The 115,343-nt window shown below is 42.0% G+C and carries 105 protein-coding genes and 6 tRNA genes (1 of these 111 running past the window's edge); 39 read left to right on the forward strand and 72 right to left on the reverse strand.

Going from position 1 to position 115,343, the window contains the following annotated elements; genetic code table 11:
* Positions 1–103: 103 nt before the first annotated feature.
* The 25 genes from M9899_08805 to M9899_08925 form a co-directional block, all read right to left on the reverse strand.
* Positions 104–1,234: an AAA family ATPase gene (locus M9899_08805; GenBank protein ID MCO5114262.1), complete on the reverse strand. Its 1,131-nt coding sequence runs from the start codon at positions 1,232–1,234 to the stop codon at positions 104–106.
* A 140-nt stretch (positions 1,235–1,374) separates the two neighbouring features.
* Positions 1,375–3,591, reverse strand: a complete 2,217-nt coding sequence (gene pilQ / locus M9899_08810; GenBank protein ID MCO5114263.1) for a type IV pilus secretin PilQ — start codon at positions 3,589–3,591, stop codon at positions 1,375–1,377.
* A 50-nt stretch (positions 3,592–3,641) separates the two neighbouring features.
* Positions 3,642–4,529: a pilus assembly protein PilP gene (locus M9899_08815; protein MCO5114264.1), complete on the reverse strand. Its 888-nt coding sequence runs from the start codon at positions 4,527–4,529 to the stop codon at positions 3,642–3,644.
* Positions 4,526–5,209: a hypothetical protein gene (locus M9899_08820; protein MCO5114265.1), complete on the reverse strand. Its 684-nt coding sequence runs from the start codon at positions 5,207–5,209 to the stop codon at positions 4,526–4,528. The genes M9899_08815 and M9899_08820 overlap by 4 nt, the downstream gene beginning before the upstream one ends.
* On the reverse strand, positions 5,199–5,843 hold the full coding sequence (locus tag M9899_08825) for a PilN domain-containing protein (GenBank protein ID MCO5114266.1): 645 nt from the start codon (positions 5,841–5,843) through the stop codon (positions 5,199–5,201). The genes M9899_08820 and M9899_08825 overlap by 11 nt, the downstream gene beginning before the upstream one ends.
* Entirely contained in the window at positions 5,830–6,900 is a 1,071-nt protein-coding gene (locus tag M9899_08830; GenBank protein ID MCO5114267.1) for a pilus assembly protein PilM, read from the reverse strand. The genes M9899_08825 and M9899_08830 overlap by 14 nt, the downstream gene beginning before the upstream one ends.
* A 275-nt stretch (positions 6,901–7,175) precedes the next feature.
* The gene (locus M9899_08835) at positions 7,176–7,937 is read right to left on the reverse strand and encodes a prepilin peptidase (protein ID MCO5114268.1); all 762 of its coding nucleotides are present in this window, start codon (positions 7,935–7,937) and stop codon (positions 7,176–7,178) included.
* Entirely contained in the window at positions 7,937–8,707 is a 771-nt protein-coding gene (locus M9899_08840) for an ABC transporter permease (GenBank protein MCO5114269.1), read from the reverse strand. The genes M9899_08835 and M9899_08840 overlap by 1 nt, the downstream gene beginning before the upstream one ends.
* A complete protein-coding gene (locus M9899_08845) occupies positions 8,688–9,563 on the reverse strand; it encodes an ABC transporter ATP-binding protein (GenBank protein ID MCO5114270.1) in 876 nt (291 codons plus the stop codon). Before M9899_08845 ends, M9899_08840 begins: the two co-directional genes overlap by 20 nt.
* On the reverse strand, positions 9,560–12,760 hold the full coding sequence (carB, locus tag M9899_08850; protein ID MCO5114271.1) for a carbamoyl-phosphate synthase large subunit: 3,201 nt from the start codon (positions 12,758–12,760) through the stop codon (positions 9,560–9,562). Before carB ends, M9899_08845 begins: the two co-directional genes overlap by 4 nt.
* Positions 12,757–13,416: a hypothetical protein gene (locus tag M9899_08855; protein MCO5114272.1), complete on the reverse strand. Its 660-nt coding sequence runs from the start codon at positions 13,414–13,416 to the stop codon at positions 12,757–12,759. Before M9899_08855 ends, carB begins: the two co-directional genes overlap by 4 nt.
* Positions 13,409–14,497 (reverse strand): glutamine-hydrolyzing carbamoyl-phosphate synthase small subunit, encoded by a 1,089-nt coding sequence (gene carA / locus M9899_08860; protein ID MCO5114273.1) that lies wholly within the window; start codon positions 14,495–14,497, stop codon positions 13,409–13,411. The genes M9899_08855 and carA overlap by 8 nt, the downstream gene beginning before the upstream one ends.
* Positions 14,494–15,387 (reverse strand): hypothetical protein, encoded by an 894-nt coding sequence (locus tag M9899_08865; protein MCO5114274.1) that lies wholly within the window; start codon positions 15,385–15,387, stop codon positions 14,494–14,496. Before M9899_08865 ends, carA begins: the two co-directional genes overlap by 4 nt.
* A gap of 37 nt (positions 15,388–15,424) precedes the next feature.
* Complete coding sequence (lepB, locus tag M9899_08870) at positions 15,425–16,168, reverse strand: signal peptidase I (GenBank protein ID MCO5114275.1); 744 nt, start codon at positions 16,166–16,168, stop codon at positions 15,425–15,427.
* A 47-nt stretch (positions 16,169–16,215) separates the two neighbouring features.
* Positions 16,216–16,968 carry a signal peptidase I gene (gene lepB, locus M9899_08875; GenBank protein ID MCO5114276.1) on the reverse strand — a complete coding sequence of 251 codons (753 nt, stop codon included), beginning with the start codon at positions 16,966–16,968 and terminating at the stop codon, positions 16,216–16,218.
* A gap of 28 nt (positions 16,969–16,996) precedes the next feature.
* Positions 16,997–18,796 (reverse strand): translation elongation factor 4, encoded by a 1,800-nt coding sequence (gene lepA / locus M9899_08880; protein ID MCO5114277.1) that lies wholly within the window; start codon positions 18,794–18,796, stop codon positions 16,997–16,999.
* Positions 18,789–19,943 carry a methionine adenosyltransferase gene (metK, locus tag M9899_08885; GenBank protein MCO5114278.1) on the reverse strand — a complete coding sequence of 385 codons (1,155 nt, stop codon included), beginning with the start codon at positions 19,941–19,943 and terminating at the stop codon, positions 18,789–18,791. The genes lepA and metK overlap by 8 nt, the downstream gene beginning before the upstream one ends.
* A 98-nt stretch (positions 19,944–20,041) precedes the next feature.
* Positions 20,042–20,404 carry an HPF/RaiA family ribosome-associated protein gene (locus tag M9899_08890; GenBank protein ID MCO5114279.1) on the reverse strand — a complete coding sequence of 121 codons (363 nt, stop codon included), beginning with the start codon at positions 20,402–20,404 and terminating at the stop codon, positions 20,042–20,044.
* 514 nt (positions 20,405–20,918) lie between these two features.
* Complete coding sequence (rpoN, locus tag M9899_08895) at positions 20,919–22,361, reverse strand: RNA polymerase factor sigma-54 (GenBank protein ID MCO5114280.1); 1,443 nt, start codon at positions 22,359–22,361, stop codon at positions 20,919–20,921.
* Between the two features lie 72 nt (positions 22,362–22,433).
* Positions 22,434–23,156: an LPS export ABC transporter ATP-binding protein gene (gene lptB, locus M9899_08900; GenBank protein ID MCO5114281.1), complete on the reverse strand. Its 723-nt coding sequence runs from the start codon at positions 23,154–23,156 to the stop codon at positions 22,434–22,436.
* Entirely contained in the window at positions 23,156–24,136 is a 981-nt protein-coding gene (gene lptC, locus M9899_08905) for an LPS export ABC transporter periplasmic protein LptC (GenBank protein MCO5114282.1), read from the reverse strand. Before lptC ends, lptB begins: the two co-directional genes overlap by 1 nt.
* A 61-nt stretch (positions 24,137–24,197) precedes the next feature.
* Complete coding sequence (locus tag M9899_08910) at positions 24,198–26,993, reverse strand: GYF domain-containing protein (protein ID MCO5114283.1); 2,796 nt, start codon at positions 26,991–26,993, stop codon at positions 24,198–24,200.
* 82 nt (positions 26,994–27,075) lie between these two features.
* Complete coding sequence (locus M9899_08915; GenBank protein MCO5114284.1) at positions 27,076–28,113, reverse strand: AI-2E family transporter; 1,038 nt, start codon at positions 28,111–28,113, stop codon at positions 27,076–27,078.
* Between the two features lie 2 nt (positions 28,114–28,115).
* Positions 28,116–28,265, reverse strand: coding sequence for a hypothetical protein (locus M9899_08920; protein ID MCO5114285.1), 150 nt, complete (start codon positions 28,263–28,265; stop codon positions 28,116–28,118).
* Positions 28,266–28,373: 108 nt separating this feature from the next.
* Positions 28,374–29,072, reverse strand: a complete 699-nt coding sequence (locus M9899_08925) for a response regulator transcription factor (protein MCO5114286.1) — start codon at positions 29,070–29,072, stop codon at positions 28,374–28,376.
* 59 nt (positions 29,073–29,131) lie between these two features.
* On the opposite strand from M9899_08925, the gene M9899_08930 reads away from it, so the two are divergent.
* Together M9899_08930 and M9899_08935 are read left to right on the forward strand one after the other, a co-directional pair.
* Entirely contained in the window at positions 29,132–29,437 is a 306-nt protein-coding gene (locus M9899_08930; GenBank protein ID MCO5114287.1) for an Hpt domain-containing protein, read from the forward strand.
* A 248-nt stretch (positions 29,438–29,685) separates the two neighbouring features.
* Positions 29,686–30,081 carry an HPF/RaiA family ribosome-associated protein gene (locus M9899_08935; GenBank protein ID MCO5114288.1) on the forward strand — a complete coding sequence of 132 codons (396 nt, stop codon included), beginning with the start codon at positions 29,686–29,688 and terminating at the stop codon, positions 30,079–30,081.
* A 17-nt stretch (positions 30,082–30,098) separates the two neighbouring features.
* On the opposite strand, the gene M9899_08940 is transcribed toward M9899_08935, so the two are convergent.
* A complete protein-coding gene (locus tag M9899_08940) occupies positions 30,099–31,430 on the reverse strand; it encodes a PhoH family protein (protein ID MCO5114289.1) in 1,332 nt (443 codons plus the stop codon).
* Positions 31,431–31,625: 195 nt separating this feature from the next.
* Positions 31,626–32,174, reverse strand: coding sequence for a PilZ domain-containing protein (locus M9899_08945; GenBank protein MCO5114290.1), 549 nt, complete (start codon positions 32,172–32,174; stop codon positions 31,626–31,628).
* A gap of 204 nt (positions 32,175–32,378) precedes the next feature.
* Between M9899_08945 and M9899_08950 the strand changes: the two genes are divergently transcribed.
* A complete protein-coding gene (locus M9899_08950) occupies positions 32,379–33,311 on the forward strand; it encodes an aminopeptidase (protein MCO5114291.1) in 933 nt (310 codons plus the stop codon).
* 45 nt (positions 33,312–33,356) lie between these two features.
* Here M9899_08950 and M9899_08955 read toward each other — a convergent pair whose 3' ends face one another.
* From M9899_08955 to M9899_08965, 3 genes are all read right to left on the reverse strand, one after another.
* Positions 33,357–34,280: a GGDEF domain-containing protein gene (locus tag M9899_08955; protein MCO5114292.1), complete on the reverse strand. Its 924-nt coding sequence runs from the start codon at positions 34,278–34,280 to the stop codon at positions 33,357–33,359.
* A gap of 22 nt (positions 34,281–34,302) precedes the next feature.
* Positions 34,303–35,424: a metallophosphoesterase gene (locus M9899_08960; GenBank protein MCO5114293.1), complete on the reverse strand. Its 1,122-nt coding sequence runs from the start codon at positions 35,422–35,424 to the stop codon at positions 34,303–34,305.
* A 71-nt stretch (positions 35,425–35,495) separates the two neighbouring features.
* Positions 35,496–36,650: a hypothetical protein gene (locus M9899_08965; protein MCO5114294.1), complete on the reverse strand. Its 1,155-nt coding sequence runs from the start codon at positions 36,648–36,650 to the stop codon at positions 35,496–35,498.
* A gap of 158 nt (positions 36,651–36,808) precedes the next feature.
* Here M9899_08965 and M9899_08970 point away from each other — a divergent pair, with 158 nt between their 5' ends.
* From M9899_08970 to M9899_08980, 3 genes are read left to right on the forward strand one after another with little or no spacing between them, the layout of a single operon-like run.
* Positions 36,809–37,387 (forward strand): RNA polymerase sigma factor, encoded by a 579-nt coding sequence (locus M9899_08970; GenBank protein ID MCO5114295.1) that lies wholly within the window; start codon positions 36,809–36,811, stop codon positions 37,385–37,387.
* Positions 37,384–37,779 (forward strand): hypothetical protein, encoded by a 396-nt coding sequence (locus M9899_08975; GenBank protein ID MCO5114296.1) that lies wholly within the window; start codon positions 37,384–37,386, stop codon positions 37,777–37,779. The genes M9899_08970 and M9899_08975 overlap by 4 nt, the downstream gene beginning before the upstream one ends.
* Positions 37,776–38,081: a hypothetical protein gene (locus M9899_08980; protein ID MCO5114297.1), complete on the forward strand. Its 306-nt coding sequence runs from the start codon at positions 37,776–37,778 to the stop codon at positions 38,079–38,081. The genes M9899_08975 and M9899_08980 overlap by 4 nt, the downstream gene beginning before the upstream one ends.
* A 103-nt stretch (positions 38,082–38,184) precedes the next feature.
* Here M9899_08980 and rlmN read toward each other — a convergent pair whose 3' ends face one another.
* Entirely contained in the window at positions 38,185–39,249 is a 1,065-nt protein-coding gene (rlmN, locus tag M9899_08985; GenBank protein MCO5114298.1) for a 23S rRNA (adenine(2503)-C(2))-methyltransferase RlmN, read from the reverse strand.
* 256 nt (positions 39,250–39,505) lie between these two features.
* On the opposite strand from rlmN, the gene M9899_08990 reads away from it, so the two are divergent.
* The 6 genes from M9899_08990 to M9899_09015 all read left to right on the forward strand — a co-directional run bounded on the left by M9899_08990 (position 39,506) and on the right by M9899_09015 (position 44,237).
* Entirely contained in the window at positions 39,506–40,774 is a 1,269-nt protein-coding gene (locus M9899_08990) for a Glu/Leu/Phe/Val dehydrogenase (GenBank protein MCO5114299.1), read from the forward strand.
* The gene (locus M9899_08995) at positions 40,768–41,775 is read left to right on the forward strand and encodes a quinone-dependent dihydroorotate dehydrogenase (protein ID MCO5114300.1); all 1,008 of its coding nucleotides are present in this window, start codon (positions 40,768–40,770) and stop codon (positions 41,773–41,775) included. Before M9899_08990 ends, M9899_08995 begins: the two co-directional genes overlap by 7 nt.
* Before the next feature lie 9 nt (positions 41,776–41,784).
* On the forward strand, positions 41,785–42,237 hold the full coding sequence (locus M9899_09000; protein ID MCO5114301.1) for a (deoxy)nucleoside triphosphate pyrophosphohydrolase: 453 nt from the start codon (positions 41,785–41,787) through the stop codon (positions 42,235–42,237).
* Positions 42,234–43,472: a glycosyltransferase family 4 protein gene (locus M9899_09005; protein MCO5114302.1), complete on the forward strand. Its 1,239-nt coding sequence runs from the start codon at positions 42,234–42,236 to the stop codon at positions 43,470–43,472. Before M9899_09000 ends, M9899_09005 begins: the two co-directional genes overlap by 4 nt.
* Before the next feature lie 73 nt (positions 43,473–43,545).
* On the forward strand, positions 43,546–43,845 hold the full coding sequence (locus tag M9899_09010) for an integration host factor subunit beta (GenBank protein ID MCO5114303.1): 300 nt from the start codon (positions 43,546–43,548) through the stop codon (positions 43,843–43,845).
* Complete coding sequence (locus M9899_09015) at positions 43,842–44,237, forward strand: hypothetical protein (protein MCO5114304.1); 396 nt, start codon at positions 43,842–43,844, stop codon at positions 44,235–44,237. Before M9899_09010 ends, M9899_09015 begins: the two co-directional genes overlap by 4 nt.
* A gap of 9 nt (positions 44,238–44,246) precedes the next feature.
* Here the strand turns inward: M9899_09015 and M9899_09020 are convergent, their stop codons facing one another.
* Positions 44,247–45,212, reverse strand: coding sequence for an EF-P lysine aminoacylase GenX (locus M9899_09020; GenBank protein ID MCO5114305.1), 966 nt, complete (start codon positions 45,210–45,212; stop codon positions 44,247–44,249).
* 167 nt (positions 45,213–45,379) lie between these two features.
* Here M9899_09020 and M9899_09025 point away from each other — a divergent pair, with 167 nt between their 5' ends.
* Both M9899_09025 and gcvP read left to right on the forward strand, forming a co-directional pair.
* Positions 45,380–45,835 carry a hypothetical protein gene (locus M9899_09025; GenBank protein ID MCO5114306.1) on the forward strand — a complete coding sequence of 152 codons (456 nt, stop codon included), beginning with the start codon at positions 45,380–45,382 and terminating at the stop codon, positions 45,833–45,835.
* Between the two features lie 100 nt (positions 45,836–45,935).
* Positions 45,936–48,788, forward strand: coding sequence for an aminomethyl-transferring glycine dehydrogenase (gcvP, locus tag M9899_09030; protein ID MCO5114307.1), 2,853 nt, complete (start codon positions 45,936–45,938; stop codon positions 48,786–48,788).
* A gap of 18 nt (positions 48,789–48,806) precedes the next feature.
* On the opposite strand, the gene M9899_09035 is transcribed toward gcvP, so the two are convergent.
* On the reverse strand, positions 48,807–50,882 hold the full coding sequence (locus M9899_09035; protein MCO5114308.1) for a hypothetical protein: 2,076 nt from the start codon (positions 50,880–50,882) through the stop codon (positions 48,807–48,809).
* Positions 50,883–51,096: 214 nt separating this feature from the next.
* Here M9899_09035 and M9899_09040 point away from each other — a divergent pair, with 214 nt between their 5' ends.
* The 3 genes from M9899_09040 to M9899_09050 are packed head-to-tail and all read left to right on the forward strand — an operon-like array spanning position 51,097 to position 55,657.
* Positions 51,097–53,709, forward strand: a complete 2,613-nt coding sequence (locus M9899_09040; GenBank protein ID MCO5114309.1) for a phosphoenolpyruvate carboxylase — start codon at positions 51,097–51,099, stop codon at positions 53,707–53,709.
* Position 53,710: 1 nt separating this feature from the next.
* Positions 53,711–54,772: a small ribosomal subunit Rsm22 family protein gene (locus tag M9899_09045; protein ID MCO5114310.1), complete on the forward strand. Its 1,062-nt coding sequence runs from the start codon at positions 53,711–53,713 to the stop codon at positions 54,770–54,772.
* Between the two features lie 42 nt (positions 54,773–54,814).
* Positions 54,815–55,657, forward strand: a complete 843-nt coding sequence (locus tag M9899_09050; protein MCO5114311.1) for a hypothetical protein — start codon at positions 54,815–54,817, stop codon at positions 55,655–55,657.
* A 15-nt stretch (positions 55,658–55,672) separates the two neighbouring features.
* Here M9899_09050 and M9899_09055 read toward each other — a convergent pair whose 3' ends face one another.
* The 3 genes from M9899_09055 to M9899_09065 all read right to left on the reverse strand — a co-directional run bounded on the left by M9899_09055 (position 55,673) and on the right by M9899_09065 (position 58,685).
* On the reverse strand, positions 55,673–56,464 hold the full coding sequence (locus M9899_09055; protein MCO5114312.1) for a hypothetical protein: 792 nt from the start codon (positions 56,462–56,464) through the stop codon (positions 55,673–55,675).
* 1 nt (position 56,465) lies between these two features.
* Complete coding sequence (locus tag M9899_09060) at positions 56,466–57,857, reverse strand: hypothetical protein (protein MCO5114313.1); 1,392 nt, start codon at positions 57,855–57,857, stop codon at positions 56,466–56,468.
* Positions 57,858–58,046: 189 nt separating this feature from the next.
* Positions 58,047–58,685: an HAD hydrolase-like protein gene (locus M9899_09065; GenBank protein ID MCO5114314.1), complete on the reverse strand. Its 639-nt coding sequence runs from the start codon at positions 58,683–58,685 to the stop codon at positions 58,047–58,049.
* 183 nt (positions 58,686–58,868) lie between these two features.
* Between M9899_09065 and M9899_09070 the strand changes: the two genes are divergently transcribed.
* Together M9899_09070 and M9899_09075 are read left to right on the forward strand one after the other, a co-directional pair.
* On the forward strand, positions 58,869–60,635 hold the full coding sequence (locus tag M9899_09070) for a hypothetical protein (protein ID MCO5114315.1): 1,767 nt from the start codon (positions 58,869–58,871) through the stop codon (positions 60,633–60,635).
* Between the two features lie 13 nt (positions 60,636–60,648).
* Positions 60,649–61,143: a hypothetical protein gene (locus tag M9899_09075; GenBank protein MCO5114316.1), complete on the forward strand. Its 495-nt coding sequence runs from the start codon at positions 60,649–60,651 to the stop codon at positions 61,141–61,143.
* Between the two features lie 181 nt (positions 61,144–61,324).
* On the opposite strand, the gene M9899_09080 is transcribed toward M9899_09075, so the two are convergent.
* From M9899_09080 to M9899_09090, 3 genes are all read right to left on the reverse strand, one after another.
* Complete coding sequence (locus M9899_09080; GenBank protein ID MCO5114317.1) at positions 61,325–61,762, reverse strand: hypothetical protein; 438 nt, start codon at positions 61,760–61,762, stop codon at positions 61,325–61,327.
* 78 nt (positions 61,763–61,840) lie between these two features.
* Entirely contained in the window at positions 61,841–62,941 is a 1,101-nt protein-coding gene (locus M9899_09085) for a DUF2914 domain-containing protein (protein MCO5114318.1), read from the reverse strand.
* Between the two features lie 204 nt (positions 62,942–63,145).
* Positions 63,146–64,030, reverse strand: coding sequence for a hypothetical protein (locus M9899_09090; protein MCO5114319.1), 885 nt, complete (start codon positions 64,028–64,030; stop codon positions 63,146–63,148).
* A gap of 226 nt (positions 64,031–64,256) precedes the next feature.
* Here M9899_09090 and M9899_09095 point away from each other — a divergent pair, with 226 nt between their 5' ends.
* The 8 genes from M9899_09095 to M9899_09130 all read left to right on the forward strand — a co-directional run bounded on the left by M9899_09095 (position 64,257) and on the right by M9899_09130 (position 71,738).
* A complete protein-coding gene (locus tag M9899_09095) occupies positions 64,257–64,586 on the forward strand; it encodes a DUF3147 family protein (GenBank protein MCO5114320.1) in 330 nt (109 codons plus the stop codon).
* Between the two features lie 2 nt (positions 64,587–64,588).
* A complete protein-coding gene (locus M9899_09100) occupies positions 64,589–64,906 on the forward strand; it encodes a hypothetical protein (GenBank protein ID MCO5114321.1) in 318 nt (105 codons plus the stop codon).
* Positions 64,907–65,144: 238 nt separating this feature from the next.
* Positions 65,145–65,318 carry a hypothetical protein gene (locus M9899_09105; protein MCO5114322.1) on the forward strand — a complete coding sequence of 58 codons (174 nt, stop codon included), beginning with the start codon at positions 65,145–65,147 and terminating at the stop codon, positions 65,316–65,318.
* Positions 65,318–66,052: a hypothetical protein gene (locus tag M9899_09110; GenBank protein ID MCO5114323.1), complete on the forward strand. Its 735-nt coding sequence runs from the start codon at positions 65,318–65,320 to the stop codon at positions 66,050–66,052. Before M9899_09105 ends, M9899_09110 begins: the two co-directional genes overlap by 1 nt.
* A 170-nt stretch (positions 66,053–66,222) precedes the next feature.
* Complete coding sequence (locus M9899_09115) at positions 66,223–68,682, forward strand: AAA family ATPase (protein MCO5114324.1); 2,460 nt, start codon at positions 66,223–66,225, stop codon at positions 68,680–68,682.
* Between the two features lies 1 nt (position 68,683).
* Positions 68,684–70,027, forward strand: a complete 1,344-nt coding sequence (locus M9899_09120) for an McrC family protein (protein MCO5114325.1) — start codon at positions 68,684–68,686, stop codon at positions 70,025–70,027.
* Positions 70,028–70,231: 204 nt separating this feature from the next.
* Positions 70,232–71,164, forward strand: coding sequence for a nucleotidyltransferase (locus M9899_09125; GenBank protein MCO5114326.1), 933 nt, complete (start codon positions 70,232–70,234; stop codon positions 71,162–71,164).
* Between the two features lies 1 nt (position 71,165).
* Entirely contained in the window at positions 71,166–71,738 is a 573-nt protein-coding gene (locus tag M9899_09130) for a hypothetical protein (GenBank protein MCO5114327.1), read from the forward strand.
* 17 nt (positions 71,739–71,755) lie between these two features.
* Here the strand turns inward: M9899_09130 and M9899_09135 are convergent, their stop codons facing one another.
* On the reverse strand, positions 71,756–72,193 hold the full coding sequence (locus M9899_09135; GenBank protein ID MCO5114328.1) for a hypothetical protein: 438 nt from the start codon (positions 72,191–72,193) through the stop codon (positions 71,756–71,758).
* Positions 72,194–72,500: 307 nt separating this feature from the next.
* Here M9899_09135 and M9899_09140 point away from each other — a divergent pair, with 307 nt between their 5' ends.
* The 3 genes from M9899_09140 (at position 72,501) to M9899_09150 (ending at position 74,137) form a co-directional block, all read left to right on the forward strand.
* Positions 72,501–72,911 carry a hypothetical protein gene (locus M9899_09140; GenBank protein MCO5114329.1) on the forward strand — a complete coding sequence of 137 codons (411 nt, stop codon included), beginning with the start codon at positions 72,501–72,503 and terminating at the stop codon, positions 72,909–72,911.
* 18 nt (positions 72,912–72,929) lie between these two features.
* Positions 72,930–73,766, forward strand: a complete 837-nt coding sequence (locus M9899_09145; GenBank protein ID MCO5114330.1) for a replication-relaxation family protein — start codon at positions 72,930–72,932, stop codon at positions 73,764–73,766.
* A gap of 173 nt (positions 73,767–73,939) precedes the next feature.
* Positions 73,940–74,137: a hypothetical protein gene (locus M9899_09150; protein MCO5114331.1), complete on the forward strand. Its 198-nt coding sequence runs from the start codon at positions 73,940–73,942 to the stop codon at positions 74,135–74,137.
* Between the two features lie 1,713 nt (positions 74,138–75,850).
* On the opposite strand, the gene M9899_09155 is transcribed toward M9899_09150, so the two are convergent.
* The 4 genes from M9899_09155 to folD all read right to left on the reverse strand — a co-directional run bounded on the left by M9899_09155 (position 75,851) and on the right by folD (position 78,413).
* Positions 75,851–75,935, reverse strand: a tRNA-Leu gene (locus M9899_09155).
* Positions 75,936–75,969: 34 nt separating this feature from the next.
* A complete protein-coding gene (gene gcvH, locus M9899_09160; GenBank protein MCO5114332.1) occupies positions 75,970–76,356 on the reverse strand; it encodes a glycine cleavage system protein GcvH in 387 nt (128 codons plus the stop codon).
* An 86-nt stretch (positions 76,357–76,442) separates the two neighbouring features.
* Positions 76,443–77,546: a glycine cleavage system aminomethyltransferase GcvT gene (gene gcvT, locus M9899_09165; GenBank protein MCO5114333.1), complete on the reverse strand. Its 1,104-nt coding sequence runs from the start codon at positions 77,544–77,546 to the stop codon at positions 76,443–76,445.
* 12 nt (positions 77,547–77,558) lie between these two features.
* Complete coding sequence (gene folD / locus M9899_09170; GenBank protein ID MCO5114334.1) at positions 77,559–78,413, reverse strand: bifunctional methylenetetrahydrofolate dehydrogenase/methenyltetrahydrofolate cyclohydrolase FolD; 855 nt, start codon at positions 78,411–78,413, stop codon at positions 77,559–77,561.
* Positions 78,414–78,471: 58 nt separating this feature from the next.
* Here folD and M9899_09175 point away from each other — a divergent pair, with 58 nt between their 5' ends.
* The 8 genes from M9899_09175 (at position 78,472) to M9899_09210 (ending at position 84,057) form a co-directional block, all read left to right on the forward strand.
* Positions 78,472–78,690 carry a hypothetical protein gene (locus M9899_09175; GenBank protein ID MCO5114335.1) on the forward strand — a complete coding sequence of 73 codons (219 nt, stop codon included), beginning with the start codon at positions 78,472–78,474 and terminating at the stop codon, positions 78,688–78,690.
* Positions 78,691–78,807: 117 nt separating this feature from the next.
* The gene (locus M9899_09180) at positions 78,808–79,104 is read left to right on the forward strand and encodes a Flp family type IVb pilin (GenBank protein ID MCO5114336.1); all 297 of its coding nucleotides are present in this window, start codon (positions 78,808–78,810) and stop codon (positions 79,102–79,104) included.
* Positions 79,101–79,445 (forward strand): hypothetical protein, encoded by a 345-nt coding sequence (locus M9899_09185; protein MCO5114337.1) that lies wholly within the window; start codon positions 79,101–79,103, stop codon positions 79,443–79,445. The genes M9899_09180 and M9899_09185 overlap by 4 nt, the downstream gene beginning before the upstream one ends.
* A complete protein-coding gene (locus tag M9899_09190; GenBank protein MCO5114338.1) occupies positions 79,445–80,044 on the forward strand; it encodes a hypothetical protein in 600 nt (199 codons plus the stop codon). The genes M9899_09185 and M9899_09190 overlap by 1 nt, the downstream gene beginning before the upstream one ends.
* A 90-nt stretch (positions 80,045–80,134) precedes the next feature.
* On the forward strand, positions 80,135–80,638 hold the full coding sequence (locus tag M9899_09195; GenBank protein ID MCO5114339.1) for a hypothetical protein: 504 nt from the start codon (positions 80,135–80,137) through the stop codon (positions 80,636–80,638).
* Position 80,639: 1 nt separating this feature from the next.
* Complete coding sequence (locus M9899_09200; protein ID MCO5114340.1) at positions 80,640–81,767, forward strand: hypothetical protein; 1,128 nt, start codon at positions 80,640–80,642, stop codon at positions 81,765–81,767.
* Entirely contained in the window at positions 81,739–83,253 is a 1,515-nt protein-coding gene (locus M9899_09205; protein ID MCO5114341.1) for an amidohydrolase family protein, read from the forward strand. Before M9899_09200 ends, M9899_09205 begins: the two co-directional genes overlap by 29 nt.
* 78 nt (positions 83,254–83,331) lie before the next feature.
* On the forward strand, positions 83,332–84,057 hold the full coding sequence (locus M9899_09210) for a DUF2799 domain-containing protein (protein MCO5114342.1): 726 nt from the start codon (positions 83,332–83,334) through the stop codon (positions 84,055–84,057).
* Between the two features lie 22 nt (positions 84,058–84,079).
* Here M9899_09210 and fusA read toward each other — a convergent pair whose 3' ends face one another.
* The gene (gene fusA, locus M9899_09215) at positions 84,080–86,185 is read right to left on the reverse strand and encodes an elongation factor G (GenBank protein MCO5114343.1); all 2,106 of its coding nucleotides are present in this window, start codon (positions 86,183–86,185) and stop codon (positions 84,080–84,082) included.
* A 186-nt stretch (positions 86,186–86,371) separates the two neighbouring features.
* Between fusA and M9899_09220 the strand changes: the two genes are divergently transcribed.
* Positions 86,372–87,028: a MarC family protein gene (locus M9899_09220; GenBank protein MCO5114344.1), complete on the forward strand. Its 657-nt coding sequence runs from the start codon at positions 86,372–86,374 to the stop codon at positions 87,026–87,028.
* A gap of 701 nt (positions 87,029–87,729) precedes the next feature.
* Here M9899_09220 and rpsG read toward each other — a convergent pair.
* From rpsG to M9899_09355, 27 genes are all read right to left on the reverse strand, one after another.
* Positions 87,730–88,203 carry a 30S ribosomal protein S7 gene (rpsG, locus tag M9899_09225; GenBank protein MCO5114345.1) on the reverse strand — a complete coding sequence of 158 codons (474 nt, stop codon included), beginning with the start codon at positions 88,201–88,203 and terminating at the stop codon, positions 87,730–87,732.
* Between the two features lie 10 nt (positions 88,204–88,213).
* A complete protein-coding gene (gene rpsL, locus M9899_09230; protein MCO5114346.1) occupies positions 88,214–88,588 on the reverse strand; it encodes a 30S ribosomal protein S12 in 375 nt (124 codons plus the stop codon).
* Positions 88,589–88,750: 162 nt separating this feature from the next.
* Positions 88,751–92,896 (reverse strand): DNA-directed RNA polymerase subunit beta', encoded by a 4,146-nt coding sequence (gene rpoC / locus M9899_09235; GenBank protein MCO5114347.1) that lies wholly within the window; start codon positions 92,894–92,896, stop codon positions 88,751–88,753.
* Positions 92,897–93,011: 115 nt separating this feature from the next.
* Entirely contained in the window at positions 93,012–97,175 is a 4,164-nt protein-coding gene (gene rpoB, locus M9899_09240; GenBank protein MCO5114348.1) for a DNA-directed RNA polymerase subunit beta, read from the reverse strand.
* A gap of 178 nt (positions 97,176–97,353) precedes the next feature.
* Entirely contained in the window at positions 97,354–97,728 is a 375-nt protein-coding gene (gene rplL, locus M9899_09245) for a 50S ribosomal protein L7/L12 (protein MCO5114349.1), read from the reverse strand.
* Positions 97,729–97,792: 64 nt separating this feature from the next.
* Complete coding sequence (rplJ, locus tag M9899_09250; protein ID MCO5114350.1) at positions 97,793–98,320, reverse strand: 50S ribosomal protein L10; 528 nt, start codon at positions 98,318–98,320, stop codon at positions 97,793–97,795.
* 125 nt (positions 98,321–98,445) lie between these two features.
* Positions 98,446–99,141 (reverse strand): 50S ribosomal protein L1, encoded by a 696-nt coding sequence (rplA, locus tag M9899_09255; GenBank protein ID MCO5114351.1) that lies wholly within the window; start codon positions 99,139–99,141, stop codon positions 98,446–98,448.
* A gap of 13 nt (positions 99,142–99,154) precedes the next feature.
* Positions 99,155–99,580, reverse strand: coding sequence for a 50S ribosomal protein L11 (gene rplK, locus M9899_09260; GenBank protein ID MCO5114352.1), 426 nt, complete (start codon positions 99,578–99,580; stop codon positions 99,155–99,157).
* Between the two features lie 433 nt (positions 99,581–100,013).
* A complete protein-coding gene (gene nusG, locus M9899_09265) occupies positions 100,014–100,553 on the reverse strand; it encodes a transcription termination/antitermination protein NusG (protein MCO5114353.1) in 540 nt (179 codons plus the stop codon).
* Between the two features lie 16 nt (positions 100,554–100,569).
* Positions 100,570–100,968 carry a preprotein translocase subunit SecE gene (gene secE, locus M9899_09270; GenBank protein ID MCO5114354.1) on the reverse strand — a complete coding sequence of 133 codons (399 nt, stop codon included), beginning with the start codon at positions 100,966–100,968 and terminating at the stop codon, positions 100,570–100,572.
* Between the two features lie 91 nt (positions 100,969–101,059).
* Positions 101,060–101,136 (reverse strand) — tRNA-Trp (locus M9899_09275).
* 201 nt (positions 101,137–101,337) lie between these two features.
* Positions 101,338–102,528 carry an elongation factor Tu gene (gene tuf, locus M9899_09280; GenBank protein ID MCO5114355.1) on the reverse strand — a complete coding sequence of 397 codons (1,191 nt, stop codon included), beginning with the start codon at positions 102,526–102,528 and terminating at the stop codon, positions 101,338–101,340.
* A 267-nt stretch (positions 102,529–102,795) separates the two neighbouring features.
* Positions 102,796–102,870 (reverse strand) — tRNA-Thr (locus M9899_09285).
* 10 nt (positions 102,871–102,880) lie between these two features.
* Positions 102,881–102,956: transfer RNA gene (locus tag M9899_09290), tRNA-Gly, on the reverse strand.
* A gap of 17 nt (positions 102,957–102,973) precedes the next feature.
* Positions 102,974–103,059, reverse strand: a tRNA-Tyr gene (locus M9899_09295).
* An 11-nt stretch (positions 103,060–103,070) separates the two neighbouring features.
* Positions 103,071–103,146: transfer RNA gene (locus tag M9899_09300), tRNA-Thr, on the reverse strand.
* A 68-nt stretch (positions 103,147–103,214) separates the two neighbouring features.
* Positions 103,215–103,973 carry a 23S rRNA (guanosine(2251)-2'-O)-methyltransferase RlmB gene (gene rlmB / locus M9899_09305; protein MCO5114356.1) on the reverse strand — a complete coding sequence of 253 codons (759 nt, stop codon included), beginning with the start codon at positions 103,971–103,973 and terminating at the stop codon, positions 103,215–103,217.
* A complete protein-coding gene (locus M9899_09310; protein ID MCO5114357.1) occupies positions 103,970–104,959 on the reverse strand; it encodes an isopenicillin N synthase family oxygenase in 990 nt (329 codons plus the stop codon). The genes rlmB and M9899_09310 overlap by 4 nt, the downstream gene beginning before the upstream one ends.
* Positions 104,960–105,064: 105 nt before the next feature.
* Positions 105,065–105,760 (reverse strand): orotidine-5'-phosphate decarboxylase, encoded by a 696-nt coding sequence (pyrF, locus tag M9899_09315; GenBank protein MCO5114358.1) that lies wholly within the window; start codon positions 105,758–105,760, stop codon positions 105,065–105,067.
* Positions 105,761–105,945: 185 nt separating this feature from the next.
* The gene (locus M9899_09320; protein MCO5114359.1) at positions 105,946–107,664 is read right to left on the reverse strand and encodes a proline--tRNA ligase; all 1,719 of its coding nucleotides are present in this window, start codon (positions 107,662–107,664) and stop codon (positions 105,946–105,948) included.
* Between the two features lie 59 nt (positions 107,665–107,723).
* Entirely contained in the window at positions 107,724–109,094 is a 1,371-nt protein-coding gene (locus M9899_09325; GenBank protein MCO5114360.1) for a sigma-54 dependent transcriptional regulator, read from the reverse strand.
* Complete coding sequence (locus M9899_09330) at positions 109,091–111,340, reverse strand: ATP-binding protein (GenBank protein MCO5114361.1); 2,250 nt, start codon at positions 111,338–111,340, stop codon at positions 109,091–109,093. Before M9899_09330 ends, M9899_09325 begins: the two co-directional genes overlap by 4 nt.
* The gene (ribH, locus tag M9899_09335; GenBank protein ID MCO5114362.1) at positions 111,333–111,770 is read right to left on the reverse strand and encodes a 6,7-dimethyl-8-ribityllumazine synthase; all 438 of its coding nucleotides are present in this window, start codon (positions 111,768–111,770) and stop codon (positions 111,333–111,335) included. The genes M9899_09330 and ribH overlap by 8 nt, the downstream gene beginning before the upstream one ends.
* The gene (ribB, locus tag M9899_09340; GenBank protein MCO5114363.1) at positions 111,767–112,912 is read right to left on the reverse strand and encodes a 3,4-dihydroxy-2-butanone-4-phosphate synthase; all 1,146 of its coding nucleotides are present in this window, start codon (positions 112,910–112,912) and stop codon (positions 111,767–111,769) included. Before ribB ends, ribH begins: the two co-directional genes overlap by 4 nt.
* Entirely contained in the window at positions 112,909–113,532 is a 624-nt protein-coding gene (locus M9899_09345) for a riboflavin synthase (protein MCO5114364.1), read from the reverse strand. The genes ribB and M9899_09345 overlap by 4 nt, the downstream gene beginning before the upstream one ends.
* A gap of 296 nt (positions 113,533–113,828) precedes the next feature.
* Positions 113,829–114,353 carry a hypothetical protein gene (locus M9899_09350; protein MCO5114365.1) on the reverse strand — a complete coding sequence of 175 codons (525 nt, stop codon included), beginning with the start codon at positions 114,351–114,353 and terminating at the stop codon, positions 113,829–113,831.
* A 70-nt stretch (positions 114,354–114,423) separates the two neighbouring features.
* Positions 114,424–115,343: the 3' portion of an AAA family ATPase gene (locus tag M9899_09355; protein ID MCO5114366.1), read on the reverse strand. 1,546 nt of this gene lie beyond the right edge of the window; only the last 920 of its 2,466 coding nucleotides appear in the window; the start codon falls outside the window, past its right edge; it ends in the stop codon at positions 114,424–114,426.

Raw genomic sequence — 115,343 nt, forward strand, 5'->3', positions numbered from 1 at the left:
ATGCCTTTGCGTTCGCAAAATCATGCCAAGCCGAACTCGCATTTCGACCATATATTTAGAAATAGGGCCCCCAATTCCGAAGGCTGCAAAAAAAACAGAGAGCTTAGTGGTTTTTGAGGTTGGTAGGGATGAGTTTGTTGGGGTTTTTGTCGTAGTTTTGTTTGGTGATTTTTAGGGCACTGACGACGGTGCGCGATTTTGGGGCTTGGCTGAGGTACATTACTCCATGCGTTAGGTTGTAAATGGCCTCTGGTAAGCCGACGGCTTTGATGGCCTCCATACAATTTAAAGCCACTGTCAGGGCTTGGGAGTCTGCTAGGCCAATGTCTTCTGAGGCGAAAATGATCATTCGACGGGTAATATATAGAGGGTCTTCGCCCAAATCTATCATTCTATAGAAGTAGTACATGGCCTCTTCCGCATTGGAAGATCGCATGGACTTAATGAAAGCCGAAATCAGGTCAAAGTGCTCGGCCCCCTTTTTAGGGTACGCCTTGGTGGCCTCTGTACCTGTAATTTTTTCAATAGAGGCCCAAGTTAATGGAAGCATTTTGTCTTCTATAATAGTGGGCAGGTGCAATTGCACTTGCTCCACAAAGTTGATCAGGGTGCGCGCATCCCCTTGGGCTCTCATGATGAGTTCCATTTGGGTTTCTGGTGCAAAAAGATCGGATATGTTTTTAAAACCTAAAAATTCGGACCCTTTTTTGAGCAAAGCCAAAAGAGAGCTTTCATCATGATTTTTAAGCTGCACAAGATGACAGCGACTTAAAAGGGCAGGGTTTAAAACCACTCGAGGGTTTTCTGTAGTGGCGCCGACAAAAATGATGTCCCCTTTTTCAATGCTGGGTAACAAGACATCTTGTTGAGCTTTAGAAAGTCTATGGGCCTCATCAATGAACATCAAAGTCTGTTTTTGATAAAAGACAAATCTTTCGCTGGCCTTCTGACACTCCTCACGAAGTCCCTTGGCCGTGAGGTCCACGGCATTAAGCTCGACCACATCTTGGCCAAAGTTTTTTACAAAGAGTCTAACTAGCGTGGTCTTTCCACTTCCTGGGGGACCATAAATGATAGTGCTCGGAAAACGTCCCTGCTTAAAAAGTTCAAGCACCGCAGGTTTGATAGAGTTCTTTACGACCAAAAAGTCATCCCAAGTTTGGGGACGGAGTTTCTCTGATAAAGGAGCATGTTCTGAAATCTGTTGACGGTTTTGTGCTTGAAATAAATCCATGGAAAGTATCATTTTCCACTTTCCAGCTACAATCAATCTCTAACAGGCTGAGCAAATTTTATTGTTTAAACACAAACGAAAAAAGCCTCGTACTTGACGAGACTTTTGAAATGGATTGAGTATTTAAAAGTATTGCTTCTTTAGTTGGCTAAAGCATCTGAAGACATATAATTTTTGTCCAAAATTCTTGGAGTAATAAAGATCATAAGCTCTGTATCTATTTTTGTTAGACCTTTAGTTTTAAATAGCCATCCAAAAATGGGAATATGTCTAAGAATAGGAACACCAATTTCAGTATCTGTGGTGTCGTTTTGGAAGATACCACCAATCACAGCTGTTTTATTGTTATCCACAAGAACTTTAGTTTTAGCCTGACGAGTGTTCTTAGGACTCAAACCCGATTGATCAGCCGCACCAGGGAATTCTCTTTTTACGTCAACATCTAAAAGCACACTGGCATCCGTAGTGATCTGTGGTGTCACCTTCATAGTTAATTCTAAGGGAATCGCAACTGGTTCGGCTTGTCCCAAACCACTACCAGCACCAGCAAAGGTTACTCGTTGTCTTAAAATTTCAGTGGCTTGTAAAATTTCAGCCTGTTGATTGTTTAATGTCACAACTCGTGGAGAAGAGATGATCTTGATCTGCTTGTCTTCTTCTTTCAAGTTCAATAAGGCATTGATGTTTCCTAAGAAGTCAAAGCTTCCAATTCTTAGCCCCACAGAAAGAGGATCCGTACCTGTAGTCACCTGACCTAGGTTTCCTTGAATGTTGTTCACCCTAAAACTTGGGAAGATAGAGATCTGTTGTCCACCGAAGTTTCCTAGCTGAGTGTTCGCTCCCATCACACCCCATCTTAAACCAATATCACGCGCAAACTCTCTAGAAGCTTCTACAATCTTAGCTTCAATTAAAACTTGTGGAGGTGGAGTGTCGAGTTCTCGAAGCAAAGCTACCATTTTGTTAATATTAGAAAGAGTATCATTGATAATGATTGAAGAGGTACGAGCATCACTAAACAGATTCCCTCTGTCTTTGGTCGACAAAGGCTTCAATTGCTTTTCGACCTCAATGGGTGAAGCGTACTTCAGAGGTACCACTTTAATAATAACTGGCTCAAGTTTTACTTGAGACTCTTGAATCTTAATTGCAGCATCAGCTTCTTTTTCTAAATCTTCTAGTTTACTGATTCTAAGGACATTTCCTGTTCTGATATAACCTAGATTATGAGTCTTCATAATAGTCATTAAAGCCTGATCCCAAGGCACATCTCTAAGTTTTAAAGAAATTTTACCCTCAACACCCTGACCCACAACCACGTTAGCACCTGCTTGATCCGCAATAAAGTTGATCACAGCCGTGAGTTCTTCATCATTCACCTGTAAAGAAATCAGATCTCCTGTAAAATCTGTATTCTCAAGCAAAAACTCTTCCATGTTGTTCACATTCGGCACAGATTTTCTATTAGGAGCTAAACCTGATGATGTGGCCATTCCAGAAACCAAAGCTGTACCAGGTGAAACCACAAGTCCTTTTTCTTGCACTGACACATTGGGCTCAATGTCGTTTTTCAATTGAATGATGACTCTTGCTGTTCCATCGGTATTTTCGTAACTGCTGACAGCTCCAAAAGACTGTTCAAAATCCTTCATGAATAAAGGTCTTTTATAGATGTCAGGAATTTTTGTGTTTTCGATATCAATAATATACTGCTGAGCCTTGGCATCATACTGAGTATTAAATTCCAGATTACGTCGGGCTCGGATCACAACAGATCCCCCTCTTAAATCAGAATCGTACTCTAAAGCTGTAATACGGTTCGGTTCAAATTTATTTACTGGTGGCTCATCAATCATGCTGTCAGTGATAGGACTTGTGACTGCATCATTAAAACTGCCAGTCAAACTGTCTTCAAAACTCTGATCCATAGAATCCGAAATCTCAAATCCGCCTGTCATCCCTTCAAGTGGGTCTGGACCCGTATCATCGGGTAAAGACGCCACATCATCCATATCATCAAAACCCCAATCATCTTCAGGCAATGTGGGTGTAGGACTGCTAGATGAAGGCTCATCTTCCATAGCAACGTCCCCAAAGTCATCAAAACTTCCGCCGTTGTCTTCATCTTCGAAAGCCATTCCATCAAAGTCATCTAACCCATCTTCAGAGAACTCTCCATCAAGCTCACCTTCCATATCTAAGGTTTCACTTCCTGATGCCGAGGCCTCTGGAACTTCTGAAAACTCTTCATTGATCAGCCCAACATCCTCTGTCGCTCCGTCACTTCTATTGGTCAAAGAGCTTCCACAGCCCACCAGTGACAACACCATAAGTCCTAATATAATTCTGGAGATCATCCGTGACTCCTTTGTAGTTTTAATAAAATATTTAAACTTCTAAAATCCATTTATCTACCTACTCGTAAAACCTGTGTAGAGTAAAACTTCTGCCCACCCTTAACCGCACGTGATTCAATCACAATGATTTCGCCTTCACGAATGTCTTCAACGTATCCATTGTTTCGGCCAATGGGGTCTTTCTTTTTCACCATATAAATGTTGGCCTTAGGATCGCGAATAAGAGCTTTGGGCTCTTTCGTATTCCAAGCAATAGCTGTTAATGATAGTTGAGTTAAATCGTACTGCAATAACCCAGAAGGGCCACCACCTCGACGGTCTAGAGACTGTCGAGATTGTAGGATCGGCATAAAAGGATCTCTTCGATCACGATCTTCGTATATAAAAATCGGATAGAACTCTCGATTTAAAACTTCTTCGTTAAGCTCCATCATTCGACGCGCAAATTCATCTTCGAGTCGATCCTCTGTCATCTCTTCCATCGGAATAGGAGCATCTTCATCTTGCGCATTCCAATTTAACTCGTCATCAGGATTCACACCTTCTGGAGTTTGTCCATTAGGCGCAAAATCACCGTCTTGTCCATCTTGATTATTTACAAATGGGGCATTCATAGTTCCACGACTAGGTGCTGTTCCTGGAGTGGGCTGTGATGGCACAAAGGGTTCTTGTGGTGGAGTTGGCGGAGGCAGATCTACATCTTCATCCTGCCGAGCCGAGTTCGGATTTTGCGGCACTTGACCTTGGCCAGCTTGGTCCCCGTTTTGGTTTTGGGATGGCTGCTGACCAGAGGCGGCCTCACCTGGAGGCATATCCAAAGTGTCCTGTTCGGCAGGATTAGCTGAGACTCCTTGGTCTTGCGCATAAACACTGCTTAAAATCAGACTCATTCCAATTCCAATCGCAATAAGAGGTCCCATAACTTTTAGATTTCTCATCGGGCCCCTCCTCCTGCTTCACCTACTGGTCTCAATGAATCAGCCACCACGTCCGTCACTAAGCTATAGGCTTCAAACGTCACATCAAATCTTAAAGGCGGAGATTTTCCCGAGGTGAGGTCCGTGGCCGACAACTGTCCCGCACTGATTCTTAAACGTTTAAGTGTAATGATATCATCAGTTCTTGTCAGGTAAGATAAAAACCTCATGACTTGAGCATAGTTTCCGCTAAATGAAGTGCTGATTTCAAAAGGTCGTATGTAATTGGCAATATCAAACCAATCAGGAGCATTACCACCTACTTTACGGGCCACTGGTGGTGAAGCTCCACTTCCCGTTCTGCCATCAGAAATACTTTCAAAGAAAATCCCTGCGGCACGAGCCTCTTCGGAGATGATTCTTTGCACAGTTTCTGGAGACATCCCCATTTTAAACCGTGCTGCGCGACGACTGGTTTCATTTTTTATCGCCGCAATCTCTTCTTCAATCTTAGGACCTCGTTCAATAGTTTCAACCATCATGGTGTTTTCGGCTTGAATAGTACGTATCTTGCCTTGAGTTTCAGCTCGTCGGGTCTCTACATTAGGAGAGTTGAAAATAAAAAAATAGTAAAAAGCGGCCAGCCCCACGCTGATGAGTAAGGTGTCTCTAAGACTTAACCGCCGTAGTCTATCTTCCACTAACCGAACCCTCCATAATACCTGCTCTTAATCTAAAGGAAACATATCGACCCACTTCATTGCGTAGCTCTTGTTGGTTGTAGATTAAAATATTATTGAAATACTGACTCGCCTCTAAGTTCTGTTGAAACTGAGTGAGGTCGTTTTCAGATACAGCCACACCTTCCACATTGATTCCTGTTCTTTCCAGCTGCACATTGTTGAGCCACACTTGGAAGGGAAGCAGATCTTGAATGGCATCCAAAACCTTAATGGGTAACAAACGATCCTTATCAATTTGTCTAAAGTCGTTAAGCAAAGTACGACTGGCATCCAGCTCTGACTCACGAACTCTGATCTTTGCCACAGCCTCTCGGCTCTCTTCTCTCTGGCGTTCAGCACGTGACAACTGTTGTAAAAGACCACTGATCGCATTGTTGTTTCTACTGACCGTATACTTTTCAACGGCTATTATTGAAATTAGAGGCAGCACAATGATCAACAACTTCATCGACGGCGGCAGCTCTAGTCCTAACTTAATAGGACCACCCGCTTTGTTTCGTTGTAAAATTTCACCATAAGAAAGCTGATTGGCATTTGCTGGAATGGCTAGATTTTCTTGGGTGCGGTCACGCAGAAGGTTAACCTTGATCATCAGTGTCCCCCTCTAAGCGCAAACTTAAACCTAAAGCCACAGTTCCTTTCAAGGCCACTTCGTCTTCATCATCTTCCAAGGCACCTGGTCTAATATCTAAAACACGACGTGGATCAAGAAAGTCTGTCGGCAATTCGAGAACACGTCCCAATGCCTGAGCTAAACCTTTTGTTTTTGCCGCTCCACCCGTTAAAAACACATGCGATAAAGAAATACCTTGGGTGGTGTTTAGAAAGAACTCAAAACTTCCTTGAATCTGATCACACACAGAGTCCAAAGCATTTTCAATCGCTTGAGCAGCCACATCGGGCATTGTGCCCTCTGGCCCCACCTTAAATCTTTCGGCTTCAAAATAAGAAATTTCCGCTGCAGTCTGGATCTCTTGGGTGAAAAAACTTCCTCCAACAGGAAGGTCACGACAGAAGATCACCTCACCACGATGAACCACCACAAAATGCGTAAAAAAGGCACCAATATCCAAAAGTGCCACAGCTTGATCATGGATATCGCCATAATTGTAGTTAAAGATATTGGCTACAGCAAAACCACTCACATCAACATTGCCAACCTTGTAGCCAGAAGCTTCAACAGCAGAAACCACCTTACGTAAATGATTTTTCTGAGCCGCCACAATCAAGATATCTATCGTCTCGGCATCACCATTAGATTGCGCTTCTAGAGTCACATAGTCCAAGTTGACTGACCCAAGATCAAAAGGGATATACTGCTCAGCTTCCCATCTCACTTGGTCAGATAACATATTGTCATCCACTTTAGGTATACTGACTTTTTTTACCATCACCGCAGAGCCCACAAGACCTACATTGACCTTTCTTTTACCTAACTTTAATTTTTTGATCACCGAAGCAATCACAGGTTCAAGTGCTTCGGGCTGAATCACTTCGCCTTCTGCCAGTGGGTTATTAGGAATCTTTTCGATAACAAATTTATGGATTGTACTTTTTTTGGTTGAAACTTCCACCAAGGCAGCCTTTACGCTGTCGGATCCTATATCTAGGCCAATATAATGCTTTTTTGAACCGCCAAATAGTGCCAAATTCCCTCTAGTTGTCTTACGTGTTGTTAGCAAAATTCTACTTACTTCGACTTAACATTTTAGCCAAACATTCACCAAAGTCTAAGCCCTCACTTTGGACTTATTTTAGCTAAATCTTAAGTCTATATAAGTAGGCTCGCGCTACTTTATACCCTATTTAATTACAACTGACCGAGACCAGACTGTCAACTAAGGTCTTGGACTTGCTAAGGAAATCTTCACTCTATAAACAGAATCGTCCAACAATACTACGAAGGTCTAGTTTGCGCTACAAACTAGCTCATTAAAAAGTAATAGGCATACGCAGAGAAGATCAAAAAAGGTCCGAAAGGAATGGCAATATTGTGTGAGGATTTTTTTTGTGTAAATAAAATATACGATCCCACAAGAGTCCCTGCCACGCTTGACACCATCAGGATGAACACCAAAGACTGTGCTCCCAAAAGCGCCCCCAGCCATGCCATCAGCTTAATGTCCCCGCCGCCCATACCATCAATGCCTCTAAGTTTTTTATAAAACACTGCGGTCATATAAAAAAATCCACCACCTAAAATGGCACCCAATAAAGAGGCAAACGGAGTTCGGAGTTCGGGATTGATCAGGCTTCCTAAAATCCCGATGACTATTCCAGATAAAGTATAAATATCAGGCAAAAACATGTGTTTATAGTCTATAAAAAAACAGGGCACAGCGGCTGCTGTAAAAACACACAACTCTAAGGTCGTCCATGTGAATCCAGATTTATAGAAGATGGCCAAAAAGAGCAGGCCTGTAAGAAGCTCCACCAACGGATATTCAATAGAAATGCGCTCTTTACACCCCGAACAACGGCCTTTTAAAAACAGCCAAGATATAATGGGAATGTTTTCATAAAATTTGATCTTTTTTTGGCAATGAGGACACGAACTTCCTGGCGAGATCAGGCTGAGTTCCCGCGGCCATCTATAGATCACCACATTGGCAAAGCTCCCAAAACAAGCCCCAAAGGCAAAAGCTAAAACATAGACCCCCATCAGGGTCATTGCACCCGCTTCCATTACGTCAGATCCTTCTCTTCAAACACCACAATGGCTAAGACCAAAAAGATCACCACCCACGACAGACCATAAAGCAAAGACGCTCCATAGGCTGAGGCCGCGTCCCATTCATTGTAAGTCAAATCTGACTTCCAGTTTAACCCTTCCATATTGGGTAAGATCCATAAAAGGATCGGTCCTACCGTCTTTACATATTCTGAAGGAGACAGTTTGAGTAAAAACTCAAGTGAAGACACCCAATGGGTGATCAAGAAAAAACAAAATGAGAGACCCACCGTTAAGAGTGTGGAAGTCAAAAGAGAGATGAACAGCGCAAAAGAAAAAAGCACTAAGGATTCTACAAATATCCCCGCAAAAGGAATGAACACCTTAAAGCCCCACTCCAACCCTGTTAAAAACGAAGTGAGAAAAAAGAAGCCACTTAAAATTAAAAGAGTCACCGATAAACTTACGGCAAAACCAAAAAACTGCGCCAAAAGATATGTAGACCTAGAAATATCTTTAGAGAGAAAAATAAAAGCCGCTTGGCTTTCCAATTCTTCTTTGAGCAAAGAGGCTCCAGCAAGAACTGCTAAAAAGATGGCCCCCACCTGTGCTCCAGACAGACCAAAATTGATCGCTAGTCGAATCTCATCGTTAAACCCCAAGGGTCCAAGAAGTAAGCTTAATAAAGTCAGCAGAGTCCCAATGGTCAGACCCACATAATAAATCTTTTTATGTGATAAACTCACAAAGGTAAGATGGCTTAAGCTAATAAGTTTCTTTAACATCGGAACCCTCAAGTAACATTTTATAAATGGCCGTAAGCTCTTGGTTGTCAGGAGTGACAGACCAAATTCTATAATTCTGTTGAATGTAATTCTGCAAAGTCGGACCTAAGCTGTGTTCGGCTACAGTTTCAAAGTGCAACTCATTGCTGTCACTCTTTTTATATTGCACGCTAAAGGTGGTGGTCTTTACTAAACTCTTCACATCACCCATGTATCGAACTTGGCCTTGCCTGATCACCACCAAGAAGTCGCACACCTTTTGCACATCCTCTAGCAGGTGACTGGTCAGAAACACACTCTTCCCACTCTTCGCGTATTCATTCAGAGTGTTGACCGTACTCAAACGACTTTCGGGATCAAGACCATTAAAAGGTTCGTCTAAAATCAACAGGTCAGGCTGGGACAGGAGAGCTTGAGCTAGAGCCAAACGTTGATTCATCCCTTTAGAAAATCCCTTGCAACGACGATCTTTAACATAAGCTAAATCCACCAGTTCTAAAGTTTCCAAAATTCTTTTTTCTTCAAAGTTAGACGTGATAGAGCCTACAAACTTTAAGATTTCAACTGGGGTTAAAAATCCAGGAAATTCAGGTTTTTCTGGTACATATCCCACTCTGGAGCGGGCTTTAGCATAAGGCTGATCGCCAAAAAATAGCACTCGCCCTTCTGTAGGGCTCACAAGATTGGTGGCGATTTTAATGAATGTGGATTTGCCAGAGCCATTGGGTCCCAAAAAGCAGGTGATGGTGCCTGCGGGCACTTCAAAGTTGAGACCTTTTAAGGCCTCGACTTTTTTTGATTGAAATCCCACATAAAAATTTTTTTTAACACCTTCTGCTTTCAGCACAGAATTCATAGTTGCAAACCTTTTTGAAGCGGATACACATCAAATGATCCCCTCTTTTGGTTTTGTAAGGCAAGTAAAAATGCTTGCGCCGCATCACTTTCTGTTAAACAAGGGATAGAGTAATCAATACAGCTGCGACGAATGCTAAAGCTGGCATCAATGGACTGCTTACCTGAGGTGGTGTTAATCACCAGACACACTTCCCCTGAACGAATTCGATCCACACAATGTGGACGGCCTTCATGAACCTTCTTCACTTTCAAACATTCAATTCCATGAGACTGAATGAAATCAGCAGTCCCTCCTGTAGCACTCAGAGTATAGCCCATATCCACAAGCTTTTTAATATCTGGCAACAGCTCTTGTTTGTCTTTGTCTCTTAAGCTTAAGAAAACTTCACCGCTATCTGGAAAAGTCAATCCCACAGAGATCATCGCTTTAAGTAGAGCCTCCGAATAATCCGTTCCCACTCCCATGCTTTCCCCTGTGGACTTCATTTCTGGTCCTAAAATTGAATCCGCATTGGGAAACTTTTTAAAGGGAAAGCTCACACCTTTGACCACAACTTTATCTAAAGACTCCTGCCAATTGAAAGTTTTTGTGAGTGGTAAACCCAAAATTGCTCTCATACCAATATCCACCAAAGGAATACGAGTCGCTTTAGACACAAAGGGCACTGTTCTTGAGCTTCGAGGGTTGGCTTCTAAAACATACACCTCATCATCTTTGACCGCGAGTTGTAAATTCAAAAACCCAATCACTTGCAAACGATCCGCAAGAGCAAGACTTAGCTCTTCAATTTTTTTCAAGGTTTCTGGCTTTAAACGTTGTGGGGGCATGACACCCATGCTGTCTCCACTGTGCACACCCGCAGCTTCAATATGTTCGATCACCCCACCTATGACCTTCCAGTCTTTGGCGCGCACGAGGTCCACGTCAATTTCTAAAGCACGTTCTAAAAACTGATCGATCAAACATGGGTGTTCAACATCTATGTCTTTTTTATACTTAGAAAAATAATCCTGCAGCTCCACTTCGGATTCTACGATTTCCATTCTTCTTCCACCCAACACATAACTTGGACGAAGCATCACAGGGTACCCAATTTTAGCGACAATCTTTAAAGCCTCATCGACGTCTGCCGCCATTCCTGACTTGGGAATATTGGCATTACAAGCCTCTACGATTTTAACAAACTGACCACGGTCTTCTGCCAAATCAATAGCGTGTAGGCTAGAACCCAGAATTTGAAATCCCGCCTGTTCTAAAGAAGGAGCCAAACGGATAGGAGTTTGCCCCCCAAGCTGACACACAAATCCTTTAGGGTTTAAAGCTTCACACACCTCGATCACACTTTCAGGATCAAGAGGTTCAAAAAATAAAAAGTCAGACGTATCATAATCCGTAGATACTGTCTCTGGATTGGAGTTGATCATAGCCACTTCATATCCTAATGCCCTAAGAGCCTTCACACTTCTGACACAGCCATAATCAAATTCAATACCCTGACCAATACGGTTGGGGCCACTGCCAATGATGACGATTCTTTCTTTTTGTGATTTCAAAAACACATCTAAACCTTGTGGTTTTTCGCTCCAATAAGTGGAGTAAAAATAAGGTGTTTCTGAAGCAAATTCTCCAGCGCAGGTGTCCACTTGCAAATAACTTGGAGTGATCCCCCAGTTCTTTCTTAAACCTTTCACATCTTGAACGGGAATCTGAACCAATTTGGAAATGGACTTATCTGTAAATCCTAAACGTTTTGCTCGTTTCAGACTGTCTTCAGTGAGCTTTTGACCTCGGATCACCTCTTCAAAATCTACAATCTCTTTAAGCTGTTCCAAAAACCAAGGATGAATGCCCGTCCACTCATTAAGTTCACTCACACTATGACCGCGACGAAAAGCCTCAAACAGGTAGTCCATGCGTTCACTGTTAGGATAACTGACTTTTTCTTTTACAAATTCCACTTCAACTTCGGCCATGTGACCATGTTCAAGAGACACATAAGCTTTGCTAAAGGACTCTTTAAATGTTCTACCGATTCCCATCACCTCACCCACACTTTTCATTTGTGTTGTCAGGTGGTCTTCTGAACCCGTGAACTTCTCGAAGGCAAAACGCGGAATCTTAGTGACCACATAATCCAAAGCGGGTTCATAACACGAAGGTGTGGTTTTGGTGATGTCGTTTTGAATCTCTTCTAGAGTCTGTCCCACAGCCAGAAGTGCTGCAATCTTAGCGATAGGAAATCCCGTGGCTTTACTGGCTAAAGCCGAAGAACGACTCACACGCGGATTCATCTCAATCACAACACGCTCGCGAGTGGTAGGATGCACGGCAAACTGTATGTTTGCCCCGCCTGTCTCTACCCCCACAGCGTTGACAATCTTTTGCGCCTCATCCCGCATCTCTTGATACTCTTTATCTGAAAGAGTCTGTTGAGGCGCGACCGTAATGCTGTCTCCTGTATGCACGCCACAAGGATCAATGTTTTCAATCGAACAGATCACCACAAAGGTGCCATTTTTATCACGCATGATCTCAAGTTCATATTCATACCAACCAAGCAAACTCTGCTCTACTAAAACTTCTGAGGTCGGACTTTCATGCAAGGCATTGGCCAGTTTGGTTTTGTACTCTTCTAAAGAGTACGCCACTCCTCCGCCTGCTCCACCCAAAGTATAATTGGGGCGCAAGATGACTGGAAAATTAAAGTCCTCAATGTCTTTTAACCCCTGTTCAAAGGTAGACACCATCACGCTTTGCGCTTTGGATGCCCCGACTTGGACTAAAATATCATTGAATTTTTCTCGGTCTTCAGCGGCTTGGATCACATCAGGGTTGGCTCCAAGCATTTTAATATTCAAACGGTCAAAGATTCCGTCTTCATAAAGCTCTAAAGCTAAGTTTAAGGCCGTCTGTCCTCCCAATGTAGGAATCACAGCATCTGGTTTTTCTTTTTCTAAAATTTTAAGCAAAAACTTTTTCTTCAGAGGTTCAATATAAACTTTTGAAGCCACATCAGGGTCTGTCATGATGGTAGCGGGGTTAGAGTTCACTAGCACCACCTCCACACCCAAAGAGGTCAGTGCTTTACAAGCTTGTGTGCCTGAATAATCAAACTCACAAGCCTGCCCGATCACAATAGGTCCACTACCAATGATTAAAATCTTTTTGTAGGGAATTGCATTTGCTGAACTCATATTCTTGTTTCTGCCTTTCTATCAAATAAAGGTTCATCAGCGTAAATTTTGCGGACATCCACTTGTTTGAAACGTAAATTTTGAAAGAACCGTCTAAAGATCAAATCCAAAAGCCTGATCTTCATCTCTAAGCGCACCTCAATATTTTTTTCTTTGCGGATCAACTTCACTTTAGAATCAATAAATTTCTCTGAACCTTGAGGGTGAACCGTCAGGTAAGCCCCCGCATACCAATCCTTGTTGTATCTAAAAAGACGGGTTTGGATGTAACGGTTCTTTTCTAAAAGCAGTATGGCATCGGTATTTTTAAAATAAATCTTATCTCGTGTGATCAGATCACGAAAATACACCCATCCTCTACTTTCTTTATAAAAATAATAAATGCTCGATCTAGCTTGTTGCAGACTCTCTTTAAGGTCTTCTGAAATTTCTGGAACTTCATGGACCATAGAAATACAACTGGTCCCTTGGTAAAGAAAATCATACAGATACCAGTCCCTAAATTGAATCCATTTGCTTTCAATATCAATTTGATCTTCATCAAAGGGACCCGCAAAATCCACGTAGGACTGTTTCGCTAAAGTCAGTCGGTCCTGATACCCAGGACCTGAAAAGTGAGTGAAGACTTGATCTAGAAGTTCATTAAATTCAACCACGAACCATCTCCTTCATGAAGTAATCAAATAACAGAGCCGCATCATTGGGCCCTGGGTGACTTTCTGGGTGAAACTGCACACTAAGACATTTTAAACTTTCGCTTTTGATCCCCGACACTGTGTTATCATTAAGGTTCACATGGGTGATTTTAATATCGGCAGCATTGGGCAGAGGGCATTCTGGCATTCTCACCGCATACCCATGGTTTTGTGCTGTCATATAAACCTTATTTAAAACTAAATCTTTGACAGGGTGATTGCTTCCTCTATGTCCAAAGCGCAATTTGAAAGTTTCAAATCCCAGAGCCAAAGATAAAATCTGGTGCCCCATACATATTCCAAAAATAGGTAGCTTCCCCACAAGCTCTCTGACTGTTTGGGGAGCATGCTCGACATCGGCAGGATCACCAGGCCCATTCGTGAGCATCAGTCCATCGGGACTCCACTCCATAATCTCTGCGGCAGAAGTTCTTGAAGGAAACATGCACACTTCTGAACATCTCTGCTGTAATTCACGGATGATGTTCATCTTTGAACCAAAGTCCATCACCGCAATGCGTGGCCCTTGAGGATTTTGACCCTTAAAAGTCGTGGGTTCTTTTACACTGACTAGATTCACCCAGTCTTTTTCTTTTTTACGAGCCTGTTCAATAAGCTGTTTTGATTTTCCAAGAGCCTCTTGGGCGTCTTCAGCTTCGACGATAGCACCCCAAGTGGTGCCCTTTTCTCTGAGAGTCAGAATCAAGGCTCGTGTGTCGACTTCACTCAGCACAGGAACCTGTTTATGGGTTAAACGCTTAAGCCAAGAGTTCTCTCGCGAGGTGTTTTGAATCTCAAGACACACAAAACCCCGAATGTGCACTTGGGAGGACTCCCACACTTCGTCATCTACACCATAGTTACCTTGCATGGGAGCAGAGGCCACCAAGATCTGTGAGAAGTAACTGGGGTCTGTTGCCATCTCTTCGTATCCAGAGTGACTGGTATTGAACACGATTTCTCCAGCACGAGCAGTACCACCGTTCCATTTACCAGAAAACACATCTCCTGTTTCTAATACTAAATATCCCTTACTGCTCATATCTTTTCCTTAGTTAAGAGGGCTTTCATCAGAAACGCTCTGACATAGTGGCCGTTTTCTTTCTGCTGCCAGATCAAAGAATTTTTATGTTCAGCCAAACCAAATTCAAAATCTTCATTACGTAAAAAAGGTCCTGGGTGCATCAGTGGCACGTCATGCTTTTCCAGTAGCTTTTGTGTGATCATATAATCCTTAGATACATCTAAAGCCCCACGCTCTTTCTGTGTTCTTAATCGAATGACCACGTCGGCCCAATCCATAGCTTCGTCCAAATTTGAAAACTTCTGCCAATGAGATTCACCACTCCAGTGTGCAGGGTCAGCGCACTGTCCTAACTCGTACCCTAACTTTTGCGCTATCACTGAATGAGAGTGGGCGACTCGGCTATGCTTCGCATCACCAACAAACAACAGCTTTAAACCCGAAACACGTTCTGTGTCTTTGTACTCCATGATGGTCACCAGATCTAAAAAGGCCTGTGTGGGATGATAAAGTTCACCATAACCCGCGCAGATAATGGGGATAGAGGTGTTTTGATAAAATTGCTCTACGTCAATGTGCTCGCCAGAACGTATGATCAATAAATCAGGGTGATTCATTTCAAAGACTTTCAAAGAGTCTGCAATACTTTCCCCTTTAGACATACTGGTAAAACCGTCCATCTGAAAATAGCTATGTCTAGCCCCTAAACGTTGAGCCGCAGTTTCAAAGCTCACCCGAGTGCGAGTGCTGGGTTCAAAGAAAATTTGAAAGACCAAATAAGGCTGATCTAAGGCTAAGGAACTCCAACCTTTTTGGGCGACCTGTTGTTTTAAAGCCAAAGAAGACCGTAGAATAGACTCAAGGTCACTTGGAGACTCTTGTTTTAAGGAAAATATTTGTGTTAGCATGCTAAAATCACACTCTAGTAAAGTATCCTCGAAGAGTCTAGAGTTTTTTAAAAACTCTATCCCAGCGCAGACTCGACAGATCGCAGAAGTCCATTCTAGGGTTCATTTTTTCGCAGCTGAGCAAGATTCTCCACGCTGGCCCCACCATATTCCCCACAGGCACACTGCCCCACTGCCTGCTGTCACTGGAATGATTACGGTTATCTCCCATAAAAAACAGCTCTCCATCTAGAACAATATGGGTGGTCGTAGGTAGTTCTTCCTGTCCTCGTGCCCTAGACATAGTGAGATAGCGGACCTGCTCAATCTCTTCAGAAAAAAGCTTAAGCCCGTCACTGCCATCGGGGTCAAAAAGCTCTTTATAAGTTTCTTCCCACTTTGGCCCCTCACCATACTCTATCACTTCGATATCATTGATCTTTACAATTTGGTCACCCAGCATTGTGATCTGATCCCCAGGAAGCCCAATCAGTCTTTTGACAAAATAAGGGCCTCCATCTTTAGATTTAAAAACTACAATTTGCCCTCTTTGAGGCAGTCTAGGACCCAATAGCCACGTTTGAGTAAATGGAATTTTGACACCCGTGAAGACTTTTCTTACCACGATATAGTCACCCACATACAGGTTGGGAAACATACTGCCAGAGGGAACCACAAAAGGTTCAAAAAAGAACCAACGCACTGAAAAGAGCAGCAATACAAATAAAATAAGTTTGGATAAAACCTGCCAGAATGTAGGTCGCATTTTAACTCTAGATGGCGCCTTAGTCTCTGTGGTCAACGGTCCTCCTTACGTAGAGATCTTAAACACTCCACTCAGCTCTATGCTTAATGCACTGTATGAAAGAAGCGTGTGCCCCGAATCGTCAATGGATTACAGACACGAATGAGACTAAAGCTCTTATCGCAAGAGAGCCATACAAACATGGCTTTCCCAATTAAGTTTTCATAAGGAACATAACGAAATGCCTCTTTCATGCGACGGCTGTCTTCGGAGTTAATCCGATTATCTCCCATCACAAAGTAATGATTCGGCGGGACTTCATAGGGGCCAAACTCTCCCTCAAAGGCGTCTTTAGGCAGCAGCACACTGTAAGTGTAATCCCCTAAATGCTCTTCCCAGTGAGCATAGTTTTCCATAGGGCCCGCATTGCTATGATCAAAGTCTTTCTCTTTGAGCCAATCCCAATCCGACTTGTGTTTTTCAGGTACAGATTTTTCTACCAGTTCGTCATTCACATACAGATTGCCGTTTTCGTAATACACTTTATCACCAGGCAGTCCTACCACTCTCTTAATGTAGAAGAGGTTATTTTCAGGGTTTCTAAAAACCGCAACCTCTCCACGCTCTGGGCCGCCAAACTTCACCATCCATTTTTTGCTAAATGGAATTCTCACTCCATAAGTGGCTTTATTCACAAAAATATGATCGTTGATCAATAAACTAGGGAGCATACTTCCTGAAGGAATGACGTAGGCTTCAACAAAAATCCACCGAAAGAACAAAGCTACTGCAAATGCCACCACAAATGAGCCAAGGCCCTCTGTCCAAAATTTTTTGTCTTTCATCTTTTGAATCACGCTGGTACTCCTGTTGAATGTCCTCAGTTTAACTGTCAGACTTCAAGACCGCAAGAAAAGCTTTTTGCGGAATTTCAACCTTCCCAATCTGCTTCATGCGCTTTTTACCTTCTTTTTGCTTCTCCAAAAGTTTTCTCTTACGGCTGATATCCCCACCATAACACTTTGCGGTAACATCTTTTCTAAGTGCCCCGATGGTCTCCCTAGCAATGATCTTTGCTCCAATAGCGGCTTGAATGGCCACTTGATACTGCTGACGCGGAATGATCTCTTTGAGTTTTTTAGCCAAGTCACGCCCTCTGGCCTGAGCCTTGGATTTATGCACAATGACCGAAAGCGCATCCACAGGCTCCCCGTTAATCAAAATGTCCATCTTAGATAAATCTGAAATCTTATACTCACTCAGTTCATACTCCATAGAAGCAAAACCCTTAGTCATGGACTTCAAACGGTCATAGAAATCAAACACCATCTCGTTAAGCGGAAGTTCATAAACAATCATCACCTTGTCAGCCAAGATGTACTCCATCTTTTGCTGAATGCCTCGTTTGTCTTCACAAAGTTTAATAATACTTCCCACATATTCTGAAGGAGTGTGCACAGACAAGGTCACATAAGGCTCTTCTACCCTTTCGATACGAGAGGCATCGGGTAAATCAGAAGGGTTTTCAATCTCGTTCATCGTACCATTGGTCTCATAAACTTTGTAAACCACAGTAGGTGATGTGGTGATCAGGTCTAAATTGAATTCTCTTTCCAGTCGCTCTTGCACAATCTCCATGTGTAAGAGACCTAAGAACCCACATCTAAAACCGAAACCTAAAGCCGCTGACTTTTCCGTTTCAAAGGTTAAGGAAGAATCATTCAAAGCGAGCTTTTGCAAAGCCTCCTCTAATTCTTTGAACTGAGGAGTTTCAATAGGGAAGATGCCCGAAAACACCATGGGTTTTGCTTTTTTAAATCCCGCTAGAGCCACTGTGGCTCCCTTTTTACTGGTAGTGATCGTATCCCCGACTTGCACCTGCCTTAAATCCTTAAGGCCACAGATCACAAAGCCCACTTCACCTGCGGTCAGTTCTTGTAACTCTACAGGGTGGGGGGTGAAAACCCCGAGCTTTAGCACCTCATGTGATACTAAATCATTGGCCATAAACTTGATCACATCGCCCTTTTTGATAGAGCCCTCAACCACTCGTATTAAAGTGATGACACCCTGATAAGCATCAAACCACGAATCAAAAATCAAAGCTCTTAAAGGAGCAAGATCATCCGTTTGCGGCGGAGGGATCTTTTTCACCACAGCCTCAAGAATGTCTTGAATCCCAATCTTAGCTTTAGCACTAGCTAAAATCGCTTCAGAGGTATCGAGTCCAATGACATCCTCAATCTGTTCTTTGACCACATCAGGGTTAGCGGCAGGTAAATCAATTTTATTAAGTACAGGAATGATCTCAAGATCGTTATCCAAAGCCAAATACACATTAGCTAGAGTTTGCGCCTCCACACCTTGGGCGGCATCCACGACTAGTAACGCCCCTTCGCAAGCAGCTAGTGAACGTGAGACTTCATAACTAAAATCCACGTGCCCTGGGGTATCAATCAAGTTGATGATATACTCTTTACCATCTAAAGCTTTGTAATTAAGACGTACAGTTTGAGCTTTAATCGTGATCCCACGTTCCCTCTCAATCTCCATACTGTCTAAGTACTGATCCTTAAGTTCACGGTTGGACAAAGCCCCCGTGAACTGCAAAATGCCATCGGCCAAAGTGCTCTTACCATGATCAATATGGGCAATGATTGAAAAGTTACGAATATTTTTAGACATAGGATTTTAAAGCTTCTACCTTATCTAATTTTTCCCATGTAAAGCCTTCGTTTTCACGACCAAAATGGCCGTAAGCAGCAGTCTTTTTATAGATGGGTTTTAACAGGTCAAAGCTTTCAATGATCCCTGCGGGTTTAAGGTTCCAAAGCTCACGAACCGCAGCCTCAAGCTGAGCCGAAGGCACCTTCGCCGTCCCAAAATCTTGCACTAAAATATTAGTGGGTTCAGCCACTCCAATGGCATAAGACAGTTGCACCAGAATACGATCTGCAAGCCCTGCGGCCACAATGTTTTTGGCTACATGTCTTGCCGCATAGGCGGCAGAACGGTCGACCTTAGAAGGGTCTTTCCCCGAAAAGGCCCCGCCACCGTGGGCTCCATGGCCACCGTAAGTGTCCACGATGATCTTTCGACCCGTTAAACCACAGTCCCCTGTTGGTCCACCAACTACAAAGCGCCCTGTGGGGTTAATAAAAAACTTAGTCTTACTGTCAATGTACTCAGAAGGAATCACCTGCTTGATCAACTGTTCGCGAACATATCCTTGAATGTCACCTTGGCTGACATCGGGAGAATGCTGGGTAGAGATCACAATGTTTTCAATACGACTGACTTTGCCCTCTTTGTACTCAACCGTGACTTGGCTTTTACTATCGGGCCTTAAGAAAGGCACCACACCCGCCTTACGATCTGCGGCCATCTGCTGCACTAATTTATGAGATAAAGCTATAGAAAGAGGCATAAGTTCTGGAGTTTCATTGACGGCATAGCCAAACATTAAACCTTGGTCCCCTGCTCCCATTTCTTTGCTGCTGCTTTCATCAACACCCATGGCGATGTCTGCACTTTGTTTGCCTACAGCGTTAATGATCGCACAGGCTTTATAATCAAAGCCGATGTCGCTGGAGTCGTACCCGATCTCCTTAATTGTGTTTCTGACTATGTCTTGAAAATTGATATTTGCGGAAGTGGTGATTTCTCCTGCCAACACAACCAGTCCCGTAGTCACTAGTGTTTCGCAGGCTACACGGCTTTTAGGGTCTTGCTCTAACAGGGCATCTAGGATGGAGTCACTGATCTGATCGCTGACCTTATCTGGATGCCCTTCTGATACGGATTCACTGGTGAATTGATAATTTTGGCTCATCGGCCGCCCTCCTTAATGCACTCGGGATATATTCCTAAAGTACACTTTGATAACAAATTATCAATAGGCGGGCAATACCATGAGCGGCTTTAGCCTGACTAAGCCGCTCTGCTAGATGCGTATCTTTTAAGACTTTCCTCTTTGGCCTTACGAGATTTCTGACGGCGCATTTTGCCCGATTTGAACTTCGTATGGCTTCTTTCCATTTGCTTTAAAACTTTTTCAAAGCTTTCATCAATGGCCTCAAAATAATCATCAGTGATGGCCTTAGCAATATACAAAACACCATCGCAATCGACTTGCAGGTTCACAATGCGTTCATGTTTTTGGTCCAAAAAAGTAACATTGACTTTAAAGGGCTTATGCGTTTCGAACCTCTTAAGCTTTTCTGCTTTTTTATTGGCATAATCCACCAAGTAGTTCGACCAGTTCCGATGTCTGAATGTATAGTTGACCCTCATACGACCTCCATTGATTTCTCTTCGGACCAATGTCTAGAATTCCCAAGCCCTTTTCTAACAGTAAAAAAATAAAAAACTTTAGAGAAAAGTCACTTCTTTTCTAAGCCCATTTACTTTTCTCTTTTTAAGACCCACATAAACGAATAAATCGCATTACCCCACCGAAGGCCACACACTCACTGCACTGTTAAGAAAATGTTGAAGTCCACACAAAGGGTTTGATTTTGAAACAAAAAACCCACCCTATTTTTGCGAAATACGAGCCAAGAAATCTTTCAAATACCAATGTAAATAGATATAAAAACATTTATGACCACCAAAACTGTTGCGCAAATCCACCTCCACACCTTAGCCTCCCGTTTGGGGTGGATGGGCTCCTTTATTTATAGATGGTCGAAATGCGAGTTCGGCTTGGCGCATTTTTGCGAATGCAAAACTGTGCCAAACGTCACTGTCTGAGCATTTTGAGTATCTATAAATAAAGGAGCCCATCCACCCCAAACGGGAGGCGGGTTTAGAAGTATTTTTTGCGTTTGCTTGAAGGCAAGATGCCTAAGACATCGCGGTACTTGGCCACAGTTCGACGAGCGATTTCGATGCCGTCGTCTCTAAGCAAGTCCACAATCTTTTGGTCCGAAAGTGGCTTTTTGGCGTTCTCTTTAGCAACTAGATCTTTGATCTTAAGCTTCACAGATTCACTGGCCAAAGAGTCCCCGTCGGTTTTAGAGATTCCTGAGTTAAAAAAGTATTTCAGCTCAAAAATTCCTCTTGGAGTGTGAACATACTTATTGGTGGTCACACGACTCACTGTGGATTCGTGCATCTCAATATCATTAGCGATGTCCTTTAAAATCATAGGACGGATATGGGCTGGGCCCTTCTCGAAAAACTCCAGCTGATGTTTCACAATACTTTCTGTCACCTTATAGATGGTTCTCTGGCGTTGCTGGATGGACTTGATCAACCATACTGCTGATTTTAATTTATCCTGAATGTAATCTTGAGTCTGTTTGGATTGCCCTTCCAGCTTGGCCGCAGACTTACTCCCACCATCTGTCAGCAGGCTCTTATAGAAACTTGAAATTTTAAGCTTAGGCAGTCCCTCTTCGTTAAGGGCCACAACATACTCTTCGCCTACCTTGTACACATAGACATCAGGAGTGACATACTGGGTGTCAGAAGACTGGAAGGCACGACCTGGCTTGGGATCAAAGGATAAAATGATCTTACAAATTTCAACCACCTCTTCGATGGCCAGATTCATGGATTTTGCGATACTTTCGTAATTCTTCTTTTCCATGTCTTTAAGGTGATGTTCAATCACGTGCATCACATCTTTGGTGTCTTCTTCTAAATGTTTGGCTTGCAACATGAGGCACTCTTTAAGATCACGACTTCCTACTCCAGGAGGATCAAACTCTTGCACAAAAGGCAGTATCTCCTCTAACTCTATGACCTCAATATTTTCTTCTTCTGCAATCTGCCCTAGAGGAACTTTGATATAACCATTGTCATCAATATGAGAAATCAAAAGGCTCACCATCGCCATCTCTTCTTCATTGAAACCACTAAGACTGGCTTGCCACTGCAAGTGCTCTTTTAAGGTTTGAGAGACAGAAATGAAATTGTCATAGTTAATGGCTTCACTGGGAGCCGTCGCAGACAGGCCTCGGTACTGCAAATCATCGTCACCGTACTCATACTCATCTTGTTTTTGAGGATCTTGGTCTTCGGAACTGGAATCTTTTTCTTGGGATGTTGAAGACAGCTCTACACTGGGATCGTCTTCGATGGTGTCCATGATCTCTTCAAGGACGGGGTTTTCATCTATCTCTTTACGAATTTCATTTTCAAGCTCTAAGCGCGACAATTGCAGCATTTTGATCGCCTGCTGAAGCTGGGGAGTCATCCTAAGTTGCTGCGATAATTTCAGGCTGGTTTTAAGCTGCATAGACATTCGTCGTTTCTCCTCTACTAGACCCCTTGCCTTGATTCTTAAATGTCTTTGGCCCTTTATCTAAAGCCTAAGTTACATTCTAAAATCTTCTCCCAAGTAGAACTCTCTAGCTAGGCTAGATTGAGTGATCTGTATAGGTTCTCCTTCGACAATAACCGTGCCAGACTTTAGTAAATACGCATACTCACAAATCTCAAGTGTTTCACGTACGTTATGATCTGTAATAAAAATCCCAAGCCCTTCAGACTGTAGCTTTTTGATAATCTTTTTGATCTCACCAACAGCCAGAGGGTCAATCCCCGCAAAGGGTTCGTCTAAGAATAAAAACTTAGGTTCCCCTGCAAGGGCTCGCGCGATCTCGACACGTCGTCGCTCACCACCTGAAAGACTCATGCCCAAACTGTTGCGAATGTGTTCCAAACCAAAATCCTTAAGCAGCTTCTCTAGTCGTTCTTTTTTTAGAGTGCGCTTATAGCCATGGGCTTCAATAGCCACCAGAATATTGTCTTCTACCGTAAGCTTGCGAAAGATGCTGGCCTCTTGAGCTAAGTAACTCATCCCTAGTTTAGCTCGCTGAGAGAGCTTCAGTTTAGTGATGTCTTTACCATCAAGTAAGATGCTCCCCTTATCTGCATCTACAATTCCTAGGGTCATATAAAAGCTTGTGGTCTTACCTGCACCATTAGGTCCCAGAAGACCTACGATCTGTTCACTTTCAATCTTAAAGTTTGCACCCTGAACAACGGGGCGTCCCTTATAACTTTTAAAAATATTTTGCACCATTAAAACCGACATCAATCCTCCGTCAAACTTTTAGGGGCTTCCGACTTCACTTGGCCTTTTAAGATTTGCACGCGTTTGCCTTTATCATAAAGCACAATTTCATTTCCGACCAAAACATTCTCTCCAGATACAAATCTGGGGTTACCTTGAAACAAGAACAGGTCCTCTTTAAGCTGAATCTCAAGACGTTCGGCCGACGCAGAACGGTCTCCACTAGTGACAAACACTCGTCCTTGAATTCTGAGCATTTCAAGCTCCCCCTTGGTCTTTGAATAGACAAACTCTGCGCGTTGTCCCGTTATAGCAATATCATCAATTTGAATAAAGAGGTTATCGCGAAAGATCATGTGGCGCTCTTGCAAACTCATCTGTGCTGTTTGACTTTTAATGGTGGCCTTTTGATACCCTTCGATATGCTGGTGGCACTCAATAGGCCCAGAGATTTCCACGAGTCCACTGCTGATACTGCCATCCATACCGCTGCCACTTAACTTTGTGTTCTGACCTGGGCTTTCAAAATAAATAGAAGACTTGGAAAAAAACCTCTCTTGGTCTGAAACATAGCTCAAACTCGTGGTTTGAAAGATATAGCCGCTTTCGGTCTCACCCTTAACATCTTGATGAAGTTCCAGATTACGCGTTGAGGTGTTGATGGCCCCATGTACAGCAGCAATACGCACCAATTCAGAGTTGTTTTTATAAAATTTAACTCGCGAATCTTGCACATCCCAAGTCTGCTCAAAGCTATCACTCAACGCGGTCTTAGCCTCTAACACCCATTCTTTCTGACCTTCAGTGTCGGATTGAAATTCCGTCAATAGCACATCTTTCATTACCTGCGCAGGAGCCTGTGGGGCGCTGACATGATCTGATGTGATGTCCAAAACTTGGTTCAAGCCAGAAGCTCTGTGGCTTTTGTCCACAGGAGTTTCTAAAAAGAAAAAGTAAAATGTAAATAAGCCCAAAACTAGGAGCTGAAGCAAGAACGACATGCCCCTATCCTAGCTTAACTGCTAGGATTTGTCGCCTGCAATATTGATTCAGATTATAAATCTAGGCAGCTGCTTTTTTGGCATTGGCCTTTACAAAATCGATCACTTTGGTGACATTTTCTGGGTATTTGTCTTTTTCATAAGACAGCCCAAGAAGCCCTGTCTCACTGACAAACCGAACTCTGGCAACAAGCATAACGCTCTCATCAAAGTCATCCGCATCCAGCTTTACTTTGACCACATCCCCTAAGTGCAGACCATCCACACCTGTCATACCAATACCAGATTCACTTAAGTTATCCAGCTGCCCGATCTGCACTCCGCCTTCAAATTCCACAGAGACAGTCCCTGTAGCCTGAATACGTGAGTGGCGTCTAAACCCAATACCTAGCCCCGACGAAAGCTCAGGAACATCAAATAAATTTTTCCAGTCAATAAAGCCTTCACGCCACAAGTAAATAAAATCTTTGATCTCATAGTCATCTATGCTTTTCATCACTTGGCTTAATGTGAGTGGTCCTTCCGACTCGCCCTCATAAGCAATATACCAAACAAAGTCTTCCTGCATGCGCTTTTCTTCATTCATCTTATGCGCAATCACCTTAAGATCTTCGACTCGAGTAGCCCCTTCAAGGTCATACTCCGAATCCTGATCCTGTTCGGCATCCGTCCCAGAGGCACTGACTCTTGTAGCCCCTTCTTCATCTGAGTCTTCTTGTAAGGCTTCTACGGGAACATCTCTTGTGATCTCTTCTTCAAACTCACTTAGATTTTCTTCTACGCTGGACTCTGAAGCGTTCACGCGTGTGGCTTCTTCTTCTTCCGCCTCAGCATCTAATTCAGAAGCGTCAAGTTCATAAGGTAAGTCGTCCTCATCTTGCTGATCCTCTTCGGTGGCCACCAAAGAATGTTCTACCACACCCAAGGCATGACTCACACGGGTTGCACCTTCTTCTTCATCGTGAGCCTCTTCATCATCTGCCAAAGACGCACTGACTCTGGTCGAACCTTCGGCTTCATCGTCTTCAATACTAAAAGCTTCAAAGAGTTCATCTTCAGAACCTTCAATATCTTCGATGTCCTCTAGATCATCAATATCATGTAAGTCTTGCGTAGAGGCACTCACACGAGTGGCCCCTTCTCCATCATCCAAGTCATCTTCATCGTCTATATCATTCAGAAGAGCTTGCAGTCTGGCTTCATTGTCATCCTCTTCAGAAGCTTGAACACGTGTAGCCTCTTCATGCTCATCGTTTTCATCTTCAACTGATGAACCTTGAACTCTAGTGGCTTCTTCGCTCTCCGCACTCAATTCAGCGTCGTCATGAGCCAAGTCGTCCATAAAAACACGAGTGGCTTCTTCTGTTGCCGATTGACCGCTCCATTCTAAATTTTCCACTTCTTCATCTTCTGACTCTCGGCCCGCAGGCACATTTTCCATGTCCATCAGTGAGTCCACACGAGTGGCATCTTCAATGACTTGGCTGACACCATCAAAATCAAAATTATGATCCTCACCCTCTTCTTCGCCTCTGGCTTGCACATCTGAATCTAAAAGCGAAGCCATATCAATTTGCGATTCACTAACTTGGGTTTGACCATCAAAGCTCAGATCCAACTCTTCATCTACAGATCCTTCTTGATCTGAATCCTCACCCGAAGGTGGGCTGAATGCTGAACCTAAAATAGAGGCTAAATCGTCGTCCCCATTTGAACTTTCATCTTCTTCTAAATCACTTAAATCTAAAGAGGCACTTACACGAGTGGCACCCTCTTCTTCATCTGAATCGTCTTCCAAATCAGACAAAGAAGCACTGACTCTTGTCGCCCCTTCTTCTTCATCGTCAGAGTCCGCATCCAGATCAGAGAGTGAAGCACTTACGCGCGTGGCACCTTCTTCGTCTGCTGCATATTCATCATCTTTCACATCTGCATGTTCATCAAAAGATTCAGACTGCTCTTCAAGAAGTTGTTCTATGTCTACAGTGCCTTGATCTTCGACGTACGTAGGTTTAGCGGCTACAGCCTCTTCTGGATCATCCGCTGAGCCTGCTTCTGCTAACAGCTCCTCAATGTCCGCACCTTGCACTAGCTGCTCTTGAGCATCATCCAACAGGTCTTCTATCTCTTGTACAGAATCTGAAGTCTCTATAACATCAACGGCCTCGTATGAATCAGAATGAGACATGGGCTCTTGCGTGGCCTCTTGCCGTAAAGGAATAACATTGTCCACATCTTCCTCAGCAGGAATCTCAAGCGGAAGATCAACAGTAGACACCATTGTTCTTCCATCGTCCTCTAAGCCACCAACTTCAGAAGTAGGCTGCACATAAACTGCCGTCGCATCAGGATTAAAATCCGAAGAGCCAGTGTCATGTGACACATGACCTGAAGCTCCCGAATGAGGAACCTCTGAAGACGAGTGAGTAGGTTGAGAGTACGCTGACACTATAGGTTCAGAATGAGTTGACTGAGAATATGCCGATACCACAGGCTCAGAATGCGTGGACTGGGAATGACCTTCTTGGTGCTGTTGCACTTCACGATGTGTAGAACGTTGTGGTTGCTCAACAGGAGACGGCTCTGCCGCTATAGCAGCAGGAGTCACGTAAGATTCACTCACTGGAGATTGCGACGCCTGGGAATGGTGCACTTGCGAATGACCGCGACGGAAGCTTGAGCTTTGTTGCGCCACGGCTCCCATATTCATTTTTCTTGCCCAATCCGTGAAGGACAACCACTCTTGGTGGGGCACACCCCAAATCAAAACATCAGCCTCGGAACCAAACATTTGCGCGACACTGTTTGTTTCATAAGGTCCTAATACATCACCGTTTTTTAATACGAACCATTCCATACAGTTCATATCGGTCTGTCACACTATGGGATAAAGTTTTTAAGTCTAGTTGTGAGGGCTAAAGCCCTAATTTGGTTCTGATTTAGACTATAGACGAGTCGGGGGGCAAAAGCTCACTTTTAGCCAATTTAAAAAAGATCATCGTGACTACGGGCCCCAATATCACCCCTAAAGGTCCAAATACGACCAGTCCCCCTAGGGCAGAAAAAAAACCTGCTAAAGGGTGTAAGCTGTCGTACTGACTTAAAAACCAAATCCGCACAACGTTGTCAGAAATCCCCGCCACTACACTAGCAACGATCATAATAACCAGAGCCACAATATTGTCTTGCGCATAAAAGTACCCACAAATAAATATACTTACTGGCACAATTCCCACCAGAGGAATTTGTGATAAGAAAAAAGTAAGAAAAAATGTACTTACAAAATAATGAAAACCCAATATCTTAGCAGGCAAAGCCACAAGAATAGCCTGAGTAAATCCAGTTAAAAAAGCAGCAAAGAGTGTAGACTGCGAAGAACTCTGGACCACTTCCATAAGTTTTTCCAACTCTTTTTTATCTACGAAAGACAATTTACATAAGATCTCTTTGATCCTCTTGGCATCAACAATAAAATAAAACAGACTCGCACTAAAAAAGAACAGCGAGAGCATAAAACCTGGTAAACCCATCACCGCTTGCGAAACTACACTAACTACTTTCCCTGCCCCAGCCTCAATACCCTTTCGTGTATATTCTATAGCCTTTTCTTCTGGTAAAAGCTGATGTAAGGGTCGAATCTTACCATAGGCTCTTTTAAGAATCAGTTCCGTACTGTTCACCGTAGAGTTTGCCTCCACATTGGAAAGCTGCTCTTTGATATTGCTAAACAGACTGATAAACGAAAAAACAAAGGGGACTAAAAGAATGACGATCATACTTAGCAACCCATACACCGACAAGGACTTGCTCATTTTAAGTCTGTTTACAAAAAATTCTTTTTGCAAAGGACGAAGTGCAATCGCCATCACCCCTGCTAGCAATATCCAAGTTAAAAATGGCAGAACAAAAAGAAAAAACAAAATTCCAGTCAACACCAACACAATCATCAAAAGATGATTCTTTACGAATTGAGCCATTCCTACCTCATTGCAACATCGTCATTGTCATAAAATTGGAACTCAAGATCATCAACGTCAAACTGTTCCAAACCTCTGACGGTATTTATGAATCTGTCTCTGGCGTCCTCATCTAAACTAAATACATCTAGGTTAATATGATAGGTTTCCATTTTGACCTCCTTCTTGTAGATAAAAATTTACCATAAAGGAGAAAATGTGATTCTTGGTTGCGTGTTATAATTGTGAAATTTAGTACGCATTTCAATACGTACTGAAGTTTAAATCTCTAACGAGACTTTAGGCGTAAATTTATACCCCGTTCCATGCACCGACTGAATATAGGCTGAAGCTGGACCTAGTTTGCGGCGCAATTTACTGACATGGGTGTCTACTGATCTAGCGTATACATGAACATCTTCACCCCAAATGTCATTTAAGATTTCATCTCTTGGAATAACATCTTCTTCTTTATCTGCCAGATAAATTAAAAGTTTAAACTCCAAATGAGTGAGGTCCACATTTTTAAATTCACCACCAATAAGCACTTTCACAGCCTGTTTATTTTTATCAATAATAAGACCTTCCCACTCCATCACATTAGATAATTTTTGATCCAACTGAACTTTCTTGAGTTTGTTCTCGACTCTAGCTCTAAGTTCTAAGCTTTCAAAGGGTTTGGTGATGTAATCATCCGCACCCGCTGTGAAACCCAAAACCTTATCGGAAAGATCTTGATATGAGGTCAAAAAGAAAATGGACTGCTTAGGGTTTTCCATATTGATTTCAGAACAAAATTTAATCCCATTCCCATCTGGAAGTTCAATGTCTAACAAAATTAAATCATATTTGTTTGCATTTAATAGTGCTTTGGCTCCTGCCACGCTGTCCGTCCATTCCAAATCCGCAATGGCACCCAAGGCTTGTCTTACAATAGTGAAAATCTCCTTACTGTCTTCTACCAATAACACTTTGTGCATATACACCCTTTCTTTAAAAAATAAGTGACACTTATTTAGATACCTTTTAAAATGTACAAATGCAAATCGAGAGTGAGAAGCCTCAAGAAGGTCTAGAAGAGTATGTCCCCGAATTTCTTGATAGCAGAGATCAAGATATTTTGTTGCTTAAAGCCGCTTTAGCCCAAGGGGATTTTGAAACCCTCCGTCGCAAAGCCCACGACTGGAAAGGGTTTTCTCGCCCTTTTGGTTTTTTAAAACTTGAAGGCATTGCGAAAAAATTAGAAGAGGCCGCTAAAAGCACGGCGTCAACGGAATGCTCCCAGCTTTTAGAAGAGGCCGAGGTTTATCTCCAGAAAAAACGCGAACTTATTTCTAATGTGTAGAACTCTTATCTTTTTTGTGCATAAAACCTGACATTTACAAAATCTCTACTTTTGTTTTGAATTCAACTGGATTGAAATGCACAGAGTCTCACACATGAGACGTGCGCTTACGTTCATTTTAAGTTCAACTAGATTGCGTTACACTTGCACTAACCCATACCACCCTTGAGGTAGATTGCTGGAACTTCAGGTTTCTGGTAAAATATAAGCTCAGATTTCTCTAACAACCATGAAAAAAAGGAGAAGTTATGGCTGATACAGATAAAAACAAAAACCAAGTTCCTGATGTACAAATTATGTGGGGCAATATTGGACGAACTGAGGCCTTAGAAAAATACATTCTACAAAAAACTAAAAAAGTCCTTAAGCTCGCCCCCAATGCGACAAACTTGGTTATTTCTTTATCTATAGAAAACCCTATCAACAGCGCAGGCGTTCCAGAACAAAAAGTGGATGCCGAACTGCGAATTCCTAAAAACCAAACCATCAACGCCAGCAAAAAAGGAGCTGACATCTATAAAACTATTTTAGAAGTCCAACACGCGCTGTTGACTCAAGTCAATGCGATGAAATCCCACAGACTAGCAAAACGTCACGAAGCCCCTGTGCTTGCAGAAACGGACACAAACAATAAGATTGCTTGATCAAGCTTTCTGAAAGTTTATAAAATATTTGCAGCCAGTTCCGCCAACTCTGATCTTTCCCCTTTGGATAAGGTTACATGAGCAGCAATTGGATGACCTTTAAATCTTTCTACTGAATAGCTCAGTCCACTGTTTGCCGCGTCCACGTAGGGATTATCAATTTGGTAGCGATCACCAGTGAGAACCACTTTGGTTCCCTCACCCGCACGAGTGACAATGGTTTTAATCTCGTGCGGCGTAAGGTTCTGCGCTTCATCCACAATCAAGTACTGATTAGGAATACTTCGACCTCTGATATAAGTCAGAGGTTCAATATTGAGCATCCCCTGATTGATCAGCTCTTGAGCGCGGCCCGCAGCCTTCTTGTCAGCACCCATTAAGTATTCGACGTTATCAAAAATGGGCTGCATCCAAGGGTTTAATTTTTGCTCGACGTCTCCAGGTAAATACCCGATGTCTCTTCCCATGGGGAAGATCGGTCGACTCACCAACAGACGCTGAAAGCGGCCTTCGTCTAAAGTTTTATATAAACCCGCCGCTAAAGCCAAAAGCGTCTTTCCTGTTCCTGCTTTACCCACTAAAGAGACAAAAAGGATTTCATCATTTAAAAGTGCGTCCAGAGCAAAACTTTGCTCGACGTTTCTGGGATGGATTCCCCAAATGCTTTCAGCAGGAGAAATCAAAGGCACGATCTTATCGCCCTCTTTACTATAGCGTCCAATGGCACTGTGGTTGGGGTTGGACTTGTCCTTAAGCACGACATATTCGTTGGAAAGCATCTGAGCCTCGGCAGGCTGGGACACTGACTTATCTTCATAAAAGGCATCAATGATCCCCGAATCTACTTCCACTTCGCGACGGCCTGTATAGTAATCCTCATTGCTGCCAATGCTGTTAGGCTCATAGTCCCTAGCTTCAATCCCAAAAACGTCGGCTTTAATTCTAAGGTTGATGTCCTTAGTGATCAGCTCCACAACCTCTTTAGGGAATTTGCTTTGCAGATAAAGGGCTGTTCCCAAAATGCGGTTGTCAGCCTTATTGGATTCTAATTCTTCTGGCAGCCCTTCCATTTCAATATCGGTCTGCACAAAGATACACGTGTCGGTGTCCTCATTCACCTTCACACCCTTAGATAACTTTCCTTTGTCTCGGAGGACGTCAACAAAACGACTGAATTGTCTGGCGTTACGGCCATTCTCGCCCATGTCTTTTTTAAATCTGTCGATCTCTTCGATCACGGATATGGGAATAAAAACATCCGCATTGTGAAACTTCGTCACAGCCACCGCATCAAATAAAATCACGTTAGTATCAATAACAATTTTCTTACGAACTTGAGTTGTTTCCAATAGGCTTTCCTCCCTATCTTAAGGCTAACAGCCCAAGACTCAAGGAAAAGCACTTGGCGCGTCAAAACCCTGTTTTTGCCTATTCCAGCAACAACTTCACTTTTAGTAATGGCAAGTATAATTCCGAGTTTTGAATCAGATTAAAAACCAAACATCCTAGCTCTATTTCTGTGCCCTAGGGACGCTTGAAGCATCTTAGTTTTGAGTCAGATTGGAAACCAAAACATCTCCAGAGTCTTTTTTCAAACTTGTCGCTACAGTCTCTAAAAACTTCACGAAGTGAAATAAAGCCTCTTCATTCACCGAGCCCTTTTGAAAGTAAGCCCCATGACGATACACATCTTCATCCTGATCATAACGAATGTTTTGAACTTTTAAAGTGAAAGGAAAGTACGCATTGTGATTGAGGTAAATGCGCATGGCCACCTCTTCGCCTTCTTGAAAAAAACCTAACTTTTTCTCGATATCAAAAGACACACCACTTGTAGAGATATCAAATAAAAGAACCTTTTTTAAACCCACTTTAGGAATCACAATATGAGTGCCCAAAAACTCGGTCAGGATCGTACGTTTGACTTTACGTCGATCTTCGGCAATAGCACTTTGACGTAGTTCAGAAATGTCTTTCACCTCGACGGCTTCATGCTGATGTTCTACAGATGGCGCTGCGGCCTCCGTATCTGATTTCTTTTTCTTACGTTTCTGCTTGAGCCTTGAGGTTAAATCAATAACATTATTCGACATCTCCATCCCCCGTATGTATCATATCGGGAAGAGAGAAAGACGACTTTAGTAAAACCTGATAGAGAGAAATTAAGAGCCGTGGCCCCTAAATTTTACACTTTAAAGCCTTACCTGCACCTTAGTGTTGCCCTTGTGTTGCTGGGCCTCATCAGCGGTTGTCAGCTCTCATATATGACCCAAAGTGCTTACAATCACCTGAAGATCATGAGCCAAAGGAAGAGCATTGAGAAGCTGCTTAAAAACCCAGACCTTCCTCTAGATCATCGGCAAAAATTTGAGTTGGTCATAAAGATTCGTCCCTACATTCAGGATCTAGGACTCAATGTGACCAATAACTATAAAACCTATGTGGACTTAAAACGCCCTTATGTGTCTTACCTCCTGACAGTGGCTCCTCCCTATAGCATAGAGCCCATGACCTGGAAGTTCCCTTTTGTGGGTGAATTTCCTTATAAAGGATTTCATAATCAAAACCGTGCCGATCGTGAAGCTCTGTCCTACAGTCAAAAAAATTACGACACCTATATTCGTGGAGTCAGCGCTTACTCCACGCTGGGTTGGTTCAATGACCCTTTGCTCTCTTCCATGCTTCAGTACACAGAGGCCCAGCTCATAGAAACCGTCATTCATGAGTCTGTGCATGCCACCGTGTTTATTAAAAACAACGTGGAGTTTAACGAACAGCTCGCGGTCTTTGTCGCTCGCAAGGCCACTCTGGAATACTACAAAACCCACGATGCTAAATCCTATGAGACTTTACTTCACACTTTTGCGGACGAAACTCTTTACTTCCAGTTTATCAATAAATGCTTAGAGCAACTGACAGAATTTTATCAGTCCAAAGAGCACCACACTCCAGAGCAAAAGACCCTGATCTTTGCAAAGATCCAAAAGCAGTTCAAAGAAGATCTTTTACCCCAACTTCAAACGTCCTACTTTACCAAATTTAGTGAACTCCCTCTCAATAACGCTTTTTTTGCCAGCCAAAAAGTGTACTTTGAAAATCAAGCCCATTTTGAAAACAAGTACAGCGAATTTCAAAACATCAAAGACTTTATTGAATTTTTGAAAAAAGAAGAAAAGAAGCTGGTTGAAATCTTTGCTGCATTTCAAAACCCAGAGCCCTCTAGTCTATAGAGAGCCCGTGCACGAAATCCTGTGTTACGATTCTACAAAAGAAACCTAGCCAATAGAAACTTGGTTACGTCCGCGTTTTTTAGATTTGTATAAAGCTTGGTCTGCCTTTTCAAATAGCATATCCCAAGGATCGCCACCTGCATCACGTGTGGCTACCCCTAGAGATATAGTGATAGGCAGTTTTACGTTCTCGTACTCAAACTTAAAGCCTTCAACACTGGCACGAATCCTTTCTGCAATGTCAGCAGCGGTATGTCGTGGTGTTCCCGAAAGCACTAATACGAACTCTTCCCCTCCAAAGCGAGAGAAAAAGTCTTCACTACGAGTCAATTTGTCTTTAACAAGTTTGGCAATCTCGTTGATCACAAAGTCCCCTGCGGCGTGCCCGTAGGTGTCGTTGACCTTTTTAAAGTGATCAATATCAAACACGATCACACTGATAGGAATGCCCAAAAGGTCAGAACGCTTGATCGCCTCAGGAGCATAAGCCAGTAAGGCTCCTTTATTGTAAGCCCCCGTCATAGAGTCGATCTGAGTTCTATCAAATGTCTTTTTGTTAGAGACAGCTTCGATATTGCCTCGTTCTAAAAACTTAAAGATCACGTTGCCAGTTTTGATCTGATCGTTATTTTTCAACACGGCTGTGGTCAAAGGCGCTACAGGTTTAGAATTGATCACTGTTTTATTGGTAGAGTCCAAATCCATAATGTAGGTCTCTTCCCCTTGCAAAATGAACTTAGCATGGCTTTTACTGATACTACGATCATCAACGAACACTGTACTTGTCGGCGAACGACCAATCACAATATCATCACCTTCAAGACTCCACTGCTTACCAATACTGCTTGCAGGTCCCACAAGCAAAACTAAGGTTGGCGGTGTCTTATCCGCATTGTCCAGATGAACTTTAAGAGTTTCACTGGTGAGTACACTGGTTTTATCTTCATCTTTAGGATCAAAATTTGACATACAAATATAGTAACTATGAAATTTAGGTTATGGCAACCTCTTCCTCAATTCGATGATAGCCTTTCCACTCCTTCAGGCGAGCTAAAGGTTTGCGACTCTCATGTGGATATTCTAGCAGGACATAAGTCAGTTTGGTGATCTTGCCTAAAGAATTGATATCCAAGGATGTCAAATCCGTCCATGTTCCAGAATTAAAATACTGTTTACCATCTGCCCAAAGCTTATACTTATACACGTGATTATGGCCAAATACGACCGTGTGCACTCTTTCATCTTTTAAGATTTTGGCCGCACCTTGAGTCAAATCAGGAAAAACCGCACACTCCATCATAATTTTAAAAACTTCGCGGAAGCCCCATGCTTTTCTAGGATTATTACTGACAAACATAGAGCGTAGCATATAGCCGAACACCTTAAACGTGCTTTTCACAAAAAATACAGGCTCATTCACAAGCATCCATCGCAAAGCCTTCCCAAAAGGTCTAGCTTTATCTACATGCGGGTAACGCAATTTAAGCCGCAAAACACATTCCACAAAAAAATGTGAGCCAAATGGAAGATTCAAAATGGGTTCAGGAATGTCTTTGCGCAAGAAAAACTTTTTCGGGTTCATTCTATTCGCAGCTTCGTGCATGTGTCCGTGTTCGACGTGCACTCCATCAAAGAAATAAACTAAGTTTTCATATTGGATACGATGACCTACGACCGTATTCAAATACTCTCTGACTCTGGGCCAAAGGATCTCTTGGTCATGGTTGCCCACAATATACGTGATTTTATGTCCTTGTGAAACAAACTTTTTTAAGCTTTCAAAAAATATGGGATGGCCTTCCACAATTCTTTCCAGCTTATTCAGAGTCATGGACTCGGTGATCACTGAAACATAGTGCCCGTGATAGTCGATCTGTAAGAAATTAAAAATGTCGCCGTTAAAAATCAGCTCCACTTCGCAATCGGCAAATTGTCCAGAAGTGTAGTGTCCAATAAACTCTGCAAACTTTTGATCAAAATAAAACTCTTCCAAAGGGTTTAAGGTGCCGTCTTGCAATTGCAGGCCCACGCCCAAATGCAAATCACTGACAATCAGCTTTAATCTTCTATGTTTTGATTTTTGGACTGTGAGTGATTCTGCTGCCGCATTCATAATTTAGAGTTCCAAAGTGCTTATTCATGTTCCACACAAGACAGGAAGAGGTCTTGTGCACTCAAATTCATCTAATTGTCTTCGTCAGGACGGCTGCCTTCAAGCATAGTCAGAGCAATTCTTAATGCTTTTACAGTTCTTCTCAAAAGTTCTTCTTTGCCTTCCATCTTAGTCGTGATCTTTTGATTTTGAATCCTGTACTTCTCAAGATCAGAATTAACAAGGTTTAGTTGTTTTTTCAAATCAAGAATCATCTCATCTTTAGATGACATGACGGCATCGGATTCCGTCTTCATGATTTCAAGGCGGTTTTCCAATTCTCTTTCACGAATACGAACATGATCGAAACTGGAGTTGATCTTCTCTTCGAGTTCGATCAGTCTCTCTTGCAATGCTCCAATTTTAATCTCTTTGGCTTCTAAGCTTTGGGTCAGAATCTTTTTTTCCTCTTCAGCAATCTCTTTGAGATTAGAAAAATTGGCTTCTGACTGTCTTAACTGTTGTTTAATAGACTCGGTCAGCTCTTTAAAGTGCTGCCCTGCTGAAGACAACTGCTCGTTGTCTCTGCGCAGTTTTTGCACTTCTTTTTCTAACTCTAATACTCTATTCTGTGCGAGTTCTAAATAATTGGCAGATCGTAATTGATCTTCAAGTCCCATGCCTGATACAGGCATAGTCGCTGTGGGTTTAGAAGAAAATTGCTCAGGCACTTCAACGGCTTTAATACTTTGAATTTTTTGAGTCTTGTCATCAAAAGCCTCTTCTCGGCTAGGCGCAGAGGCTACAGGCACAGGGGTCTTTTCTTCCGCAATATGGGCTACAACACTTCTTTCGCGTTTGGCGGCACTCTGCTTGCTATGTTCTGACTTGATCACATTGAGTTTACTTTTTTCTCCACGAGGGCTTGCAGGCTCTACAGGTCCTGCCAGCTCTTCCGCAGTAGCAATCTTGCTCACCGTAGCCTCTGGGTGCACTAGCATCTCTCCTAAAACAGGATCAATGTCCTCAAAAGCCTTACGTCGAGCTTGAGCCCGAGGACTTAACCCAGGAGGCTGTTGCTGCTGCTTGTTGACCACAGATGACTTTTCTAACGTAGGATCAGGGATATTTTTTGTAGCTGTCTTTTCGACCGTTACACCCAACTCATCCTGCTTTGACGGCTTTACTTTGACGTCATCTAGGCCTCTAAATAAATTTGTGGCTTCTCCAGCCGATTTCTTACCCATAGCTAAAGACCCATCGGTGTTATAGCCTCTCAAATTAAGACTAGTTATGGGTCTAATGTAAAATCTGGCAAAAAGTGTCTCAAAATGTTACATTTTAAGAAACTAACTGTGTCTGACCGAAACTTTTTATGTTCTGCATGGTTAAATAAGGAGAGTGAGTGGCTAAAGCGAACGCCCAAAGTGCTAAGCTTGACGATGAACTGATGCAAGGGATTGCTAAGGGCTGCTCGAAGTCTTTTGGCCTTCTTTTTGAGGCGCATGGTTCACTGGTTTTAGGATACGCCAAACGCCTTATGAAAGATCAAAATATGGCAGAAGACATCTCACAGGAGGTTTGGATGAAAGTAGTCAGAGCATCATCCACATATCAAGGCCAAGGACACTTTAAGGCGTGGTTACTCACGCTCACAAGAAACCTTTGCTTTAACAAGCTTAAAGTGGAGCAGCGTTTACACTTCACCGACAACACCGAAGAGCTTTCTGCAGCTGTGGATCATGAATCTGAAAACCTAGAGACTCAGATGCTTTTTGAGTCTCATATCACTCAAATCAAGGAGGCCATTGACGAGCTGCCTGAGAATCAACGCTTGGCCATCACCTTACTTGTGGTAGAAGAACTGTCTTACGAAAGCATTTCTGATCACCTAGAGATTTCTGTTTCCGCCACAAAGTCTCTGATCCACCGTGCACGACAGAATCTGCTAAAAAAACTTAAACACAAAGAGGAGGCATCATGACCCACAACGATCAATGGTTTAAAGAGCCTGTCTCTGACGACCTAAAAAATAAAATTTTTGCCCAGGTGCAACCTGAACTTGAAGACAATAAAAGACGCTTTGAGGCCGAGAAGGCTTCTGCCACTCCTTATGTCGCTGGATTTTGGAGTTGGAAAAAGTCGTTCAGGTTTTCTGCCATTGCCGCAGCATTTGCACTGATGTTCTTCTTACGAACGCAAAACATCATTGAAGTCGAATATCCTGCGACCACCTTTTCAGAACTCGCCAGCCTTACCCCTGAAGTGTTTGAAGTGATTGAAAACCTCGACTTCATTGACCAACTGGATAATATTGACCTAGAGGAAATTCGCAAAGAGATGAAACAAAAAAATCGTAAAGGGAGAAGCTCATGATCCGATTAAATAAAGCTTATATTTTACCCTTGATCATCACGATGTTCATACTAGACACGCACTTCACCCATGCTCAAGGGCGTAAACATTATAAGTCCGACAACTCTTATAGTCGCTATGACTCCAAGGACAGTTCTGAACGCAAAGATTTTGATAAAAACTTTAATCGCTATCAACATCTCTCGCCCCAACAAAAGCAAGAGAAGCTAGATAAGTGGCGTGAATTTAAATCCAACACCACTCCTGAAGAGCGCGATTTCATCATGAAAAAGATGCGCAGAGACCGCCGCCGTGGACGCTAAACTAAAATCTCTCCCCGCTCTAGATTTCTAAATAAATTTGAGTCGTGTTGAGTAAAAAAGAGGGGCTCTTGACCGCAACAATCAAGCTCAGTGGCGTTTTTACTTATGAAGGCAGAACTGTCGTGGCATGGTACTGCGGGTGTTGTTGATTAACGGCATTAAGCTGTCCGCAAGCTGCAAAGATGTCTTCGCCTCGAGTCTGACGAATATAAACCTTGATCCCTCTTTTCATTAAGTATCTCTGAAACGACAACACCGTTTGCATATCCGGCTTAAAATAACCAGAGCCTGGATGTTCATTAAAAGGAATCAGATTGATCATGCATCTCATACCTCTAAGAAGCTCGGCTAACTCCCCTGCATGCTCCATTTGATCCGTCACTCCCTTAAGCATCACGTATTCAAAAGTCACATCTTGACCTGTCTTTTGAATATGAGCCTCACAGGCTTTCAACAGATCTTCAATGGGCCATTTTTTATTTACTGGCATAATGTCACTGCGAACTTGATTGTTAGACCCATTTAAGCTAACAGCCAAACGTGCACCAGAATCAGAAATCAAAGGAATCATGGGCACCAGTCCTGATGTGGAGACGGTCACTCGTTTGCGAGAGAAGTTCAATCCATGGGGCTGATTTAAAATATCAATGGAATGAAAGACCGCGGTGGGATTATCTAAAGGCTCGCCCATACCCATAAACACCACATTGGTCAGGGGGGTTTGCTCTTGCTGTTCTAAGATATTTTGCACCTGCACAAATTGCCCCACAATTTGGCCCGCAGAAAGTCGCTTTTTAAGCTTCTCTTTACCTGTGTAACAGAATTTACAAGCTAAATTGCAACCCACTTCAGAAGACACACACAGGGTCTTTCTTTGGTCTGCGGGAATCATTACAGTTTCAACTGTAAAACCTTCACCTACAGCAAAGAGAAATTTTTGTGTTCCGTCCTTACTGATACGGTGATCTACAATCTCAGGAAGATTAAAACTCACCCACTCCTTCACCTGTGCCCGAAAAGCCACGGAAAGGTCTGTCATCAGCTCAGGGTCATACACTTTTTTGACATAAACCCATTTGTATATCTGCTGAGCCCTAAAGGGTTTTTCCCCTTTAGACTTTAAAAACTCGGCAAAATCTTGGAGTTTAAAATCAAAAAAATTAACCATCGTATTGCTCACTCTTTTCCTATACATGACCCCCTATTTTCTGTAAACCCAGGACCCCATCGATGTAAAAAGTACCTCTCAAAAATGACCTTTTTAATGGTTTTTAAGAAGAAACATGTGAAGCCCACGTTAAGGGCTTTTTGTCACTAGGACTAACTCAGGGCAACGCCAAATAATTAGGATTCCAATATATTGCAATTCAGGTTATTTAGAGGCTATTCAATGTTTTTGAATGATAAGGAAATAAGGAGAAGTTATGATTCACTCAGAGGATCACCTCTACGCCAACGCCTTTTTTAAAAATACCATGGACCATTTAGACAAAGTAGGGAAACTCGCTAACATCAGTCCCCACGTCCTAGAAAGCCTAAAGCACCCAAGGCGAAGCATCACCGTCTCTATCCCTGTAAGAATGGACAACAATGAAATGATGGTCTTCACAGGTTACCGTGTCCAACACAACCAAGTTTTAGGACCTTTTAAAGGCGGAATCCGCTTCCACCCTGCTGTTAATTTCGGAGAAGTTGCAGCCCTTGCAACCTTAATGACTTTTAAAAACTCTTTGCTCAATTTACCTTTAGGTGGAGCCAAAGGGGGCGTAGCTGTTGATCCGTCTACACTTTCAACCAATGAAGTTGAGCAGCTCACGCGCCGATTCACACGTGAGATTGCGCCCTTTATCGGACCTGACAAAGACATTCCTGCTCCTGACGTCGGCACAAGCGCACAGACTATGGCATGGATGATGGACACTTATTCTCTAGACACAGGATTCTCTCAAACAGGTGTTGTTACTGGTAAGCCTGTTGAGATCGGAGGCTCTAGAGGACGTGAGTCCGCAACAGGTTTAGGTGTGGTGTTCACCATCGAAAAGGCTTTACAGACCCAAGGTAAAGACATCAAGGGAGCCACTCTTGCTGTTCAAGGGTTTGGTAAAGTAGGTATGCACGCCGCCCTTGAGGCCTTTAAACTGGGAGCCAAAGTTGTGGCTGTCAGTGATGTCTCTGGCGCCATTTATTCTGAAGAAGGATTAAACATTTCTGATGTGATTCAATTCCAAAAAGAAAATACTTTTATCAAAGGTTACCCCGAAGCAACAGACATCAGTAACGAAGATCTGTTAAGCCTTAAAGTGGATGTTCTTGCCCCTTGTGCTTTAGAAGGTGTGATCAACAAAGACAATGCGGCTAAAATTCAAGCCAGCATTATTGTCGAAGGCGCCAATGGACCTGTCACCAACGAAGCTGACTTGATTCTTAACGACAAAAATATTTTGGTCGTTCCTGATATTTTAGCCAATGGCGGTGGCGTGATTGTCTCTTACTTTGAATGGGTTCAAGATATCATTTGGCTCTTCTGGTCTGAAGATGAAGTTCGCACAAAATTGCAACAGATCATGTATCAGTGCTTTGACAATGTTTGGAAATTCAAAACAGAACAGAACGACACCTTTAGAAGTGCAGCGATGTCTGTGTCCTTACTGCGTTTACAAAAAGCAATGATGTTAAGAGGACAAGCTTGGTAAGCAAATGGCTTCGACCTTGGCTTTTATTACCTGTATCTTGGGCTCACTCGTTGAGCCCAAAATTTTTAAAGTACGCCTACAACTGGCGTCGCACGTCTTTACCTGAGCACACGTGGCAGAATGTGCAGTGGAAGCACCTTAAGTTTCGTAACCCCGTAGGGCTTGCAGGTGGCGCTGATAAAAATGCCGAAGCTGTGCCCGCGTGGTGGCATCTAGGCGCAGGCTTTGTCGAAGTGGGCACTGTGACTCCTTTTGCGCAAAAGCCCAACCTAGGACAAACTGTGGCTCGGGATTTACAAGCCAAAGCCTTGTGGAACTGTCTTGGTTTTCCCAACCATGGTGCACAAAGAATCAAGACGCGTTTATTAAAACTTCCACCCAAGGGTGGGAGGCCCACTCCCCTCTTTGTCAACATTGGTAAGAACCGTTGGACCTCTAACGACGAGGCTCATCATGATTACACCAAATTGATCTCTGACTTTTACGACGTGGCAGATGCTTTTGTGATTAACATCAGCAGCCCCAACACCAAAGGGTTAAGAGACCTCTTTCAGAAAGATAATTTTCTAAAGTTTCTCACCCCAATTCTTACCACCTACAGAGGTTTGCCTTCCACCGAGCCCTTACCACCCCTGTTTCTCAAACTCAGCCCTGATCTTTCTGAAGAAGACCTACAAAATATCATCGAAGTTTTAAAAACCACGGAAGTCCGCGGTCTGATCCTGACTAACACCACCCTACATCGTGAGCCCTCAATGAGTTTCCCCTTAGATCGAGGTGGAGTTTCTGGTGCCCCTTTAAATCCAAGGTCCAAAAAGATTCTGTTAGACACCCTGAGACTTCTTGGCGCACAACGTCCTGAATTTTTCATCATCTCAGTGGGGGGGATCATGAATAAAGAGGATATAAACGAGCGCTTGGCTCTGGGTGCCGATCTAGTGCAAGTTTATTCAGCGTTAATCTTCGAAGGTCTTGGTTTTTTTACCAAAGTTAGAAATTAAAATTCTTATGTGACTAAAACGATTCCATCTAATAAAATCTGTAAGATGAATCGCAAGAAAAGAGCTTATTGGATCCCCGTTGTAACTGCCCTGATGAAGCGCGGCGATGAAGTTCTCTTAGGTTTAAGACCCGAAGGCCACAACCTTGCAGGCTACTGGGAGTTTCCTGGCGGTAAAATGGAACTAGGAGAAGAACCCGAAGACTCGCTCAAACGCGAGCTTAAAGAAGAGCTGGGCATTGATGCAGAAATTGGCGACATTTGTCTGACCAGTTCCCATAATTATGGAGACACCACAATTTTACTTTTATTTTATGAAGTCCCTTATTGGGTAGGTGAACCTAAAACCGTTCATCATAGTGGGCTGAAGTGGGTGAAGATTGACAGCTTGTCCAAAGAAAATCTGCCCGAAGCCAATTTTAAAGTTCTAGACAAGATCATTGAAGTTTTAAAAAGGTCATGAGTTCTTTGGAATCAAAAAAACTGCACATTTGTTTTGTTACTAAAAATGCTCCTACAAGCACAGGCCCTAACGAGCAAGGCCACATTTTGCCCATGGCCAGACAGATTGTAAAACTAGGGCATCATGTCACCATTCTAACTTGGAAATCCTCTCTGGCTCAAGAAAAGTACGAAGAGGAAGGCATTACGGTGCTCTTCTTAGGCGAAGGACACTACAAATCCATCAAAGACTTTCCTGAGGTGGCCGCCGCTAAGATCAACGAGCTTCACCAAACTCAGTCCCCTATTGATATCGTTCATTCTTTAGATACACCCTTTGCCAAGCCCCATTTGCTTTTTAAGAAAAGGTCTTTTGCTTTATCCTACGGTGTGGAAGTCACCTCTATGACTGAAGTGTTCTCGAAATTTGTTAAAACCTATTCGGGAGACGTTTCTGCTCTGAGAAACATGGCATCGGGTACATATTTGTTTTTAAAACAATACTTAAATAAAGATTATAAAACCCTTCGCCATGCCGACGGGGTCTTTGTCACAAGTCCTAAACAAAGTATTGCCTTAGATCGTTATTACCTTTATCCCAGTATGCGCACCTACCAAGTGCCGATCAGCTTAGCTACAGGGTTTTTCTCTAAAAAAGAAAAGAGTGCGGACCTTTTAAATAGTCTAGACCTCGATTACAAATCCCAGGTCATCGTTGCCCGTCACGACATGGAAGACCTCGGTGAAATTTCTTTTCTTCTTGGAGCCTTTGAAAGAGTGGCCGTAAAAAAACCACGCACCCACCTGCTGATTATTGGTGATGGACCGTTTATGAAGGAAGCCGAACGACGCAGCCTAGAACTGGCTTTAGCCAACAGGGTCCATTTCTTAGGTCAGCTTCCACGCAAGCAGTACGTAAATTACATTGCTCTGGGGGATATTTTTATTCAACTCGATGCTCGAACCTCAGGCATGGGACAAAGTCTTTTTGAAGCTATGGCCCAAGAAAAGATTGTGATTGGTTCAGAATTTAGTCCCATATCTCACTTCATCGAAGACAAAAAACAAGGCTACCTGATTCGCCCTGGGGAAAAGGAAAAATTAACGCAGTTGATTATTAAAAGCTTTGAAAAAGCAGATGAAACCTTGGCTTTGGGCCAGAATGCCCGCAACAAGATCATCCAAAATTTTGATCGGAAAGCCCTAGCAAGCCATGCCTGCCAAGCCTTTTATCAAATCATCGAAAATAAACGCTAAATCCCTCAAGAAACTGTGTAACTCAAAGAAAACACTTGGGTTTATCGTTTTTATTCATTAACATTAACTTATTATGACAAAAGCAGACTTAATAAATTTAATAGCAACAAAGGCCAACATCACACGCGTTAAGGCCGAAGCTGTGGTGAATACAATTTTTGACAGCATGGTAGAGTCTCTTGTTGAAGGCGATCGCATTGAAATAAGAGGGTTTGGCTCTTTTGTAAATAGAGAGTACAAAGGTCACCAAGGCCGTAACCCTCGCACGGGCGAAATCATTTCTGTCAAAGCGAAGAAGTTACCCTTTTTTAAAGCTGGTAAACAATTTAAAGAAGAGATCAACAATGGCTCTTCGACAAAGGAGAACTCGTGAACGCACCCGCCACACTCAATCGTAGTCTGATCACTGTTTTTTTCACTGAAAAGTTTTTCACCCTGATTCAACCTTATCTAGTCGACGACATTCCAGATATCACTCTTGATGATTTAAATGCGGATCCCGTTATGCTTTTAATCCCACCTTGTGATGACGAAACCGCAGACGAAGAGATCGCTGCCATTCAAGAACTGATCACTGGAGCCATTTTCAGCCTATTCCTAGACGAAAACCAAACTGCTCCTGAATTAACAGAAAGCTTTGACTCTTATTTTGATATTGAATTTTCTGAAGACGTGTATGACCTAGCCACCGAGTACGATCTGGCTTATGCCGATGAAGAGATCGACTTAGATGGCGAAGACGCCACTCCACCCGCATTTCAATAAATCCTCACTTTATTCTGACAACTTAAAATCTTGGAATTTAAATTCCGAGATTTTTTTTAGTCCATAAATCGCCATAAACAGACGTTCAAGCCCAATAGCTATCCCACTGCACTGAGGGAGTTTGGCTGTGGCAGCAAAAATTTCGGGATCATAGGGATGACGGGGTCTTTGCACAGACACTCTTTTTTGGTTTTCCACTTTGTAACGCTCTTGCAATCTTTCCGCATCCTGCAATTCAAAAAAAGCATTTCCCAGCTCAAAGCCCTTCCAATAAATTTCAAATCTATCCGCCCAACCTTGAGAATTTAAAGCCGCTAGGGCCGCCTGTGATGGTGGAAAGTCCTTCACACAAAGCAGCTTCCCCGTTTCAAAGTGAGGTTCGATCCGCTCAAGCCACACTCTAAAAAACAGATCATTAAAAGTGTCTGACTCGGCCACAGGAATATTTAGACTGTGGCATAAAGACCATAGATCGGCACGGGTGGTTTCAGGCGTAAGCTTCAATCCTAGAGGTAAAAATAGATCCGCAATCTTAAGGGTCTCCCACTGGGGCACCTCAACTTCTCCCGCTACACCACAACTCCCAATCACTTCTGCAATGAGGTCTTTTACGGTCTGCTGAAGTTTTTGCGAGTCAGCTCCTACCTCGTAAAACTCTAGCATGGTGAACTCAGGTCGGTGAGCATCTGAATGCTCTTCGTTTCGAAAACAGCTTTTAATTTCAAAGAGCGAACCCCAGCCTGCGGCCAATAATTTTTTAAGATGAAACTCAGGGCTGGTGGGCAATTCTAAAGTTTGGGTCTGACTTCCATACTTAAACTCCGTCTGAAAAGGATAGAGTTCGGCCTCAAGAGCCCCCGCAGGAACCAAAGTCGGTGTGACCACCTCTTCAAACCCCTTCGAACTTAAAATAGTCCTGACTTGGTTTAAAAACCGAAACCATTTTTTACAGTTTATCTTTACCTTTTCATCCATAAGCTCTGTCTCGATCTCTCTTTTGTAGAGTTAAACAATATCTTGTTATTTAATTTCGCTCTGTGTGTGGGGCAACTGTTATTTCCGCAATTTTGCTTATTTTTCCACACTAAAATCCTTGACCTCTTCACTGAAAAAAGAGACTCCTAAGCAAGGAGGTCTATACCATGAAATTCACTCAAGAAATCGAAAAACAAATCAAAGCCCTACTTGAAAACGAAACCATTCAAAAGTTGAAAAAAGAAGTTGATAAAACTTCTAAAGAACTTAAAAGCACAAACTTAACGGAACTGCTTGAGACTCAAGGAGCTAAACGCATAGAGAAGCTTGAAAAGTCTTACAAAAGCATGCTGGTTCGTCTGAATAAAGCCCAAAAACAATTAGACCTAGAACTAAACCGTCTAAAAAACACTTTAACTGTCACTCGTAAAGAGGCAGGAAAGTCTTTAGGCACAGTGGTCAGAACTGTCGAAACCGAGCGCAAACGCCTGCAAAAGATCGTCAAGTCTGAAGCCCAAAAGAAAAGAGTCGCAAAAAAAGCCAAAACTGCGGCCAAAAAAGTGACTCGCAAAGCCAAGGCCACAACCAAAAAGGTTGCTCGCAAAGTCACACCTAAAAAATAATTCAGATTTCATTTACGAAATCCAAAAAATTCAATATAAGTGTTCTCAGTATAAAAGCCCGACAAACTGGGCTTTTTTTGTTCTTAAACAGGAGAACCCTATGAGCCCGAATTTTGTGGATAGACACATTGGCCCTAATGCCCAAGAGACTGCGGAAATGCTAAAAACCTTGGGATTTAACCACCTCAGTGACTTTGTCAGTGAAGTGATCCCTTCTAACCTCCTGGCCACTCAACCCTATGAAAATAAACCCGCTCTTTCTGAAGCCGAGTTTTCTAAACTGGCACAAGAGATTGGCTCTAAGAACAAAGTCCTTTCCTCCTACATCGGGCAAGGCTATTACAACACCATCACTCCTGGGGTGATCTTAAGAAATATCTTTCAATCCCCTGCTTGGTATACGGCCTACACCCCTTACCAATCTGAAATCTCTCAAGGACGTTTGGAAGCCATTTTGAATTTCCAAACTATGGTGATGGACCTCACAGGAATGGACATCGCCAATGCCTCTTTGTTAGATGAAGGCACAGCCGCCGCTGAAGCCATGAGCATGTGTCGCGGTCTGACTCGCAAAAAAGGGGCTGACACTCTGATTGTAGATGAAAATGTCTTTGCTCAGACTGTGGACGTTCTTAAAACTCGTGCGTGGCCCTTAAACGTCAATATCAAAGTGGTGGACTTAAAAACTTGGGAGCCTTCAGCCGAAGACTTTGCACTAGTGGCTCAGTATCCCAACTCTTTAGGTGAAATTGAAAATCCAGAGAGCTACTTAAGAAAAGCGCAAGCGGCCAGTGTCATGACCATTTGCTGTACGGATCTTTTAGCTTTAACCCAGATCGAGGCCCCTGGAGTTTTAGGTTTTGATGTCGCCGTTGGAAACTCTCAACGCTTTGGAGTTCCACTGGGATTTGGCGGTCCTCACGCGGCCTTCTTTGCCACTAAAGATGCGTTTAAGCGTTCTGTGCCTGGTCGTCTGATTGGTGTTTCCACAGATCGACTCGGTAAACCAGCACTAAGAATGGCACTGCAAACCCGTGAACAGCACATTCGTCGCGAAAAAGCGACAAGCAACATCTGCACCGCTCAGGTGCTTCTTGCTGTGATGGCCTCTATGTATGCTGTTTATCATGGACCTGTGGGGCTGAAATCTATGGCTCAGAAGATCAATGCCTATGCTCAAGGTTTAAAAGTTGAACTTGAAAAGCTAGGTTACAAACTGGCTAACACCTCTTTCTTTGATACTTTGTCTATCATCGAAGGTCCCAAAAGCACTTCAGAAGTGCAAAAGCTCTTTATCGGTCAAGGGATCAACGTGGGACTTTGGAAGTTAGGCTGGCAATTTTCTGTGGATGAGACTTGGACAGATGAAGTCTACACTCAATTTTTAACTGCACTGGGAGCTAAGGATATTAAGCCTCCGCAAGACAGCAAAAGCACTCCTTCTGCGCGCACGGACTCTTACAACTCACTTTCCAGAAAAACAGAATTTTTAACTCACCCTGTGTTTAACTCTCATCACTCTGAAACTCAGATGCTCAGATACATTTACGGGCTTCAGGGTAAAGACTTAACATTGACTCACTCTATGATCCCTCTTGGATCTTGCACCATGAAGCTCAATGCCACTTCTGAAATGCAACCCGTGACTGACGCCCATTGGTCACAACTTCACCCCTTCATCCCTGAGGATCAGCATTTGGGATATGATGAGATGTTTGCGCGTTTTGAATCTCGCCTCAATGACCTGACTGGATTTTCTGCCTTTAGTTTCCAACCCAATGCGGGATCACAAGGTGAATACGCAGGACTTTTAACCATTAAAAAATATCTTGAAGACAATGGACAAGGCCATCGCAATGTGTGCCTGATCCCAAGCTCGGCCCACGGAACCAACCCTGCCAGTGCCGCCATGTGTGGTTTTAAAGTGGTGGTGGTCAAATGCGATGAGGACGGAAATATTGACCTGACTGACTTGCAAACAAAATGTATTGAACATAAAGATAGCTTAGCCGCCTTGATGGTGACCTATCCTTCCACACACGGCGTGTTTGAAAGAGAGATCAAATCCGCGTGCACCATGGTGCATGAGTCTGGTGGACAGGTGTATTTAGATGGGGCGAACATGAACGCTTTAGTGGGATTCATCCGACCCGCAGAATTAGGCGCTGATGTGGCTCACTTAAATTTACATAAGACCTTTTGTATTCCTCACGGTGGTGGCGGACCAGGCGTTGGGCCCATTGGTGTCGCTGCTCATCTTGTCCCTTACTTACCTGGTCATGGAGTCAAACCCAGTGCACAAAAGGCAAAGAGCTTTGGCCCCGTATGTTCGGCTCCATGGGGAAGTGCGAGTATCATCCCTATCTCATGGGCTTATGTAGAAATGATGGGATCTGAAGGATTAAAAAAAGCTACGGAATATGCCATCCTTAATGCCAACTACATTGCACAAAGATTAAAGCCCTACTATCCCATCGTCTTTACAGGTCCTAAGGGTTTTGTAGCGCATGAATGTATCATTGACCTGCGCGGATTTAAAACTACAGCAGATGTGACTGTGGATGACTTTGCCAAAAGACTGATGGACTTTGGTTTCCATTCCCCCACCATGTCCTGGCCTGTGGCGGGCACTTTGATGATTGAGCCCACAGAGTCTGAAAGTAAAGCGGAGCTGGATCGCTTCTGCGATGCTATGATTCAAATTTATAACGAAGTCAAAAAGATTGAAGCCGGAGAGTACGATCGCAAAGACAATCCTTTGACCATGGCTCCTCATACTGTGGCTGAAGTGACTTCTGATCATTGGGACCATCCTTATAGCCGTAAGGATGCCGCTTATCCTCTGCCCGACCATAAACTTAATAAGTTTTGGACTACTGTGAGCCGCGTAGACAACGCTTCAGGGGACAGAAACCTGGTATGCAGTTGCCCCCCACTGGAAAGTTACACTTAAAAAATAAAATCCTTGGCCTTAAGGACACACCTCGGCCAGGGCTTTGCTGATTTTGAGTTTGTTCACGTCAGAAGTGATGCCACCCGCAGTGGATGTGCTGCTATCATCTAGACTTGTCAGGCTATAGCCTTCTCTAATTTCATAGTAGTGATAACGCGATTTTTCTGGAATTCGTCTTTCATATTCTAAAATCAAGTCCATACTTGAACATAATTTATTTGTGACAAAGAATTTCACATGTATCGCTCTTTCGTACTCTATGTTGGCATAATGCCCAGATTTTTCAGATAAGTCATAAGCAGCTATCTCTTTAGGGTAGGAATGCTCTAATATCTGACGCAGATAAACCTCATCGTAGAGCTTATGTTTTGTTCTTACATAGTACTCAAGCCGTATCAAGTCTATCTTAGATGATCCTTCCATTTGTTTAAGCATAGTTTTATAGGTCGGGCTTGTAAAAATATCTAATACTTTACTAGCCTCAGAATTTTCCCAAGCTATCACAGACTTTAAAACCTCTACCGCATCAAAATAAGAGCCCCACTCATCTTCACCTGATCCATCTATATAAATCTTAGCTTTTGATTCAAATTCAGATAACATTCTTTGGTAAATCGCGGGGTCCTTGTATCCAAATTTTAAGATTTCACGAGCCGCCCATTGTGCAATTTCATCTCGGTTGTTTATGATATCATGAAAGCCCTTCTCCACAATTCTATGATCCTTGACGTGTAAACAAGCTAGACCCGCAACAGTGAACATGTCCCACTTGCCCTTAGGTAAAGATTCAAAGCGCAGCTCAGGCAAGTGCATCTCGTAAGAACAAATGGCCTCTGCCTTTTCGCGGGTAATTCCTTTGGTAAGATCTAAAATTTTATTTTGATAATCTGCGATCTGTTTGGGTGTAAGAATGTTAAAGTATTGCCCAATACTTAATAGGTTCATCTGTACATTTAAAAATCCTTCCACACTTCCTGACAGATAATCGTGCATCACCTTTTTAGGAACTTGAGTCTGTTGTATTTGCTTTAAGATTTCTTTTTCACGATCAGAAGGAGGATCATTATTATCTTCCCTATTTCTTCTCCTGTCTTCATTCTCATTTCTTGCAAAATCACCAATGGTAAATAGGCGGCGTAAGAACACCTCTTCACTATACATACTGTCTAAAATAAATTGCAGTTTATCCTCTGTGGTCTGAGCTACAATCATAGGACAGGCATCTAAAAACACTTCCCCCGTAGTTCCTGCTGTCTGCTGTTGTGTTGTCACTTTTAAAGCTTGCGACCAAAAGTCATTATTTTTAGCATGCGAAATCTGAGACAAATGCTGATCGTAATCGCCCACTTCTTTAAAATAGTTATGCAGCATCGGGCGCACATTACGACCTGAGGGTCCTACAGAATCAAATCCATAAATCTTAGGAACTTTAGCAAAGATATTGACCATTCGATCATGAAAACTGCCGCCAATAGGTGTATAACGAATGGCTGCGATATTTTGCGCCTCAAGCTCATTAAATCCATCTTCAACTAACACTCTGACATACTCTTCTGGTGTGCGATGATCTTTAATCTTTCCCGCCAAAGTGTTACAGCCAAATAAGAACACCTCTTTAGGAGCATTCAAAATACCTGGACAGGTGCGTTCACAAGTTGTGCGCTCTAAGTTTTCAGTGGACAAGTTAAGTCCTGAGCTTCCAAAAAATGCACCGCCAAAGTGTCCCGAGATCACAAGAATGTCACATTTAATATCCGCCTTACAGGCGTTTTCAAACCACTGGTCTTTAGCACCACTGTCTGCCAGTTCAATCAAATTAAAATGAGGTAGGTACTCGCTAAAAATTTCTTTTTCATCTGCAGAGTTAATCGTAATTGCACATAGATTTTTTTTCTTGGGATCAATATTAGCGATCTGATCTTCCAAAGAAGCCACATGTCTTTTGTTATTAACATATTTGTAAGCATGTATTTTACGCAAGAACTCTCTAGACTCTTCGATCTGTGCTTGTGTTCGAGGCGCATCCGAAGAGCACTGACAGCCATTCACTAATAGTAGTGAAAGCAATAAACCTATTCGCAATTGAGTCTTCAAACGCGTTCCCCCTCTATTTTGATCTTTATCCAGATAGACTGTGAATCTTGAGCGATTTTTTAACCTTGCTGCGCCTTTCAAAGGCCAGCAAAGAAAAGACCGACACGGTTCACGTTTTAATGTTACATTTCAAAGCTCACTTAAAACAAGTTCATGTCGATTTAGCCTAGACTAAATATAGATTAGATTTAGTTTCGTAGGTATAATCGTTTCTATGAAAGACTCAGCTCAGGCCCAACCCAACTTAAGTCCATCTCCCTCACCTAAGACAGCCTCTTCGGACCACTTTTCTTCCGCACAAGGGACATCTTTACTGCTACTTCACGAGCTGTATGAAGCCATTGAGGGCCGTTTAGATGAAGCCACCAAAAGTAACCTTGGGAGTCTCGTCGGATTTTTAACAGGCTCGCAAAAAAACTATACGCCACCCTCAATCAATGGCGCAGCCTCGGTCTATCAAGCCACACAGACCGTAAAGTTTTTAAAGTTCTATTTAGAGTTCAATCATCTCTCCAAAAGATTCCATCGCATCCGAGAGACTGTGGAAGCCCATCTTGTGCCCGACCTAATGGAAGAGTTCAAAAAGAGTGCACAAAACATCAATGCCGAAGAGTTTATAAAATATTGTGATCAATTTCAGATTGACTTGGTCCTTACCGCTCACCCCACAGAAATTTACGAAAGAAAGATTCTCAAAAAATACATTAAGCTGATGAGCAATTTAAAACAGTCCGCAGATTCTAAGTCTTCTATGTTTCACAAAGACTTAACCAAAGAGCGCCAAGCTTTACTCTTAAGCCTATGGCTCAGCCCCAATCGCCGTCGTGAGCGCCCCAGCCCCAAGGATGAGGCCAAGCTGGCACAAATGATCTACCAGTACTCTTTGTGGGAAGGCCTCTCACAATTTAAACGTTTATTTTACAGTTTTTTAAGAGAGCAGAGTCTGCCTCTGCAAGTGGATAAAAATAACTTTCAATTTTATTCTTGGATGGGGGCTGACAGAGACGGAAACCCTTATGTCACCGCTAAAGCCACAACCAGTGTGGTGCAGAGTTTTATCAAAAAATCTTGTTATTTATATTACCGAAGCTTTAAAAGATTAAAAGAAGACTTGAGTTTTGACATTCCTCTCAAGCACGGAACCTATTTGCCTGAAGATGTGATTGACGATTGCAATTCCAAAATTCAAGAGGTGATCCGTTCTGGTTTTGACTTTGAGATCATCACCCGTAATGAAAAATACATCTATGAACGCATGCAAGAACTGTATGACCGACTTGTGGCTTACAACGCTAAATTCTTAGCCGATCAGAGGCTCCTAAATATTATGGATCGTCTAGAATCTTTTGGTTTAGCGGGTATGAAGTGGGACATACGACAAGAGAGCGCTTACCATGATCACATCTGTGATGAGATCTTTGCAGAGCATCTCTTAAAACCCTACTCTTCCATGTCTGAGTCCGAAAGACTGTCCTTCATTCACGCGTCCCATAAAAAATTTAAAGTCTGGATGGACAACTCCGAATCCAAAAATTTTTCGTCTGCGGCCCTAGACTTTATCTTGACTCTTAAAATGATCTCTAGATACGGCACTAAGGTTTTTAAGTACTATATCATCTCTATGACTCGTAGTGCTTCTGATATGCTGCTCATCCAAAGGCTTTTACAAAGTTTAGGTTCAAAAACTCAGGTGGTTCCTTTATTTGAAACTCTAGAGGATTTAGAGAACTCTCCCGAGATCATGCGCACTTATTTTTCAGAGATCAAAAATGATGTCGCCTCTGATTATAAACAACTGGTCATGCTAGGATATTCCGACAGCGCTAAAACAGGCAGTCGATTGTCCTCTGTGTGGAATATCTATCATGCTCAAAGAAAATTGTCTTTGATTTCCAAAGAACACCACATTCCTCTTTGGTTCTTTCACGGACGTGGGGGCAGTATTGGACGCGGTGGGGTTCCCGTACCTCAAGCCATTAAATCCTATCCTGCTGAATCTATAGAAGATGGCTTTCGTGTGACTGTTCAAGGTGAGGTGATCTTTGATCGCTTTGGATTTCCCGAAGTGGCCGTGCAGTCGATGATGACCTATATTGTAAGTCTCCTAAATTATAGATTTGCAAAAAGAAAATCCCCTGAACTGCTAAGCAAAGTGGAAAACCTGTTTGCGGAACTGAGTGAAGTGTCTAAATCCAAGTATCGAGACTTGATCGAACATGAAGAGTTTTTCACTTACTTTGAATCCGTCACACCCGTCAATCACATGGCGGATTTGAACATTGGAAGTCGCCCGACCAAAAGAAGTAAGTCCAAAAAGAAATCCTATCGTGCCATCCCTTGGATTTTTGGTTGGACCCAAAATCGCTCCTTACTTCCTGCGTGGTATGGAGCGGGAACCGCTATTGACTACGCCATCCAAAAATGGGGACTTGAGGAAGTGAAGTTTTTGTATCAAAACTTCTTTCTATTTCAGTCCGCCATCGACTCGATTTATAACACTACGCTAAAAACCAATCTTAAAACATTCGAATCCTATCATAAGCACTTAAGTCAAAAATCCGAATCTTCAGAAGAGTTTTTTAAAAAGATCATGGAGGAGTATCAACTTTTAACTTTACATTTACATAAAGTTATTGATACGCCTTCTTCTGTACGCAGCAACTTTGAGGAAAAACTAAAGGGTCGACTGGAAGTCATGGATTGGCTCAACGACTATCAGATCGAAATCTTAAGACAAGAACAGCGCGATGAACTCTCCTCTGATTTGCAAGAGCTTTTAATTTTAAGCATTCAAGGCATTGCTTCAGGAATGGGAAACACAGGATAATATGCACTCTCTTTATGACGCCATCGAAAAGACTCTAAACACCCTCAATTATTCCTACCAAAATCCTAAACCCTTAGCTGCGGCTATTTTAAAAGCCTCAGATTACTTCATCAAACGCGCAGGAGCTTCTCCTTGGGCTGACCCTGATTTTTGTGCCGCTTATATTGCCCATTTTTTACCCATGAATGTCTTTCGCTTACGCCAAGGGCTTATTCGCTTACAGCAACCACAGATTCTTCAGCTTTTGCATCACACTCCTGTTTATGATTATGGATGTGGGCCTCTGACATTTTTAATCGCTTATACCTTGACCTTTAAACAGTGGCCTTACAGTTATAAATATTTTGACCTTGATCCGCGCGCGCCTCGTTTGGGTTTACAGATTTTAAAACAGACTCTGACAAGAATGGCGACGGAAACACAACATGATAAACCCACAGCCTCTCTCAGCCAAGAGCTTCCAACACATCTTACGCCTCTAAATCAAGTGTCTTCAGATCATATTGTCACTTTATCCTATTCTTTAAATGAACTTCCCGAAGCTTTAAGGTTACAATTCTTAAACTTTAAGCACCTTTTGATCTTTGAACCTTCTATGCGCACCACCTCACGTCAGCTCTTAGAGTTTAGAAGCATAGCACTTAAACAAGGGTTTTTTAGTCTTGCACCGTGCTTTCATAGTTTAGCTTGTCCCATGCTCACCCATTCACAAAAGGACTGGTGCTTTGATCGCGCGAGTATAGATCTTCCTCCTCAAGCCTTGAATCTCTACAAACATCTTCCTTTTGATCAAGAGCAAGCCACTTTTTCTTACTTGCTGTTAAGCCAAACAGAGGCGGCTTCTGTGGCAGCTACTCCATGGGCACGAGTGGTCGGTGACACTCTCAAAGAAAAAGGCAAAACCCGCACCATGATTTGTAGAGATGAACGCCGTGAATTTCTGGCGGTTCTAAAAAAACAAAAGCTAGACCTTAAGCTACATCGAGGTGAGGCCATACAAATTCCAGAATCTACCGAAATCAAAGGCAACGAGCTTCGCATAACATCCTTGCCTGAGTCCTAAAGCTTAGATAAACTTTCTTAGTAAGACACTAAAGAGGGTGGTATGAGCAGAAGGCTTCAGAAAATAGCAACAAAATGGACTTTTTTATGCTTCGTGATCTTAGGGCTTCCTGCGCTTACCTCAGCCAAATGCCCTTCCATTGATCACAGCAATAAAACTCTACAAGCTCCTGCTAATTTTTTAACAACAGCCATCTACGCCCTACATTCACAATTCACCACAGAGAACTTCAGCAGTGATGAAGCCCTCGCAGCACGAGCTCAACTTTTTGATACCGTATTTAATACTCCCTATTGGGTCAAACAGGCTAAAAATCGTCAAAGTGCTAATTTACTGTGGCACTGGATACGCACTCAGTACTGGGGTATTGTAAACCAGCAGGGTTTACTTAAAGAAGAACAGGGATATAAATCTAAAATCAACCAGAACTTACACGTCGACTTAGAAAAGATCTTTAAATTTCCTGCTTTTCCTCACGTGATCAGTGGCAAAAAATTCATCTGCCCTCACAGAGACAACGCTTACTACCCTTGTGATAGCAACAATCTGATCTTTGATGTGGTACTTTCTCCAACTCTGGCGTGCAGTGCTCCTGAATTTCAATCCAATATGACTTTCCAATATATCTTGACTCAAACCAGTCATGGCTGGGCGATCCTAGATGTTCTATTTAAGGGGGTAAGCCTTATTAAAGACACCTATCGTGGATTTGAAGATTTGCATAACCGTTACGGTAATTCTAAGGCACTGGCTCATGTTCAAAGACTCTACTCACTGCCTGTAGATAAAAAAACAAACCCCAACGATCAACCACCTCACTCTGGCGAACTGGCTTTTAATAGAAAGTATAAATACAAACTGCCTAAATATCCTCTTAATTTTTAGGCTAAGAATTCAATATTATCCTGCGGACAACTCTAATTCAAAATCTCTGATCTCTCTTTTAAGACTGTCCTTAATGGGGCCTTCTGCCATATTAGCAACACCCTGTTTATAGTATTCCACAGATGAAGAATCCAAAAGCCCTTTTAAATTTTCTACAAGAGCGTTGGCCACCATAGGGCTACCGTAAGCAATCTCTTGCAGCAATTTAGTGTGAATCATTTGTTTGTCTTGTTCACTCACATTGCTTTTTAAATATTCTAAAGCTTCGGGGATAAGATGTGCATCATGATAGCTGATATATTCATTAAGAATAATATCTCTCCAGCTTGCATCATAAATGTCTTTCGAGTTTAAATGATTAAGCACTGTCTTTTTAATATGACCACTAGAAAATTGTACAGCATCTTTTAAAAGCTTTTCTAAATAACTGGCAGACAACATATCCACATCTGTCAGATGCTCATTGATACTGCTTAAAACATTCAACTCATAAGCTCTAGGATCTTCTTTACCAAAATCACAGGCTTCCGTTCTTAAGCAGTTTTTAAGCTCTAAATACTTTTGATGAAAGGCCTTATCGGGATTCACTGAAGACGCTTCCACCTTACTTCCTGAAGGAAGTCTAGGAGGTTCTTCTGGAGTTTTAAACTTCTGGCGTAAACTAGGGATGATCTTTTTAATCGCGTTTTCTTCTTGGCCACTGATCTCGCGTGCTGGAGCTTCTGGCTTAAATTCTTTCGCAAAGTAGTACCCTACACCTATTAAACACATCGCAACTAGTATTAAGAAAAAATCAAACTTTTTCATACTATTCCACCTCTGTCCATGTTTGGGTTGTTGGAGTTGGTGCTAGTCGTCCACTATAAATGTATCCACTTTGTTTTTTATACTCAACCTTATAATATACATCTCTATCAGTGCCACGAATCACTCTCGCAAGCACATCTAATCTTTCACCTTTAGGAACTCTAGTGATCAGGGCTCCAGCTGCTGTGGTACGTAAATTGATTCCTTCTGAAGCTTTAACCATCACTCTGTCAGAAATATTAGCTAAATACATTTTGGCTGTTTTTCTGTCTGAAGGAATTAAATATTTATCGTAGTCTGCATTGGTCCCGCCATGAACGTATCCCACGTGTTCACCATTAGAAACCAAGTAGTATCTGATTTTAGAAGCAGGATTGATATATACATCTAACACCTGATAAATTTGTCCCTTATTGATTACTGACACAAGATCGCCACCTGGAGTTTTTCGTAAATTGACGTTGACCGTCGCTTCTACGAATCCACCTACTTTAACTACATCAGGAGAACTCACCACTGGAGTTGTAGGAACTGGGGTCTCTGGTGTGGGTGAAGGCTCGCTTGGTTCATCAAAACATTTTAGCCCCCCACCCTGCACTAAACAGTTAAAATTATATTCATAAGTTTTTCTGTTATCCACGTACTTGGCCCAAGAGGTCGACTTGAATTTATCATAGTAATTTATGTCATTTCTAGCCCATGTGTCTTTAGGATTGGTCCAACGACACAATTTGCTTGAACCCCCATTGTAGGCAGAATACATAGCTCGCGTTCGAGACACATAATTACTAGCACTTCCCACACACGATGCACTAGCTGCTCGCTCCCACTCTTTATAAACTAAATCTAAAGCATAGATGATATTATCTTGAACTCTAGCGGCTCCCCCTGCATTGACTTGCACAAAGTGCCAACGGTCATCTACTTGCATCAACCCATGCCCATGTCCAAAGTCTCCTCTCATCATACGCAACTTGCTATCTGTAGTCCTGTAGTGAGACCAAAAGCTCTCTTGGTGAACAAGAGCTAAAACGGCCTTAGTCCAAGCTGCCTCTTCAGCAGAGGATGCACTAGGTTTTCTGCGCTTTAAATACGATGTACTCATACCAGTAATGAACTTATTCATTTCAGACATATATCTTTGTCGCTCTTCAGTTCTAGATTTGGCATCTTGAAAGACGATCGCCTTCCAATAATTATTCACATCACTTTCGTTTTGAAAGACATTTACTCGACAAGCTCTAGGAGCTCGACCAAAGTTCCATTCGCCAGAAATGCCCTCATTACATTTCCAATTGTCAGGAGTCTTATTTTGCCCGAGCACAGGAATAGAGAATAAACCTATTACAGAAACCGCCAATACAAATTTTGTTATATGCTTTATGTCTTTCATAACTAGATTAACGGCTATAATCTAGACGAGACCAAGGACGACTCGATCTTAGGACGGCAAAGGTCAAAAAAAGTGAACAACTCCTTGGCAAACCCCAAGTGAGTGTTTCATTTTAAGAATGTTTTTTTATTTTTCTGTCTAGTAAATGGTAAAACTTTGACCATGCGCTAGTGGACACTAGACTTAATTCTAGCCCCTAAGTATGTAAGAAATCTTATGATCTTTTAATTTTTCTATAGGCTGATGACCTTTGGCGGAAAAGCAGAAATCATATCCCAACACTTGGCTCACCTCATAGTCATGATCTGTATCCCCAACATACACCCCTTTTTTATAACCACGCTCTTGTAAATAGGGCTTCATTCTTTGGGCCTGCTCAATTTTGCCCCTGGCATAAATGTCACTAGCACCAGAAATATCATTAAAATAGTGCCTTATATTGAAGGCCTGTAATTGTGATTCAAGGTGTTCAATATTCGCCGCAGACAAAACATATTGGTTCACATTAAGGGCTTTGGCGGCTTCCAAAAGCTCTAGTGAATCTTCAAATAAGGTCATCTGTGAATCATACGAGTGAAAGCCTGTAATATACTTTTGGGCCACACGATCAAAGTCAGGCCCTTGGGAGGGCAAACCTAAGGCCGCATAATAACGTGAAACAGGAAAGCCAAAGTGTTGCCGATATTCATCGACAGTGATGGCCTCAAGCCCCTCCTCGACCAAAATTCTTGCGATCACCTTATGTGTGTAGGTCAAATCGTCCAAAAGAGTGCCATTCCAATCCCAAATCACCACATCATAATCTTTGATAAAGTCCTTAAAACACACAGAAATTTGCTCCTTTAGGCCTAAAATGTAGGGCGTCCATTAGGTGTACAATCTTTTCCTTGTTTTTTCTAGCCTTTGGCCGATTTTTTGGCTTTTTTAAAAAAATTAGAATTTCAAGCATTTAAGTCCTTCTCTTCTCAAACCGATACAAAACAAAACGAGAAGTGTAAGGGGCATATCTATATGTACACAAATATCGCGTCAAAAAAGAACTGTTTAGGATTAGGCTTTTTAGCGTCCATATTTATCATCTTACTCGCAGGCTGCTCTGGAAGTGAGTTTTCTTCTGTCGGTTGCGGAGATGGTGATGATTGTGATGTGGGAGGCCTTTCTTATTTCTGGGATATTTCTGATTGGCAAGGTTGCGATAAGACCTGCGGTGGCGGAACAGAACTCCGAACCATTGTCTGCCGTGATACCGATGGAAATAAAGTTCCTGATAAACGATGCCCTGGAACTAAAGAGCCCACTTCCCGAACCTGTAACACCCACTCTTGTGCTGGCGATTACGATTGGTTGATTGGCAGCTGGGGAGCGTGTTCTGAAGTGTGCGGTGGCGGACAAAGATCACGTTCCGTAACTTGTAAACACAAAGATGGAGCCACTGAAGCTGACAACAAATGTCCAAGTCCAAAACCCGCTACTAGCGAAACTTGTAACTCAGACCCTTGTACTTCAGGATACTACTGGAAAGTTTCTGAATGGAGCACATGTTCTAAAACTTGTGGAACAGGAATCAGAACACGAACAGTATCTTGCGTCAACGGCGCAGGACAAGCAGCACCTAACGATTCACTTTGTGAAGGCACACGCCCTGCAGAACAAGGAACATGTAACAGTCACGCTTGTGAATCCACTTACACCTGGTACACAGGAGACTGGGGCAACTGTTCTAAAACTTGTGGTGGCGGGATTCAAACTCGTACAGTAGCGTGTTTACGTGACAATGGTACATTTGCTGCCGAATCTTACTGTAGTAGCGCTGGTCCAAGACCCCAAGACACAAAAACTTGTAATTCACAAGCGTGTGGTCCTACATGTTCCAACACTAAATACATCAACACTCAAGTGCCAAACACTTCAAATCAGTTAGACATCTTGATTGTGGTGGATGACTCTGGATCTATGGCGGCTGACAACCAAAAGTTAGCACAAAAACTTAAAGGTTTTACTGACGATCTTGAGCAACGTTGTAATATCACCGACTGGCAAATGTGTATCACCACTACAGACGTGGACTACTATGAGGGACGCGCGATCATGTGGCAGTCTCATGGACATCATATTCTTAAAGCAGGAACACCTAACATCCATAATATTATCACTAACACTATGACATGGATTGGACACGGCTGGAGTTCTGACGAACAAGGAATCAAAGCGATTAACCTTGCCGTTCAACAAAATAACAGAACTAAGTGTTTCAGAGACAAGGCCGCTATGTCTGTCATCTTAATCTCTGATGAAGACGAACGTTCTGTTGGTGGAAACCAAGCTTTAAGTTCAACTCAATACAAACCACTTGGAGCACTTAACTACCCTAACTCTGTTCCTACAACCATTAAGACCTACTTAGGTAATGACAAGAAGTTCAACGTGAACTCTATCATTGTAAAGGATGCTCAATGTAAAGCTACTCAAGACGCTCAGGGTGCAGGAGCTAAGAGTTTCTATGGTACAAAATACCAAGAACTTTCTAACCTCACTGGCGGTGGTGTAGGCAGCATTTGTAGTTCTCACTACGTGGATCACTTAAAAATGTTTGCCAATAAGATCGTACACACGGTCTCTTCTATCCCACTACAATGTAGACCTGTGTTTACCCCAAGTGTGACTGTCACACCTGGACACACGGGCCAGTCCTTCAATGTGGTTGATCGAGAGTTAATTTTCACCCCTGTAATCCAAGGCCCAGCCAATATTACAGGTTCATACTGTTGTGCTCAATAACAAGGAGAGTAAGATGAGCGAAGAAACTAAAAAAGATGACCAAACTTTAGCATCAATAAGTTTTATCCTAGGCTTAGTCCTTGTTGGAGCGGCTATATTCTTAGTCAAAAACTTTGATGGCAATTCAGACAAAGTAAAGGCTTTAAAAAGAGCTGACATTTATGCCCAGCAATTGATCGACAAAGGCTTTGAAGTAGAAGTAGACCGAGACATGCCAGGCAGAACCCTAGCTTCAACCCCTAGTACTGACAGTGAGCTTGTGCAGGCTCTTGAAGGACCTTTAGGTATTGATCCTTGGGGTTACCCCTTCCACTACTTTGTAGAGAAGCAGCCTAACACTCTTACAGGAAAGATGGTCGTCTGGTCAGGTGGTCCTAACAATAAATTTGAAACCATTGCTGACGAGATCAAAAACTCATTAAAACAAGGTAAAAATATTCGCTTTGTGGGTGATGATTTCGGTAAAGTGATCAAATTTAAATTAGATCCAAGCTTTGCCAACAAATAAAATCTACTGAGTGACTTCTCTTGAAGTTCATTCCGCTTGGATGAAAACCAAAATTCATAAAAAAAGACCATTCTAAAATGGTCTTTTTTTAGTATCTACTTTTTTTCAACGAATTGATTGCTGTTTCAAGATTTTATATCCTCAAAGACATGCGCAATTCGGCTCACATTTTCTGCGAAGGCTACTCATCCCAAAGACGTTCGTTGTCCCACTCATAGATCATGCAAAGGGCAGGCTTATAACCTAAATCTCCTGATGCAGTCAGGGTCACATAAGCTTCACAGTCCAAAGTGCCTGTGGAGCCTTCATCCCCTACAAACGGAGCGTAAACCAGATACACAAAAGTGGTTCTGCCATCCTCGTCTACGATTTGATCCATTAACTTTTTAACTTGGACCGCACCAGTACGTTCTGTTTCAAATTCCCCTAAACTATTCACCACATACTGCATGTCATAGATAGGCATTCCTAAGTCCACAGACCCTTCAATAAAGGGCAGATGTTTTTGTACTGTAGTCTCATCTAAAACATAGGTCGGTTTATTTTGTGCAAAACTGACCGACGCCAGTAAAAACGATAAGCTCAACACCACTAATGATTTTAAGTTCAAATTTTTCATCTTTTGGCACTCCCTTTTTTAAATTTGGAGCCAAAATACAACCCTAAACCCCCCTAGCCAAGGGATTTTTAAAGGCACCTAGCGTGTGGCGGTAAAAAATGTTCTGTTTTCGTCAGGATATTCTGCCAGACTGACCCAAAAACCCAGTCTACCAATCTCGCGCCCGTCTTGGGTCTCAATAAGAACCCGATATTCGCCCTCTTGGTAGTTCTGTTTGGAGGCATAGCCTCTATAGCCCCCTTTGCGTCCCCCACGAATGCTCATAGGAATACGATCTGTGGTCGTCCATTGCTGTTTGGAGTCATTATACAGCTGCCAATGTAAAATCACGCTGTCACTAAAACGCGCTGGAGAAAAGACTCTGACAAACACATAAATCTTGTCCCCCTCTTGAGCGACAAAATGCTGATCGCCCTTTCGCCAAAACATCCACGTGGGGGTTTGATGCTTTAAAATGTAATCCCCTTCGACTTTCTGCACATCGTGATAGATCCCAATCTCTTGCGTAGATAAAGGCACAGGGGGAATCCAACCCAAGTAATAAAATAAACCAAAAAGACTTAACACCGCCACACCTGGTAGGATCAGCGCATTTCTAAGAGCCTTACCGTTGTTCACACGCCTTAATAGCATTCGATAAAGGGCCCAAAGAAATAAAAGTGTGGCCACCAAAGACAAAGCAAAGGGCTGCCAACCTACAAATCCTAGCAGGACAGGAAAGATCATCGAAAAGAAAGAAAAAACACAGATCAGATACAGGCCAATTTTAAAGTTCACTTTATTTTTTCTAAAGAACTTCAACTCATTGATCACCATCAACGAGACCATAAAAATAATAAAAGCAAAAGAAGAAAAGATCGAAGCACTCTTGATAAAGAAGATCGAGTAAATGCTTAAAAGCCCACCCATAAAGAAATGTAAAAACACATCCCTATAGTCCCAAATCTTAGAAAACATCCTACGCACTTGGATGCCCCCATCTTGGCGACTTAAAAAATCATAATAAAGCAGAAGACCAATAGTAAAAAGATAAATCACCTGCTGAGCCACAGTCAGTGGATTATCAATATCAGATACGGTAAAAATATCTACTAAAACTCCAAAGAAAAAAAATCCAATATTGATTCGGGTTTCGTTTTCATTGTAATAATTTTTAAGACGATTCGTTAAACTTCCCATATTCAGAATATAAACTAATTCCCATAGGGACTAAATCTCTTTTTACAGCAAAGCAAACTTTGACAAGGAACACGACCAAAGTGAGGTCTCGTTTTATAGATTTCCTACATCTTGAAATTTAAACTCTTAAGGCTCAGCTAAATTAAGCTTTAACAAGCTTAAGGATTTAAATTTTCCTATTTATGAAAATGAAGATTCTGCTCCTTAAAAACTCATTCCAAATTGCATTTTCAAAAAAGTTAATCTTGGGAAATACGAAGCAAAACGCATCACTTTTTTAACATCATCTTTATCATTGTGATCGCTGGTATGATCTGTAAAACGCTCGTACTTATACAGCTCAAACACAGGCTGAGACCAAGACACCCAATCCACTGTAAAGGTCATGTTTTTTTTAATTGTCCAACGATTAGAAACTCCAATATGAAACCCTAACGACTGCTGCACCAGTTCTCTGGCTGTGCTTGCATAGATCGGAGAAATCCCATCCATCAGTGCATCACTCAGGTGAACACCAAAATTAAAAAACACTAACCCATAAGTGATATTTAAACTATTTCTACTTTTATACGATCTTTTTAACAAAGAAATTCTTTCTTCTGAAAGACTTCCGATCTCATCAAAAAAAATGGACACATCACTTCTGACATACTCAAGCTCATAAGTGGTGGAAGGGTCTACAATCCAACCTAATGTCAGACCATATTTATTGGGCAACAAAATATCTATCGGTGAATAATTGACTAGGACCAGCCAGTCACTATTGGCACGACGAACTTTAGACTCACCTATCACGTTAGAAACATAGTTCACAGCCCCTTGAGCGGCATCCACAGCACCCTGTACGTTCAAAGACTTCTGTTGTAGCACCTTTGGAGTTGGCACATCACTCCGACTCTGATCGTAATCTTGGTCTGGTTTTTGAATTTGATTTTGTGATTGAGCAGGCAACCGAGTGGAAGTTTGGGTGTCTACTTGAGCCAGAGTGAGTATCGGGGTTTGTATCTGAGCCTGAACTCGGGTTGCCAGTAGAGCATGGGCCATCACAACACATCCTGTAACTATAAATATAAAGAACCACCTTCTCATCTATCCCACCCCTTGCGCTTCTAAAGTTTGTAAGAATCTACAGCACTTGTTTTATAATGTAAAAATCTTGCTTTAAATTTTACAAATTAGCTAGTGGGATCATATTTACATTGTAAAAGCCTACGTTTAAACTCTAGAGCGACTTTGATGAATGGAAACAAGCTGAATAATTTCATCGATGAAATCACCATCTGCTAGCAGAAGATACTTTTATAAGGAGGGGGAGATGTATTTTTTTATTAAGACTTTGATTTCTGCGCTGGTCATTGCTGGAGTAACTATGCTTTCAGAGAAAACTCCAGTAGGGGCGGCTTTATTGAAATCACTCCCACTTACATCTTTTTTAGTATTTCTCTTTATGAAGTATGAAGGCAGGACAAATCAAGAAATTAGCAGAATGTCGTGGGACATTTTGTGGTTAGTTTTACCATCTCTTATCTTATTCGTTGTATTTCCGATCTTACTTGATAAAGGACAAGGATTCGGAACTTCGCTTTTTGTCGCCAGCATTGTTATGGTTACTGCTTATGGGACTGTCTTAAAGTTATTAGCATAAACATGTACAAGCGTGCTCAGAAACAAATTCCAAAGGAATTTGTGATTGGTGCCCGCCATCCGAGGATAGGAGAACCACTGGTTAAGGTAGAAACCTACTCAATCCAGTGGCGGGAGCCAAGGGTTGATTTGGCGGAGCTGGCAAAATTACGTTGGATTGAAGGATATTCCCGAAAACAATTAGCTGAGAAATATGGAAAAACCACCGTAGCCATCCAGAATTACTTTCAGGAGCTGCGGCGGTTGAGGTTTTGTGTCTCTGGCTTATCTGAAATAGAAAGGGAGGAAATTTTATGGGCATCGAAAAACTCACTCAAGTAGTTATAGCAATAGTAATAATGGCAGCAGCCACTGGACAGCTTCCAAAGTTGGTACGAGAGGTGCAAATAGCTCAGTATAAGCTCCTCAAAGACTCGCAAACGTCTAAATGGGGCCGAGCAATGCTATTGCCCGTCCGAACATCGGAATAATCGGATGGATAATTAAAAAATATCAAATAATTCAGGTGGTTAGATGACCGCAATGGTCATGCTATAACTGAAGCATCAAGGAGGTCTTAATGAACAAAATAGCTAGAGTACCTAAAAAAGGGGCTGGGCGAAGACTTGCACAGAAACTTAAAGAACTTGGACAACAAAAACCACCACAAACACTGATTGATAAAATAAATGGAGATGAAAAGAAAAAAGTGGCAGCACCTACTCCATCTGCTTCAAAAGACGTGGAGATTTAATGCAGATATTAAGAGACCCTGAGTTTTTATCTAAATATTTTCATAGCCTTGAAGCTCAACCAAAATGTCTTGTAGATACAGGATTTCTTTATGCACTTGCTTATGCTGATGACCGTTTGTTTGAACAGGCCAATGATCTTCTTGATCTGCTTTCTGATCACGGCGTAATATTTTATATAAATGTTATCAGTAGAATGGAGTTTGTTGATCTGCTTTTTCGTAAGCAAGTAACACAAGGGTGCATTGAGCTTTTTAGTAATATTAAACATAATACCCAATACAAAGGTATTTTCAATTTACTCAAAGATATTCGGGATAAAGACACAGCAGCTCGTAGAAAAAGCCAATCTTATAAACTTGATGAATATCGACTAAAAAAGCTTCGTGAAAACATTAAGTTCGTTCATGAACTTGGAGGCTGGGAAGATTTTTGCCAGAAATATGTTGGCTCCATGTTACAAAACGAATGGATGATGATTGAAGAAGACCTTGGACTCAATTTTGTTGAGGTCATGGAAGGAAGCGTTTCCGATGAAATCACTTCACCGCTTCGTTGGAAAGACATGGTTGATCTCATGGGCGAACATGGTCTTCGAGGTCCTGATGCCATGATTCTACATTTATTTATGAAGAGCAAATTTGAAGTTCTTATCACGACAGATAGCGATTTTAAGTTGTGTCTGGACAATCAATTTTTTACATCAAGAAACAAAGCTGTTTATTTATTAACTTAAATACTCGTACTCATACATCTTTCCAAGTTAACGACCAAAGTCCAGAAGCGGTCTTATATAAATTCAGAATTACGCTCTAAGTGCCGACAAGTCTTATAAAATTATAATTTTTTGTAGTCTTTTTTGTGAATATCCAAAACAAAAGATTAGGACACACAATAGGAATAAACATGAACTTTACATGGCAAGATTTTTTTCACGAATTGTTTATCAAGATTGTATCGGAATTCGACTCTAAATCACTAGCCGAGTTAGTTTACAGAATATTTCCTGAAAATGCCATGATGGACAGAGATGAAAACAACAGAGAGCTGAGATTTGAAGAGTTTGATCCTTGTTCATTTCTCGCACGTTTTAACCGCCAAGAGCGTACCGATAAAAAAATTGAATACTGTATAAAGGCGAAAGAGATATTGAAATTAACTTCAAATATCCCACAAGATTTCAATGGAATTCCTATCTTCAATAATATGCGATGGATGTTCTTCCCTTTCAAAAAAGAACGGAGCAAGTTTGAATATGAAGCTTTGTGGGCATTTTCAAAAAAATTGGCAGAAGGGGAAATAACAAGAGAAACGCTAAATAATGCTAGAAAAAGCTTTGGAGCTGGTTTAACTTACCTAACGACCATTGCTTATATCGTATGGCCTGAAAAATACTTGCCACTCGATGACAGAACAAAGTCGTATTTACAAAAGAGAGCCCCATTTTTTGAAGATATGATTACTTCGGCAAAACGTTCAGAAGAACCTTTTGAGCTATACCATTCTATTCTAAAAAAACTACCAGATGTGATTCCAGGAAAAACCTGCGCTGATATAAGTTATTCTGCATATTTAGAAGATATTAACAAAGATTCAAAACCTTCTGGGCTAACAAATATCATCAAACCAAATGAAATAAGGTATTGGTCTATTGCACCTGGTGAAAATGCTGAATATTGGCATGAGTGGCAACAAAAAAATCTTATTTCTATTGGTTGGAATGAACTCGGCGATCTATCTAAACAAGATTCACTAGATGAAGTGGGAAAAATATATAAGAAAAAATATAAACCTGAAGGGTCTGCAAAGAATAATATTTTAGCAAACTTTGAATTTGCTCACCGACTAAAAATAGGAGATGTGGTTTTTGTCAAAAAAGGTCGAACTGAACTTTTGGGAGTAGGCAGAGTTATATCTGATTATAAGTTTGCTGCAACAGAAATCCAATCCCATACTCGGCAAGTAGAATGGATGAGTATTGGTACATGGAAATTAAAAAGCGATAAATTTGCAATAAAAACCCTTACTGATATTACGGAGTACGAATCATTCGTTGAAAATCTTCTTAAACTTAGTGGATTAGATGATTCTTCAATAATTGGAGACATTGTGAATAAATTAAAAGAACCATCAATGAATAAGAATACTATATTTTGGGGGCCTCCTGGCACTGGAAAGACGTATAAACTTCTTCAACTTCAAAATGAATTTGAAGATCAAGAAACAAGTACAGCTTCGGATCAAGTTGTTCAGTGGGTTCAAGATACGGACTGGTGGGATGTTGTTGCTGCTGCAATGTATGAAATTGGAAAACCAGTTTCTGTGCCTGAATTATTTGAACATGAGTTTATCCAAATTAAGGCCAAGCAGTCCTCAACTAAAACACCTAAAAACACACTTTGGGCAATGCTTCAAACGCATACAGTTCAAGATTCGGTGACAGTTAAATATGGACGCAGGCAAGAGCCTCTCGTTGTAGACAAGTCGGAAGACTCAAAATGGTTTTTAACGGGAAATTGGGAAGAGCAACTTTCTGATTTAGTTTCTGAAATCCAAAGCCTACGCGATGTAAAAACAGTTAAACGTTATGAAATGGTTACATTTCATCAAAGTTATTCGTATGAAGAATTTGTTGAAGGTATAAGACCAGAAATCCAATCCGATGGAAATAGTGTAAGTTATCAAGTAAAAGATGGTATATTTAAAAAATTATGTCAGAGGGCAATTGAAAATCCAGACAAGAACTATGCAATATTTATTGATGAAATAAACCGTGGAAATATCTCTAAAATATTCGGTGAACTCATTACCCTTATTGAAGAAGATAAACGTTTAGGTGCTCCACATGAAGTTACGATTACTCTTCCCTATTCTGGGAAAAAGTTTGGTGTTCCTAATAATTTATACATAATTGGAACCATGAACTCTGTAGATCGTTCTATTGCTCTTGTTGATATGGCTTTACGTCGAAGATTCGATTTTATATCTATTAGACCTGATAGCTCACTTCTTTCAAATAGTGGAATTCATGAGTTTGATGTTCGAAGTATTTTTGAAAAGTTAAATAATAAAATATCCGTAATTCTTGGGACTGAATACCAAGTTGGTCACAGTTATTTTATGGATAAAAATGTTGGTTCAATAGCTTCTTTTAAAAAAATATGGTTTGGTGGTGTTTTGCCTCTTTTACAGGAATATCTCTTTGATGACTGGGATAAGCTTGAAGCTTTAGTTGGAAGCTTTGTTAAAAAAACTGAAGTTAAAGATTTAGAAAACCTATCTCTTCCTAAATTTTCATTTGGCTCTTTCATTGAAAACAATATTGCCGATGAAGTTTTCATAGAGTTTATGAAAAAGTTGGAATAATATGAAATTTCTGAAATTTTTTGAATATGGAGGATTTGAAAAGTCGCTTGGCGAAGAATCTAATTCTATTTCCGATTTAAACCTTACTGATGCTGAACTTCAATATTTACGTTCCATTTCTGAGAAAACCATAATTGGAAGTCCTATATTTGAAATAACACAGTCTAAGATCAATGCCACATCTATTGTAGGCGTAATAGCTTTTGATGGGGTTCATATTGAGATTTTACCTAAACTTTTGAGAAATAATAGGTCTTCCAATAACAACAATAACTCAAGTATTTTGCAGAATTTAATGTTTATGCTGTCATACACAAATGAATTGGATATTTATGATAGCGGCGTGGGATCTCTTTCTGAAAATTCAGATTCCTTTATTGAGGCATATATAGCAATTTTTGCGGACAGACTTTCAAAGCATCTTATTCGTCACGGCTCTCCAAAAGCTTATGTTGAAAAAAATGAAAATTTAAATACAGTAAAAGGAAAAATTGACTTTGCAAAGCAAAGTACAATAAATTGTTTCAACCAATCTCGCATATATTGTAATTATGCCGAGTTTACAGAAGACAATGGACTCTCCAGAGCTTTTAAATTTGTTTCTCAATCGTTAATACAACTTACCAAAAGCTCATCGAACACTTCAGTATTAAATAGATGTATCGGTCTTTTAGACGGAGTTAAAGGTGAATATATTACTGGAAGTGAAATAGATCGTCTTTCAATTGGAAAAAGAAATCAAAACTTTATTGCTCTTATTAACTTAACAAAAATGTTCTTAAAAAAGATGCGACCTGAGTTTTCTGGGCAAAAGAAAAACAAGGCATTTACTCTTCTTTTTGATATGAACGAACTTTTTGAAGAGTTCGTATTCATGGTCTTAAAGAGGAACGAATCTTATCTAAATATTAAAGTCCAAGCGCAAAAGCATAAACGTTTGGTAAATGCAGAAAGAGACTTTTTAAGAGATGGAGAATGGCAAAACAGAGCACTATTTGCCACTTATACTGATATTTCTATTACTCTTAGTGATGGACGTATTTTTATTATTGACACAAAATACAAGGTTGTTCATTCAGGCAAAAATCATTATGGAATCAGCAACCAAGATGCCTATCAAATTCTAGCTTACAGACAGATTCATAAAGACGAAGTAGAGCCATCTGTCGTTCTTCTTTATCCACGATCAAAAGAGGACTTACAGAAAGAATTTAGAATAAATGGATCGGAAACAACATTTATGGCATGGACAGTAGATATTTCTGTTGATCTTGGTAAAAACATGAATTTATTAGTAGAAAACTTAAGAAATTTAATTACAGTTGTAGAACAAAAAAGCTCTTAGTTTCTAAACAAAGATAAACCACGACACTAACATTTTTAAGGGTTTTGTTTTTGTAAAAGCAAAAGAAAACAGTTAGTTAACCTATTCTTAAATTTTTTATATAAGATATAATGCTCTTGCCTTGACTAAAGACATAGAGGCCCCACATTTACTAAAATTAGTATCGTGAGGGCGGTAGCTAAATTCTTTTACAGAGGGGGTTTTTTGGAGCGTTTTCCATATCTTGCAGGCTTGCTTAGCGAAAATTTACGTAATTCAACAACAAAAGAAGAAAGGCTTAGGGGTTGGGCTAAACCTCCAAGTCAAACAGAGATAGAAAAGTGTGAGCGAGCAGAACGCATGATTAGGCAAGCCATAGAAGAGGACCCAAAGTTATCTAAGATGGACATTTCAGTTTATGCAAAAGGTTCATATGCGAATAGGACTAATATTCCTTCGGATAGTGATGTGGACATTGCTGTCGTCGCTAATTACTATCATTTTAATGACTATCCCGCTGGCAAAACAGCCTCTGACTTCGGATTTAGTAACACAGGTTATTTATATACTACTTTTAAAGATAACGTCTTGGAGGCTATTGAAAATAAGTTTGGAAAATCAGAGGTCAGTGCTGGAGAGAAATGTGTGAAGGTGCGCTCAAATAGTTGCAGAGTAGATGCCGATGTTGTACCTCACTTCGTACATAAACGTTTTGCATTAGACAAAAGTTCTCAAGAGGGAGTTTCTATTAAAACCGCTGGAACAACCATCTATAACTGGCCCAAGCAGGATTATGAAAACGGTGTACAAAAAAACGAAAGAACTGGGAAAAGATATAAAGCCCTTGTAAGGATTATTAAAAATACTCGCTCTAAGATGAGAGAAGAAGGATATACCTCTGCTAAGAATGTAGCTTCATATTTAATTGCTTGCCTTGTTTGGAATGTGCCAGATTATTTTTTTGATGAAGACTCATACGAAAAGATGACCGCAGATGCTATTGACTTTCTTATTGAGCAGACATCTGATCTTGCAAACGTAAAGGAATGGGGAGAAGTTAATGAGCTTAAATACTTATTCCGAACTTCTCAGCCCTGGAAACTAGATGAGGTTCATCAATTTTTAAGAGATGCTAAAACATTCTTGGCGGAAATGTAGTATGAAATACGCTTGGGATGTAAAAATGACGATCGGTCTTGCCGCGATTGTCTTTATCATTCTTTCCTTTGTTAAAGGGCAAACTTTTCTCGAAGAATTGATAGGAGTAATCTCGCAGACTATTTCTTATACATTCATTATTCGTTTAATTTTTATTAAATGGGTTTGGAAATACATACCCTTTTTAGAGATTATACACGGTATACCTTACCTTGAGGGAAAATGGACTGGCACATTCGAGTCTACTTGGCGACCAAGCCCTGACGCTCCTTGTGCGACTGGTTCTATAGAAGTTAAAATTACTCAACCAGATATACATTGTATTAAAATTACTCAAAAGTCTGGAGAGTCATTAAGTCATTCTTATGGAGAAGTTTTTGAAACGCTTGAGGATGGCAGTATCTTTTTAAACTTCTCTTATAAGAATGTTCCAAACGCAGATGTTCGCGATCGAAGCCAAATCAATTTTGGTTCCGCGCGGTACCAGCTTGAAAGAGATAGTTCATATAAATTATCAGGAAATTATTGGACCGATAGAAAAAGCACTGGGAAAATAACAGTCTTAAAAAGTTAGTTCATCACTATCTTAAATTATGAAAAATGCCCCGTCCGTCGTCTCACTCTTTCACGGTGCTCATAAAACTCTTTGTCTACAACCCATAGATTCAAATTTAAAGCATGCAGTAACGCCATTAGATTCCGAATCCCTGGGTTTCCATCTTTAGCTAACATTCGATAGAGGGTGACACGGTTAATCCCTGTAGCTTTTGCCACTTTACTCGGGCCGATTACTTTTACTACAACGGCTAATGCTTTTCTAAAAATAGCTAAATCTTTAGAAAAATCATGCTCCATACTGAGTTTCAGAAACTCCGTATATACATCATGATCCTTAAGACGAGCTTCAAGAAAAGCTTTGGGAACAGTCCTTGCGGCACGTTGTCTTTGCATAAAGACAGCATAGGCTTCGTGAGCTATCTCATAAGGCTTAATAATTTGCTGCAATGTGCGACGGTTTTTCTTATGCATACGATGTTACATATATGCAACAATAAATAAGAAGTCATGCACTTTTGTTTCTTAAATTCTTAAGTAAATTCAAAAAGATAAAAATATTTTTCATATTAAAAAAATCTGATTTTTTGTGGCTTTTTAAAATGTGAAACCACAGTAATTTTGATTTGAGGCTATGAAAAAGACTAGTAGCTGTCGTTTTACCGTATTATGAGAGGGTATTTTTTCAAAAAAGGCACCCATTTCCGCTTGCGAAGCTAATTTTGAGATCAAAAAATCTTGGACCGATTTGGTCCATCTATTTTTAAAAAGAGAGTTACCTATGGATCAAAGAGCGTGGATTTCCTGCGCCTTCTTCTCTTCAGGTATTGAGTTTATCTATTGGAACATGAAATGGGCTGGAAGTAGTCATCCTCAAAATCCAGCTTGGGTCATTGTTTCTAGAATTCATTACTTTGTGCTTATAAGTGTCTGCGTATTAGTAGCAGGGTTTCTTCTGCTTTTGTTTATGTCTTTCTTGGGGCCAACAAAAGAAAAGAAGGATATTGAAGAATCAGCAACTCCAATAGACAGCACGGTTGTGGAAAGAACAAAAGAGCTAGAAGAAGAAACAGAAAAGCAAAAAGTTGAACAACAAAAACTTGAGGAGCAAAGGAAACAAGAAGTCATCAAAAGAAGGCGTGAGCGGTCCGCAAATGCTGCCGCTCACGATGCCTTAGATGACTTTCTATAAATTACGGGAGGTCTTTTTATGAGGCTTACCAAAAGAGATTTAGAAATTTTTAAATTGATTTCTAAAACTGCGATTTTAACAACAGTACAAATAAAAAAAATGATTTTTACAGATGTAGCCACAACAACCGTACTTAGACGACTCAGAAAACTTGAAAAATCAAAATACATTGAACGCATTGAGGGGCTTCCAAACCATGAACTAGCTTGGGCACTAAATTTAAAGGGTGCAGATACTGTCGGTTATCCAAATCCAAAAAGGAATTTTCATCGTTTATCATTAGTTCATGACGTAAAACTATCAGACCTAAGGCTCAAACTTGAAGGTCATGGAATTGCACATTCTTGGATTCCAGAACATGAAATCAGATCAGCTATGGCAAGAAAGCATGGTCTTAAGAGAATGCAAAGTCAGTTCGTTCCCGACGGAATTATGAGTGTTAAATACCAAGGAGTAATGGAATCCGTCGTTATTGAATTAGAACTGCACTATAAAAACAAAAACCGCTATCAAGATATATTTCAATCTTACATTGGTAAAAATAATATCAAGGCGGTGTGGTATTTTGTCCCTTCAGAGTCCTTGGGGAAACACTTAGAAAAGCTATGGACTAAATACGTCGGGAATTATGAACCGTGGTTCTTTTGGTCTTTAGTAGATGATGTTTTTGAGAATGGCGGTGATGCTACAACTCATTATTTTGATAAAAAGTTTGTGATTGGTGAAATTTTTGAGCCTTTAACACTTGCTCACCCAAGTGGTTTAGGTATGAGCAATTTTTCTGATGAAAAAACTAAAAATAAAATTGATGTAAATAGCGAAAATCAGGGCGAACTTCCCTTAAAAGCAAGTTAAGTAGAAACGCCGCCGTAAGCACTGGCCACCCTCCCTCAACGATGAAGGGTGGCCAGTGCTTACGGCGGCTAAAGTTGGTTTAGTGGAGGGCGGGAAGTTCTTAAAAATGATGATTAGGTATGAACAAAGAATTGAGAGGAAAAAAGAATTAGATAAAAAATAAGGGTCGGTAAATGAAAAAGTCATGGGATGTAAAAGACGTTGAGATTATCCCCATGCGTGTATCTATTGAGGAATATAACCAGAGGCTTGATGAAGCGGCGGAAATGGTCTATCGTTATTTTTGCCAGCTTCTCGAAAATCAAGTCTTGGCTCCTGAAACCCTAAACGTGGAAGAATACCACAAGCAAAGGACAGGAACCGATGGCTAGTATTAGATTAAATAAAATAAAAAATCAGAATTTTAAAATTGCGCTTTACATTCGAGTCTCAACCGAAGAACAGGCGGAAAATCCCGAAGGGTCCATACGTAACCAAGAAGATCGCTTGCTCCAAGCTGTGGCTTACAAAAATATGGGCGGCAACTTTGGCGAGATCAAAGGTGTTTATGTAGATGCTGGAATTTCAGCTAAGGATATGAAGCGCCCCAAGCTTCAAGAGTTACTTCGAGCAATAAGAAGTGGCGAGATTGACCTTGTTATGGTGACAGAACTTTCAAGGCTTTCTCGTAATACAAGAGACTTTATTGAGATGTGGGACATGATGAAACTTCATGGCTGTGGGTTTACAAGTTTAAGAGAGGATTTTGACACAACCACGGCCGCAGGGGAAATGGTGATTTTACAGTTGATGAATCTGGCGCAGTTCGAGCGGAGGCAGACAAGCGAGCGTGTTGAGGCCAACATTGCCGCTCGTGCAGCACGAGGTCTTTATAATGGCGGGAGTGTACCTTTAGGCTATAAAACCATTCCTGATAAAGCGGGCTATCTTGAGATTGATGAAGAAATGGCAGAAGTTGTAAAGACCGCGTTTGCCGCATTTTTGCGTGAGGGCTCTTTATCAAGAGCTGCCATTTGGCTTAATGACAATGGCTATAGGATCAAAAGACATCGTGAAGGTGGAGGAAGATTTAAGCGTGTTGGACATTTCACTGTAGATAACTTGCAAAATATTTTAAGAAACAAAGCCTATATTGGAATTAAGTCCTACACTTATAGAGGAGAAACTAAAGAATCCAAAGCTGTGTGGCCTGCACTTATTGATAAAAGTACCTTTCATAGAATTGGCAAAATCTTAGATAAAAATAAAAGTCGATTTAAACCCACAAAGCAAAACCGAAGACCTTATCTTTTATCTGGTATTACTCACTGTCAGACTTGCAAAAGCTTTATGCCAGGAAAATCTGCAACGGGAAATAGTGGCAAGGTTCCTTATTATGAACACGCTTGGGCAACAAAGCGGGATTCTACATTGAGTAAAAAAATATTTAAATGTGAGCCACACAGAGTTCCAGCTAAAAAACTTGAACCGTTGGTGATGGAGAAATTTAGGGCTCTTATTTGTAGCCCCAATATGATGAAAGACATACTGAATCGAGTTCGTAAACTCCATGAAGAAAACCCTCACCGAAAAGATGAAGAGCGTCTAAAGGCAAAAATTTATGGTGTTACCAGTCAAATCGATGGTCTCGCAGAAAGATTAAGTGAGCTTCCTAAAACTGTGTCCGCAGCTCCCATCTATAAACAGATGGAACGCTTAGAAGACATCAAGCAACGCTATGAAAAAGAATTGGAAACCTTAAAAGCGACAGGCAAAACAAGTTTGGACCGAGTTGTAAATTTAAATAAGTTTGAGGAATTTGCAAATCACTACAAAAAGTTTATGACAAAAGAAATTGAACCCAACGACTTAAGACAAATAATTAAGAAGTTTATCCATAAAGTGGAAGTAGGAACTGAAGACGTAAAAATCCATTGGATTGTTGACGATGAACATTTTGAAAGAGAGCTGGCCCTATTAGGGGCCAGCCTTGGCGTTAAAAAGATAATAGAAGGCCCTCGCAAGAATCCCCCAGAGGGGAGCGTTTCGAGAGTTTTAAAAGATTCTGATTTTTTTAGCTATGCTGGTTCGCAGAGCTTGACATTTGGTGCGCCTGGAGGGAGTCGAACCCCCACGCCTCGCGGCACTAGATCCTAAGTCTAGCGTGTCTGCCAATTCCACCACAAGCGCATTCAAAGGAGCTACTTTTGTAACCCCTATTTTATTACTCGGCAATTAGTTTTTTATAGTCTGCTGCTTTTATAAGCGCAGCTAGCTCTTTTTCTGTGTCCATCTCGATGCGGATCAACCAGCCATCATTCCAAGCATCATCATTGATCGTGCCTGGGTTATCGGGAAGGCTTGAGTTCACTTCAATGACAGTCCCAGAAACTGGAGACACCAAATCACTCACAGACTTCACACTTTCAATCACACCAAAGGACTCACCTTGGGTGACCTTTTGGCCCTCTTCAGGCAATTCCACATATACAATTTCACCCAATGTATCTTGAGCATAGTCTGTCACACCGACAGTGACAATGTTCTCATCCACTAAAGCCCATTCATGATCTTTGGTGTAGTAAAGCTCTTCTGGCACTCTGTAAGCCATTTTTCCTCCTAAAAACTAATAAAATAAAATCACTCATTCCATTCACACCACAGGCTGATCTTTCAACAAGGGCGCTCACTTTGGACTCACACTTTTTTTACAAAAGGCAGGTCCACCACTTCCACTGCAATCAATTTTTGCCTTACTTCCACCAAACACCCTTGGCTCAAATCATAGTCTTTACGAACAAGAGCCAAAGCAACAGGTTGATCTAAATAAGGCGAATATGTACCACTTGTAACATGCCCTATCTGCTCCTTGTCAAAACTTAACACCCTATAGCCGTCTCTAGGGACCATTTTCTCTGAGGTCTTAAGCCCTATGATTTGAAAGTCATTTTTGCCTTGTTCTTTGGCATTTAGTAAAGCGGACTTACCAATAAAGTCCTCTGCCTTTTTAAACTTAATGGCCCAATCCATCCCTACCCCTAAAGGTAAAGTGGTCTCAGAAAATTCATTTCCATAAAGAGGCAAAGCCGCCTCAATCCGCAAAGAGTTTCTTGATCCTAAACCACAAGGTAAAAGCCCAAAGTCCTTGCCTTTCTCGCAAAGTTCAGTCCACATTCCTGTAGCTAGGCTGGGATCACCATAAAGCTCAAAGCCATCTTCCCCTGTGTAGCCTGTACGAGCCACAAGCCATGTCCCGCCCTTATAGTCCTTCTGTTCAAATCGAAATTTTTTAATATCTGAAGCCCCTGAGAAAAACTGGTTGATCAGCTCCACCGCTTTAGGGCCTTGTACGGCAATTTGGGCCCACTTAGTACTCACGTCTGCCACTTGCAGATTAGAAAAACCTTGGGCTTGTTTTTCAATCCACGCCCAATCTTTGTCTTTGTTAGACGCGTTGACCACAAGTAAATAATTTTTATCCTTTTCAAGGCAGTAAATGATCAAGTCATCTATCACTCCACCTTGATCGTTAAGCATAAGATGGTACTGCGCTTGCTTCTCCGCACACTTAGACGCATCGTTGGTCAGAAGCTTTTGCAAAAACGTCACACTGTCGGCTCCCGACACCGTGATCTCCCCCATGTGCGACACATCAAATAGACCAATATTATTTCTGGTGGCCATGTGCTCTTGACGTAAACCTTGCGGGTACTCCACTGGCATCTCCCAACCCGCATAGGGAACCATTTTAGCTCCCATAGATTTATGGGTCTCATAAAGGGGGGTTCTTAATAAACTCATGCTCTTCTCCTTTTACTTCTTAATTTTTCTTTCCGCAGCCACGACTGTATGTTCAATCAGTTGCGCTACCGTCATAGGCCCCACTCCCCCAGGCACTGGAGTGATCGCAGCCACTTTACTTTTCACCTGTTCAAAGTCCACATCGCCAATCAACCCTTTTCCCTTGGGATCACGATGGATGCCCACATCCACAACGATGGCCCCTTCTTTGAGATGATCCGCACCTAAAATATGGGGCACACCCGCGGCGGCCACCACAATGTCTGCATCTTGGGTATAGAATTTCAAATCAGGAGTCTTACTGTGACAGACCGTCACCGTGGCATTGGCTCTGGTGAGCATAAAGGCCATAGGCCACCCCACCGTCGCACTCCTGCCAATCACCACCGCCTTTTTGCCTGCCACAGAAATATTGTAAAACTTTAGAATTTCCATCACTCCTTCAGGAGTACAGGGCTCATGCCAGCTCTCTTGCTTTTGCATCAACCCCATATTGGTCGACGTCAGCCCGTCCACATCTTTTTCTGCCAAAACCAAGTCTGTTGGGTCAAAGCCTGACAGAGCCGTGGGTAATGGCATCTGGATCAAAAATCCATCCACATCTTTATCTTGGTTTAAAGCAGCAATACGCTCTTTAAGCTCTGTGGCGGTAGTGGTGTCAGGCAGTCTGATCACCTCAGACCCTAGTCCTACACTTTCACACGCCTTGGCCTTATTTTTCACGTACACATGGCTTGCAGGGTCCTCACCCACCAGTAACACACTCAAATGGGGAGCCCGCCCCAGCTTTGCCTTACAGGCCTCTACACGCTCTTTAAGTTGAGTAAATTTATGTTGAGCTAGTTTTTTGCCGTCTAAAATCATCATGGTAGGATTTGACCCCTTTCTGGAAGCAGGATAAAAAGAACCTATACGAGGGTTGTAAATGGGAAAAGTAAAAGTCGCAAATGATGGTAGCATTGACTTTGTGCAGGCAGAGAGTTTGCCTTCAAGCATAAAGAAATTTCGTCAAAGTCCTGAAATTGAGGGTTTTTACCGTTTCGTCTACGAGAACGACCTCCAACATGAGGCCTTCGACATCATTTCCGCCATTTTGGAAGACCGCAAGGCCAAGGCCGCAAAGCCTAGCAAATCCAAAAAATAAGCTCTATTTCGCGCCCTGTTTTGTGTCCATGGCTCGGACATACTGCGCGTAAGCCTCACCCACACCACTTTTAAGGATGTCATAAGATTTGAATCTCCTATTGCGTAAGGAGGTTTTATGTCATCAACTCAACCCAAACATAAAAACGCTAAGGGGACTCTGCGTAACCAAAAAGGCCAAGGACTGATTGAATACATCATTCTTGTCGCCCTGATTGCCATCGCCTCAATTGGTGTGATGCGCGTTTTAAGCCAAACAGCAAACACCCAACTGGCCAACATCACAAACTCCCTACAAGGTGGAGCACAGGCCCGAAAGATCGCCGCACCTCAGGTCTCAGAGACTCTTTATTCTAAAAAAGATCTCAGCGACTTTATGAAAAATGCAACCAAAGATGGACGTTCCAGCAAATGAAGATTCATAAAGGCCAACGCGGACAAGCCCTTCTCGAAGCTCTCGCCATGGGTTTGGCCTTTATGAGTCTATTAGGGGGAACTTTTTTTACTTTGCTTTTAATTTGGAGCACAGCATGGACACGGCATCACCTCTACGAAGCGCTGATCTGTCTGAACAGTTTAAATTCACGACATCAGTGCGAGCAGCATTTTTACAATCAGGCCTCAAGGGGTCTGATTGGTTTTCATGCCACGGGACTCAAATGGAACAGAACTTTCAATCATGTAGAAGTAGAACTTTTAAGTGCCCTAAACACCACCCACCCTGTAAAAAAACACCTCGTCAGAGGGGGTCTGTAATGATTGGGGGACTCTTGCTCTTAAGCAGTCTCTTAGTTTTATCCGTAGCTCTGCTTCAGACATTTGTAGTGCTACAAAACTGGAAAAAACATCAGCACACCTGTCGCCTAGCAAGCCTCAAAGCTCAAGAGCACATCCTTAAAGGGTTTGAAGAACTGATGAGCTTAAATCCCGAAGCTCGACTCTTAAGACAACAAAGGAAGCTTGCCGAGCGCAAAGTCAGAATGGCCCTCACTCCCAAGACACGCGCCCTAGCGCAAGCGCACTTAATGGCAGTCATCCTGCGACAAACCTTATTTGCTCGTAAGCAAGGTCTGATCATTCAACACAGCCGCCTGAAAGCCACCCGCGAACTTCGCCAAAATCAACTTCAACTTAAACAACCCAAAGTCCCTTTTGCTTTACTTAAACGCCCACCCCAGTCCCTTACCCCAGATTATATTTTGCCTCCTGTGGGATTAGAGCACTTACAAAAGATCGAGGTCACATGGAAACACACGTACAAAAACTTTCTTCTCAAAAATCAATGCGGAAGTACCATCAGTCGAAAATTACAAGGTCTCAAAATCAAACTTCTATTTCTGGAAGCCTTCTCGTAGAAAGTTTGGTCCTGATGCTGTTTTTGCTTTTACCACTTTTTACACTTTTAAAAAAACACCATAACGTTTGGTTCACGGAGTTAGTGAAATATGAATTTAAAGTCCTTCCTTAAACAACAAGGTTTAGTCAAAACCAATAGCCCTTCTATGGGGCTTGTTGGGGTTATCTTCGTGGCGATGATGGCAAGTTTAATCTTTAAAAATTTAAAAGCACCAGATAAGCCCGAGGACTCTGTACAGCACTTTGAGGCTTCGACATTTATTCCTGCACATCATGTCTTAATCCCTATCGACGTAGAAAATGCCGAAGCTCTTAACGCCATGACAGGAGGTTATGCTTGGGTGGATTTATACACTCCCACTCAAAGTGAATTTAGCCCTCTTAAACCCATAAAAATTGTGAAAAAAATTCGTATCCTAAGAGCACCTCTTGACCCTAATCATTACGGAATTATTGTACCTGAAGAGTACGCAGATGCTATTTTGAGTTATGGATTTCTATTTCGAGTGACATTAAATAGCAAAGACCACCATAATAGTGAATTGCTAGTAGGACAGAAGCCACATAAACCTACTATTGTTTTTGGAGATTAAAATGGAATTTAGTTTTAAAAACACCTTGATTTACACGCTTAGCCTTACCCATATTCTGACCTGTATGTACGCCCCTACAAGCTGGGCTTCCATTCCCAAAACCCTGCCACAAAAGATTCTTGTGCAAAGTATTGATGCTGAAGACATGGATTTTGAAAACTTCATCAACACAAACCCCGAATTTATCAGTCTTGAAAAAATTCAACCTGAGGTGTCTTCTGAAGCTATTGCACAAATTCGCTCTCTACAAGCTTTAGCCAATACTGAGTTTATGGGCGAAGACCCCAATAAGTCTATTCCCTTATATGAACAGATCATCTCGATGGCACTAGATCAGGATTGGAATGAAGAGGCTCGCAAAATTATTTTCACTTCCTTTTTCCGCCTAGCTCAACTGCAACCTCAATCTAGTGGCAATTATATTAAACAAGCTATTTTATTTGATCTCACTCAATCTCCTGACACGGAATTGATCTCGCAGAACTTGCTTGCCTCTTTTGAAAAAATAAAAAAAGATTTAGACAAAGAAGTCATCGACTTTCAATCCCATTCCACAAAAACCTATTATGTAAATGGAGTGAAAGGACAAACTCAAATCCATCCCCAAGCTTTGTATAGGCTAACTTTTGTTTCAAATGTCTACGGACTCAAAACTGAAATTGTAAAAGGCGAGGCCACTGCTGAACTTTTCCCTTTTGGCACTCCTATCGCTCAGGGCTCTTGTAGAAATGTAAGCACCGTCAACACAGACATTCGTGATCTCAAACAGAGTTTTGTCTTTTCATCCCCAAAGTGCGCCCCTAAACTTTTAGCGGCAGTCGCCCAACTGACTCAACGTCAAATGCAACAGAGCGAAGCTCATCTGTCCGACACTTTGCCTAGCAAAAGTGTAGTCGCTGCACAAAGAGTCGATATGAATCTATATCCCTCTTCGATCAATACGGATGATCTTGTGGACTCCACCACTCACTTGGCCCCCTCCAGCACTAAAGGAAAGCTCAGCAAGAAGCAAAAAACCTGGATCATTGTGGTTTCAAGTATCGCGGCCGTAACATTAGGAGCCGTGCTGATTAACAAGCAAAATGATAAGTCTCGTGATTATGCACCCGTGGAGTCCAAAGGATTTTAAATCAAAGCCCTTTAAAAGTTCAGGCGATCCTGTAACGTTTGAAGCCTTTGATTTCAAAGACACTTATTATTTTAGCATCCCCAGACTCTATGACAGCCATGTCCATCTGCAAGGTATTGGTAAGTTTTCTGGTGATCGCAATTTATCTCATTGCACAAGTTTAGCGGAAATAAAGACTCAACTAGAAAAACTCATCCTTTCTGAACCTCATTCACCAACAGACCCTGGGCCTCACGCGGAAGTCTTAAGCTCACAAGCGGGCTCGGAACATTACGTAGAAGCCTTTGGCTTACTGGCGGAAAGATTAAACTTAAAAGACCTTTGCCAGTGGGCCACCCATACTTATCCTCATGTGGTCTTTTGTTTGGTGTTAGAAGACGGACACAGGGCCCTTTTCACAGGAGGGCTCCCACCCTACAAAATCTCTGAGGCACAATATATCTACAGTGACACTGCAAAAATCATAGGGGTGCTGGTGGGCGATCAACTTCGACCCACCTTTGAAGCTTGGTTATCCACAAAGATGCCCTTTGCTGAGTCACCATTAAAACTCAAACAAGATCTGCTCACGGGACAAAAAATTTTACTGCAAAATGGCTTTACCCATTGTCGAGATATGACCTCTGATCCATTACAGTTTCAAACTCTTTTAGAACTAGAAAGAGTCCAACAATTTTTTATTTATACTGATCTATACTTTTCAAACTTCAAAGGGGAACCTCTTGAATATCTATTAAAACAAGTTCAAACTTATAAATCTTTAAGCACCCCTAGGCTCCAGCTTAAAGGTATAAAAATTTTCCTTGATGGCACATTATCTGGCAATAACCTAGATTGTTCTTGCTCCCTACTCAGTTCAAATGTCGCGACCTATAACACAGAAGACATCTACGAAATTTTACAAGCCGCTCACAAACACAATGTGGAAGTGGCCTTTCACTGTATCGGAGACCTAGCCTTTGAAAAGATTGTTCTGGCCCTCAAAAAATTAGCAACACACACTGGAGGACATCTCCCTTACACCCACTTCGAACACTGTGAGTTTATCAACGATCAAAGTTTAAGGTACTTAGCAGATTTAAAACAGAGCTATCCTCAAAGCCGCCCTCATCATAAACTTCACTTTCACTTTCAGCCTTCACATTGGATTTCAGATCACAACAAAGTCCCCGCTCATGCCCAAAATCTGCATTTCTTTGCATGGGACCTTTTACCCAAGATGGGCTTTCCCAATGTGTTTTTTGGTAGTGACGCTCCCGTCACTCCACCTTTTGCACGCTTAGATCATAAACAGGAACTTTGCTCATTTTTGATGCAGAAATCATGGGCCACACCATGGTGGACGCATTTTATTTACCCAGATCGGCAACGAGGACCTCTGACATTCACTTTATTTCAAGATTCCAAGTCTAGTTTCAAAGACAATAAAGATAATACGACGAGCATTTGTAAAGTTTTTATTGATGGAAAATTGATAAGCCTTTAAATTTTTATATAAGCGCAACTTTTCTTTTACCCTATTGTTACAAAGAAAACCTTTACATTTATTTGAGGAGTCAAACTTATGAAATCACTACAGTATTTACTGGGTCTACTTTTAATCTTTTCTCTTACTGCTTGTAACAGCTGGAACAAAGAAAAATGCCAAAACACCAACTGGGATGCCTTAGGTTACGGTGAAGGCGCGCAAGGTAAACCCAACGCTTCTGCCAGTTACGCAACAAGATGTGAAAAACAGGGCGTAAAAATCAATTACGACAGTTATTTAGTGGGATACAACAGAGGCCTTACTCAATACTGCTCTTACGATCGTGGTTACCAAAATGCCATGGACGCAGCACCCATCCACTCTCTTTGTTCTTCTAATCTGAAATATAAGGACGGATACGCCAAAGGCGTTCAAGCTTTTTGTACTCACGACAACGGATACAAAAGAGGGACAGAGGGGCACCCGCTTACAGCTATGTGTGGAAGCTCTACTAAAAAGGCCTACCATGATGGGTATAAAAAAGGACGTAAAATCTTTTTACAAAAAGAAGTCCAAGAGATTGGTTACGACATTTCACGCGCCAACAATGACCTGAACAGAATCAGAGACACCATTGCCGACAAACAATTCCAATTGCAAAGAATCCCCACACATTCTGCCGAACCTTCAGTCATCCAACTTCGACATGATCTTGAAAGCGAACTGAGTTCTTTGATCTCTAAACGCGATGGTATCATTCGCCAAATTTCTGATATGGAGAGCACTCTTACTTCTTACGAAAGAGAACTTCGAAGTCTCTAATATTCATCCACGAAGAGATCGACTAAATCAGTCGTCCCATCTTTCTTAGAATTTCATCTTGGATCTTGGTGGGTATCGCTTGGTATTCACTAAAGGTCATAGTAAAGCTGGCTCGCCCTTGGGACATGGATCTTAAATCTGTGGCATAACCAAATAGCTCTGCTAGAGGGGCCTCGGCTAGGATCACCTGTGTGCCCCCTTTAGGTGTAATGCTGTTGATCTTACCTCGACGTGAATTGATATCGCCTACCACGTTACCCACAAAATCATCTGGAGATATCACTTCAAGTTTAAAAATGGGTTCAAGCATTTTGCACTTGGCTTCCCTTAAAGCTTTCCTTACTGTTTGTGCCACAGCCACACGACACACACCATCTGTCGTCACAGACAGATCAAAGCCCAAATCTTTAAGCTCTACACGCACATCAAGCATAGGATAGCCCGAAAGTGGACCGCTCATCACAGAGTCCAAAGCCCCTTCTTTTAAAGCGGACTTCCATGGTTGCGGAATCTTTTCATCGGACTCCTTAACAAAAGAATAGGTCACACCCACACCTTTTGTATTTGGCGCAAGCACAACTTCACACTCAGCCCACTCCACCGTAGAGCCCACTGTGCGCTCAAACCTAGATTTGGCCTTCACTTCGTTGGTGATCATCTCACGGTAAGAGACCTGAGGTTTACCTACGTTGGCGGTCGCTTTAAACTCTCTTAAAAGTCGATCTACAAGAATTTCCAGATGCAGTTCACCCATTCCTGACAAGAGCGTCTGTCCCGTTTCAGGATCTTCTGTCACACGACAAGAAGGGTCTTCACGCAGTAAAGAGGTCAATCCAACTTCTAGGTTTTTCTTGTCCGCAGAACTTTTAGGTTCAATGGCCACAGAAATCACAGGTTCAGGGAACTGAATGGATTCAAGAGACACCGCTTTTTTAGGCGAACAGAGAGTGTCCCCTGTTCCCGTAAGCTTTAAGCCAATAGCGGCTCCAATATCGCCAGCCTTAAGATCTTGCACTTCCGTTCTGGAGTTAGCATGAATTTTAAATAACTTCTGGATTCTTTCGCGTTTATCCAAACGTGGGTTAAGTAGACTGTCGCCCACTTTTATAATCCCCGAATACATTCTAATAAAAGTCATGGTGCCTGCAAAACTGTCGTTGGCGATCTTAAAGGCCAACGCCACAGGCGGACTGTCAAAGTCAGTCTTACACACGACTTCACGAGTTTCTTTGTTGGGATCAATCCCTACCACATCGGGGCGATCTAACGGGCTTGGTAAATAATCAATCACCGCATCTAACAGAGCCTGAATGCCTTTGTTCTTAAAAGCAGATCCACACAACAGTGGGGTGACCTTCAAAGATAAAGTGGCCGCTCTAAGTGTAGTTTTAATCTCTTGCTCCGTTAAAACTTCACCATTTAAATACTTTTCCATAAGAGCATCATCAAATTCGCAAATCTTTTCCAATAAAGCTTCTCGGTGAGTTTCAAACTCTGCTTTGTAGGCCTCAGGAATATCTTGCACTTCAAAGCTCTGGCCTAAGTCCGAGCCGCTCCAGATATAGGCGCAAGATTTCACTAAATCTACCACTCCTACAAACTGATCTTCTTGCCCAATAGGAAGTTGGATAGCGATGGGGTTACCGTGAAGTTTTTCAACAATGCTGTCTTGGCACATGATGAAGTCTGCTCCGACTCTATCCATTTTGTTTACAAATGCAATTCTAGGTACTTTATACTTGTCCGCTTGGCGCCACACAGTTTCAGACTGAGGTTCTACACCACTGACTCCATCAAATACCGCAATAGCCCCATCAAGAACTCGCAAAGATCTTTCGACCTCAATGGTAAAGTCCACGTGCCCTGGGGTATCAATGATATTGACTCGGTGGTCTTTCCAAAAGCAAGTTGTCGCCGCCGAAGTGATCGTGATCCCACGCTCTTGCTCTTGCTCCATCCAGTCCATGGTGGCATCACCGTCATGAACCTCGCCGATCTTATGGTTTTTGCCTGTGTAATATAAAATGCGTTCTGTCGTGGTCGTCTTGCCCGCATCAATGTGGGCCATGATTCCAATATTACGCGTATATACAAGGTCTTCCACCTTTTGAGGCTCTTTTGCTGACATAAAACACACCTAAGTTTTTCGATTAAGTGATGAATTTAGCCCATATCATCAAAAATGATAAGCACTAAATCATATCATTAGTCTTAAGCACCCACTTCAGCCATTGACACACTTTGCATAAGTCCTATAAGGCTTACTCAAAGTGAGGGCAACAAGGCCCCCACGGATCAAGTATGGTGCTGTAAAATGGAAGAGCTTATTGCAGTAGGAACCAAATTCATGCTGGCGTTCATCAGTCTGTTTATGATTGTGGACCCCCTAGGCACTGGTCCTGTCGTCTTAAGTTTAACCCGCAATTATTCTGCGGCAGACACCGAACGCATCATTAAACGCGCCTGCCTCATCGGTGCTCAGGTCTTAATCTTCTTCCAGTTATTTGGGAACTTTCTCTTTGGTTTTTTACACATTGATCTGAATGCCTTTAAGATTGCAGGTGGATTGTTACTGTTTATGACCGCATGGGATATGATCAAGGCTAAAACGGCGGGAGAAAAATACCCCTCAGAGGTTCATGAAGCCGTCGAACGTGATGACATCAGCATCTTCCCTATTGCCATGCCTCTGCTAGCAGGCCCAGGGGCCATCACCTCGGTGATTGTCTATTCCAACAGCCCTGACAGTTCATTTTTGGAGAACTCTTTGGTCTCGATTCTAGCGATTGTTCTGACCTTCTTTTTGGCCTTTCAGATCATGCGATATTCCAATAAAGTGAAGAAGCTTTTGGGCCAATCAGGAATTGCGGTTTTACAGCGGGTGATGGGTATTCTGCTGGCTTCGTTGTCTTTGCAACTCATCACCGAAGGCTCAACCCTTTTGGTCTTTAAAATCTTACAATCCGCGTAGCCTGCGGAACATCGACCAAAACTTTCAAAAGTTAGAACCCACTCCCTATGAGTTTGAAATTCACCCCTCGTAAATTTCTTTGAGCCCGATGTGTTGGTACGGTTTGCCTAAAGGCACCAAAAGTTGAGGGGTCATAGTCCCTTATGACCCCTCGAACAAGACTCCCCCTTGCGGCTACAACTGGTCTTACTGACCCATCCTTAGGTATGCCCCCCACCCAAATGTGTCGCCTACTCATGGTGCGTTTGCGGCTTTAGTCTTCCTCCCCCGAGATCAGAGTTGTCCTTGAACAAGCCCTTTTGTACTAAAGCCTGTGGTGCTTCCAAATCCCCCTTGGTTTTTGTTTTGGCTCCCTCCCCCTAGCAGTGCTTTATCAGGAGCCTCACCACTAAAGCCATAATACCAAGGTCTGGCCATAATGCTATTATTTTAAAAATAAAGTTCTTATAAAAGTTTATAAAAAATAAAAAGACTCTGCCTTGCCCCTCTTCTGGGCCTTAAACAGAACCTTGTGCGCGCTCTTTTATAAAATACTGCGGAAGTGGGCACGTAAAACTCCGTGCAAAAGTGGGCACAAAAAGCCCCATACGGAACTGGGCGCATAAGCCCCGTGCAGACACAAGTGGTTTAAAATAAAAAAACCCACATCAAAAGATATGGGTTTTATTCTTAGCTCAAAAGCTGTTTGTATCTTGAAACTGTTACCAGTTGTAGTGAGAGAACGCTCTGTTGGCTTCTGCCATTTTATGAACGTCTTCACGTTTTTTGATAGAAGCACCACGGTTGTTGTAAGCATCAGCAAGCTCAGAAGCTAAACGCTCAGCCATAGTCTTTTCACCACGCTTACGTGAGTTTTCTGTCAACCATCTCATAGCCAAAGTTAAACGACGAGCAGGTCTCACGTCCACAGGCACTTGGTAAGTGGCTCCACCTACACGGCGCGATCTGACTTCTAAAGAAGGCTTCGTGTTTTCTACAGCTTTTTTGAAAACAGTAAGTGGCTCTTCGCCAGACACTTTTTCTTTGAGTTTATCAAGAGCTTGATAAAGAATGGATTGCGCTACAGTTTTGCGACCATCAAGCATAAGCTTGTTCACGAAACGAGCTACAACAATGTCATTATAAATTGGATCAGGTAAAACTTCTCTTTGTACACTTTTATGACGTCTAGACATTATCTACTCCTTAAGCCTTAGGTCTCTTAGTACCGTATTTAGAACGAGATCTTTTTCTGTTGTTCACACCTTGAGTGTCCAATACTCCACGTACAACGTGGTATCTCACACCTGGAAGATCTTTAACACGGCCACCACGAATCAAGATCACACTGTGCTCTTGTAAGTTATGTCCTTCACCAGGAATATAAGAGATCACTTCAAAGCCGTTAGACAATCTTACTTTAGCGACTTTTCTCAGTGCCGAGTTTGGCTTCTTAGGAGTTGTTGTATAAACACGAGTACAAACCCCACGTCTTTGCGGGCAAGACTCAAGAGCTGGAGATGCAGTTTTATTTTTTTGCACTCTTCTTTCTTTTCTAATCAGTTGGTTTATGGTTGGCATTCTATCCCTTTCAACACATTAAATTGCAATTAAGCTTTTTTCCGTCTCTAAAAGGCGAAAATTACCTTTTCGCCCTTAATTTAGTCAATCAAAATCCCACTTTTTCTTAAAAACCCAGCGTTTTAGCCCCTTAATTTAGGGGCTTTACAGCCTTTGCCGTTCTTAAGAGTGAGTTTGGGTATGGTGGCCCGTAGAAGCACTTGTCATGCCCCCTGGAAGCAAAGAGGCAGAGTCCTGCTCTTCTTCCTCTACACGCAGTTTCCAGCGTTTGTAGGCTGGTACACCCGTTCCTGCAGGGATCAAGCGGCCCATCAAGATGTTCTCTTTAAGACCTCTTAAATCGTCAACCTGTGATCTGATGGCAGCCTCAGTAAGGACCTTTGTAGTCTCTTGGAAAGACGCCGCAGACAGCCAGCTCTCGGTACTGAGTGACACTTTGGTGATCCCTAATAATAGGGCATCCGCCGTTGCAGGCTCTTGTCCCGCAGCCACAAGCTCTTCATTTCTTCTTTCAAAGAGGTACTTCTCTACCACTTCGCCTTTTAAGAATTCAGAGTCACCTGAAGATGTAATTTCAACCTTACGAAGCATCTGTCTTACAATCACTTCGATGTGCTTATCGTTAATACCCACACCTTGTAATCTGTAAACCTCTTGAATTTCATTCACTAAGTAAGCTGAAAGTTCCTTATCACCCAACACCTTTAAGATATCATGCGGATCAGTAGGTCCATCCATAAGAGCTTCACCCGCTTTTACAAATTCACCTTCACGAACAGCAATATGTTTACCTTTTGGAATTAAGTATTCTTTAGGTTCACCAATCTCTGGAGTCACAACCACACGTTGTTTACCCTTAACGTCTTTACCGAAGGACACATAACCATCCACTTCAGTAATGATCGCAGCTTCTTTAGGAGTACGTGCTTCGAAAAGTTCAGCCACACGAGGAAGACCCCCAGTGATGTCTCTGGTTTTCGATGTCTCTCTATGGATTTTTGCAATCACATCACCAGCTTGAACTGTGTCGCCGTCATTCACAAGAAGTTGAGCGCCCACAGGAATCACATAACGAGCCTCAATGTCTCTGTTAGGCAATATAATATGGTTACCTGCTTCATCTACGATAAATACTGTAGGCTTCACATCAGAAGATTTACTTTCAGAAATCACTTTAGTTGTAAAACCTGTTACAGAATCCAGTTGTTCAGTCAGAGTAACACCTTCTTCGATACCTTCAAAAGTGATCTGTCCAGATACCTCTGCCACGATAGGGTTAGAGTATGGATCCCATTCACACAAGATGTCATCTTTCTTAACAAGATCACCATCTTTTACATTGATCACAGCACCGTAAACCACACTTAAACGATCACGCTCACGACCTGTTTCATCAGAAAGCACGATGTATCCGTTACGGTTCATCGCCGTCAATTTACCGCTCTTGTTAGAAACAGTGATTACACCTTCTAACTTCACAGTACCGTCTAGACGAGCAATATGCACACTTTGCTCTACGGCACGAGAAGCAGTACCACCCAAGTGGAATGTTCTCATGGTCAACTGTGTACCTGGCTCACCGATAGACTGTGCTGCGATAATACCTACAGTTTCACCAAGGTTCACCGTAGTACCTCTAGAGAGGTCACGACCATAACACTTCACACAGATTCCACGCTCAGTACGGCAAGTCAGTGCAGAGCGAATCATCACTCTTTCCACGTTGGCAGAATCAATTCTTTCAACAGCTTCTTCCACAATCTCTTCCCCAGCAGCTACGATCACTTCGTTGCTGTAAGGATCAATAATGTCTTCAAGTGCAGTTCTACCTAAAATTCTATCACCTAGTGGCTGAATCACTTCACCACCTTCGATCAATGGACGCACTTCCACACCGTCTTCTGTTCCGCAGTCGTGCTCAACAACTACAACGTCTTGAGCCACGTCAACTAAACGACGAGTTAAATATCCGGAGTTCGCAGTTTTAAGTGCTGTATCGGCAAGACCTTTACGAGCACCGTGGGTAGATGTAAAGTACTGTAACACTGACAAACCTTCACGGAAGTTCGCTACAATTGGAGTTTCAATAATTTCACCTGAAGGTTTCGCCATCAGACCACGCATACCCGCAAGCTGACGAATCTGTTGAGTCGAACCTCTGGCACCAGAGTCCGCCATAATATAAATTGAGTTAAAGCTATCGCCCTCAATTTCTTTACCCTCAACAACGAACTTTTGTTTTTCAAGACGTTTGATCATCTCTTTGGACAACTTATCAGAAGTTTGAGCCCAGATGTCCACCACTTTGTTGTATCTTTCACCATCGGTGATTAGACCTTCATCGTACTGGTGTTCAATCTCTGCCACTTCATTTTCAGCAGCTGCAATAAGATCCTTTTTAGTTTCAGGAATAATCATATCATCCAGACAGATTGAAATTCCTGCTCGAGTTGAATATTTAAAACCTAATTGCATGATCTTATCTGCAAGAATCGCCGTAGCTTTACCGCCTGCAAGACGGAACGCTTTATCAATGGTTTCTGCTAATTGTTTTTTACCCAATGTTCTGTTGATCACTTCAAAAGGAACTTCAAGCGGTAAAATATCAGAGAAGATCGCTCTTCCTACAGAAGTTTCGCGCACTTTACCTTGGATTCTGACCTTACATGCAGATTGTAATTCAATGTGACCAGCTTCGTAAGCGTAAATCGCCTCAGCCACACTTCCGAACACTTTACCTGTACCTTTGGCTCCAGGACGCACACGAGTCATCCAGTAACAGCCCAGTACGATATCTTGAGATGGGTTGATGATCGGCTTACCGTTTGCTGGTGACAAGATGTTATTGGTAGACATCATAAGTACACGAGCTTCAACTTGTGCCTCTAAAGATAGAGGAACGTGAACGGCCATTTGGTCACCGTCAAAGTCTGCGTTAAACGCCGTACACACTAAGGGGTGAAGCTGAATCGCTTTTCCTTCATGAAGTACAGGTTCAAAGGCTTGAATACCAAGTCTATGAAGAGTCGGTGCACGGTTAAGCATCACAGGATGTTCTTTCACACACTCTGATAAGATGTCCCAGACTTCTACTGTTTCTTCTTCAACTAATTTTTTAGCTTGTTTGATTGTAGTTGCAAAACCACGCTCTTCTAATTTGTTATAAATAAATGGTTTAAATAATTCCAAAGCCATTTTCTTCGGAAGACCACATTGGTGAAGCTTTAAGTAAGGACCTACAACGATCACAGAACGACCAGAGTAGTCCACACGCTTACCAAGTAAGTTTTGACGGAAACGACCTTGTTTACCTTTAAGCATATCACTTAAAGATCTTAATGGACGCTTGTTAGGACCAGTGAAGGTCTTTCCACGACGACCGTTATCAAGTAATGCGTCTACAGCTTCCTGTAACATTCTTTTTTCGTTACGAATGATGATATCTGGAGCGTTAAGCTCTTTTAATCTCTTCAAACGGTTGTTTCTGTTGATCACACGACGGTAAAGGTCGTTAAGATCAGACGTAGCAAAACGTCCACCCTCTAGAGGAACTAGAGGTCTTAGATCTGGCGGGATCACAGGAAGGTCTTGTAACATCATCCACTCAGGTTTGTTTGTAGACTGTTTAAAAGCCTCAACCACTTTAAGTCTTTTAGTTAATTTTTTAATGTTGGCTTCAGACTTTGTTTCTTTTAAATCAATGCGCAGTTTACGAGATAAATAATCGCAATCGACCTTTTTCAACATATCTAAAATCGCTTCACCACCAACGGCTGCTTTAAAGTTAGGACCAAAGTCATTTAAAGCATTTTGGTAAGCCTCTTCACCTAACACGGCACCCTCTTCAAGAGTGGTCTCCATAGGGTCAGTGACGATGTAGGCTTCGCAGTAAAGCACTCTTTCTACGTCTTTTAAAGATAGACCTAATAAGTTTCCAATACGGCTTGGAAGTGATCTTAAAAACCAAATATGAGCCACTGGACTTGCCAGCTCAATGTGTCCCATTCTTTCACGACGCACTTTACTTTGTGTCACTTCAACGCCACACTTTTCGCAAACTACACCACGATACTTCATTCTTTTGTACTTACCGCATAAGCACTCATAATCTTTAATAGGACCAAAAATCTTCGCACAGAAAAGACCATCTCTTTCTGGCTTAAAGGTTCTATAGTTGATCGTTTCTGGCTTCTTCACTTCCCCAAAAGACCACTCACGGATCATTTCAGGTGAAGCTAAAGAGATACGTACAGATTCAAACGCTAGCGGATCTTTGGGTTTATCGAAAAAATTCAATAAGTCTTTCAAAGTTTACTCCTAATTTAAAATTTTAAAATTCCTTCTAAATTTTAAGGTCAAAACTCTCTTTCAACCTTATGGTCTTAAAGACACCTGCCTTTAAGACCCCATTTAACATCACCGCTTATTGTAATTCCGCTTGCGGTTTATAAGCATTATCGCTGTCTTCGCTTAAGTAGCCTGACTCTTGCATTTCAATGTTTAAAGCCAAACTTTGTAGTTCTTTAATAAGAACGTTAAACGATTCTGGTAAGCCTGGTTCTAGAACAAACTCACCTTTAACAATGCTTTCGTACATACGAGTTCTACCTGCAACGTCATCGGACTTCACAGTTAAGAACTCTTGCAGTGCATACGCAGCACCATAAGCTTCGATGGCCCAAACTTCCATCTCCCCTAGTCTTTGACCACCGAACTGAGCTTTACCACCCAACGGCTGTTGTGAAACTAGTGAATAAGGACCAATCGAACGAGCATGAATCTTTTCTTCCACTAAATGGTGAAGTTTAAGCATGTACATCGTACCCACTGTAACAGGGTTTTCAAATGCTTCACCTGTTCTACCATCGAACAGAATAGACTGACCTGTATCTGGAACACCCGCTCTTCTTAGAAGTTCTTTGACTTCTTCTTCACGAGCACCGTCAAACACTGGAGTCGCCACATGGATACCGTCTTTTACAGCCGTCAACATTTTCTTTAATGAGCCTTCATCAGCAACTTTGATCACTTCAGAAGTTTCTGAATCACCGTAAGCAAATTGTAACTTTTCACGAGCCACTTCTGCATTGAAGTTCTCAAGAACTTCACCGATCTGTTTACCTAAGGATCTTGCAGCCCAACCTAAATGAATCTCTAGAATCTGACCGATGTTCATACGAGATGGTACACCCAGTGGGTTTAAAACCATGTCAACAGGAGTTCCATCAGCTAGGTATGGCATATCTTCTACTGGCACAACTTTAGAGATCACACCTTTGTTACCGTGACGTCCAGCGAACTTGTCTCCGACTTGCAGTTTACGTTTAATCGCAATGTAAACTTTAACCATCTTGATCACACCAGGAGGAAGCTCGTCACCTTTAAATAGACGATCTTTTTTATCTTCATAAACCATCTTGATCGCATCAAGTTGGTTTCTGGCAGAATCTACAATGCGTACAGTCTGTTGCTCAACCTCGGCTTCAAGAGGGATATAGCTTAATAATTCAAATGGGATACTTTCTAAGTCCGCATCTGTGATCACTTCGCCTTTTTCTAATAATTTTTTAGAACCGTCTTCGTTTAATAGTTCACCAGTTGTCTTTTGACCGACAACAATGGCTTTAAGCTTATCTAAAGCCGAGTTTTTGATGACGTTTTGCTCAATCGCAAAGTCTTTCTCAAGTTTCTTTTTCTTGTCCTCAAGAATAGTCATCAATCTTTCGTCTTTATCATTCGGCTCACGTGAGTAAACTTGGGCATCAATCACTGTGCCTGTTACACCAGAAGGGACACGCAAAGACGTATCACGCACATCTCCTGCTTTTTCACCGAAGATGGCTCTTAAAAGTTTTTCTTCAGGAGAAAGTTGAGTTTCACCTTTTGGAGTCACTTTACCCACTAAGATATCACCAGGACCTACTTCAGCACCGATGCGAATCACACCACTGCTGTCTAGATCTTTTAGAGCTTCTTCACCCACGTTAGCGATATCACGAGTCAGTTCTTCGCGGCCCAGTTTCGTGTCTCTGGCCACACACTCAAACTCTTCAATGTGGATAGATGTATAAACATCATCATGAAGAAGTCTTTCAGAAATTAAAATAGAGTCCTCAAAGTTGTAACCCATCCAAGGCGTGAAAGCGACTAGGATATTTTGTCCTAAAGCCAGTTCACCTAACTCTGTAGATGGACCGTCAGCAATCACGTCCCCTTTTCTAACCGCATCACCTACAAAAACGATAGGCTTTTGGTTAAAACATGTGTTTTGGTTTGTTCTTTGGTATTTTGTTAAATTGTAAATATCAATGTTTGCACCTAACTCGCCACCTTTTGCAAAACGACGAACCACGATACGAGACGCATCCACTTCTTCCACAACGCCATCGTTAAGAGCCACAACACTGGTTCCAGAGTCACGAGCCACTAAACGCTCAACACCAGTTCCTACAAGAGGAGCACGAGAGCGCATTAAAGGCACAGCTTGACGTTGCATGTTTGATCCCATCAAGGCTCTGTTCGCATCGTCATGCTCTAGGAATGGAATCAAGGAGGCTGCAATAGACACCAACTGACTTGGCGAAACGTCCATTAAACTGACTGTGTTTTTGTCTACGATTTCGTATTCCCCATCACGACGAATATTTACTTTTTCAGTCGAAATTTCATCAATACCTTCTTGGTCACGAGAAACTTGAGCAATACGATGTCCAGCTTCTTCTAGTGCAGAAGTGTATTTGATCTCTTTAGAAATTCTACCGTCATTTACATCTCTGTAAGGAGTTTCAATAAAACCATATTTGTTAATACGGGCATAAGTCGCAAGTGAAGCAATCAAACCAATGTTTGGACCTTCTGGAGTTTCAATCGGACAAATACGACCATAGTGAGTCGGATGCACGTCACGAACTTCAAATCCAGCACGGTCACGAGTCAAACCACCTGGTCCAAGAGCCGAAAGTCGTCTTTTGTGAGTGATCTCAGATAGCGGGTTTGTCTGGTCCATAAATTGAGACAACTGACTGGAACCAAAGAACTCTTTCACTACAGCAGAAACTGGTTTTGCATTCACTAAATCATGAGGCATCATGGTTTCGATATCCTGTAAGCTCATACGCTCACGAATCGCTCTTTCCATTCTAACCAAACCAATTCTGTATTGGTTTTCTAGCAATTCACCCACAGAGCGCACACGACGGTTACCCAAGTGGTCAATATCATCCACAACGCCATGACCGTTTTTAAGATCAATCAGTGTTTTTACTGTATTCATGATATCGTTTTTAGTTAATGTTCTGTGTTCAACAGGTGTTTCTTCAAACGAAGTGTTGAACTTATGGTTGATCTTTAAACGACCCACTTCACTAAGGTCATAAGTTTCAGGGTTAAAGAACAATCTCTCAAAAAAGTGAGCCGCAGCATCTAGTGCTGGTGGTTCACCAGGACGAAGTCTTTTGTAAATCTCCATCACAGCTTCTTCAGGAGAGGTTACTTTATCTACTAGTAGAGTGTTTCTTAAATAAGTACCTACAGATAAGCCATCAAAAAAGATCAATGACAATTCAGAGATCCCTGCATTTGAAGCGATTTCTAAAAGCTCGGCTGAAACTTCAGAGTTCACATCAGCTAGAATTTCTCCAGTACTCATGTCAATAAGTGGTTTAGCTAAAACTTTTCCACCTAAATCTTCAGGAGCCACTTCGATTCTTTCAAGTCCTGCTTCTTTTACTTTTTTGATCACGGCACGAGTGATACGACGACCTGCTTTTACAAAAACTTCGCCTGTCTTAGTATCAGTAATATCAGACAAGGCCTTTTGACCTGCCATCTTTTCGATATTGATATAACGGTAGTACTTTCCTTTTTCATAAACTACTTTATCAACATCATAGAAGTAGTTCAGAAGTTCTTCTTCACCATAACCAAGGGCTTTAAGAAGAATAGTCACAGGGAATTTTCTGCGACGGTCAATTCTGCAATAAATAAGGTCTTTTTGATCAAACTCAAAATCCAACCAAGAACCACGGTAAGGAATCACGCGCGCAGAGTAAATGTATTTACCTGTTGCGCTGGCTTTACCACCATCGTGATCAAAGAAGACACCTGGACTTCTATGCAGCTGACTCACAACCACTCTTTCTGTACCATTGATGATAAAAGAACCATTGGCAGTCATAAGTGGGATTTCACCCAAGTAAACTTCTTGTTCTTTCACATCACGGATGTTTCTGGCTTCTGTCTCTTCATCAACATCAAAGACAATCAGTCTTAATGTGACTTTCACTGGGGACGCAAAAGTCATCCCTCTTTGACGACACTCATCTACATCGTACTTAGGTGGTTCAAGAGTATAACTCACGAACTCAAGGCTCGACGTGTTGTTGAAGTCTGAAATTGGAAATACAGACTTAAAAACACCATTCAACCCATCACTTCCTCTACGATCTGGATCAGAGTCCTTCTGTAGAAAGTCCTCATAAGACTTCTTTTGCAGTTGAATTAGGTTGGGGATCTCAATGACCACTTGGTTTTTAGCAAACGTACGTCTTAGACGTATATTGGATGCTGTTATTGGTTTAATTGCCATCTTTGATTAGCTCCTAATATGTTCTTGTTTTTATTTAAATTTTAAAATTTTGGTGATTGCGACTCTATTTTTACCGAACTTAGATTTTTAACTTCTATTTTTGTAATAAAAAATACAATCTCAAACACGCGAAAAGGCCCCTTCACAAAAAGAGGCCTTTCAAACGAAGTAAAACGAATTACTTAAGTTCTACTTTAGCACCAGCTTTTTCTAATGCTTCTTTAACTTTAGCAGCTTCATCTTTAGTTACGCCTTCTTTAACTGGTTTTGGCGCACCTTCAACTAGGTCTTTAGCTTCTTTTAAGCCTAAACCAGTGATAGCACGAACTTCTTTAATCACGTTAATTTTGTTCGCACCAGCATCAGCTAGGATCACGTCAAATTCAGTTTTCTCTTCAGCAGCAGCCGCAGGAGCTCCGCCAACTGCAGCTACAGCTACAGGAGCAGCAGCACTTACGCCCCATTTTTCTTCAAGAGTTGAAATCAACTCAGCTAGTTCGATTACAGGAAGGTTAGATAAAAACTCTACTACTTCTTCTTTATTCATTGCCATTTGGAAATCTCCTTTAATTTAAAATTTATTTTTACAGTTTTAATATTTCTTGCAAGAGGGCTTGTTAGCCTTCTTTTTGATTTTTGTAAGCATTTAATACATTCACTAAGCCGCCAGGAACTGCGTTAAGCACACGCACGAACTTGGATGCAGGCGCTTGTAAAGTGCCAAGTAGTTTTGCGCGAAGTTCGTCTTTTCCAGGCAAAGTTGCTAAGAACTTCATCTTATTCTGGTCAAGAACAGATCCTGACATGACACCAGACTTGAATTTGAAATTCTCAAATTCTTCGATGCACGCAGAGATCGTTTTCGCAGCGCCACTGGCTTCCTCATAAGCAAACACAAACGCATTTGTACCTACAAGCTTGTCATCTAATGCTTCTTTTTCAGCAGGATAATCACTCAGTGCGCGTTTAGCTAAAGTGTTTCTTACCACTTTAAGCTCAGCACCCACAGTACTTAGTTTTTTTCTAAGTGTAGTGACTTGCTCCACATCCATTCCTTTGTAATCTACAAGGAAAGATGCTTTTGCTTTTCCAAAGCTATCAGAGATGCCTTTTATTAAATCTGCTTTCTGCTCTTTGTTTAACAAGTTGCTACCTCCTTTCTCAGGTTTACAGGGTCTTTATGGCGGAGGAACCATTCCTCGGTAGGAAATTAAGCTTTTGTCTTACGACGCCAGCACCTACTTTCTTCGGCCTCAAGACCCTTAAAAAATTATTTTAAATACTCAACCGTATCTACTTTTACTCCAGGACCCATAGTTGATGCGACACTAATACCTTTAAAGTAAACGCCTTTACTAGAAGACGGTTTAGCTTTTTGTAAAGCACCAATTAAGGACTTAAAGTTATCAAGTAATTTATCTTTGCCCATGGATTTACGACCGATAGACGCATGAACTGTTCCTGCTTTGTCCACTCTGAAATCCAGTTTACCCTTCTTTTCAGACTCAACCGCAGCACCTACGTTCATAGTGACTGTTCCTACTTTAGGGTTAGGCATTAAACCACGAGGACCTAAAACCTTTGCCACTTTCGCTACAGTCGCCATCATATCAGGAGTCGCAAGAGCTTTATCGAAGTCTAACCAACCACCTTGGATTTTTTCTACTAGGTCGTCAGCGCCAACAAAGTCTGCTCCAGCAGCTTTGGCTTCTTCTTCTTTTGGACCTTTAGCAAACACAATCACGCGAACTGTTTTGCCAAGACCATGAGGAAGAGCAACAGCACCACGAACCTGTTGGTCAGATTGTTTTGGATCTACACCCAAACGAACTGCAACTTCAATAGACTCATCAAATTTTGCAGTGGCTGTGTCTACAGCTAAAGCCACAGCTTCATCAGAAGTGTATTTTTTTGTTCTATCAACTTTTGCAAATGAACTTTTTAGTCTTTTACCTAATTTTGCCATCTCACACTTCTCCTTACTCAACCACTTCTACGCCCATGCTATTCGCAGTACCTTTGACTTGCGAAATCGCGGACTCCAAAGAGATTCCATTTAGATCAGGAAGTTTAGTCTTCGCGATCTCTGTCACTTGGGCCATAGTTACTTTGCCAACTTTATCGCTTTGTGGAGTCTTAGACCCACTCTTCAATTTTGCGGCTTGTTTTAATAACACAGACACAGGCGGTGACTTTGTGATGAAGGTGAACGAGCGATCTGAATACACAGTAATAACTACTGGTATAATGGTGTCTCCCATTTGTTGGGTTTTTGCATTGAACTGTTTGCAAAAATCCATAATGTTTACACCTTGTTGCCCGAGCGCCGGTCCCACGGGTGGCGAAGGATTCGCCTTACCTGCCGGTATCTGTAACTTGATCATTCCAGCTACTTTTTTTGCCATTTCCCACTCCTAGCATTCACCTGAAGAATTTCAGGCGAAAAGGTTTAATTTTTCATTTGAGCAATGTTCTTCATCTGTCAAAAAGCACCCATTGTCAAAGGACAAATGAAAAAAAATCATAAGATTTCTCATAGATTTTAAGAGCTTAGGCGAGGAGAGAACCTTTAAACTCTAAGCCCTGAGCCAGATCCCTATTCTGAGCCCTGAGATCAGGAGCTCTTGAGCTCAGAACAGGAATCAGATATCTGGGGCTCAGAATTAAGTTCAGGTGAGGGAGGAAAGGAGTCCGTTTGTTCGAGGTTCTGAGTTTTGTTAAAGAACCCCGATTGGGTTTGCTTTTAGACTTTCACTCGAAATATTATGTTACTTTTTCTTTGGAATATAAAAAAACCCAAGGATTCTTGGGTTTTAACGCCAACCGTCATTGTGTCGGCTAGTTCTTTTCGACTTGGATAAAATCAAGCTCAACAGGTGTAGGACGGCCAAAGATACTCACTGACACTTTCACTTTACCCTTCTCTTCGTTGATCTCTTCTACCGTTCCATTGAAGTTATTAAATGGCCCATCGACCACAGTGACCGTCTCACCCACAGCAAAGTTGGCCTTGGGCTTGGACTTCACCGCCCCTTCTTCCATTTGCTGTGTCACACGACGAACTTGCTCTTCAGGCACTTCAGGTGGCTTCATTTTATTGCTAGAGCTGCCCACAAAACCTGTGACCTTGGAAGCTCCACGCACAACGTGCCATGTTTCATCACTCATCACCATTTGAACAAAGATATATCCAGGGAAAAACTTTTTAGCTCTCGTCTTTTTCTCGCCCTTAACTAGTTCTACAACATTTTCTGTAGGAATAAGAATCTCACCAAAGGCGTCTTCCATTTTATAAGAACGCACACGCTCTTCAATAGCTGTTTTGGCAATGCCCTCACAACTTGTCTGAACGTTTACAATATACCATTTTTTTTCCATTCTACACCTAACTGGCTTATAAGCCTAAAATCGTACGAATCACTTCGTTTGATGCCCAATCCAAGGTAAAAAGCACTACACTTGAAATTAGGATCATAATGACCACCACAATGGTGGAACCCTGTACATCTTTTGCTGAGGGCCAAACCACTTTTGAGGTCTCAACCACCACTTCCTGTCCAAAAGCTCTTCTTTTTGCATTAAATTGTAGCAATATAAAAGTCAAAACACCTAACGCCATCGGTAGGATGGTTTGAAGAATTTCCACACCTGCAATTCTGTAAGCCTTCAACTGAGCTAGCCAAGGAAAAGCACCTGCTGCCGTCTCTAATAGAACCCCAGAAACCCACCAAATCAAAAATGCAGCAGCAACAAAACTAAATGTTACCGTTTTATTTATTGTTCCTTTATCCATCCGTTCCTCTTTCTCTAAATCTTGCCGTTCAATTCACAGCACCTTTTAGATTGATTCTCTTCATCATCCTTAATGAAGCTCAATTTTAAATTGGCAGGGTAGGAGGGATTCGAACCCCCAACCTATTGATTTGGAGTCAACCGCTCTACCAATTAGAGCTACTACCCTATCCACGAACTAAAACCGTTACAACTGTGATAACGAATATTCAGCTCTTTAAAAATCAACTTCATGTTTTATATCTAAAACCAAATCCGAGTCTACATTTTAAATATAAATATATCAAAAACTAAAATGCCAAAGAGATTTAAAATTCCCTTTGGCACTCAAACAAGAAAGGCCTTTAAAAGGCCCTTCTATATTTTAGGATTACTCTACGATTTCAGTGACAACACCCGCACCCACTGTACGGCCACCTTCACGAATCGCAAAACGTAATTCTTTTTCCATTGCGATAGGTCCGATAAGCTCAGCAGTCATTTCAACGCGGTCACCAGGCATAACCATTTCAGTACCAGCATTAAGAGTTACAACACCTGTAACGTCTGTAGTTCTGAAGTAGAATTGTGGTCTGTAACCGTTGAAGAATGGAGTATGACGTCCGCCTTCTTCTTTAGTTAAGATATAAGCTTCACATTTGAATTTTTTGTGAGGCTTAATAGAACCTGGAACAGCCAAAACTTGTCCTCTTTCAACGTCTTCTTTCTTAGTACCACGTAGTAAACAACCACAGTTGTCACCCGCTTGACCTTGATCAAGAAGTTTACGGAACATTTCAATACCAGTAACAGTAGTTTTTGTAGTAGGTCTTAAACCGATGATTTCGATTTCATCACCCACTTTTACGATACCACGCTCAACTCTACCAGTTACAACAGTACCACGACCAGAGATTGAGAATACGTCCTCGATAGGCATCAAGAATGGCTTATCAACATCACGTTGTGGAGCTGGAATATAACGGTCAACTTCTTCCATAAGCTTCATGATAGCTTGAGTTCCGATTTCAGACTCATCACCTTCAAGAGCTTTAAGAGCAGATCCTCTTACGATTGGAATTTCGTCGCCAGGGAATTCGTATTTAGAAAGTAGTTCACGAATCTCAAGTTCAACTAGGTCTAACAACTCAGCGTCATCAACTTGGTCTACTTTGTTCATGAATACAACCATCGCAGGAACACCTACTTGACGAGCAAGAAGAATGTGTTCACGAGTTTGTGGCATAGGACCGTCAGCAGCGTTCACTACTAAAATCGCTCCGTCCATTTGTGCCGCACCTGTGATCATGTTTTTTACATAGTCAGCATGTCCTGGGCAGTCCACGTGTGCATAGTGACGGTTAGCTGTTTCATACTCAACGTGTGAAGTAGAAATAGTGATTCCACGCGCTTTCTCTTCAGGGGCTTTATCGATTTGATCGTAAGCCATTGCAACACCACCACTAGCTTTAGCTAAAGTCGTTGTGATCGCTGCAGTTAAAGTTGTTTTACCATGATCCACGTGACCGATTGTACCGATATTAACGTGGTCTTTGTTACGATTAAATTTCTCTTTAGACATTACGATGCCTCCCTAATTCTTTTGTTTGTTTAAATCGTTTCAGTTTTACTAAACTCTTTAAATTCTTAAATCAAATACAAATTTCAGCCTAAGGCCAAAAAAGCTCATCCATAATAATGGGACTTTCTGAAGATGCCACCTAAATTTATCTAAGTCACACTTCTTTTAGCCCCATCGGGCCCATGTGCCTTAGAGCGTCACAACCTCGTCCTCAGTGCTGCTTAAGGACTGTGCTACCCCATTCTTTGAACCCCAATCCCTATGTGATGGAGCCCATAGTGAGACTCGAACTCACGACCTCACCCTTACCAAGGGTGTGCTCTACCCCTGAGCCATATGGGCGAACAAGAATTGGAGCGGGAGACGGGTCTCGAACCCGCAACCCTCAGCTTGGAAGGCTGATACTCTACCAATTGAGCTACTCCCGCACGCGCCGCTTTTTAAATGGTGGAGAGAGTAGGATTTGAACCTACGTAGGCATAAGCCAACGGATTTACAGTCCGTCCCCTTTAACCCCTCGGGCATCTCTCCATGAAAAAAAATGGAGCTGGCTATGGGACTTGAACCCGCAACCTGCTGATTACAAATCAGCTGCTCTACCAATTGAGCTAAGCCAGCCCTGACTTTGAATTTGCAGAATTATCCGAAGAGACACCACAAACCCATTCTCACAGCGAAACCAAGTTTTATTTTTTTTGCTTTCCTTCGTCAACTAGAAAAAAAGATCTCTGGACGTGGGACAGCGTAATTGCAACCGAAGTCGAGACATTCAAACTCGCATGATCATTCACTTGTGGTATTTTTATAAGCACATCACAGGCTTTCAGAGTAGACTTTCGCAAACCTTTGCCTTCATTTCCAGCAACAATGATGACTTTTTCAGGAAAATCGACGTCGTAAATAGATTCAGAAGCCGCAGCATCTAATCCATAAACCCAATATCCATTTTCTTTTAGCTCCGATAACTTTTGATCTAAAGGGTGAACCACATCTACGGGAACGTGCTCGGCCCCTCCTGAGGCAATCTTACACACCATAGGAGTCAACTTTACGCTTCGATCTTGTGGGATCAAAATTCCATCGACGTTGAGTAACCAAGATGTTCGCAAAATATTACCTAAATTTGTAGGGTCCTCGACCTCATCTAAGGCTAAAAGTGTGGAGCGACTTTGGGCAAAGACCTTTTCCGACAGAACGGGCTCTGAGGCTTTCACCACAAGAGCTACACCCTGATGACCAGATCCTAACTCTTGAAAAAAATTTCTCTTCCGTTTTTCAGGTTTTACTTTTTGCGAGAGGGTTTGAATCCAAGGTAATTCCCTCAATTCTTTTTCTTTGGACTCATCAATATAAAAATTCAAGATGGCTTTGGGGCGCACTCTGACCACCTCTTGGCAAGAGTGCAGACCAATCACTATACGAGACGACTCCCCTTTTTGACTCATTTGATTAAACCGATCTCCCTTAATCTTTGCATTAAAAATTCTTCTGATAAAATGTCAGGGTACTTAGGCCCTGTCTCGCCTTTGCAGCTGTCAATACAGCTTAACACAGCCTCTGGATGAGGGTGCATAAAATATGGCATCGAATAACGACTTACGTTCTGTCCATCTTTAGGATTGACCACTCTGTGGGTGGTAGACGGAATCACATCATTAGTGATTCTTGCAAGCATGTCTCCCGCATCTACGATCAGATTGTTACGATCCGTTTCTACAGCTAGCCATCTACCTTGACGATCTAAAAGCTCAAGCCCCGAAGTGGAGGCACTGACTAAAATTGTAATCAGGTTAATGTCTTCATGCGCTGCTGCTCTCACACAATTTGGATCTGTACCTTCTGCAATAGGCGGATAGTGCAGTAATCTTAAAATAGAATTTCCATCTTGAGTGAGCTTGGCAAAATAATCCGTGTCCAGCCCAAGCGGTCCCGTAAGAGCCTCAAGCATGATACGTCCTACATCATCTAACTTGTCGTAAAACTCTGTAAATACCGCTTCAAACTCTGACACCTCTTGAGGCCAAATGTTGGCAGGATAAGTTGCGGATAAAGGATGTTCCATTTTTAAAGGACGCCCTACATGCCAAAACTCTTTCAGATCAGGAGCAGGGCTGTCTTTAGCGTGTTCGGTTCCAAAAGGAGTGTAACCACGCACTCCACCGCCGCCACCATAAACGTATTGTTTTTTTGTGGTCTCATCTAAGTCAAAAAACTTTTGGCTTAGATCATAGGCCTTGTCGAGTAATGACACTTCAATAGGATGATCTTTTAAAATGATAAATCCGCTGTCTTTTAAACCGTAAAATAAATCTTCGATGAACTTTTGTTTTGTGGTGCTGTCCCCAGAAATATAATCTTTTAGGCTCAACTCCAGAACATCGGCTTTAGCACTCGCACCTATCGACTTTGACTTTGATACTTCGGTTTGCATATCCATAACTTCTTCCCCCATGTCCTTATTTTCATACGACACTGTCTAAATAAAGAGCAACCAGAAACCCAAACGCAATGCTCTAAACTGGTTTTTAACTGCTTTTTAGCGCAAGAGATCCAAATATTTTTGCAACTTCGCTTTAGGATAAGCCTCATTGATCACGGAACGTCCGACCACTAGGGCGTCAGCTCCAAGCTCAAGGGCCTTTTGCGGTTCTAAAACTCGGGCTTGATCGTCGGTGGAGTCTTCTTTAAGTCTGATTCCAGGTACAACCGTAAAAAAATCGGGGTGTACATATTTGACCTTAGACACTTCATGCCCTGCGCACACCACACCTGTTAAGCCACTTTCTGCGACAAGATCCGTCAATGTCAAAACAGCATCATCTAAGCTGGTTCCCGTAAATCCTGGAATAGGATTTTGAGTGCCATCAAAAGATGTCAAAACTGTCACACCTAAGACTTTAAAAAACTGTGACGTGTTTATCTGTTGCTCTAGCTTTGCGACTTGTTCCATGGCTTTGAGCCCACTTCCAGCATGAATTGTGACATAACTGATCCCCTTATCCGCACAGGCGCGCAAGGATTCCACCATGGTATTTGGGATGTCATAAAATTTAGGATCATAAAAAATAGGCCCGTAGTCTGCTAATTTTTGCCATTCTAAAGGAGTGGCTTTTAAGCTTAAGCGCGGTCCGACCTTAAAGCCTCCAGCTAAAGGGCTTAACTCTTGCGCCAGCTCTAGGGCTTTGCCCCACTCGTTCACATCCAATGCGATAAAAATTGGATTTTTCATCATATCTTCTTTTCCCTTTAACCGCGCTTTTTACTTTTACTTTTACTTTTACTTTTACTTTTACTTTTACTTTTACTTTTACTTTTACTTTTACTTTTACTTTTACTTTTACTTTTACTTTTACTTTTACTTTTACTTTTACTAAATGTAGCTGCGATCTTTGGCTTTGTGCAAATCTTAATTTGTTTTTATTTGCAGTTTTCCCAGCTGGTTTTGATGGTTGCAGCTGCAGACGCCAAAGGTGCGGAACTCTTAGCTTGTGTGCTGCGCACCACTACTTCCACCTCACCTTGATCAAAGCCACGTTTTCCAATCACCACTCTCACAGGAAGACCCATCAGATCGGCATCTTTAAACTTCACCCCAGGGCGTTCGTTGCGATCATCAACAAAGGCCGAAAGCCCCAAAGCACCCAGTTCACCTAAAAGCTTTTGAGTGTATTCCATCACATCAGCTTCCTTAGGGTCTAAAATGCAAAGGTGAAGATCATAGGGCGCAATGCTCTTGGGCCAAATGATCCCGTCTTTATCATGGGACTGCTCTATGGCGGCTTGCACGGTTCGGCCTACACCAATACCGTAGCAACCCATCTCTATGGGTTTAAGTTTACCTGATTCGTCTTGATAAGTGGCTTTCATGGCAGCACTGTACTTAGTCCCTAAATAAAAAATATGTCCAACTTCAATGCCGCGCACCTCGGTCAATGCGCCTTGACCATCAGGACTCGGGTCGCCTGCCTTAGCAAAAGCGATATCTACAAACTTAGCAATTTTAAAATCTACATCAGGTTTTAGGCCCTTTACATGGTACCCGTCTTTATTGGCACCCACGATGTAGCTTTTAAAGTCTTTAAGGTAGTGGTCAGCGAACACTTTGACATCCAAACCTTGTGGGCCACAACTTCCTGGACGCGCACCCGTTAAAGCTAGGACCTCTTCATCAGAAAGCATCACGGGCTCTTCTTTAAAACCAAACACATTTTTTAATTTAATGGGATTAAGTTCGTCGCAGCCTCTTAATAGGATGGCATAAGACTTGCCATCGGCCTTTAAAAATAAAGTCTTTACCAGATGTTCTTCTGGTATATCCATAAATTTCGACAGAGCTTCAATGGTACGAACATTAGGAGTGGCAAACTCTTCTATTGTGGCAAAAACAGGCACCCCTTCTGTGGCCTGATACACACGAGGGCAAATCTCACGATTGGCCGCAAAGTCAGAAGCCTCACTCACGAGTAACAGGTCCTCTCCTACTTGTGCTAAAACCTGAAACTCTTCAGTCAAAGACCCACCGATTGCACCAGCGTCGGCTTGCACGACACGGTACTCTAAGCCCAAACGATCAAAAATACGAATATAGGCCTTTCGTAAATTGGCGTAACTGGCCTTTGCTGTTTCCGAGTCCACATCAAAACTGTAAGCGTCTTTCATGATGAACTCTCGTCCTCGCATCAGACCAAAACGGGGGCGAATTTCATCACGGTACTTAGTTTGAATTTGATATAAACACTGAGGCAAGTCACGATAGCTAGAGATGTCATTACGAATATAATCCGTCACCGCTTCTTCGTGAGTCGCTCCAAGACAAAAATCATGATCATTACGGTTTTTAAATTTTAACAATTCAGGAATTCCTGCGCGGCCTGTCTCTTCCCACAAAGTTAAGGGCTGCACCATGGGCATTAAAATCTCTTGGCAGCCCGAAGCCTCTAACTCTTCGCGGATGATATTTTCAAATTTTCTGATAGCCCTTAAAGCTAAGGTACCATAAGTGTAAATCCCAGGAGCTAATTTTTTAATTAAACCTGCGCGAATAAGAAGCTGCTGACTAGGAATATCAGCATCCCCAGGAGCCTCTCTGAATGTTTTATGAAACCGACTTGACCACTTTATATGGTGCTGTTGCATCTTCACTCCGTATCCTCTGCCTTAATGTCAAAACGATCCTTAAGAAAAGACAGCTATTCTTAATTGACCTCTATGCCATAAGCTTTGATTTTACGATGCAAATAACTTCTTTCAAGTCCAATAGCTTCAGAGGTCTTGCTGATGTTGCCGTTGTTCTCTTCAATTTTAGCTAACAAAAATTCTTTTTCAAACTGGGCGCGCGCTTCACGGAAGGTTCCATAACTTTTATAAATGACCCCTGCCTCACCTTGAAGCTTTAATCCTGCATAGGTCAGGTCTTCCACTCCCACTTCAATATTTTGATCAAATAAAATATAGAGTCTTTCAATAAAGTTTTGCAGCTCACGCACGTTACCTGGCCAATCATACTTTTTAAGAGCTTCAATGGCTTCTGGGCGAAGAGTTTTGGCTTTCACCCCAGTTTTGCGACAAATCTCGTCTACAAAGTGGTCTACCAAAATAGGAATGTCCACCGCTCTTTCACGAAGAGGTTTGATCTCTAGAGGTACAACGTTTAAGCGATAATACAAGTCTTCACGGAATTGGCCAGACTTCACTTTACTTTCAATATCACTAGGTGCAGAAATTAAAACTCGCACGTCAGCATCATAAGCTTCTGTTCCCCCAAAACGGGTGGCTTTAAGACTCTTTAATGCTTCCATCAGCTTTTCTTGCACACCTAAAGTGAGGGACTCGGCATTTTCAATATAAAGCGTGCCCTTATGGGCGTATTCAAATACGCCCTTTTTATCTTCTTCTAAGCCTGGCTTGGAGCCCTTAGCGTAACCAAATAGTTCCCCTTCAAGTAAATCTTCGGGGATGGAGGTGCACTGAAAGTGAATAAATGGACCGCTGGCTCTTGAGCTTAGGTAATGAATGTTTTTGGCTACCGTTAATTTTCCAACGCCCTTTTCACCTTTTACTAGACCCCAGTTGTCAGCTCCAGAAATTTTGGTGACCATTTGTCGAATGCGACGGCTCTCTTCGCTGGTGCCCACCAAACGTAAGCTGGCTTGAATTTGTGACAATAAATTCTCTTTGTCTTTTCTTTCTTGTTCCAAATCTAAAATATTTCGTATCAGGATTCCGATGCGATCCATAGACAGGGGCTTTTCGACAAAATCATAAGCTCCCATCTTCACCGCACCCACGGCGGTTTCAATGGTTCCATGACCTGACATCATGATCACTTGGGCGGACTTGGGTTTGTTTTTGATCTCTTTAAGGACATCAATGCCGTCTTTCCCGCCTGGCATCCAAACATCTAACAACACAATATCGGGCATAAATTTATTATAAATACTTAAGGCTTCTGCGGCATCTTTAGCCACTTGCACCTGATAGCTTTCATCCGCCAATGAAGCCGACAGAACTTCACAGATTGCTGCTTCATCATCTACAACAAGAATCTTTACGTTTTCATTTTTCATTTCTTGTTCCTTTCTCCATCTTGTGGTTGTAGAGGAATTTCAAAAACAAACTCCGTCCATTCCCCACTTCGTTGAACATAAATGCGTCCAGAGTGCTCTTCAATCATCTTTTTCACAATGGACAAACCCAACCCCGTTCCTGTGGACTTCGTTGTATAGTTGGGCTCAAATACTTTTTTAACCATTTCCACAGGGATACCCACACCATTATCACTGATTGTGACTTGAACCAACTCGGAATCTTTTAAACTGCGCGTCTGCACTCTGATTCGAGGGTCAGAAGTCCCTTCCAAGGCGTCTACAGCATTATCTAGGAGGTTGATGATAATCCTTTTTAATTGGTCATGGTCAAAATAAAAGCTAGGTAGGCTCTCATCCACATCCAAATCAATGCTCAAGCCTTTGATTCTATGGCGATAAACCCAAAGATTTTCCCTGACCAGATCGTTGATAGAGCCCTTCTCTAAAGTCAATTGCGGCAGGCGAGCATGGTAGCTGAACTCATTCACTAGGTTTTTTACAATGTCCACCTGCTGGTTGATCATCTTAATGCTTTCCACAAAGGCAGGGTCAGTGATCTGTTCGGAAAATTTACGTTGTAAACGTTCTGCCGAGAGCTTGATGGGTGTTAATGGGTTTTTAATTTCATGGGCCACACGCGTAGCCACCTCTGTCCATGCCTCGGCTCTTTGAGCTTTAGCAATCAAAGAGATGTCATCCCCTGCCAAAACATAACCTCTGACAGTTCCATCATCGTGGTACAAACAAGACACCGTACACTTTAAACGAATAGATCGAGATGGAAATTCTAATTTTTCTTCTGCACTGACAAAACTTAAACCCTCATGCACCAGTCTCTCTTTAAGCCTTACAAACATATTATAAAGAATGGAGCTTAAAACTTCTGCTAACTTATGCCCCACTAAATCTTTAGTGCTAAAGCTTAATAGGTCTTCGGCTTTCTTGTTGATCAGAGTGACGACCTCATCCTTATCTACATAAATCACGGCTGTGCTGATATGTTCAATCACGGCCTTGATGTTATCGCTGGACTCTTCAAGTTGATGCAAAGTCTTTTGCAAACTTTGATTGGTGTCTTCAATTTCATGACGGCTCTTTTCAATGGTCTGAGCCATTTGATTAAAGTTAGACACCAAATGATCAATCTCATAACTTCCCGAATCGGCAATAGAAATAGTTCGGTAACGACCTTTGGCGATCTCTCTGGTGGCACGACTTAGGCTCTCTAAGGATTTTGACAATTGCCCTGCTAAGTATAAGCCAAACCATGTTCCACCTAAGAGAATCACCATGGTCATCAATACGAGTGTGATGAGGTAAATGCTCTTTAAGGGAAATTCAAACGGGGTCAGTTGTCTGTACTCGTCGCGGGCTTCGATGAGGTTGTTGATCTGCTCCACCAAAAAGAAAGGGATCAGTCTATTGACCACCACCACTTTTTGCTTTTCTGGAATGGAACGAATAGATCTTAAAAGACGTCCTTTTTGAGTTTCGTCTTCCCCTTCGTTTAAGTCCAAACTCACACTGAAATCACCATCTTCGCTGTAAAGGGCTTCTAATTCTTCCCAAGGAATGGGAGGAAGAACCACACTGGCCACATCAGCAGAAAAGGCATTGCTCTGGGCGATCCAACGTTGTTTTGTGGTAAAATCATAAACCTCTAAAAAGTCCACTTGAGCATTTTGCATCAATGACTCTAGATTTTTTTTAGTAGCAGCAGATAAAGGCACTTTGGTGGTCTTTTCAGCCACTTGGTTGGCTAAAAAATAACTCTCTTTTTTTAAGTTCTGATAATAAAGCTCCGTCACCTGTATGGAGTCATCTAGTATCCCCATCCCTTTAAGGGCAAACCATCTATCAAAACTGCTGTTAATATAAAAGATGGACACTAAAAACATCAAAAAGGTCGGCACAAATGCAAAAGTAAAAAAGGCCACCATCAGTTTTGAACGCAGAGACTTACCAAATAGGGGAATTTTACTTTCCGTATAAACTTTAACCAAATTTCTAAAGATCAAATAGATCAGGGCCAAGAAAATCAGTAGATTTAAATTTACTAAACCAAAGAAGAAGATCGCATAGTGAAACGGCAACTTCTCACTGATTGAAAACAACTGAAACTGAAACCATGTCAATCCCACAAAAAGTACGATCAGAGGAATCAGAGTGAATATCTCTCTTTTTCGTCTGGATACCTCTGCGACGGATTGGGCTTCGTTACTCAAGGTTACGCTCTTTGAGTTTGTTCAGGTTCATCACCGTGTCATACCCTGCTTTGGCCACATGGTAACCATTGTTGCCTTTACGACCCCAGATGCGATCATACATTTGTTCGTAATTATTGACCGTTAATACTCCAAACGCGACAGGCTTTTCCATTTCCAAGCTGACTTGCAAGCACCCCTCTTGGGCAGCCTTACAAACAAAGTCATAGTGATCCGTTTCTCCGCGAATCACCACACCCAAACAGATGGCATAGTCACATTTTTTTTCTTTTAAAAAAAACTTAGCTCCTAGACCTAACTCGAAGGCTCCAGGAACTTTAAGAACATGGATGTCTGTCACACCCACGCTGGCCAAAAATCTTTTAGCACCGTCTTCTAACTCTTGGGTGTATTGAGCATTGAACTCTGCGGTGACTATTCCTACTCTCATAACGTCACCTTCGTAGACTTGTCACTCGCGGCATTAAAAGAGGTGGCCCAATCTTGATCTACAATTTTAGAAAACGCCACGGTCTCTACGATTTCAATCCCATAAGCTTTGATCGTGCTAGGAGTATTATCAGAATCTGTGATGAGTCTCACTTGGGTTAAGCCTAAAGACTTCAGGATTTGCGCTCCCACACCATAGTTCTTAATATCCATAGGTAATTTTCTATCAATGTTTGACACTTGCTGTGTGAGATTGTGACCTTTTTGCAGATAAACAAGAACCCCAGGTCTTTCATCAGAAAAGAACTCCAAGCAAGCTTCGATCTTTTGTCGAGAACTGGATATGCCCCCGATCAACTCATCTAAAATATTTTGCGCTTGCACTCGCACATAGGTAGGTTCGCCCTTTTTAAGAGCGCCTTTGATGATGACCAAATGCTCTTGTCCTTCAAGCTCATCCTTAAAAACTTTCACGATCACATTGTCTTCGTTCATATCAAGGGTGGAATGATGGGTGGTCTCTTCGACAAAAGTTTCTGTTTGTAGGCGATATTCAATGAGGTCCACAATAGTTCCAACTTTTAAATCATGCTTCTTGGCAAACGCGCGAAGATCTTCCACACGGGCCATAGACCCATCGGGGTTGATGATCTCACAGATCACAGCTGCAGGATTGAGCCCCGCCATGCGTGCTAAATCCACACTTCCTTCTGTGTGACCCGCACGCTTAAGCACTCCCCCGTTTTGCGCCTTAATGGGAAAAATATGCCCTGGCACAGAGATGTCAGTGGCCATAGCATTAGGATGGGAGGCCACACGAATAGTGTGAGCACGGTCCGCAGGAGAAATTCCCGTAGACACTCCTTTTGAAGCTTCAATGCTTACAGTGAATGCCGTTTTGTTTTGCGATTTGTTTTTATCCAGAGGAATCATTTGATCTAACTTTAATTTTTCCACTTGTGCGGTGGTTAAGGCCAAACACACTAAACCTCTAGCTTCTGTGATCATAAAGTTCACAGCCTCAGGACTGATGAAGTCCGCAGCCATGACCAAGTCACCCTCATTCTCACGATCCTCATCATCAACCAGAATGACCATTTTGCCATTACGAATGTCTTCTATGAGCTCCTTAGGGTGATTCATATCTTCCTCTCACTTTTTAAATTTTGGGTTTGATGATAAATGGCTTTGGCCATCCAATCATACTCAATATTGATTTTATCTCCGACTTTAAAACTTTTCAGATTCGTCAGCTTTAGGGTTTCAGGAATCAATCCCACTTCGACTGTACGATCCTTAAACTCATTCACAGTCAGGCTGACACCACTTAAACCAATGCTTCCCTTCTTCCACACATAAGGCAAAGAACGGAGGCTCAGCTGAATGCCTAAGAGCCAGGTGGAATCATCTAAAGGCTCGGCCTTCACCACTTCGCCCAGTTCATCTACGTGGCCAGATAGAAAGTGACCATGCACTCGGTCTCCAAAACGTAAGGATCTTTCAAGGTTGACCTGCTGATGAGGTTGTAATTTTGAATCGCTGGCCCAACCTGTGACCGCAAGAGTCTCTTTGGCCACATCAAAGGACAGCCTGTCCGTATCAAAACTCACAACCGTTAAACACACCCCATTGGTGGCCACACTGTCACCCAGCTTGATGTCATCAAAAAATGCAGGACGACCTACAATCAAACGAAAGACAAACTCATCGGTTTGTTCAAAAGAAAGGATGGGTGAAGAGGACTCTACAATTCCAGAAAACATGTGTGGTTTTTATCTAAGAAATTACGCCATAAGTCAATAGAATCACCCCTAGCTTGAGCTTCTTACAGGCGTAAAAACCCTAATCATTTTAACCAGATAGTTTGCTTAATAGGAAAATAGGACGTTATAGGGCTTGTTTATAGCCCAGCCACTGGCAAGATCAATGTGCAGACTCCAGGAAAATAGGACGTTATAAGGCGTGTTTACAGCCCCAAAAGGACGAGACGGGTTCTGCCAATGAAAGAAAATGGCCTGTTTAGGGTTTTAATTTCGAGTGTTGGGATGGGCGCGCACGGCTATTTATAGCGGGCTTCGATTTTATCTTTGAGATTTTGAATGCGATCCGTGATCACCAAGTTTTGATCTTCGACCTCTTTAAGAATACCTAACTTGTGTTCCATATAACGCAGTCTTTGGATCAGTCCATCCACTTGCACATTGTCCTTATGGAATCTCACCACTGGCATAGAGCGAATGCCCATCTCATGTTCTAGGTCACGAATCACACTTTCTAAAACTTCATAATCAGTGATGCTAACATCGGACAAAGAGCTGATGTCTCTTTCTTTCTTTTCTCCAAGAGTAGGGTCCGTCACTTTGAAAAAATGAACTTGTTCCCCTTCAGCCTCTTCTGTCACTTCAGATAAAGGATCAGTCACTTTACTGTTTTGATTGTAAAAACGCAGTACCTTTACTTGTGGTCCTTTGTTTTTTGTTTCTTCTTGTTCTTTTTTTGGAGTTTGATATTGAAACCCTTGGCCTGCTTTATAGCTTTGCGCCATAGCTGTTGTGGCAAAAGTAAAAATAACAAAAACAAACACGCTTCTCATAAAGCTGTTATCGGTCACTTAACGACAAGTCCTTAGGCACCTAAGGACTTGTCAAAAAGAACTACACTTTTTTGGAAATTTCTAGGTGAATACCAAAATCTGTTGCTTTAATTGAGACACTATCGCCGTCCTCAATCTCGCCCGCCAAAAGCTTTTCAGCCATCTTATTTAAAATCTCGCGGTCAATTAACCTCTTCAAAGGTCTAGCCCCAAATTGTGGGTCATACCCTTTATGAGCCAAGTATTTTTTAGCGGTCTCATCAATAACAAAATCAATGTTTTTCTCTTTAAGACGCTTTAAAACTCTGTCGATTTGGATCGCAACGATCTTTTCGATCTCCACTTCTTTAAGAGGTTCAAACATCACCACAGAATCTAAACGATTTAAGAACTCAGGTCTAAAATGCTCTTTCATTCGTTGATCCAAACGTTTGGACTTTTCGTCCTCAGATAAACTGCCATCAGAAATAATATCTGATCCTAAGTTAGAAGTCATAATGATGATGGTGTTTTTAAAGTCCACCTCACGCCCCTGACCGTCGGTGAGGCGTCCATCATCTAAGACCTGTAGTAAAACGTTAAACACATCCGAATGCGCCTTTTCCATTTCATCAAAGAGCACCACGCTAAAAGGTTTACGTCGAACGCGTTCAGTAAGTTGCCCACCTTCTTCATAACCGACATACCCTGGAGGCGCTCCGATCAGTCTCGCTACAGAGTGTTTTTCCATATACTCACTCATATCAATGCGCACTACTTCTGAATCGGAATCAAACAAAACTTCTGCCAGAGCTTTTACAGTTTCTGTTTTCCCAACCCCTGTAGGTCCTAAAAACAAAAAACTACCTATGGGTCTATTAGGGTCGGCAATCTCTGCGCGAGATCTACGCACAGCGTGGGCAATTTCAGACAAGGCTTTTTCTTGTCCCACAACTCGTTGCTCTAACTGAGATTCAAGTTGTAAGTATTTGTCCAACTCTT

This window comes from Pseudobdellovibrionaceae bacterium (genome assembly GCA_023954155.1).
Classification (GTDB): domain Bacteria; phylum Bdellovibrionota; class Bdellovibrionia; order Bdellovibrionales; family UBA1609; genus JAMLIO01.

Bases quoted from the DNA above. Each gene is read 5' to 3' on its own strand.
- M9899_08805 (MCO5114262.1), bottom strand. From the start codon at position 1,234: ATGGATTTATTTCAAGCACAAAACCGTCAACAGATTTCAGAACATGCT.
- pilQ (MCO5114263.1), bottom strand. From the start codon at position 3,591: ATGATCTCCAGAATTATATTAGGACTTATGGTGTTGTCACTGGTGGGC.
- M9899_08815 (MCO5114264.1), bottom strand. From the start codon at position 4,529: ATGAGAAATCTAAAAGTTATGGGACCTCTTATTGCGATTGGAATTGGA.
- M9899_08825 (MCO5114266.1), bottom strand. From the start codon at position 5,843: ATGATCAAGGTTAACCTTCTGCGTGACCGCACCCAAGAAAATCTAGCC.
- M9899_08835 (MCO5114268.1), bottom strand. From the start codon at position 7,937: ATGGAAGCGGGTGCAATGACCCTGATGGGGGTCTATGTTTTAGCTTTT.
- M9899_08840 (MCO5114269.1), bottom strand. From the start codon at position 8,707: ATGTTAAAGAAACTTATTAGCTTAAGCCATCTTACCTTTGTGAGTTTA.
- M9899_08845 (MCO5114270.1), bottom strand. From the start codon at position 9,563: ATGAATTCTGTGCTGAAAGCAGAAGGTGTTAAAAAAAATTTTTATGTG.
- carB (MCO5114271.1), bottom strand. From the start codon at position 12,760: ATGAGTTCAGCAAATGCAATTCCCTACAAAAAGATTTTAATCATTGGT.
- carA (MCO5114273.1), bottom strand. From the start codon at position 14,497: ATGAGCAGTAAGGGATATTTAGTATTAGAAACAGGAGATGTGTTTTCT.
- M9899_08865 (MCO5114274.1), bottom strand. From the start codon at position 15,387: ATGCTAACACAAATATTTTCCTTAAAACAAGAGTCTCCAAGTGACCTT.
- lepA (MCO5114277.1), bottom strand. From the start codon at position 18,796: ATGTCTAAAAATATTCGTAACTTTTCAATCATTGCCCATATTGATCAT.
- metK (MCO5114278.1), bottom strand. From the start codon at position 19,943: ATGAGCCAAAATTATCAATTCACCAGTGAATCCGTATCAGAAGGGCAT.
- M9899_08890 (MCO5114279.1), bottom strand. From the start codon at position 20,404: ATGAGGGTCAACTATACATTCAGACATCGGAACTGGTCGAACTACTTG.
- rpoN (MCO5114280.1), bottom strand. From the start codon at position 22,361: ATGTCTATGCAGCTTAAAACCAGCCTGAAATTATCGCAGCAACTTAGG.
- lptB (MCO5114281.1), bottom strand. From the start codon at position 23,156: ATGTCGGTTTTAATGGTGCAAAATATTTTTAAAAGTTATAAGGGACGC.
- lptC (MCO5114282.1), bottom strand. From the start codon at position 24,136: ATGTCGTTCTTGCTTCAGCTCCTAGTTTTGGGCTTATTTACATTTTAC.
- M9899_08910 (MCO5114283.1), bottom strand. From the start codon at position 26,993: ATGGAATGGTTCGTATTAAAAAACGGTGATGTATTAGGACCTTATGAA.
- M9899_08915 (MCO5114284.1), bottom strand. From the start codon at position 28,113: ATGGCTCAATTCGTAAAGAATCATCTTTTGATGATTGTGTTGGTGTTG.
- M9899_08920 (MCO5114285.1), bottom strand. From the start codon at position 28,265: ATGGAAACCTATCATATTAACCTAGATGTATTTAGTTTAGATGAGGAC.
- M9899_08925 (MCO5114286.1), bottom strand. From the start codon at position 29,072: ATGCACAAAGTGTTATTGGTAGAAGACAGTAAGGAGATTTTCACTATT.
- M9899_08930 (MCO5114287.1), top strand. From the start codon at position 29,132: ATGCAAATCGAGAGTGAGAAGCCTCAAGAAGGTCTAGAAGAGTATGTC.
- M9899_08935 (MCO5114288.1), top strand. From the start codon at position 29,686: ATGGCTGATACAGATAAAAACAAAAACCAAGTTCCTGATGTACAAATT.
- M9899_08945 (MCO5114290.1), bottom strand. From the start codon at position 32,174: ATGTCGAATAATGTTATTGATTTAACCTCAAGGCTCAAGCAGAAACGT.
- M9899_08950 (MCO5114291.1), top strand. From the start codon at position 32,379: ATGAGCCAAAGGAAGAGCATTGAGAAGCTGCTTAAAAACCCAGACCTT.
- M9899_08955 (MCO5114292.1), bottom strand. From the start codon at position 34,280: ATGTCAAATTTTGATCCTAAAGATGAAGATAAAACCAGTGTACTCACC.
- M9899_08960 (MCO5114293.1), bottom strand. From the start codon at position 35,424: ATGAATGCGGCAGCAGAATCACTCACAGTCCAAAAATCAAAACATAGA.
- M9899_08965 (MCO5114294.1), bottom strand. From the start codon at position 36,650: ATGGGTAAGAAATCGGCTGGAGAAGCCACAAATTTATTTAGAGGCCTA.
- M9899_08975 (MCO5114296.1), top strand. From the start codon at position 37,384: ATGACCCACAACGATCAATGGTTTAAAGAGCCTGTCTCTGACGACCTA.
- M9899_08980 (MCO5114297.1), top strand. From the start codon at position 37,776: ATGATCCGATTAAATAAAGCTTATATTTTACCCTTGATCATCACGATG.
- rlmN (MCO5114298.1), bottom strand. From the start codon at position 39,249: ATGGTTAATTTTTTTGATTTTAAACTCCAAGATTTTGCCGAGTTTTTA.
- M9899_08990 (MCO5114299.1), top strand. From the start codon at position 39,506: ATGATTCACTCAGAGGATCACCTCTACGCCAACGCCTTTTTTAAAAAT.
- M9899_09005 (MCO5114302.1), top strand. From the start codon at position 42,234: ATGAGTTCTTTGGAATCAAAAAAACTGCACATTTGTTTTGTTACTAAA.
- M9899_09010 (MCO5114303.1), top strand. From the start codon at position 43,546: ATGACAAAAGCAGACTTAATAAATTTAATAGCAACAAAGGCCAACATC.
- M9899_09020 (MCO5114305.1), bottom strand. From the start codon at position 45,212: ATGGATGAAAAGGTAAAGATAAACTGTAAAAAATGGTTTCGGTTTTTA.
- M9899_09025 (MCO5114306.1), top strand. From the start codon at position 45,380: ATGAAATTCACTCAAGAAATCGAAAAACAAATCAAAGCCCTACTTGAA.
- gcvP (MCO5114307.1), top strand. From the start codon at position 45,936: ATGAGCCCGAATTTTGTGGATAGACACATTGGCCCTAATGCCCAAGAG.
- M9899_09040 (MCO5114309.1), top strand. From the start codon at position 51,097: ATGAAAGACTCAGCTCAGGCCCAACCCAACTTAAGTCCATCTCCCTCA.
- M9899_09045 (MCO5114310.1), top strand. From the start codon at position 53,711: ATGCACTCTCTTTATGACGCCATCGAAAAGACTCTAAACACCCTCAAT.
- M9899_09050 (MCO5114311.1), top strand. From the start codon at position 54,815: ATGAGCAGAAGGCTTCAGAAAATAGCAACAAAATGGACTTTTTTATGC.
- M9899_09055 (MCO5114312.1), bottom strand. From the start codon at position 56,464: ATGAAAAAGTTTGATTTTTTCTTAATACTAGTTGCGATGTGTTTAATA.
- M9899_09060 (MCO5114313.1), bottom strand. From the start codon at position 57,857: ATGAAAGACATAAAGCATATAACAAAATTTGTATTGGCGGTTTCTGTA.
- M9899_09070 (MCO5114315.1), top strand. From the start codon at position 58,869: ATGTACACAAATATCGCGTCAAAAAAGAACTGTTTAGGATTAGGCTTT.
- M9899_09075 (MCO5114316.1), top strand. From the start codon at position 60,649: ATGAGCGAAGAAACTAAAAAAGATGACCAAACTTTAGCATCAATAAGT.
- M9899_09080 (MCO5114317.1), bottom strand. From the start codon at position 61,762: ATGAAAAATTTGAACTTAAAATCATTAGTGGTGTTGAGCTTATCGTTT.
- M9899_09085 (MCO5114318.1), bottom strand. From the start codon at position 62,941: ATGGGAAGTTTAACGAATCGTCTTAAAAATTATTACAATGAAAACGAA.
- M9899_09090 (MCO5114319.1), bottom strand. From the start codon at position 64,030: ATGAGAAGGTGGTTCTTTATATTTATAGTTACAGGATGTGTTGTGATG.
- M9899_09095 (MCO5114320.1), top strand. From the start codon at position 64,257: ATGTATTTTTTTATTAAGACTTTGATTTCTGCGCTGGTCATTGCTGGA.
- M9899_09100 (MCO5114321.1), top strand. From the start codon at position 64,589: ATGTACAAGCGTGCTCAGAAACAAATTCCAAAGGAATTTGTGATTGGT.
- M9899_09105 (MCO5114322.1), top strand. From the start codon at position 65,145: ATGAACAAAATAGCTAGAGTACCTAAAAAAGGGGCTGGGCGAAGACTT.
- M9899_09110 (MCO5114323.1), top strand. From the start codon at position 65,318: ATGCAGATATTAAGAGACCCTGAGTTTTTATCTAAATATTTTCATAGC.
- M9899_09115 (MCO5114324.1), top strand. From the start codon at position 66,223: ATGAACTTTACATGGCAAGATTTTTTTCACGAATTGTTTATCAAGATT.
- M9899_09120 (MCO5114325.1), top strand. From the start codon at position 68,684: ATGAAATTTCTGAAATTTTTTGAATATGGAGGATTTGAAAAGTCGCTT.
- M9899_09130 (MCO5114327.1), top strand. From the start codon at position 71,166: ATGAAATACGCTTGGGATGTAAAAATGACGATCGGTCTTGCCGCGATT.
- M9899_09135 (MCO5114328.1), bottom strand. From the start codon at position 72,193: ATGCATAAGAAAAACCGTCGCACATTGCAGCAAATTATTAAGCCTTAT.
- M9899_09140 (MCO5114329.1), top strand. From the start codon at position 72,501: ATGGATCAAAGAGCGTGGATTTCCTGCGCCTTCTTCTCTTCAGGTATT.
- M9899_09145 (MCO5114330.1), top strand. From the start codon at position 72,930: ATGAGGCTTACCAAAAGAGATTTAGAAATTTTTAAATTGATTTCTAAA.
- M9899_09150 (MCO5114331.1), top strand. From the start codon at position 73,940: ATGAAAAAGTCATGGGATGTAAAAGACGTTGAGATTATCCCCATGCGT.
- gcvH (MCO5114332.1), bottom strand. From the start codon at position 76,356: ATGGCTTACAGAGTGCCAGAAGAGCTTTACTACACCAAAGATCATGAA.
- gcvT (MCO5114333.1), bottom strand. From the start codon at position 77,546: ATGAGTTTATTAAGAACCCCCCTTTATGAGACCCATAAATCTATGGGA.
- folD (MCO5114334.1), bottom strand. From the start codon at position 78,413: ATGATGATTTTAGACGGCAAAAAACTAGCTCAACATAAATTTACTCAA.
- M9899_09175 (MCO5114335.1), top strand. From the start codon at position 78,472: ATGGGAAAAGTAAAAGTCGCAAATGATGGTAGCATTGACTTTGTGCAG.
- M9899_09180 (MCO5114336.1), top strand. From the start codon at position 78,808: ATGTCATCAACTCAACCCAAACATAAAAACGCTAAGGGGACTCTGCGT.
- M9899_09185 (MCO5114337.1), top strand. From the start codon at position 79,101: ATGAAGATTCATAAAGGCCAACGCGGACAAGCCCTTCTCGAAGCTCTC.
- M9899_09190 (MCO5114338.1), top strand. From the start codon at position 79,445: ATGATTGGGGGACTCTTGCTCTTAAGCAGTCTCTTAGTTTTATCCGTA.
- M9899_09195 (MCO5114339.1), top strand. From the start codon at position 80,135: ATGAATTTAAAGTCCTTCCTTAAACAACAAGGTTTAGTCAAAACCAAT.
- M9899_09200 (MCO5114340.1), top strand. From the start codon at position 80,640: ATGGAATTTAGTTTTAAAAACACCTTGATTTACACGCTTAGCCTTACC.
- M9899_09205 (MCO5114341.1), top strand. From the start codon at position 81,739: ATGCACCCGTGGAGTCCAAAGGATTTTAAATCAAAGCCCTTTAAAAGT.
- M9899_09210 (MCO5114342.1), top strand. From the start codon at position 83,332: ATGAAATCACTACAGTATTTACTGGGTCTACTTTTAATCTTTTCTCTT.
- fusA (MCO5114343.1), bottom strand. From the start codon at position 86,185: ATGTCAGCAAAAGAGCCTCAAAAGGTGGAAGACCTTGTATATACGCGT.
- M9899_09220 (MCO5114344.1), top strand. From the start codon at position 86,372: ATGGAAGAGCTTATTGCAGTAGGAACCAAATTCATGCTGGCGTTCATC.
- rpsG (MCO5114345.1), bottom strand. From the start codon at position 88,203: ATGTCTAGACGTCATAAAAGTGTACAAAGAGAAGTTTTACCTGATCCA.
- rpsL (MCO5114346.1), bottom strand. From the start codon at position 88,588: ATGCCAACCATAAACCAACTGATTAGAAAAGAAAGAAGAGTGCAAAAA.
- rpoB (MCO5114348.1), bottom strand. From the start codon at position 97,175: ATGGCAATTAAACCAATAACAGCATCCAATATACGTCTAAGACGTACG.
- rplL (MCO5114349.1), bottom strand. From the start codon at position 97,728: ATGGCAATGAATAAAGAAGAAGTAGTAGAGTTTTTATCTAACCTTCCT.
- rplA (MCO5114351.1), bottom strand. From the start codon at position 99,141: ATGGCAAAATTAGGTAAAAGACTAAAAAGTTCATTTGCAAAAGTTGAT.
- rplK (MCO5114352.1), bottom strand. From the start codon at position 99,580: ATGGCAAAAAAAGTAGCTGGAATGATCAAGTTACAGATACCGGCAGGT.
- nusG (MCO5114353.1), bottom strand. From the start codon at position 100,553: ATGGAAAAAAAATGGTATATTGTAAACGTTCAGACAAGTTGTGAGGGC.
- secE (MCO5114354.1), bottom strand. From the start codon at position 100,968: ATGGATAAAGGAACAATAAATAAAACGGTAACATTTAGTTTTGTTGCT.
- tuf (MCO5114355.1), bottom strand. From the start codon at position 102,528: ATGTCTAAAGAGAAATTTAATCGTAACAAAGACCACGTTAATATCGGT.
- rlmB (MCO5114356.1), bottom strand. From the start codon at position 103,973: ATGAGTCAAAAAGGGGAGTCGTCTCGTATAGTGATTGGTCTGCACTCT.
- M9899_09310 (MCO5114357.1), bottom strand. From the start codon at position 104,959: ATGCAAACCGAAGTATCAAAGTCAAAGTCGATAGGTGCGAGTGCTAAA.
- pyrF (MCO5114358.1), bottom strand. From the start codon at position 105,760: ATGATGAAAAATCCAATTTTTATCGCATTGGATGTGAACGAGTGGGGC.
- M9899_09320 (MCO5114359.1), bottom strand. From the start codon at position 107,664: ATGCAACAGCACCATATAAAGTGGTCAAGTCGGTTTCATAAAACATTC.
- M9899_09325 (MCO5114360.1), bottom strand. From the start codon at position 109,094: ATGAAAAATGAAAACGTAAAGATTCTTGTTGTAGATGATGAAGCAGCA.
- ribH (MCO5114362.1), bottom strand. From the start codon at position 111,770: ATGAGAGTAGGAATAGTCACCGCAGAGTTCAATGCTCAATACACCCAA.
- ribB (MCO5114363.1), bottom strand. From the start codon at position 112,912: ATGAATCACCCTAAGGAGCTCATAGAAGACATTCGTAATGGCAAAATG.
- M9899_09345 (MCO5114364.1), bottom strand. From the start codon at position 113,532: ATGTTTTCTGGAATTGTAGAGTCCTCTTCACCCATCCTTTCTTTTGAA.